This is a genomic window from Bradyrhizobium sp. 14AA (assembly GCF_054185205.1).
This window is the reverse complement of sequence record NZ_JAVAYM010000024.1, coordinates 55,977-171,319: the sequence shown is the minus strand read 5'-3', so window position 1 is coordinate 171,319 and position 115,343 is coordinate 55,977. Positions and strand designations below refer to the sequence as shown.

Here is a 115,343-nt window from a genome sequence, read left to right as displayed (position 1 = left end):
GACTCGTGCCGCTCGCCGCGATGGTTGGGCCATCGTCCAGGAACGTCACCTGCTTGCCGAGGTCGATGCTCGAGCTCGCCGAGTCACCGTCATTGTCGGTGATCGTCGCCGACAGCGTCACCACGCCGCTGGCCAGGCTGACCCCTTCGCTGGTGTCCGGATCGGTGCCGTCGGCTTCCTTCACCGCGCGGCTATCCGTGAACGTCACATTACCGTCGCTGTCGACCTGCAGCGTGAATACCAGCAAGTCGCTCGAAGCGGTGTGGCCTTCCACCGTCGTGCCGTTCATTACCAGCACGACGTCTTCGTTGGTCTGCGCGTCCACCAGGCCCGTCGGCTTCGAGCTATCGATCGACAGCGCGTAGCTGATCGGATGCTGCGGATCCGGCACACCATCCGCGCCGGACACCGCCGTGAACGCGCTGCTGAACGACGCGGTCGCCGTGTTGTCGCCATTGTGGATCGTGCCGTCGATGCCGTTCGTCACGAATGTCAGGTTGCTCTCGTCAACCGACAGCGACGGACCCGTGCCGCTCGCCGAGATCGACGGACCGTCGTCATAGAACGTCACTTGCGGGCCGAGATCGATGCCAGCGCTCGCCGTGTCACCGTCATTGTCGATGATCGTCGCCGTCAGCGTCACGGCACCGCTGGCAATGCTGATGCCCTCGTTGAGGTCCGGGCTGGTGCCGTCGGCCTCCTTCACCGCACGGTCGTCCGTGAACGTCACGAAACCGCTGCTGTCGACCGACAGCGTGAACACCAGCAGGTTGCTCGACGCAGTGTGGCCTTCCACCGTCGTGCCGTTCATCACCAGCACGACAGCTTCGCCGGTTTGCGCGTCCACCAGGCCGCTCGACTTGGAGGTATCGATCGACAGCGCATAGCTGATCGGATGCTCGGAATCCGGCACGCCGTCCGCGCCCGAGATCGCCTGGAAAATACCGCCGAACCACGCGGACATCGTGTTGATGCCGTCATGGATCGAGCCGTCGATGCCGTTGGTGGCAGCCGACAGGTTGCTCTCGTCGACGAACAGATGCGGAACCGTGCGCTCCTCACCATCCAGGACGACCTGAATCGACGGACCATCGTCCTGCAATGTCAGATGCGGACCAACGTCGACGCTCGCGCTCGCGCTCTGGTTGCTGTTATCAGTCACCGTGGCCGTCAGCGAGATCAGACCGGCAGGCACATGCGTGCCCTCGCTCACGTCGCCGTCCTCGCCCGTGCCTTCATGCACGGAGCGCAGATCCGTCAGCGTCAGCTTGCCGCTGGCGTCGACGGACACCGTGAAGTCCTGCGGGCCACTGGCCGCCGTAGCGGCGTCCTTGCCTTCGCGGCCGACAACGACTCCGTTCTCCAGGAACAGAAACACATGATTTCCGGTCTGCGAATCGATCAGCCCGGTGTCCACGCCAGATCCACTGATCGACAGCGCGAATGTCAGGGATTGCTGGCCGCCGGGCACGTTGAGCGTGACCGACACCGGCCCTGACGCGGCAGTTTGCGTGGAATCAGGCGTAGAGCCGTTGATGCCGTTCGTCGCAGACGTCAGGAAGCTCTCGTCCACCACCAGCTCCGGCAGAGCGCCGAGCGAAATTGTCGGAGCCGGGGGAGTTGTCGGCTGCTGGGGAATAGTCCCGGTTGGAAAGGTAAAGTCATTCGGCCCCAGATCCTCCTGGGGAGCCAGCGTGTTGAGGGGCGTCGACGGCAGCGGTTCGTCCCTGAACGTGGGGAAGTTCGCACCGCTTCCCTGCGCGTTGTTCTGACCGAGCGTGTCGCCGGCGGCGGGGAGAACGGCAGACGCCGCTGTGGGATCATTGATGATCGGGAAAGCGCTAGCGAACTCGGCGACGGTCAGGTCACGGCCTGGCGCAACTTCGATGGTGAGATTGCCGAGCTGATCGTGCCGGGAGTCGAAGAACGGCTCGACCGTCACGGTGGAATGGTTGTCGAAAAGAATGATCAGTTTCTCGCCGACATGAACGAGCGTAATCTTCTCATTCGCAATAGCCGAAAAGTCGACTTGAACCTTCTGGTCATATCCGAGGTTCAAAACGACCGCCTGATCGGCGAATGGCTTGGTCAGCTTGAAGATGCGCGGCGGCGAGGCGTTGTTCGAATTTCCAGCAGTAGCCTGGGCAACCCGAAATTGCTCGTTCATGAAATCTCTCCGCCAAAAGGACGTGAAGTGAAAAATTGCAGGCAAATTTACGTCGAAGTGTATCTTTAAGCTATTGTTAACCCCCACGAGCGTCAAGAAAACTATTTGGTTAATCAATACTTTCGATCAGGATGTGGTAAAGGGAGCGCGCGGCCGCGATATGTCGCAAAACGGGCCAGATCCCGCCGTTTGGCGCATGTCGCTCCAGGCCTGAGGCGCGGCAGCCGGAGCAAAGGATGAGGAAATTACTGGTAACGGCCGCGCTGGCCGGATTTTGCGGATTGCATGCCGCCGCAGCTCAAAACCAACCAGCGCCGGATGCTCAGACGGTCGAACGCACCGTCAAGGCATTGCCGAACAAAGACACTCAAATCGGGCTTTACATTAACGTCAGGCCCGACTGCACCTCCGGGCCCCTGCCAACGATCCGATTGGCAACCTCCCCCGCGTCGGGAAAGGTCGTCGTAAAGCCCGGTAAAGTGAAGGCGACCAACTACAAGGCCTGCCTGGCGCTAGAAGTGCCGGCTTACGTCGCCTTCTACAAATCCCCTCCGGACTTTACGGGCGACGACACGCTGACCATCGAGGTCAAATATCCCGGCGGACGGACCGAGATTCAAAAGATCACGATCAACGTCGCCGGACCGGGCGGTCAGAAAATCTAGCTGTAAATATCATTGCGGGGTCGGCGCCAACATTGCGCGACCATCGTCGGCAGGCTTAAATTCAGTCCACCCGCGTGACTTCACATTGGCTGCGCGAGTTCGGTCCGACCACGCCGATATTGACGTTCTTGAACTGGTAGCTCGCATGCGCGGGAACAGGCTGGTTGGCCCACACCAGAACCTTCGTGGCGCGCTCTCGATCGTCATCCATCCAGCAGGTCAGCTCGACACTGTCGATCTTCTTGTCTGTGCCGTTGGAAAACACAAAACTGGCAATTCCGTAATTGTCGGCCCGGCGCGTGGTCTGGAATGAGTCGATCTTGACGAGCTCGCCCAGGCCGGAGGGCGCTACGGGCGGTTGCGCACCTTGCGCCGCCGCTGCGTCAATCAGCGCGCACAGCCCTGCAAAGCAGACGATCCCGGTCAACGACCTCATTACGCGCCTCATTCCCCGAACGCGGCGATATTTCCGCGTCTCCGGGGTTGGCGCAAGTGCCTGCCGCTATTGCGGCGCGGAAACTCCGCGGCCGCCTTACGGCGCAGAGCGTCAATGAGAGAGCGTCTTCGCGCCCAACTGCTGCTGCGGGTCTGCACCGCAGTCGCCGATCCGATGCGCAACGACCAGTTCGACCCTTGGCAGCTGCCCTTCGCTGAGCTCATTCTGCTCGGTGTACGATTCCTCGCTATGAACCGTAATTACCGTGCTGACGGGTCCCATGAAGTCGCAACGGTTTGCGAAAGTGTATTGGTTGTTCTTCTTTTCGGGTCTCGCAGAGACGCAGCTGCCGACCGAGGGGGACGAGAACGTCGCCTTCATCGAGACGGTCGGATCGACACAGGCCGTCACCTCCCGCTCGAGCAAACGGTGCTTTGGCTTGCGATGAGCGACCATATCGAGCGTACGAACGAAGTGCCAAAGACCCTTGCGGAAGGTCGGCCCCTCGAGTTCATCAGCTTTGGCGACAGTCGCGATCGAGGTCATCAGAAGCGCCAGAGCGGCACAACGAATGAAAGAGGGTGCAAGAATTGAACGCCGGCCTGTGGTCATTAGCTCCATACCCGCAGCTCCATACCCGCTCGCTTGCTCCCCGCAGGAATAGCCGCACAGTCGAAAGCATTGCCTCAGGTTCAGGCACCGCCGTAAAGCAAACATTAACAATGCGGGAGACCCGTTAAATTACGGGAAACCCGGTTTGCCTGATCGGCTGCGTTTCGAATCGCGCGTTACTACCCCTGCTCCCCACGCGACTTCTTGTCACGGCGTCGGACAGCCGGTCAACACGCGCCAATACGGAAGATCAATGAGAGGACTTAAAGCGCAGTCCGCGCGTCATTAATTCCGGTAACCGCGGCATTTCGGTAACAGTGAGCCGGCCGGATCAGGGGAAGACCCCAACCGCCAAACAGACCGGTCGCAAGCGCGACGGTATTCTAGAGACGCAACTCGCGGTGGCTGAATCGAATTTATCCTGGCGCTCACGCAAGAAAATCCGCCGCGCCAGAACATGTTCCGCGGGAACGGCAAAGGGTTTCTGAAAAGCTGAAGATGGCCCATCCTCAGCTCTCCGCGCAAAGCGCCAGGATGACGCGCAGCGACGGGTTCGGCGCCCATCCGAAAGGAGGCGTCGCTGATTGACCTTTGATGCCATTTTTGCTCTTTTAGTCGGATATTTCTCGCTTTTGGGGGGCTGCGATGCAGAGCAGATTCAATGGGTTTCTTGGGGGAGCGATCTTTTTTGGTCTGGCAATCAGCGCGAGTGCAGCCGGCGCGGCCGATTTGGGCTTGATGACCTCAGGACCCGCAGCCGTCGGAAACTGCAGCGAACTGGTATTTGTCTGCGAGAATGGCCGACAATATCCGCTTTGCCCGATCGCGGTCTCGGTTGCCGGCGAGGTCGTGACTGCATCTCTGCACACCGGGCGACATGGCGGTGCGCATGTTCGGCTGGTTCCGATGGGCGTCGGTTATCGCTACGCCGGACGGGGCGTTTGGCTCGACGGCTTCCGCGAAAATGCCCTGCTAAACTTCGGCAAACACAGCCAAATCGCCTGCACCCTCGCCCACTAAGGCGAGGGACTCTGCGGCGAACCGCTTATCCCTTGGTGCGCAGCACGGCGCCCTGCGACCGCGGATACATATAGGCCTTCGGCTGGGCATATACTGGGCAGTAATTATTCCATTGATATTGCTGCCAATTCCACTTCAAACACCCCGGTTCAATTCGCGGTTCGGAACCGAAATCGAGACGATAGGGTTCGTCTCCGAAGGGGTAAGGACCGCTGTAAGCGGCGCTTGAAACGAACATCACCGTCAGGGAAATGGCGGTCGCGGCCAGCAATTTTGGCATGTTGCCCTCGATCTTCACGAGCTAATGCGCGAGAGTGCCAAAGCGGGAGTTTCCAATCAAGGCCCTGACGGGCGAAATTGTTGAGCATCGTTCGTCGTCTGCTCATTTCGTCTGTCTTGGCGGACTGCCTTTATCACCGTGGTCGCCGTGCAAGCCAATCTCGCCATCCTTGCTGCACTTGCCAGTCGTCCGAACGGACGGATTGCGTTTGCCGACCTCGATCGGCAACTCCAGGCGCATGACGAGAACGGTGAAATCGACGATCGGATAGAACAACAGGTCTCCGCCGGAATCGAGCTGATCGAAGCCGGCCTTGCGGTCGTTGATGGCGACAGCTTGGAGATCACCGAGGCCGGCCGCTCGGTCATTGCGGCCCTTCCCGATCGCTCATTGCCTCAGGCGAATTCGCTCGAGGTCATCGATCACCTGGTCGGCACTGAAGTTCGCTCGCGGATCTTCAACCTTGAACTCCGAGACGAGACCGAGAGCCACGCGAGCTTCCAAGGCCCGGACGCCCCCCCGACGGGGGCCGCGAAGGCAGCGACGCATCCGACCAGGCGAAGCCCGGCGGACCTCGATGTGAGTGCTGCTGCTCCAGAACCGGTCACCCCGCCAGCCGCGGCGGGTACGCCGCCGACAACGGTCCAGCGCCCCCTCTCTCGCGAAGCAGATCCGGCGCCGGACAGCGGCGCCCGGCGAGCTCGGAGTTTCGCTGTATCCTCGCGGCCGCTCGAGCGCCTTGTCGCGCTATGGCGGCGGCACCTCGAGGAGGACCCGCCGAAAGCGCGTATCGTCAGCCGGGGAGCGCGCATCAATGGAATCGTCATCGCGCTCGTCAGCTTGCTGCTCGTTATCATCTGCGCCGGCGCCGTGATTGCCCTACGACAGATCAGGTCTCTGCAGACAGAGATCTCCTCTCTGCAGCGCGAGCTGTCACCTCTGAAAGAGCGGCTTTCCCGCTTTGATCAAGCAGAAAGAACAAGGCAGGCCGAGGAAAAAGCGCGCGAAGAACGGGGCAAACGAACCGCTGACAATCCGCCGCCGCAACCGCCTCTCGCTCTGTCGCGCGAGGAGATTCAACTCATTCGCGACTATATCAAACCCGCACCTGGCGCCGGCTCTTCCGCCGCCGTCGCGGTTGGTGATCCGATCGTCGGACCGACGATCCCCTTCCCTTCGCCGGTCTCGGAGAAAGTGCCAAAATTGCTTGGCGCGAGATTCGCCATCCGAAATGGGGCGATTCTCATCGTCAGAAGGGACAGCCGGCAGATCGACGCTGTTCTTGGACCGAACTGACCGTCCGATCCATGAAAGCGCGATGGGATCAGGATGAATCGTCATCGCGCTTCAGGCAGGCGTGTGAGCATGATCTTTGCGGAAGACCGCTTCGTACTTTTCCGGATCATGCTCTAGAGCGCGAGCGAGTAAGGAAACCGTCTCGTCAGATTGAGGTCGAGGTAACCGCTGCCGTCAATCCATTGATGTGGGCAATAAGCAAGCGTGGATGGATCGACAAGCAGACCGTCCCTCAGAATAGCCTCGCGCGTGCCTATTCTACCCGTCGCGATCTTCTGACCTTCGTGCGGATCGAGGAGCAGCGCATCAAACACAGCGGTGTCGTTTGTCACCCGAAACCCCCAAGGTGCTGAAATGAACGTCTTGAAGGCAACAAAGACTATTGATCCAACTAACCAAGGCAAGTCTTATCGTTTTTGCAGCTGCTAAGTCACCGCTCGGCCCGCGATGTCAGCGAACTGACCAAGGCGTTCGGCCGCAGCGGCATCAGCGTCTGCTCCTGCTACTGGAGCAACGCGAGAGCAGCGAGCAGGGCATCGGCTCCGAAATCTCCCGAAAACAGGTCAACGAGTAATCCCGCGCCCAGAGCGAGGGCAGTCAATTTAATGGCAATCATGTCCGCCTCCCCTTTAAATCGTCCGTAAATACGAGCCTACCTCCGGCCTGTTTCGGCAATATTTCGGCGATCGGGAAAATGGCTTTGGCATGCCAGGCCCACGCCCCTATTCGCTACCGTTATCACCCGAGAGCGGATAGGCTGAGGCGCGTCTAGTCCTGTTTCTGACATCTGATTTGAGAGGAGAAACGCGATGCAAGGTACTTCACATATCCTGGCGGCTGCGGCGCTGCTTGGGATCGGTACCCTCGTGACATCCGGATCGGCCCTTGCTGGCGGAGCCAGGAACGGAACGGGCGGCCTTCCTACCGTCGAAAATGCGTGGGGATTTGGCTACGGCCAGGGACCGTCCTTTTCCGGACAATATGCTCCCGCTGCGGACGACGCCTACGTTTTCAGTTACGAATACCCCGTTTTTGCGGGCCACGACGTGCGAGCGATCGCCGTCGACTTGTCCAACTCGCGCTTTCGACACCGGCCAGTCGCCGGACCGGGAATTATCTACTATCGCGGCCAGTATCCCCGCCCGTACCGCGTGAACCCATATTGGTGAGCAGGTCGACGGAGCTCGCCTGCGCGGTCTCTAATGCCGCGCAGGAGAAGAACGCCCGTCATCCCGCCCCCGCTTGCGCATCCCCGCCGGGATCATCCGGGTTGTTCTTCGATTTAAGCACGCGCTTGCTGACGAATCCTCTGACCGCATCGTAAGCTTCCAGCAAAGGCGGCGTCAGCGAGAAGAAGACGCCAAGCCCAATTGCGATGATGACATGTCGTAGCGAGACGCTCTCGTCCTGCGTTTCAGTCCGCCCAGAGTTCATCCCGGCGACGACGGGCGTGGCGTCATCCGCCCGGCTGACGACATTCGCCCTCCGTGGCTTACGCGGCGGGATCATCACGACGACGAAGAGAACGTTAATCAGCAACCAAATGCCGAGAATGATTAATAGCGTTCTCATTCCAGAAATCCAGGAGACCAATACGACTCAAAAACAATCGCCATCCGGAGGCTAAAATATGCCCAAGGCCCAGTCACAGTTATCCAGCCTGTCCACTGATGCAAGCCTAAATCTTGGTCGGCCAAAATTAATCCTACCGCCAAAAACCGTGATCGACGCGAAGGCGCAGGTAACCGGCACCGGCGCGGCACTGCTGATTTTCGGGTTGGGCAGGTTGCCTTGCTCCCGGTCACCAAGCGACGTGCAGCGCATCGATGGTACCGCCATCGCTCTAGCCTCAATCCAGGAATTCAACGCCGATACGATTTCCGCTCGACCAGACGACGCGACAATTTCGGATGACGCGATCCTTCTCCAGCATCAGCTTGATCCGAGGTCTGACGTAGACCTTGTCCGCCATCTCGATGGCGGCACCGTGATCGGAGAGGCTGACGACGCGGCATCGCATGCTGGATCCGTCGCCGGCGATGTATGCGATCTCGTCGACCACCGTGCGCTGCTGTCTACGACGCTCCTCCATTGAGAACTCACGCCTTGCTCAAGTTCTTGCCGCGCAGGAAGTGAACTCCAATGTGATCCCCGTTGATCCAGGCCAGCTCACAGCGACGAAAGGCGGCTCCAGTCGTCGAAAGGAGCAGGAAGAACTCCTTCAACGCAAGGCCTTCGACCGATCCTTCGACCTTGAGCTTTGCTCCGGCCTCGGCCACGTCGGTCATCTGACATTGGCGGCTCCATGTCCCGTCGATAGCCACCATGTGCACATCGATGCCCCGCGAGAACTCGACGCGCGCCGTTCCACGTTTTTCGGGCGGTAGTGAACCAGTCATATCTGGTCGAAACCTGCATTTGGAAAATTCAATCGAGTCGCCGTTCGCCGACGGCTCGCCTGGACAAACCCTGCCTGCCGGCGCGCGAAAAGCGCTTGGGAAATGTAGTCGCCCTCGGCTCGGCCGAAGCAACGCAGCACCAAAATCATGCGTCGCCTCGATAATGTGCGATAACAATTCAGGAAAACCTAATGAGCCTGTCGGATTTCGGCAAATGGCAATCAGAATCCGCAGTCGCGGCACATCTGGGAGCCTGCTCCGAAGCAAAGTCGCGTGCGGGCGACGCGAGCTCGGGTGCAGATTGAACGCCCACGACACATCGCCCTTAACTGAATTTACGCGCGTAATGTCATGCATCAAATCTTCGTAAATCCGGATTAAGCTCCGTAAATCCGGGATTTTGCACAACCCTCCCGGGGCTGGCGCAGCGCCGCTCGCGATCATTTCAGCGAGCGGCGTTGTTGTTTCGGTATTCCTGCGGATTACGGGCCGGGTTCCACGATGCTACGGTTCCATCGCGAGCGACGTACCCTTGCCAGCCCCGGGGAGAACGGCGCCGCAAAAATGGCCTTGGCCCGCCTCCACTGCGCTTTTGCCGGAGGCGGGCTTCCTTTCCATTGCCTGCCAAACTGAAAGGGGCCGCTCAAAGAGCGGCCCCTTGCCGGTTGAAATGGTTGTCCGTGATGAAATCCAGCCCCGGCATCAACACCCTAGCGGTACTGAAGTGCCATGTGGATTCCGTTCTACTACGGTGAACCATACTGCCGTAATTTCAGCCCGTCTCCCTGCGGCCGACGCAAAGATTGCGCGTAAGCCGGGGGAGCCGGTGACTCAGCGCGCAGGCGTGGGCGCCGGCGCAGACGCCCGCGTGGTCGGTGCGGGCTTCGGTTTTCCCGCCGCCGGCTGCGTTGTGGCCTGCGGCGACGAGGCGGCCGGCACGGGCTTCGGAGCAGCAGGAGCTGTGACCCGCGGCGGCGGCGTAACCTTCCTGGGCGCCGCATTCTGCTCGAGCCGGATCAGTTGATCCTTGACCGCCTTGATCTGCTCGGCTGCGTTCGCGCTGTCGCGCTCCGCCAGGTCCTGGCTGGTCTTCACTTGATCGGAAAGTCGGGCGACGGCGCGGCTCAATTGATCCTGGCTGCTCTTGAACTGCTCGCCGAAATTTGCGTTGTCGCGGACCATCTGCTCGCGACCGAGCTTGAGCTGCTCAATCTCCTTCTTCAGGCTCGCAAGATCGCGCGACATCGCTTGAAGAAGTGGCGTCAGCTCGGGCGGAAGAGCCGCGAGCGCAGCCTGTGGCGCGGGCGAGGTTTGCGAAGTCGCCTTGGCGGCATCGCCGGACGAGCCCAACCAGACAGCAGCGGCGACACCAATTCCGGCGACCAGCACGATGCCCGCGAGCCCAAACACGCCCCAGCCGTGCAGCGAAATCCGGCTGCCGGAAACAGTCGGGCGAACCGTGTCGATGCCCACCATCTGCGCAGGCCGGAGGCTTGCGGCTTCCAGCTTCGACAGCGGCCGATGTCCCGCGTCCGCCGGGGACGCAACGCGGATCTGCTCCGCAGCTCTGCCGGAGCTTTCGATCTCATGAGGCCGGACGATGTGGGCTTCGGGGGCCGGATTCCGTGACATGCCGGCTTCGCGAGAACTCAGCTTTCCGAAACTCCCTTTCGGGGCCTCGGTGCCATGCGCAGGACTGTCAAAAGCCTTCGCGGCGCGCTCGCTACCCGTCCGCGCGTCGGCGGGCTCCGCGTCGAAATAAGTGGGGGGTGATGGCGGCTCGTTGAGTATGCCGGCAATGGTATCGCTCAACGCCTGCAGTTTATCCGTACTCATTCGCCACCTTCGGGCCAAACTCGAACCAAGCGCGGTTCGCCACGAGGCGACCGGGCGAGATCGTCATTTCTGCGGTACTGGTTGTCAAGATTGGGCGGCCCGTGCGAGCGCCTCGCTCCTGAACCATAAAATCCGAGACACGGACGAGGTCCACGATCCCCTGGATCGTTACTCGTCGTGGGGCGCAATTGCTGTCAGGCCAAAAGGGTTTTCCGGACGAATTAATCGAGCTCGTGGACGATGCGGGTGCCTCCCCGCAACCAGCGGACCAGGGCCCCGATTTCCTGATGAACGGCACGGAAATAGAGCAGGTGCGTGATCGCAAAGGACAGCATGCAGGTACCGAGAATGGTCGCCATCACGAACAGGCCCCCCGACGGGACGGCGATCGTTCCAAGCGATGCCTGTCTGAGGGTCGGCATACCGACTTGCCAGGACGCAACCAGAAAGACCGCGTAGGCTGCGCTCAGATGCGTTGCGATCGTGAAGAGCGGCCGCGACCTGGCAATGAGCCCGAGGCAGGCGAGCATGAAGATCGGAAGCGCAAGTCCGAAGAGCTGAAAGCCATCGACACCAACGAAATAGCTCAAATAGGCGTCGCTGCGCTGAAAGATGCCGAACAGCTTGAGATTGATGAACCAGAGGATCTCGGAGCTCGGAGCGTACTCGAGCGCGCGCGCGGCCAACTCCGCGCTCAGCGTGGCGGCAAAAAGCGCCAACGGCCCCAGAAATTGCAATTTAAAAAGCCGGTTCATGGGACAAGCCATACGTTAAAAACGTTGCGCTTGTCTTAAAAGTTCCATCGGCCCGCCGCGTCCGGCGGCCGGCCGCCTTAAACCGATAAATCAGAGGCCGGCTTGGTCGTTTACGGCTGGTTGTTTGGCGGCCGTTCGATGAACCGGCGGCTGCCGTTGAGGAGCTCGAGGTTGTTCGCGATCACCGGATTGCCCGGATCCAGCGAGTATGCCCTCTCGAACTTCCGCCGCGCCGCGTTCAGGTTGCCACGCAGCATGTAGGAATAACCCTGGTCGTTCAAAACCTGCACGGTTTCGCCGCCGAGGCGGATCGCTTGCGCATAAGCCTGATCGGCAAGATCGAAGCGACGGATCCGATCATAGCTTGCTGCAAGCCCGATCCAGGCGGTCAAGTCCTTCGGCGCCTTCTCGACGCCATCCCTGAAATAGCGGTTGGCGATGCCGAAATTGCCGCGGTTGAAGTGCTCCAGGCCCATCCGCACCGGCTCATCGGAGGGATAGTATTTGACGTCGGTCGGCTCCTGCACGGGGTCAGCACCGGCCGGAGCAACGGGCGCAACCACGGCGGCGTCGCGTACGGTTGCTTCCTGCACCGTTTCGCAAGCCGCCAAGGCGGTGGCCAGTATGGCGCAAGCCAGCCATACAAGAAGGCGCCCCATGAGCATTATCCCCGCCTCGCCACCGGCAATAAATCAACCATTAAACTCATCGGGTGGGGCCTGCGCCTACAATGGCCGCACCCGTGCCTACGTCGACGCTGCCACCCGCGTCCACAATAGCCGCCGTCGCACCGGCGACTCCCATTGGAGGATGCCCGGCTGCCGGCGTATTTCCGCCGAACGCCGGCAGCGGATCGAACGGTTGGCTACCTCTGCGGTAGCGCTTGATAGCGCCGCTGGTCTTCGCCGCATCAACAACGATTCTGCGATCGCCGACACCTTTCGGCCAGGGATGAATCGTGTGGGTGACGGCGTTGACCTGTTTGGCGTCGCCAGCGCTCAGCGTAAGGGTGTCAGACCGCTGAAAGTAGCGGTCCATCTCGTCATTGCCGGCCAAGCCGTTGCAAGCCCCGAGCGTGAAGACCGCGAGTAACGTCGTGCATGTCATAACGGTCCTCCTTCAGTTAAGTGTCTTGACGACGGGCTGGTCAGTCACGACCGCCGGCGGCGCGGGCAGGCGCGCATCGGGCGCGATGATGTGGCCATACGGTCCCTTCAGCTCACCACCGGAACTGACGTAGTCGTTGTAGCGCTTCTTCACTTCCATCTGGCCGTTGAGGAAGAAATCGACATCATTGGCCGGCATGCGCGAATCCAGCGGCGAGGCCAGTTGCTGACCGGGCGCCGCCGGCGCCACCAGGCGCGGCGTCACGATGATGACGAGGTCGGTTTCCTGCTGCTGGTAGGACGAGGAGCGAAACAGTGTCCCAAGCACCGGGACCGATCCGATCCAGGGCAATTGCGAGATATCCTGCCGGTTGCGGGTTTGCAGCAGGCCCGCGATGGCAAAGCTCTGGCCATCCCGCAACTCGACCGTGGTCCGGGCGTTGCGGCTGCTCAGGGCTGGAATCGTCGTGCCGCCGATCGTCACCGAGTTGGTGAAATCGAGCTCGCTGACAGACGGCTCGACGCGCAGATTGATCACGCCGCGCGAAAGCACGGTGGGGACGAAGCCCAGCTCAACACCGAACGTCTTGAATTGGATGGTGACAGTCGGCACCACGCCGGCAGCGACCGCCGTTGAAGCCACCGGCACCGGGAATTCGCCACCAGCCAGGAACCGAGCCGATTCACCCGACAGCGCCATCAGGTTTGGCTCCGCAAGCCGACGTACCAGACCTTTCTGCTCCAGTGCCGTCACAAGCAGATCGACCGAGGCGCCGCTGCTCGTTCGAAGGACGCTGGTCAGGAGGCTTCCAAACGGGACAGCGGCCGCTCCCGTCGCCGTCGCCGCCAGCGTCCCCGCAGTACCGAGCAGAGGTATCGTGCCCGCGGGCGGGCCCGTGTTCGGCAGCGGCGCGCGACCGCTGGCGGTATTGATGGAATTGGGCCCACCAAGTCCGGTATTGCCAATGTTTGTTCCGCTTGCATTGGCTCCGTAGAGATTCATTCCCAGTTCACGCCCGGCAGATCGGTTGACCTCGAGGAAGCGCACCTCGAGCATCACCTGCTGCGGTCCCGTCACGTTCATCGCATTGACGACGACGCTGCCTTTCGGAACGGTGCTGGTCGCAATCGCCATCGCACGTTCGGCGGCGACCGCGTCGGGGGCCGTTCCGCTCACGATCACCTGTCCCTCGGAGGCCGACACGCGGATGCCGCGGATGCCGGTCGAGGTTTGAATGTTCTGCTGCAAATTGCCGATGTCGATCGTGACCTCGACATCGAGAATGCCGATCTGCTTCATCGAGGCATCGAGCAGAATGACGTTGGTGGTACCGGGCTGCTTGCCCTGGATGTAGATCTGATGATCACTCAGCGACTTCACGTCGATGATGTCGGTCGAGCCGGCCACGATGGTGGAAAAGGGCGTCTCGACCCTGAAGGTGCGCGACTTGTTGACGGTGACCTTGACCCGCTGGACGTCGCTCGATTCGCTGACGAAGACGCCTCCGCCGGAGCTCCGCCGATCGGCCGCGTCGGCACGGTCAGCGCAGGGACCGACAAGGACGGCGCCAAGCAGCAGCGCGCTCACGGCGGCGAGCTTCGCCTTCCCCTGCGTCGAAATACGGACGCCACCCATTCCAGTCCCCCTCGCCGCGATCCGCGGCCATCCCGCATTGCACACTTGGCGGGTCAACACCTGTCCCCGAACAACCCACGGGCGTACACAAATCGTCTACTAAAAACCGTCAGCCCGGGTTTACGTCCCCAGACTCCTGCATTGCAATCATCGTCCGCCAGGCGCTTCCGCCGCAAGGCGAGAGCCCTCATATCTCACGTCAATCCGCGAAAAAGTCGCCAAATGTTGCCCACGAGCACCACTTTGCGGGAACCGTTCCCCATGGTTCCGACTGGCGGCTAGTTCCCTGGTGCTTATTGGGCCGCAAATAACATTCTTTTCCGTTAAACTGACAATCCTGCCCTGGACTTGGCCGGGCCGAGGGTGTTGGGAAGGGACCCGATTCGGCTGACGGTACCGCTTTACGTCGACTAGTAGGGGATCGACGTGCTCGCAGTCGGCGTCGAATTCAATCCGCTCCATGTCGGCGTCATCATCGAGAAACCGGGCAGAGACGCCGTAATGGTCAGCACGGAACCGCTGTCGCTCCCGCTCAATGTCGGCGTGAGCCCCATGATGTTCGGCACTGACGTCAGATAGGTACTGGTATAGTAGCTGCTGACATTGGTGCAGCCGGTGGGCGATGCACTCTGCGTCACCTGCGGGGTATAGCACTGGATCATCGTCGCCCTGGCGCCATCGCTGGCGAGCGCGCGCAACAATTGCATGGTGATTGCATAGCGTCCGAGATCGAAGATCGCGAACACGAATGTGAAAAAGAACACGGCGACAAGGCAGAACTCGAACGCTGCCGAGCCGCGCTGGTCGAGCCTCTTCATCAACGCACCATCGCAATGACTTTGGTTTTACCCAAGGTGTTGGACGTACAACCGGACGAACTCAGGTAGGTATTGCCGTTGATGGTGAGCGAGGCGGCGATCACTTCCGTGCATTGTGTGTTCGAACTTTGACTCGTTCCGCCATAAGACACGCTGGCATTCGGGAAATACATGGCGCCGCCCAAGGTCGACGTATTGCTGCCGCCTATGGTGACCGCAACCTTGGTTGGGGTCGTCGTGTTCTTGGCCTGATCGTCGATCAGGACACCATTGAGGTCGCTATCGTACGAATTGGTCGTGGGCGCGGAAAGGTTGACGCTCCCGCCGCTGATGGTGAGGTTCGAAGTCGTTCCAAGCAAGACGAGCGTGACACCCGTGCCGGTGACAGTGCCGCCAAGGTTGATCGTTGCGTTATAGAAAAAATATGTTCCTGCTGCGAGATTCAACGTGCCGCCGGAATTCACCGTCAGGTCGCTGTACACCCCGCTTCCGGCGTTCGGAGTCAAGTTGCAGGTCTTACCGTTGGTAACCTTGCCGTCGCCGCATGGGCTTGATACGGGGCCCGTCGTTGAATTGAACGATTTCGAATCCAGCACGGATAGCGGATTTTGTGCGGTAAGCGTGTTGTAATTGTAACCCGCACCAGTCAGGGCACAATGTCCCGACGACGCCTTACAACCATCCACCGCATTCACAGACCAGCCCGAGCCGCTGAAACTCGCGGTGCCGTTGTACTTGACGTTGGTGTTCGACATCATCGCACACCCACTGCCGGTTATGGCGCTGCTGCCGCCGATCGTGAGCGCATCACTTCCCGGCCCCAATCCAAACGCACACAACGGCTTTGGATTTTGGATCTCGACAACCGCGGACGACCGGATGGTGACGGTGGACATGCCAAGTATCTGCGCAAGGTATCCCGGCTGCTGCTGCGCCACGGTCGCAAGCACATGCATGCCGGATGACGAGCTGGTCCAGGTGCCGGCAGAGTAGGTTCCTCGATCGATCGACACGGTTTGCGTGGTATTTGCCTGCGCCGTAACGCAAGTCGAACCCGGATAGACGGGATCGCCGCTGGAGTTGCAGAACTTGTTCTGCGCGGCCATTTGCTTGCCGCGGTAGATGTAATCCTGCGTTCTGTCGCAGTCGCTCTCGGCTATTGAGTTCAGCGAACATGCCAGCGACAAGCCGCCCGAATAGGCCGCCGCATCGGCGACATTCTGCGCATTCTGCTTGGTCACGTACCACGACCCCGCCTCGGCCCCGAGAGCGACAAACCCGATCAGCGGCACCAGCGCAATCACCGTTGCGAAGGCGACGGAACCGCGACGGCAGCGAGCCAGTTTGCGCACGGCATCCTCCTACTGAAACCGCTGGGTGTAAGTAATCGTACAGGACGAGCACAGCGCCGAGCCAAGTACCATGGGTGTCAACGTAAAGGTGGTCGAGAAGGTGTAGTATTTCACGATCGATGCTGCCCCCGAACTGCAGGGAGCCACCGTTCCCGGAGAGCCGCAGTAAACTTGCGGAGTCATCGTAAATCCGCTGATCGTGCTGGGCAGCGCGCTTTTCCAGGCAGCTATTACGGAGGCATCAGTCACGTCCGCCGGCGGGGAATATTGAGTCCGCTGCCCCATGTCGCGAAGCGCCTGATGCGCCGAAATGAACCTGAAGCCGGCAATCGCCAGATCGGCCAACGGCAGCAGCAGACTGAACACCAAGACGAGGTAGATAATAGCCATTTCGAACGCAGCAGCGCCGCGCCGATCGTCAACGAAAGAACGTCTGCCGCTCTTGTGTCTGCCTGTACGAACTTCACTCATGACGCTTCGTTCGTGACTAGAGTCCCTTGAAGGAACGAATGAGATGCAAGAATGAACTGCCGCCGAGAATGACGAACATCGCCGGCAGCAGGAACATCACCATCGGCACCGTGAGCTTGGCACCGAGTTTGTGAGCCCGCTCCTCGAGGCCGGTGATCCGCTCCCGCCGCAGATCGGCTGCTATGGTGCGCAGCGCCTGGCCCAACGGCGTTCCGTATTGCAGGCTCTGGCTGACCATGATGCCGAAGCGGCGAAGCCCTTCCGAGGTGGATGCGAGTTTCTCGAACGCCTCGGCGCGGCTCGGCAATATCCGCAAGTCGTCGAGCAAACCGCGCAGAACGCGCGAGATGGCCGGATTGGTCTGGCTCATCTCCTCGGCGACCCGCTGCAGGGCGCTTTCCAGGCCCATGCCCGCTTCAGCGCACACGACCAGCAGGTCGATCGTATCGGGCGTGCCTGACCGAACCGCGGCATCGAAACGCCGCTTCATCACCAGCAGTATCAGCCGCGGACCCATGATCCCGATGGCCACGCCGAAGAGGGCGACCATCAGCGCGCTGGCCAGCGTCCCCCCCGACAGTTGTGCAAGAAGGAGGAAAACGATGGGGAACAAGACCATGCTGACGATCTTGACGCCGATCCAGATCGGCAAGACGCGGTAATGGTTGAATCCAGCCGATTGAAGAACCGTCCGCAGCTCGTCGAGATTCTCCTCGGCATAGAACTTTCGGTACCGCATGCCGATCGACGAGAACCAGCCGACCATGTCCTGGGACCGCGTCGACCGGTCGGGAATGCCGAGCACCGCATTGGAGACGCGCGCGTTCAGCGTGCGAAAGTGGATTTCGCGGATCACCAGCAGGAGTGTCACCGCAATAGCGATGACCATGACGGCTGCCACGCTCATGCCGGCAGTCATAGCGCTGTCTCCCTCTGGATCATCCAGCGTATGACAAAATGCCCGAGAATGACCGAGCCGACCGCATAGGCCAGCAGCATGTTGCCGGTCGAATCAAGAAACAGAAGATTGATCGATTGCGGATTGACCGCGTACAGCACCCCACCAATGATCACCGGTGACAATGAAAGCGCACGCGAGGAGAAAATGACCTCTCCTGCAAGCGCCTTCGCGCGGGCCGCCAGCGCGACGCGCTGACTCACGGTTTCCGCCAGGATCTGCAAAGTCTCGGCCAGGCTGCCGCCGGATTTCAACTGGACCGCAAGTGTCACCGAAAACATCGCGTACTCCGCAACCTGCGTACGCCGGTAGATGGCCTCCACGGCGTCTTCCGGAGCGACGCCCAGGCCGATCTGGCTGCAAACGATGGCGAACTGACCCGCAGTCGGCTCCGGCATCTCGCGAGCGATCGTGCGAAATGCCTCGTTGACCGGCAGACCAGCACGGACAGTGCTCGTGACCAGCTGGATCGTATCCGGCAGTTGCCGGAAGAGGCGATTGGAGAACCGCCGTTGCTGCCATCCAAACAGACCACGCACCACCAATACCGCGACGACCGTAGCCGCAATGGACACGTCGGAGGTGGAAAACCCGAACGGCTGATTGGCATAAAATACGGCCAACGAGGCGAGCGCACCCGCAAGCAGGACATAGATCGGGTGCAAGGCGTGAACGATGTGCGGATTGTAGTTCGCCAGACGATACAGCAGCATCGAGCGAGTCCCGGATTCAGCCCGACGGATCGAGGTCAAGCTGGCGGTCGGCGCGGTCTGCAGAGCGATCGAGATCTGGCGGTTCATGCGCCGTTCCCGCCGGTCGAGCCATAGCGTGACGCCCGCCGCACACAGCAGCAGGCCCAGAACGATGGCTATCACGTAGTTCGGAATCATATTTGCCTCAATGCATCGGTCCAGGCTTGCTGAAGCCCGTAATAGGCGAGACGGCTTTTGAACTTTGGAAGCGCGTGGGTCGACTTGTAGGTGCCCGATATCCGGCCGTGAGCGTCCTCTTCCTGATACTCGAAAGCCGCAATGTCGTTGGTGGTAATGACGTCGCCTTCGAGGCCGATCACTTCGCTGACCTGGATGATCCGGCGCTGGCCATCCCGCATGCGCTCGACCTGGACGATGATGTCAAGCGCGGCAACGATCTGCGATCTGATCGCCCGCGACGGCAGATTGACCTGCCCCATCTGCACCATGTTCTCGATACGGGTCAGGGCATCCCTGGTGCTATTGGCATGCACCGTGGAGATCGATCCGTCATGGCCGGTGTTCATGGCCTGCAGCATGTCGAATGCTTCGGCGCTGCGGACCTCGCCGACGACGATGCGGTCGGGACGCATGCGAAGGGCGTTCCAGAGCAGATCGCGTTGCGTCACCTGCCCGGTGCCTTCCAGGCTGGGAGGCCGGGTTTCCAGGCTGATCACGTGCGGCTGTTGCAGCTGCAATTCCGCCGCGTCCTCGATCGTGACGATGCGTTCGCTGTGATCGATGAACTGGCTCATGGCGTTCAGCAGCGTCGTCTTGCCGGAGCCGGTACCTCCGGACACGAGAACGTTGAGCCGCGCCCGCGAGGCGATCTCCAGCAGTTTTCCGATCGCCGGCGTCATCGAGCCGTTCTCTATCAGGCCAGCCATATCCAGGCGGCGGCTCGGGAATTTTCGGATGGAGATGCAGGGGCTATGGATGGCGAGCGGCGGCAGAATGATGTTGACGCGGCTACCGTCGGGCAGGCGGCAATCGACCATGGGACTGGATTCGTCGACGCGCCGCCCGACCCGCGCGGCAATCTTCTGGGCAACCGAGGTGATGTGATCGTTGTCGCGGAATCGTACCGCGACCCGCTCCAGCTTGCCGCGACGCTCGACATAGACGTTGCTGGGACCGTTGATCATGATGTCGTTGATCGACTGATCGTCGAGCAGCGGGCGGAGCGGCCCGTAGCCGGTCATATCGTCCGCGATATCGTCCGCCAGCTGGATCTGCTCGCGACCGGACAGTTCCAGTCGTTCGTCGTTGGCGATCCCGTGGATGATTTCCTCGATCTGGCGTCGCAGCACGTCGCGCGAAACGGTCGCCGCTGCCGACGGATCGATCTGCTCCATGACCCGGTCTCGCAGCGAGTTGAGCATCACGGGATGATGGAGCGGCGGTTCGTTGCCGCGTTTCGGGGCGAAGACCGGCGCCGGTGCAGGCGAACCCAGACTCAGGGAAGGAGGTCGAGCGGTCGGTGCGGGCAAGTCCGGAGGCGAAGGGGAGTCCGCAGTCAAGGCCGGCGAATCCGCGGTCGGCAAAGGCGTGCTTTCCGTCGACTCGCGCAAGCTCGATGTCAGCGCGGACAAATGAGCCATGGGCGACTCGTCTGGGCGTCTCCCGAACTTCTTCATAGCCCGAGCAACCTCCTCAGCCGTCCCTTGCGCTCGGCGCCGACGCCCGTGATCTCCCGCACGATCGGCTTGAGGTGACGTCGCAGCCCCGACACGTGTTTGAGCGCGGGGATCCCGAGATTGACCGCCTGGGTCATCCCCTTCCCGAGATCGGGAATCACCATGTCCGGCTCGGCGCCCAGGGCCTTGACGATCGTCGCCTTGGGAAGGCCCCCGGCACGATTGGCGCGATTGAGCAGAGTGAAGACCCGGTCCTTGCCGGCGATGTTGGTGACGGCAGTGCGAAGCGCGTGCGCATTGCGCAGTCCCGTCACCTCCGCTTCCAGCAGCACCAGGACGTGACGAGCAAGACTGATCACCGGATAGATCGAGGGAGGAAACGGGACGGGCACATCGACGACGATGTAGTTGAACCGTTGACGCAGCAAGCCCAGGACATGTCTCACGCCAGCTTCGGTGATGTTGAGCTGCGCATCCAGCTCCTCGTCCGCGGAGATCAGGCTGACCCGATCGTTGATTTCAATTGCCGAGCGTTCGAGGAACAGCGTGTCCGCCCGCATCGGGTTTTCCAGCGCGATGCGCAGTCCCGGCCCCGGCCGAACGCCCAGCATCACGGCAGTTTCGCCGTTTTGCAGATGGAGATCGAGCAGCGCGACCTTGGCCTTGGTCGTCTCCGCCAGTTGCAGCGCGAGATTGATGGCAATACTTGTCGCTCCGGCTCCGCCCTGCGCGCCGCAGATCGAGATCACGTGCCCGCCGCGATCCGGCTGGGCCGGCGCCTCGCCGCCAAGAAGCTTCGGGCGCAGCAGATCCAGCACCATATCCCGCGTCAGCGGCCGCGGCAGGTACTCGGTGATGCCGACATCCATGAGCTCGCGGTAAAAGCCGATCTCCCTGCTCTCTCCGACCAATGCGACCCGGACATCAGGCGGACAGACGCTGGCGAGCCTTTCCAGTTCGGCAAACGGATCGTCGTACCCACTGATGTCTGCGACCAGCGCGAACAGGTCCGTGTCGGTCTCGAGCATCCGTACGGCGTTGCGAATTGTGCCGCGTCTCAGCGACAGGTGGGCGCCGTCGAGACCCTTGCGCAGGGCCGCGGCGCTATCCTCGTCGTTGACGAAGCAGACGATGCGGTCGCGCGTGACGACGGATGGTGCTTCGAGCGGATTCACGACTGCTATGTTCATCATCATCGCTTCTCCGGTGAATTGCCAGAGCCGCCTGCCGATACGGCGGCCTGACGCGCAACATCCGGCAATCCATCACAGTTGACGCTTCCATTGCCGACGCCCGTGACCTGCTTCCTGACCGAGAACTGCTTGGCTTCACCGCCAGAATAGACCACCACCGCAGTGGTCTGGCCGGCAAGGGCGTTCTGGCGGGCGAGTTCCGGCGACACGTCGCAGCTCGACATGACGCCGGAATCGGCGCTATCGCGCTTGTCGACGGCGGCCCTGACCGAAAGCGAGAGCTTTCCGAGTTGCTTGGCGACCGTGATTCTCTGCACCTGCTCAGGCGTAAGCTCCAGCGACACCGTCTGGACAGGCTTGCCCATGGCGGTGGCGACGCCTCGCCCACCCTGCACGATCTCTTGGTCGATCGCGATGATCCGGACGTTGCGGAGAACGGTCTCCGTCAGCGCGCGACGCGAGGGGTCCGCCTTCTCGAACACCTGGGTCAGCAGGACGTCCACTTGATCGCCCGGCCTGATCAGACCCGACACGCCGGACTCTTCGTCAACCCTGATGCTGATGGCGCGGCTGTCGGGCGCCAGCACACTCGCAAGGAAACCCCGATCCTGAGGGCGCACAATGTCTTGCAGAGTGATCGGATGGCCGGCCTCGACGAACTTGCGCACGAGCGAACCGGCAAGCGAAGCCTTGGAGTCCGGCGTTTCCAGGATCGCGTCCGCCGGGACCTGATGAGCCTGCACCGAGCGCACCGCGAAATCTTCGTCACGGGCCAGGGTCCCTCGCGGCAATGGCCGCGCCGCGACATAGTATCCCACGACTTTTGCGACCGGCTCCACGACTTCCGTCGTCGCCGTTGCCTTGGGCGTGCTCAGGTTGAGGGCGATGAGGCCCAGCGCAGTGACCGCGAGAAGCAACACCGCAATAATCGAAAGCCGCAAAGCCGATGACATATCAAAAACCCCTGTTCAAAATCGCTCCGATACCGCCGCAGGCTATGGCCACTCCATAAGGCAGCGGCGCACGCCGCAAATGGCGCCAGCGCTCGACCGCATAGACGCGGCGCGGCAGCGATGATCCGACTGGCGCTACTCCGGGATGAGGCAGGCTCCGCATCATCACGTGCACCAGGGCAAGAACGCCGCCCGCCAAAGCCGTGATCGTCAGCAGCTGAACGACGCCCATCCAAGGCAGACCAAGCGCCAGCGCGACCAGCAACTTGACATCGCCACCGCCGATCGATCCGCGCTGGTAGAGAACGAACAGCACCGTAAACAGAACTGACGCGACCAAGAACGATCCGGCGATGCCGGCGGGATTGGTCAAATGACCGGCTATCCCGAGGACCGCCAGGGTCAGACAAATCTCATTGCTGATTAAGCGTGTCGCGACGTCCATGGTGGCGACATAGAGGAGCAGCAAGATCTGCAGAGTCGACGCTATGGAGACGATCCAACTCATCAGGCACAAACCTCAAGCACGACCAATAAAGCGGCCTTAAAGGTAGCCCAATCAGAACGGGCCACGGCGGCCGTATAAACAATACAAATCGCAGTGCGCCTAAGCCGGGCCCTGCATCCGTCAATGCAACCTTGATGGACTGAACGCCAACAGGAAATAATATGTAGTCAGCGTCCAATCCATCATCGAGTAAAGTTCACCGAAGCAATCGCCATGCTATCCGACGGCAGCGATGACCTTTGCAGAGATGGCCGAGATTGCGGCGCTCAGGGCGCTCGAGATCGGACCGGTGCCGCCGGCACCGAACGCAAGACCGACCGCGGCAACGACACAAGCGGCAACGATGACGTACTCAAACGACACCACGCCACTCTCGTTATCGCGAAAACGCTTCAGAGCTTCATTGATTTCGACAAAATGCCTTAACACGTGACACCTCTTCAGTTGAGTTCAGCACCGTGGCCGACCCGGTTCGGAACGAACGACGTCAGCCCGCACCGTCCATAAATCGCCCTATCGGAATGTCTGCCGACGAGGTCTTCAACGGTAGACTGGTTGGTGGCACAATTGGTTCAACTGATATGGCCACGAAGCAGTCGCCCTCGAGTCAAAGAAGACAGGGCCGCAATCCATAGACCCCGTCCTCTCGCCTCGATCAGTCGCTTATCCGACCGCAGAAATGACCTTCGCGGAGATGCTGGAGATCGCAGCGCTCAGGGCGCTCGAGATAGGACCGGTTCCGCCAGCACCGAACGCGAGACCAACCGCAGCGACGACACAAGCGGCGACGATCACGTACTCAAACGACACCACGCCGCCGTTGTCGGAGCGCAGGCGCTTCACAGCTTCCGTGGCCTTGATATAAAGCTTCAACATGGGAAATTCCTTTTACTGAGATTGAAACCTTAAGAGTAACGTCGGCTGATCAGAGCCTGAGCCAACGATTTAAATTTTATATACCGACGTAAAGCTTTGTCACCTGGTAATCCTTTATTAACCTTACTCCAAAAGGGTTATTCCGGTATTCTTACGGTCACTGGGATCACGAAATAGGCTGGTTTTGCCGCTTTTTTTCGCTCCTTGTCGGTCACCGACCCCCCACCTCGGAAGCCCAGAACGCTGCGCTTGCCCGTAAAAGAACCGTCAGCGGCTTCGCCTGGTTTTAATTTACTCGTGTAATTTTCACATATTCCGAATTCCGGCCCATTCGCAAATATCGGATTTTCCGATGCGACGGACTGACCATCAGCGGCGACCCGACTCCGATTTCGTCCATAAATCTTGAGAAAAATCGGTAAACGGTAACATAACACCAAAGGATGAACGCCTCCTTGCTCGGGCGGCGATCGATCCTTGCTCGGTTCACATCGGGTCCGCAGATGCCCGCTATTTCGGGATCGCCAGGCTTTCCGGGTGCGTACGCCGAACGTGGACGACAGCCACATTGTCCGAATACGCGCGCTCCCATTCAGGCAATCGGTCGAGCAGACCGACAGCCGGAGTCGCAGGGAAGAGCAGTGTTGAATCGATCTTGTATTCATCGAGCAGTTTGATGAAATCCGGCAGATCCTCGAGCGAGATTGTTCGCATATAGCGGCTCAGAAACTCCGGACCATACAATTCGGCACGCGAATCGATGAACGGCGGCATGCGCTGGAAGATCAAATATCCGCCGAAGTAGTAATCATTCAGGACGCGATCTACCTTCAGCTCCTTGAGCTTCTCCACTGCAGCACCCGGAACAAGTGGAAACGTTCGATCCTTCGTCACAACTATCACGCCGCTCACGATCGATAGGGCCGCAAAAAAGGCGATGATATGCGTCATCCTCGCCGGAATCGCCTTCCGGCGTTCCTGCAGCAGGACATGCTGTGCCAATGGGCCAGCAACAAGGAATGGGGCAACCATTGCGAAAACGTCGACATACCGCTGATGAGCGAGAGTTTCGTAGACGAGCGCGAGCAGTGCAGCCATCCTGAGAAAGGGCAGCTTGAACCCGCTGTAGAGTGCGTAGGCAGCACCACCAAGCAGGCAAACTGTAAACGGGTGTAACGAGCCGAAATCTATCGGCCTCCACTCGCCAATTGTTGAGAGCATCGGCCCAAGGCTCAAAATCCGTGTTGTAACCAGGATGGACTCGATCCCATACGGCGTCACGCAGCCGGCCCCGAGCGCCAACACCCCAAACCGGAACCAATGCAGCGCTACCGTCAAGCGGGACGATTTGTCCGCGTTCCAAACCGCCTCAAGAGCAAATGGGGCGATCATGGCTACGCCCAACGTGAAGCTCCCATGGAGATTCGCCCATAGCGTGATGATCAGAAGATAGGACCATGGAGGCACTCGGCGCGCCTCAGTCGCCCGAAGCAGACCGTCGACCCACAGCACCATCAGGGGAAAGATCAATACATGCGGCCGAGCCAGGATGTGGTGCACCGTCATGGCTATGCCGGCACTCACCAGGATCGTGACCGGCACATTCGGCAGTCTTCTGAGTAGACAACGGGCAAGCAGGAAGAACGCCGTCGAAGCCGACAACGCAGCTAGGAGCGCGGGGCCCAGCCACCCTGCCAGTTTGAATGCAAGAAAATAGAGGACTTCTGACAACCACGCGCTGGTGATCCAGGGCGCGCCGTGCTTCGTAAAAGAAAAGAGGTCAACATGGGGTACGGCACGATGATCAATAATCCATTCGCCGACCACAACGTGCCAATATGTATCGGTATCCCGTAATACCTCGCCGATTTTGCCAATAAGAATCAAATAGGCCGTCGTAGCCAGGATGAACGGTAGCCATGCCCGAAGATAATCACTGCTCGGAAGGCTCTCTGTCTGTCCGCTATTCGCATCCATCTGTTGCAAACTAACGCTTAACGGCATGTTTAGCGTCCTTGAAAGCCAATCATTGTCATCTTAGGCTCGCAGAAGCAACGCAAAGTGTTCGAACTGATTAATCACCCAAGGATCGCGTGACCTGACGATACCGCAGGAAGGGCTGAATGGAGTCTGGGGAGATTTGGAGGGGCGGCCCGCGGCCGGAGCTGAGGGCACTAACGGGGCTTCGTGGCGTAGCCGGAACGACCGTCGCCTTGGCCCACCTTCAACAGTTTTCGCCCGACGGGACCGACACCTTTTTCATATGGAACGCTGCCGTTGACTTATTCTTTTGCCTTAGTGGCTTCACGCTCTCCTATGTGTATCGACGGAACGAGTTTCAGTTTTCCCGCTACCTGATCGAGATGCCCGCGCGCAACGCCATCCGCGGGCTGCAGGGCATGCGCCCTGCTCCGATTGTTTCCTAGAGCAATGGACCCCGCCATGGTTCGCTCCTCCCACGAAGCCGCCTCGGCCCAAACCAAGATCCCCGCTTCATCTCGGAAGATGCTTTTTGCTGTGCTTTTTGTGCTGTCCGCGGCGAACCTGACGGCTTGCCTGATCGCTTACCTTCTGAAGGTCTGGATTTACGATCGCAACGGACTCGGCATTCCGGCGGATTTCATCAGCTTTTGGGCCGCCGGGCGCCTTGCGCTCGATGGCTTGCCGACACAAGCGTTTGACTGGGAGATCCATAGGCAAGTCCAAGTTGCGGCGCTCGGGCAGGATTTCGCCGGCAGTTTCCCCTGGCACTACCCGCCACCATTCCTCTTCGTCGCATCACTAATGGCGCTGCTGCCCTATGGTGCAGCGTATTTCGGATGGATTGTTGTCAGTTTAGTGCCGTATGTTGCCGTCGTGCGGGCAATCGTCGGTCACAACCTCGGCGTACTGCTCGCACTCGCCGTACCGATCGTTTTTTTCAATGCGCTGGTCGGACAGACCGGATTTTTGACCGCTGCGCTGATTGGCGGCACGCTCTATCTAATCCCGGTGCGCCCGGGACTCGCAGGCATTTGCCTTGGTCTACTAACTTACAAACCACAATTTGGGCTGCTGTTTCCCATTGTGCTCATGGCGGCGGGACATTGGCGCGTATTCGTTAGCGCCACCGTGACGACTATCGCGATGTTGCTCATCTCGGCGCTCGCCTTTGGCACTGCGAGTTGGCTGGCATTTTTCTACTGGCTGTCGCACTCCTCGAATGTGATCTTGATCGATGGTAGGTTTAGTTGGTGGAAATTGATGAGCCTCTACTCTCTGGTGCGTCATCTTGGCGGCACCGAACACCTGGCGTGGGCCCTCCAGCTTATCCTCGTTGTAAGCACGACGCTGGTTCTCGTGCTGATGTGGCGCAGCCGAGTACCTTATGGTCTGAAGGCTGCCGCCCTATCTGCAGGCACGCTGTTGGTCACGCCTTATATCGCCATCTATGACATGTTGATCCTCACTGTTTCCATCGCGTTCCTATTTCGCATAGGACTGAAGAGCGGCTTCCGCAGCTACGAGCTTCCTGCACTAGCCGGCACGCTCGTGCTCGTGCTCACCTTCCTCACGAGTACGCCAACGGGACTTGGAGCGACCTTAGTCGTTTCGGTGCTGATTCTTGCGCGTGCCGGTTCGTGGTGGCGGCACGAGCCGGCGCCAAAATCGATTGCCGCAGGCGTTTAAGGGCCGGCTCGCTTCGCTAGCCTGTTAAGATAAATTGCCCGGGAAGAACGATCCTGATCCGCACCAGTCGACCCGGCCACAACAAAACCCAAGCGAGCTTCCCTGGAATGGGCCGAGAACAGGGCTAAGAGCCGGTCATGGGTTAAGGGCGCGCAGTCAAACCGCTCGCGTCGCCCCCTCAGTGCGTCAGCTCGAGCTTCCGCATTTCGGTCATGCGTGCCAGGCAGTATTCGCGATACAGGTCGTTGATAATTGCCCACATGGTAAGTCCCCATCGCTCGAAACCCGGGATAAACTGGTCCAGCAACGTTTCAGCGCGATGTCGGCAATCAAGGAAACGAGTTTCCGGACGGTTTCACGGCCAGCCAATTGGGTCAGCAATTCTGCCATTTACTCTTTTAAAGGCTATTTATCCCGGATCGGCCGCCTCCGTTGCGGCCCCGATCAAGAGAAAACGGAAGTTAGGCTTCGGCAACGTACGGCCATCCTGATCGGACAGGGTCTTGGCGTGCTCGCGTGTCTGCTTGGCCTCGGCGATCAGAAGGCAGCGCCTGAGCTCCTCGCTGCAACGCCTTGCCTGCGCGCGCATTTGGCACTTGTCGACGGCGGGGTTGGAGGATTTTGCGAGGCTGCTCCATGCCGCGGCGAGCGACTCCTTGAGCAACTCAATCTTGCGCTCCAGATCGTCCAAACGCTGCTCCGTCAATTCTCTACGGACACACGCTTCGAATAGAAACTAGGCCCGATTCTCCTGCGCCGTGGAAGCCCATAGGGGTACGGTCCGCCCGACTCTGCGCCGCGCTCACCTGCTCTGGCGTGGCCCCGGCCGGGTCAGCGGCTGCCGCTCCCAGCCAACGAACCGGTCGTCTCGGCCGGATTGATACTCGGCAGGCAATCGCGGCAGATGATGAGTTTTTCGGCCAATTGCCTGTCATGCTCGGCTTCAATTTCGTCGTGAACCACCCACCAGGCGCCGGAATACGGGCTCAAGGTCGTCAGTGCCCTCTCTCTCGCGCTGTTGCGGTCTACCGGCTTCGGCCGCGCAGGCGCCGGGCCGCGAACCGTTGTCTTGCGCTGATTGGGATTCCGTCCAAGTCCATCCCAGGACACGGACTTTGTCGAGCTTGCGCGGACCGGCTCAAATACCGCGCAGCCCGCGACCCAAATCGATAGCGCCAATGCCGTGGCGTGTCGGGCACAATGTATCTTCCACATCCCGCGAAATCCCGTGGCAACATCCGCCAACGCTTTTTTGCCTAGCTGGATCTACGCCCGTTCCGACAATGATGTGTTCGACGCCCGGCACCTAGGCTGAGCGCTTATGGTTAAGACACGGTAAATCCGGTTAATATCACCCTGCCAAAGTCTCGCCAGCACGTTGCATCGCGGACTTAGGGGACGGCCCGGGCCGCGATCGGCCGACCATCGCGGCACCGCCATCGCTCTCGACAGGCGGTCAGCTCGCCTATGAAACGCCAAGCCTTGCCCAAACGGCATGGACAAGCAGGAAAACTGACAAGGCCCCGAGAAGCCACCCCACCCCGCTGCCCGCCTGACGCTCACGAAATTCAAGATTGGGGTCGCTCTCGCGGCCGAACGGGACCTCTGGTGCTGGCTTTTGCGGGCTACGGACCCGTCCAGCGGCGCGTCTCAAAAGTCGACGAACGATCGTCTCTCTTTCGATGATGCCACCTCTGTCAAAATCGGCCGGCATCGTCAGTCTCGCCCGACACTATGACCGGTCTTCGCTGCATCATGTTGAAAACGGGCTTTCGAACGCGACCGAGCATGATGTCCTCCGCAATGTGATCGAACGCATGAAGAGCCTTTGGAACGAATGCCACGCCAACGAGGCGCGTCAGCCCGGAAACGGACCTCCACGATTGAATTGCGCAAACCGCACGTAATCGAAACCGGCGACAGGTGTTCTGGCAAGCCTGCAGGCGACTAGCGCGGCAGGCGCGACGATCTGACATATTTCGTCAGAACGGGTGCGCTGTGCGCGTTCGCCAGGACCCTGACGCTGACGGCCTGCAGCTTGCCCGACCGCTGATCGGGAGCCAAATTGTAGCTCACCCGGGCACCGGCTTCGGGAGTGAGGCTGGCGGAAAACGATTTGAGATGAAAGAAGATGTCGGTGCCACCGGAATCCGGCCTGATGAAGCCAAATCCCCTGTCGTCGTGATATGTCTTGATTGTACCTTCCAGCATCTTGCAACCTTTCAGTTCGATAGACGCACGGTGCGGAGGAATTGCTCCGGGATAGAGTAGATCTCCTCGCCATCTTGATATTTGCGTCAGCCGATGCCGGGAAAACGGACGCGACATTTGAGCCCGGCGGGAAGCGCGTAGTTCGGATTCGCCAGCTCGAGGCGAACGCCGATCGTGCCGCTCGCAGCGTCAAAAACCTGATCGACGACCGTCACGAGCGCATCGTACCTCCCTCCTACCGGATCCTCGGGATAGACTTCTGCCGAAGCACCGACACGAATCTTTCCGAATTGGCTGAGGGGGACATAGACCTCAACCAACAGGGGATTGATCTGCGAAACCGTCAGGAGATGCGCCTGATCGAATGCATATTCGCCCGGGCCGAGTTTGCGCTCGACCACCACACCGTCGATGGGGCTGCGGATGGTACGCAGCTTCAGCACTTCGTTGGCGCGAGCCACTTCCAGCCCCGCGAGGGCAAGATTGACCTTCGCTTCCTCGACATCCTGTTCGGCCACCCGCGCACTCGTCTCCGCCTCGTCGGCAACAGCGGCCGAGACCGAGTCGTTCTTGCGCAATAGCTTGGATCGCTCGTCCTTTCGCCGCTGGAATTCGAGCTTGGCGATGCTCGAGCGAACCGTCGCCTCGTTCTCGGCCCGAGCCTTCGCCAGCGAAATCGCCGCCTGCTCGACCCCCGATTCAAGCCGAGCGACGACGTCTCCCTTTTTGACGATATCCCCACGATCAACCAGCATCTCGCTCAACAGGCCCGGCACCGACGTTCCAAGCTTGAGCACCATTTTTGGCTGGATCAGGCAATCGAACTGCCCCTCCAGCTTCTTCTCCTGCGCATTGGCCCGTCCTGCTCCCGCGACGACGGCAACGGCCACAATGGCGATCACCTTGCAAGAGACGCCCACGAAGGCCCGACGCTCCTTGCCATCACCTTCGGGATTGAAGCCGGACAGTCGTGCCCCAAAGCCGAGGGCGCATTCAGACGCTTGAGCTCGTTTCATTCCCCTCTCCCCGAAAATGCAAGCACCCTATCAAGCCGGCGATCCAGCTTCACATTCTGGACGCGAACATAGCCGTGTCGTCGTTCCGCCTGGCGCTGCGCCAGCCAACGCAGCGACTGGCAGAACCGCAACGGAATTGGGACACCGCCATCGACAAGTCGTGCAATCAGGCGCGTCACCGTTCCTGCATGGATGACAAAAACCTCGTCCTGAAGCGAAACGATGGCCTCGCAGCTGCCGGGATCGCCTTGCCGTGCGCAGCGACCGAATAGTTGGCGATCAACCCGCCGTGAATCGTGGTATTCGGTCAGGATCACATGCAGGCCGCCTCGCGCGCCAACGCCTGCGCCGAGCCGGATATCGGTACCGCGGCCCGCCATGTTCGTCGCAACCGTCACCCGGGCCGGCTCGCCGGCCCTCGCGACCACCTCGGCCTCATCCTGGTCCTGCTTCGCATTCAAGAGCGCGTGCGCAACGCCACGCGCATTCAAGGCGGCACTGATCTCCTCCGAGGCCCCAACCGAGCGCGTGCCGATCAACACCGCCCGGCCCTCCGCCACAGCCAGCCGCTCGACCCGGTCGACGATGATGCGGAGCTTTTCTGTCGAGGTTGCACATACCAGCGGGCGAGCCACCCGGCGCTGCGAGGGTCGATTCAGCGGGATTCGGACGACATCAAGTCCGTACACAGACTTGATTTCCCGCGCGACCTCACTGGCGGTACCCGTCATTCCCGCGAGACGTATGTAGCGACGAAACAGGCGTTGATAGGTGATGCGGGCGAGCGTCTCGCGGCGCTCGGTCAGTTTGCAACTCTCCTTGATCTCGATGAGCTGGTGCAGGCCGCGCTCCCAGGACCGGTCGGGCATCACGCGTCCCGTCGATTCGTCCACGATCTGCACCTTGCCGTCGATAACGACATAGTGCTGGTCGCGGTCGAACAGCATCATCGCGGAGAGTGCCTGGGTCACGAGCTCCTCGCGGGCACGATGCGAACTCCAGACTCCATTCAGCCCTTCAGCCCGCCTCCCGATCTCTCGGCGACCTTCCTTCGTCAGCGCCAGACTTCGCTCCGCGAGATCGATCTGATAGTGCTCCCCCGCGACAAGATTTCCGGCCAACTCAAGCGCCTGCTCGCATTGCAGCTTTTCCTCGGCGGCGCCGGTTGAGGATGACAGGATCAGGGGCGTACGCGCTTCGTCGATGAAAATGCTGTCGGCTTCATCGACGATGCCGAAATAGAGACCACGCAACACGAGATCCTCATCACGCTGCAGGCTCCCGCGCAATCGCTCGAGCGAGAGGTGCAGCCGGCTGCTCCGGTGGGCCAGAGCGACGCGGTCGCGCAAGTAATCGAACGCGAGTTCCTTGTTGGTGCAATACGTCACCGAGCTCGCATAAGCTCGACGCCTTTCGGCTTTCGGCATGCCCTGCACCACGGCCCCCACACTGAGACCCAGGAACTCATAGAGCGGCGCCATCTCGGCTGCGTCGCGTTGGGCGAGGTAGTCGTTGACGGTGATGAGATGCACGGGATAGCCGGCGAGCGCCACCGTGGCCGCGGGCAACGTTGCGGCAATGGTCTTGCCCTCGCCGGTCGCCATCTCCACCAATCTGCCTTTCAGCAAACCCCACCCGGCAATCAGCTGAACATCATAGTGTCGCTGACCGATTGTCCGTGCCGCCGCCTCCCGCACCAGCGCAAAGCATCGGCCGACGAGAGGCGGCGTAAAGCCTGACTTCCGCAGCGTCGGGCGGATATTCGACACCTGTAGACGCAATTCTTCATCGCTCATGATCCGCAGAGCGCTCTCATGTGCGGCGGCGAGCTCGACGATGGGCGTCAAGGAATGAACGGGATCGCGTAGCCCGCGAAGCGCCCGCTGGATCAGTCCGTGTGTCAGGTATTCGGCCACCCGATCGTGTACCGCCGGTTCGCGCTCCGCGCGTTCGGGATAGGGACGTCCGACCGCCAGTTCGCGGTGATCCAATTCCATAACGTTCTTAGACATGGAAATTCGTCAACAATAACAGTCTGACGCTCCGATACCATTGCACCGCCAGTGGCTCCATCCGATGCTGGAAGCGGACAAATACATGCTGGCCAAAGTGGTCCACCGCCTCCAGACCCTGGAGTTCAATGTCGAACTGAAAAGTCCGCTGCAGCGTCTTCGGCCCCTTCGCATCACGCGGATCGATCGCCAAATCTCCACCGCCTTCGACGCTCAGCGCCGCGCTGGGGAGGTACTCACCGCCCGCAGGCACGGCTCGCAGCACACGCCCCTCCAGCACGAGGCGCGGCTGATCCACTGGACGGACCTGAATGCGATCCGTGGTAATGCGCACCCTGTCCACCGCCTCCTGGGGCACGACGACGCGCGCCAGCGGCGTGGTGTTTCCCACGACGTAGCCCAGGAGCTCGCCTCTACGGTAGTAGCGCCCGGGTATATCGACCATCTGTGGTACCACGAACACGCCGTCGCTGCGCGCGCGCGCTACGAGGTCTGAGGCGCGCTCGCGGGCAAGACCCAGATTTGCGCGCTCGAGTTCGAGTTTGTTGCGAACGATCTGCGCCTTGGCGCGGTCTGACACAAATTGCGCTACATACTCGGCTTGCAGCTCGGCGACCTTGGCCTCGTTTCTACGCAGTTGAGCGACCAGAGTCGGTTCGCGGCTCTGGATCAGCGGATCTCCAAATGCAACTCGCGTTCCCGGCGTCACCAGAAGCTCGTGCACGAAGCCATTCGAAGCCGCACGTACCATCGCTTCTTCGGGCAACCACAGCACCCCCTCCACGTTGGAATGGTAGGGCATCGGAACGGACAGCAGAAAAACAGCGATGCCGAGCACGAGACTGGCCGTGATCCCGAGCGAGCGCGAGCGATGCTTGCGCAGGCGGGGATTTTCGACGAGATGCCGTACCGCTTTGACGACCGGCAGGATTGCCATCGCTCCAACCGCCCAGATCGCGAGAATGACGCCAACGAAGAAAAACTGTCCCGCAACGAACAACGCGATCAGGATCGTTACAAAAATGCGGTAGACGGTCGACGCCAGGCCGTAGAAGAAGAACCACGCCCGCTCGACCGCCGTAGCATCAGGGCGCTCCAGATCCGAGACACCGAGCAGGTATCGCTCGATCAGATAGCCCCAGTAGCGGCCCGAGCGCGCCGCCAGGTTCGGAATTTCAATGAGATCGACCAGGATGTAATAGGCGTCGTAGCGAAGCAGCGGATTGCCGTTGAACAGAAGCGTGGACACGCTCGCAATCAGCATGACGTTGAACAGGATCGCCCGCACCAGACCCGGCTCGACAAGGAGCCACATATAGAACGCGATGGCCGCAACAAAGAGCTCGACACCCATCCCGGCGGCACCAACGAGAGCTCGCCGATACTTGGATCTGAAAACCGTGGCCGCCGACGCATCGACGTAGGGAACCGGTAGCAGGACCAACAGAATGATACCGAGATCGTGGACCTCTCCACCTCCAGCCTTGGTGGCCGAGGCATGCCCAAATTCGTGCAACGCCTTGATCGCCGGAAAGACCAGATAGATGATGAACAGATTGTCGATCGCCAGCACGCGATCGCTGAAATTATGGCTGAGCTCCGGCCAATGCGGCCAGACCAGAATGAAGGCAGGAAGCACTATGGCTAGCCAAGCGACGGCGCCCCAGCCGCTCCAGACGAACCGTACGAGCGCGGCCCACTGATTGAGCAGCCGATCCGGATCGAACAACGGGATGCGGATCGCCATGGGATTGCCATAAGAGCGCAGGTGACGCGCCCGTTGTTCGCGCTCGCTGCGCGAGAAGAGCTCGGCAACATCGGGGGTCACATCGCTTTCCAGCAAGTCGGCCGCATGCAATTGCCCGAGCAGCTGGATGAGCTCGTCCTGGCTCGGCGCTTCCTCGCCGAGATGCCTGTTCGCCAGCTCCCACAGCTGTTCGACAGAATGCTTTCCGTCCAACAGCGAGATAATCAGCCGCGCCGACGGGGTGAAACGATGCACCCGCGATGATGCCGGATCCTGCAACAGGTACCAGACCTCGCCACGATATATGTGCCTATGCAAACGCGCATGCGAACGCAATTTGGGCTTTCGCGCTGCGACCCGATACCACCAGTTGCTGAGCAACGGCGCGTTCATCATGACCTCGCAATCAGAACAGCCATTTCCAGACCGACAGACGCACCCAGTCGACGAAATTATGCGTCCAGATCCAGATCAGCTTGCGCTCGCCGACGTCGACCTTGCCGACGCCCTCCATGCCCGGTCGCACGCGCTCGGATGCATTCTGGAGCCGCGCCTCGACCCGGAAATAGTTGCGGCCCTCCTGGGCCGTCGACACCGGCGTGATTTGCTCGACCGAGAGATCCATCTGCCGGTGCGGGATACCCGACAGGGTGAGTTCGCCCTTCTGACCGAGCTTGAGGTACGAAATATCGCGCTCCTCCACCTGCAGGATCACGCGATAGCTGTCCAACGGCGCGACCGTGAACAGCATCTTGCCGAGTTCGACCGGCGTCCCCAGAAGCTGGTGCAGGTCGCCGGCGACGACAATTCCGTCGAACGGAGCGAGCAGCGTGGCGCGAGCGAGCTTGTCCGAGACCAGTGACAACATGGCGTCCACCTGCTCGATCTGGGCCTGGAGTATCGTCATGCTCGCGCGCTCCTGCGCAGCCAGCGCTTGACGATACTTGCGGTCGAGCTGTTCGCGTTCGGACGACAACCGTGTCTGCTCGAGCTTGAGCTCCCGGTCGTCGAGCTTGCACAGGACCTGCCCGGCATGCACGGTGTCGCCCGCGCGGACAAAGCTTTGTGCGATGTACCCGTCGAATGGTGCCGCGGCGATCCGCTGCACCGCTCCTTCGATCACCGTCTTTGCCGCGACACGATACGGGGCCGTCACCACGCTGAAGAACAGGATGCCGCCGACCAGCAAGAGCGCGATGAGCTTGGCGCCGGGATGGCGGGGGCCGAACAAGACCTCCAGGCCATGATGCAGCGAGGTCGAGGCATGTTGCAGGACGCCGCGTTCGCTTTCACGCTTGAGCTTCAGTATCGGCCCCAGCAGCCCGCCGACCGTCTTGCACAGCTCGACGGTCTCGGTGTCAAACGGCTCGCCCGAAGAGCGTTCCAGCGTCAGCACGCCCGTCGCATGCCCACCGTCGACCAGCGGCACCGAGCAGACGGCAATATCCCTATACTCGCGCGCGAGATCGCCATGCGCAAGTGCCGCCCTCTCCACATCGTCGCGCGGGGGGAACACGAGCGCTACGTCGAGGTCGAGCACCTCGTCCATGGCATTGCCGATGCGCCGGCCCAGATCCATTTTCGGGTCGAATGTCGCAGTGTGCGAGATCGCCTTGACTTCGACGCTGCCTGAACGCTCGAGCCCCACGCTCACCCGGTCGCATGCCAGCCGTCCGGCAAGTTCGTTGGCGACTGCCAGGGTGGCCGCCGAGAAATGGCGCTCCTGCATCGCAGTCGCCACGATATCCATGGCGAGCCCCATTCGCGCGAGCCGTGCGTCACGTTCCTCCAGCACGCCCTTGCGAAACTGGTCGATCAGCCAGGCGCTCGCCCAATGCAACAGCCGCAGAGCCCGCTGCAGCGCGGCTTCCGGTCCGGGTCCGAGGTCGAGCACGACGACCCCGTGCAGGGTGCCGGACACTTCGATCGGATAGCCGATAAAGGCGTGATGCTCACGCGACGGGCTATGCCCTTCCGCGGGCAGCACGATTCCACGCCGTTCGGTCAGAGCCCGTTCGGCTGCCGGGCTCAGATACTGCATGTCCAGCCCAGGGTGAGGCCACACCGCCGCCGGCACATAGGCGCCGTCCTTGTCGGGCCCCAGCAACAGAAGCCCCCCGCCGACCCGGTCGACCTGCATGCACAGGATTGCGAGCCAGCTCGCGCAAAACTCCGCACTGTCCTTAGCTGCAGAGAATTTCGCCCAGGCTATCGATTCGGCGCGGGCTGCGTCCTCGGCAAAGGAATAGATCGGGGACGCAGTGGTCATGGCTGCTCATCGCTCTCGGGGCCATGCCCGCGATGCCGAAACGACGGACGGCATCGCGGTGCGCGCGGCGGAAGCGCCGCTGAGACGCCGCAATCACGCGGGAACACGGCTCGGTCCGTTCTCTAGGCGGATGCTCTCGCCCCATTGAGACGATCGCCTGCTTCCGCCTCTGCGGCGTCGCCAGGCTCAATCGCAGGCGGAGCCGCTCCCTTCACGACCGCGAGACGCGACGGCAGAGCCTGGAAGTTGCGCATCGACTGAAGGTGCAGATAGAGCAGCTCCAGCTCATCCGTCTTGGCAAGCTCGGCAAGTTTCTCGCCGGACAACGCCTTCAATTTCTCCCGGCTCACCGCCATGAACCCCGCGAGCGACAGCTTTTCGCCCGAGCCGAGTTCGACTTGCGCCTGCATCGGCTCGAGCAGATCGAGCTCGCGAACCTTGCGGCAGAAGGCCTGGGTGCGATTGAACTGCGTCTGATACTCTTGCAGGAAGGTCAGGATGTTCTGGACGTATTGCGTGGGCTTATTGTCCTCATCGAACAGCTTTTGTCCTCGACCGTCGCGATTGAACCCCGAATAGGCCTCGTCGATGCACAGGACGAACCTCTCGCCATCCGAGCTGGTCGAGAACACGAAGGGATAGCGACGCAGGAAAGCAGGAACATATTTGGCGTCCCACTTGGAATCCTGCGACAGGAACAGGTTCTCGCTGTCTCGCACGCCGAGGATAACGGCCGGCATGATATTGTCCTTGGTGCCGGCAAACACGATCGCATATTCGGATGAGGCAGCGGGAAACTCGACTGCCATCAAAGGCACCGAATTGGTCTTGCTGCTGAAGCCATAATTCCTGGCCATCTCGACTGCGCAGCCCCGATGCCGCGCGGCGGACAACGGAATAACGGTTTCGTAAATCAACAATTGGGCAGTCATTACTATACTCCTTCCCTTGCAATTTCGGGCTCAGGCATGGCCCGCACTATTCATCGACAATGGACGTACGCGGAGACCAGCGTTCGGATTCCACTGGGCCTTGTCTTGCCCCACGTGGTTCAGGAAATCGTCGAGCCATTCCTGCGAACCATTCGACGGACCGGAGGCGAGATGCTCGACCGCATCAAGACTATTCTGCCAGTTTATGCTGGTTGTTTCCTTCGCGCTATTGATAATCCGCGAGGAGTGATGCTCCGGCGAAGCAAGATCGTCTTGCGAGACTGCAGAACTCTTCGGGACACCGCCCGTCAGGCTCGCCGACAACGAGACAAAGGACTTGCCGGGATCCTCGGCCACGCCGACCGCCTTGCCGAACTCTGCGTTCTGCGACGCGCTTGCGATCGGGCTCAGGAGGATATTCGAGATCAGCGTAATGCCGCTGGGCTCGTCCGCCCTGGCGACCGCCGGAACCGGCGGCGCGATCGTCGTGGTTGCAGCCACGGTCCCAAGCAGGTTGAGCGTCATCTGCGGCGCCGTGGCCTGAAGAGCAGCTGAGATCTGCAGCAGCGCCGAGGACGCCGGCACCGGATGCCCGGCAGGCTCCGGCAGCCGCCGTTCGCCGGCGCGCAAGGTCATGCCGACCACGTCGTCGCCAAGGTCTTCCGGCAATCCCATGGCATTGCCCATCTCATGGACGATCGTCGTGAGCAGGTCCATGTGTCCGGCGGCCGGGCTTGACGATGCGGCTTCGAACACCTCGCCGGACGCCCGGATCGCGAACTCCCGGTTGTCGCCAGGCGTCGGGTCAACGAACCAACCCCAACCGGCGGCTTCGGCATCGACAACAATCGTGGAGCCTGTCGTCGCGCCCAACATTTGATCCGGCAGGTCGGCGATCAGGACCGTGACCTGATCGAGGATCGACAGACGCGGGTCGGCCGGCCCAAGCGCAGCGGTCCACGCCTGTTTCGCAGTCGCAACAATCGCCGCCAGCTGGTCCGCGGTTACAACGGCGACATCGCTCGCAGGAGGCGCCGCCAGTGCGGCGACCTGTGGCGTACCGCCACCGGCATAAGCGATATCGTCGCCGCGGATCAGCACGTTGTCGAAGGACGCGTTGCCGTTGCGGGCGTACAGTCCAAGGCTGCCGTCGTGCACCAGGACATTGTAGTTGAAGCTCAGGACGCTCTTGCCGTTGAGCACGACGTTGACGTTGTTCGTCACGCCCTCGGACAGGGCAACGAGCAGAGTGTAGTCGCTCCCGGCAGCGATGGTCGTGCTTGCGACCGCATCGACGTACCAATTGCCGTTGCTGCGATGTCCCAGCACGACCTGGTTGGTTCCGGCGATGATGCCCGCGTAGAGGAAGTCATTGGTCGATGTGTAGGCGAAGGTCAGCCCCGCCGATGTGCCGGCCTTGGCCGCATTCACCGTCGCCGAATATTCGACATAAGACAGTGGTGCAACCGCGAAGGCACGCGTGGAGAAGGCGGCATCGTTCGCTGGCGGAACCGCGGAGTAACGGCCGCTCGTCCCGCTGGTGGTCGTCCATGTCCCGGTCTGGGCGGCAAAGTTATTTGCGACGCCGTCCGAAAAATCTTCCAGTACATTGTAGGTGAAGCTTATCGGCAATCTTTGCACCGTGTACGAGGTGTACGCGGCGAGGGAGTTGTTGGTGCCGACGCCGACCATTCCCGTGTTCAGCGGCGCGTTGAACGCATACGACACCTTCAGTGTGCTCGCGGCCTTGCCGCCGTTTGCACTGGTCACCGTCAGGGTTGCCACGGTCCCGTTGACCGAGAGCAGCAGGCCGTTCTGCGAGTTCACACCTAATCCGGGCTTGCCGGCGGAAAGCGTCGCAAGATCAGTCCAGCCGGCGTCCGAACGCTGGCCAATCTTGATCAGGTTGTTGGTGACGTCGACGCCCGCGTACTTGAAGTTGTTCGCTCCCTGATAGTCGAAGATGATGAAGCCATTCTGCAGGGTGCCACCACTGGACACCTTCATCGTGGACTGGATTTCGAAGAAGTTGCCCGGCAGCCAGGTATCGAGGTCGAACAGGCTGACGTTGTCGCCGCTCACCTTCAACGTAGTGTTCTGGTAGGCGCTGTTGGTCACGGACCAGCTGCCGCTGTCGGCGAACATGCCGGTCACGGTGTTGGGAGCGTAGCTTGCGCTGCGCAGCACGTCGCGCTGCGTGCCTGGCGTGTTGCCAGCCTGCGGATCTGTCGGTGCGCCGGTCTGGGCATGCCAGGCGGCATCCTGTTGCAGCACCAGACCGAGTTCGCCGGCCGGCTCGCCGTTTCGACTCGGGATGGGGTCGTTGGCCTTGGTTGGAGCAGGCGGAAGCGCACCATTGTTCAGGTCGGAGTAACGCGTGGCGTCGACGCCGTCGCTCAGAGATTCCGCGTACAGGAAGTGATGCAGGAACGGCTGCATCGTGCGGCTGACCGTTGCCATGCCGAATTCGGAGAACGGCACGAGATAGCTGTTGTACTCGCCGACCCAGTCGATGAGGCGGTCGCCGCCCGTATTGGCGATCAGAACGTCCTTGCCCGCGCCACCGTAGGCCCGATCTTCGTAGGTCGGTGCGGTCTCCGGAACGTTGTTCAGCCCACCCGCCGTCGTCAGGTCATCGTCGGCATTGAGGAGATCGTTGCCCCAGCCACCATAGGTGTGGTCGCGGCCGGTACCACCGACGATCCAGTCGTTGCCGTTGTCGCCGAAGATATCGTCGTTGCCGTCGTCGCGAACCGGCCCGTAGGTCACGGACTGGTTCTGGTTGCCCGGCGTCGTGCCGCCCGGCCGCAGGACACCCTCGGTCTGGTCGAAGTTCAGGAACCATTCGAGGCCGGTACCCGTGCTGCTGGCGGTCCCGTCCGCATTGAGGAGAATCTTCCGCATCGGGTTGTTCTCGTCGTACAGCGCGAACTCGCCGGTGCGATTTGCAATGTGCGGATGCGTGAACTTGCCGTCCGGATCCGTCGGATTGAAGCGCAGCGCGTCGCCCGGATTGAACGGATGGTAATAGTCGGTCTCGGCGATGCCCGTGAGATCGAGGGTCGTCGCGTTCTGTATTTGCGTGTAGGACACCTTCAACGCCTCGGCTCCCGACACGGCATCGTCGCCGGAACCGCCATGGATCCAGTCGCTGCCCAGGCCGCCGAAGATGATGTCGTCGTTGTGCCGATGCGTCTTTCCATCGCTCGCGGCACCGTTGTTCTTGGTGCTGGCAACCGAGAACTCGTCGGCGGTCCCGTTGAAGGTCGCATCCGAGCTGAACGGCGTCAGATCGACGGTCTTCTTCAGCGCACCGCTCACATTGATCGTGTCGATCTGCATGTTGCCCGGCGTGAAGATATACTCGTTGAGCGCGTTGCCGTTGCTGTACTTCGGATCGGCGTCGCTGGAGAGCAGCGGGGCGATGCCGAATAGCGGCTCGCCCACGCTGACCAGATAGGTGGCATTGGCAGAGTCGGCGCTTAGGCTGTTGCGGCTGGTGAAGATGCGGCCGTCGTCGCCGACGATGCCGTCCGAACCGGTGCCGCCGGAGATCCAGTCGTTGCCGTAGCCGCCGATCAAATCGTCGTCCTGGCCTTCACCGTACAGCCAGTCCTCACCCTTGCCGGCGTAGATGAAGTCGTCGCCGGATTCGCCGTGCAGCTCGTCGCCAGCGCCGATGTCGGATGGCTGATGCACCGGATCGAAATCAACGCCGCCCGGGGTATAGTCGAGCAACCGGTCGACGCGCGGTATGATGCGAACGAAGCCCACCGCGCTGTTGTAGTTGTCGTAGTTGAACGACAGGAAACCATTCAGCGTCTGGACCGGGTTACCGGCCTGCGTGACCGTGCCGGCGATGACGAGCGCACCGACCGGAGGCGCAACCTGGCCCTTGATGCCAACCAGGCGGATGACGTCGCCGTTGTCGCCGATGATCGAATCGGAGTCGTTGGCATGACCGTTCGGCGTCGTTGTAATCAACGCGTTGCCGTCGATCCCCGCATCGCCGATGGCGTTGCGGGCGATGGCCCGGCCGGAACCACCGAAGATCAGGTCGGAGCCGTCGGGCCGCTTGGCCGGCGAGTTGAGGTTGAACAGATCGGAACTGCCGCCGATCAGGTCATCCTGGTTCTGGTTGCCGAACAGGATATCGTTGCCGCCGCCGCCCTCGATATAGTCCTGTCCGTCGCCCTGGCCATCGAAGGATGGACGCAGGAACAGGGCGTTGTTGAGATCACGGAACGGATTTCCGGCGACGTTTGCGGCGACGTTGAGGACCCCCACCCGCCCACCGATCGCGGTGGAGTAGCTGGCAGTGCCGTCGCCATTGTCGATCAGCGTGTGGGAGACGTACTCGATCGAGCCGTCACCCTGCGTGACGTCGTTGCCCATCTCGCCAAAGATCATGTCGTCGGCAGCACCGCCGGCGATGTAGTCGTTGCCGTACGAACCCGCGGGTGCCAGCACCGTGGAGTTACCATGGTCGAACAGGGTGATCAGGTAGTCGCCCCAGCTGCCGTGACCGCGCGGATCGGCCTGCGGCAGGCCATTGGCGTAATCCAGGCCGGCAGCCAAGGTGTCGGTGCTCAGCCCGGTGCTGTAGATCTGCGAACCGGAAAGCGTCTCGAAGCGCCCGTTGCGGAAGTCACCGAGATGGGCCGTCCGGCTGAGCGCGACGTTGTCGCCGAACACGAGGTCGCGTCCGTTCTCGCCATCGATCGCGTCGTTACCCATCCCGCCGATCAGGATGTCTTCGCCGCCGTTGCCGAAAATCGTGTCGTTGCCGCCGTACTGCCGCGACTGGCTGACGATGGTCCGGGCCAGCAGCGTGGTCTCGATGCGCTGCGGGGTGAGCGAAACCGGCTTCGTGGTATCGCGCCAGCCGGAGGTGGCCTGGCCGATATCGCCCAGATCGCCGAAGATCACATCGTCGTAGTCGCCGAACGCATCGGTTGCGGTCGATCCTGGTGCGTCGCCGTAAATCAGGTCGTTGCCGCCATCGGTGACGTTGTCGAGGACCGTGGTCCCGGTGTTGCCGGCCGTCTGCGCGACATTGAGGACGCGCGTGATGACGTCGACGTTGAAGCCGGAGTCGCCGTAGATGTGGTCGACACCGCGCTGGCCGATGATCGTGTCGTTGCCCGACCCGCCGGCGAGATGATCGCCGGCCTGACTGCCGATGATCGTATCATCGCCCTTGCCGCCATACGCCGTGATACCGACCGTCGGCAATTGCCCTGCCGGGATATTGCCGAACAGGTTGTGCGCGTCGATGACGTCGTTGCCCGCATACCGGTACTCGTTGGCCAGCGGGAATACGTAGAAGTCGGCGTTCTGGCCGAGCCTGTTGCGCTCGACGATCGTTCGCGTGAGCGTCGGCGCCGAATTGCCGTTGTTGGTCAGCGTCAGGAAGGCAGGCTTCAGGTCGAACATGAACAACGTATCGACCTTCGTCCCCTGCCCGGAGATGATCGCCTGCTCGGGACCTTCCGCGATGACGCTGTTGGACACCTTCAGCGTCAGCACACTGCCCGTCACGTGATCGACCTGGAAGACGCGCTTGTTCCCCGGGTCTCCCGGCGAACCTGACTTGTCCGGCGTGCCGTAGACCGCGATGTTCATGCCGTCCTTGAAGCCATCAGCGGACCAGTTGAGGCCATCAGACCTCGTGATGGTGTCGCCGGTCGCGTGCTGGGCAAACGTGACAAGGTACTGCGAGCCCGCGATTGCGACAGCGCCGACGTCGGCCGCAATCCGTGCGCCTTCGGTGATCGTTGGCGCTCCGGGATCCGCCAGTGTCGTCGGAATGACGCTGTTCTTGACCTCGAGGGTCAATGTATTCGCGGTGACGTTCACGAGTGTAAAGTTGACGTTGTTATAGGTGGTCAGCGAGACCGAGATGGTCTGGCCCTTTGCAAAGCCTTCGGTCAGCCAGTTGCCGCCGTCGAACCGCGTGATGGTGTCGCCGGTATTGGCGCGGGCAAACGCGACCTGGTAGGTCCCACCGATGGCGATCAGACCCTCCGGCACGAAGCCCGGGTCGAATACGCCCTGCCCCAACTTGATCGTGCCGCTGTTCCACTCCTTGATCGTGTGGTTGCCATTCGCGAATGTCGTGAAGGCAGGTGTCAGGTCGCTCAGGATCAGGGTGTTGTAGACCAGCGGATGAGCTGCATCGGTTCTGGTGAGTGTCTTCACGTTGCCGACCGGCGTGCCGTCGATCGTAATGAGGCCGTCGACCAGGAAGCGGGTCAGATCAGTGCTGCCGTTCCAGTCGCCGGTCGTGCGCTTGATGACGCCGAACGTGCCTTCCAACGTCGTAAACGTCGAGAATTCGAGGCCCAAGCCGGCGATCTCGGGGTTGGCCTGCCCCAGAGACGGCGTCGCCATGGTGAACGACACGTTGTCCATGTGCGGCTGCGGCTTGTTGCTGAACTTGCCGAGCGAGGAGGATTTGTCGGCCTTGCCGTTGTACCAGATGCCGTCCTGCGTGGTGTCGCCGTAGACGACCAGAGGCGCATCGACGTTGACCGTCATCGGGGCCGCGAAGGTGGGAAGCCCGACCGCGCCCTTGACCAGCAGCGTGTCGCCGGCGACGAGACTGGTGGCGAAGCCCGTCACAAGGAAATTGCCACTGATCCCGATCGTCACGGGCTCGGTGCCGACCGTGGGCACAACCGTGTTGACCGCTGTCAGGGTGAGCGTCGACGCCGTCACACTCTTGATCGTGAAGTTGCCGTTGTTGGTGAGATTGCCATTGGTGCTGGTCGTGCCCGAGAGCACGATCGTCTCGCCGGCAACGAAGCCGTCCGTCGACCAGCTGCCGCTGCTGCGCGTGATCGTGTCACCGTTGGCATTCCGGGCAAACGTGACGCCGGCATACGACCATTCACCGGTAATGGTGATCTGTTGGCCGACCGCAAATGCGCTGTCGCCTGCATGGTCCGACGCCCAACCGTGACCATCCGACCGGGTAATGCGGTTGGTCGTTCCTTGCGGATCGCCGGCCAGTGCCGCCGTGACGGTGTTGGTGCCGTTGATGTATTCCGTCGTGCCGTTGACGTTGATCGCGTCGCCGCCGATGCGGACGATCGCAACCGTCTGAATTGTCTGGACTGCCGACAGCGCGATAAGATTACCGCCAGTGAGCTTCAGCTTGGTGCTGGTCGGATCGTCGGTCACGAACCACACGCCCGGCTGTCCGTTGATGGCGACCGCCTGGCCCTTGGCGAAGCCGTCGGCAATCCAGCTGCCGCTGCTGCGCGTCAGGGACTTCGCCGCAACGGTGAACGGACCGGACACCACGTTCCGGCTGGTCACGGCCACGGTGCCGAGCAGACCGGTCGCGGGCGTCAGCGTCGCGCTACCGAGAAGCAAGGCACTACCGTAGCCGGTGCCGGACGGCGTGCTGGCATTGTCGAACCCGAGAACCGTGGCGTTCCCGACATTGCCGTTGGACAGCGAGAATGACACCTGCTGTCCGGCTGCGAAGCCGAGATTGTCCCAGGACAGGCCGTCACGACGGATGATGCGATCCGCCTGAACGTCGAAGTTGCTGGTCACCTGCAGCCAGTCGGTCACCGAGATCGTCCCGGTGGCGTTGGCCTGAAGCGTCAGTGCGGGGGCCCCGTTGGCGCCAAGCAGAACCAGGATGCTGCCGGGCTTGAGGTCCTGATCGAGGATCGCTGTGATCGTGTAGGAACCGGTGTTGGAGCCGCCAACCTTGTCGACGCTCAGCATGACCTGCTGGCCCACGGCGAAGCCGGCGTCCACCCACGAGCGGCCGTCGGTGCGTTCGAGCGTTCCGACCTTGCCGCCGAGGCTCGGCGTGATGTTGAAGGCGTTGCTGGGTGCAATGCCGGCCGTCATCTGGATCGGCGCATTGCCGCCGCCATGCACGGTGGTGAGGCCGCCGTGCTCGGAGACGAGTCCGATCGTGCCATCGGCATTGTGATCCGGCCCCGGGATCAGCGTGCTGTTGATGTCCAGCCGGTCATTGCCGGCACCGAGGAAGATGTTCACCGACTCGATCGTCGAGTGGCTTGCGTCGGTGCTGAACTCATGCGTCACCGGGTCGACGACGATCGATCCGTAGCTGATGCCGCCCGGATATTTCACAGACTCGCCGAACGGCGCCGGCGCGCCCGCCAGCAACTTGCTGAAATCGAGGGTGCCGCCCATCTCGAGGCCCGTCAGGGCCGTCGAGGTCAGCGTGCCCGTATCGTTGGCGACGGTGCCGTCGTTGTAGATGTTGAGCACGTCGATCGATTGCGTTTCCGGCGGCTGCGGCGGGATGTTGAAGAGCGGCCCATTGGCCTCGCCCGGCAGCAGCACGGCCTGCACCAGCGAACGGTCGGCCGCGGTGGTGCCGCCTTCGACCGCCAGCGGGCCGCGGATGCCGTCGAGACGGTGCGCGACCTTCGGGAAGGCGCGGTAGTTCTCGTGGCCCGGCTGGATGTCGAACCATGGGTCGGCAATCAGCTGGACCGTCACCTGCTGATACCAGTTGCCGGTGTCCGGATAGCTCGGATCTGGCTTGGGCGGGCTGGGCGGCGTATAGGTCACGCGCGCAGCCATCTGGATGACCGTCACCGAAACGTTGTTTCCGTTGCCGCCGAGTGACCCGCTGTAGAAGCCAGACGCCGGGTGGTCGGTCAGCACCAGCATATCGAGCTTGTCCGGCGTCGTGCCGGTGATGAGATCGATCTTCTCGATCTTGTCGCCGCCAATGCCCTTGATCTTGATCAGCTGGCCCTCGAAGAAACCGCTGTCGAGCCAGCTTGTGCCGTCCTTGCGGACCAGCACATCCAGCATCTTCCTGATGCTGACGTTCTGGTACGATGCGTCCGCAGCCGGGACCCCACTCAGCGTCAGTTGCGTGTCGCTCACCCCGGTCACTGTGAGTGCCGTTCCCAGCGCGCTCTGGTCCGCCTGGAGGATGGTGATCACCTGCCCGATGGCAAAATTGTCGTTCTTGAAGCTGCCGACATCGTTCCTGGTGATCACGTTGCCGGAGACGCTGATGTTGCCCGTGAAGAGCTGGAACGGAACGTTTGTGACGCTGTAGTCGATGTTTCCGGTGTAGCGACCGCGTTCGACCACCATGTCGACCGCCACGGTCTTGTTGTCGTCGGTATTGAACGTGCCAAAGGCGGTCGGCAGCACAGAGCCACCGGCGTCCGTCAGACGGATGGTGCTCGCGGTGACGGCGTCATTGGCCGAATCGATCGTATAGAAGCCGCCCGGCAAAGTGATATCGCCGTTATCAACTCCGGCGACACCGGTGCCCTCGATGCGGATACGCTGGCCAGGCAGGAAACCGTCACCGATGAAGCTGCCGGTCTCCGAACCGCTGGCGCGCGTGATGATGACCGTGTGCGCATCAACGCTGGTAACCGTGATGTTGCCGGTAAACAGCTGGACGGGCTGGAGTCCGCCCGTTTCTTGCAGACTGACCCGTCCGCCGGTCACGAGGTCGGTCTGTCCGTCCGTCACCACGTCGACGTTGACGTCGGACTTCGGTGGGCTCTGCAGGCGCATCGTGTAGCTATCGCCCGGCCCCGGGCCGTCCGAGGTCGTACCGGCCGTGACGAGCGTCCGACCGGCGCTCTCGAGCAGGAACACGCCGGCTGTCTCGTCGTCCAGCACCTTGGCATAGATCGGCGTATCGCTGCTGAACGCCGCGTTCTTGTACGCGGTGTTCGTCGTCGATACGAGACCGTCAAGGTTAACGGTGCTCAAGAATACACCACCGGTAAAGGTCGGCACCACGTTGGCCAGTGTCTTCAACGTCAGCGTCGTCTCGGTTGCAGCAGTAATGAGATAGGCGCCGGCGTTCGGACCACCCGTAATGGTGATCTTGTGACCAACCGAGTAGCCGTCGGTCAGCCAATCGGCACCGAGATCCGCTGGATCCTGGCGGCTGACCGTGGCGCCGGCGAAGGTCAGATTCAACGACTGATCGACGTAGATCGAGTGCACGATCGTCGTGTTGTGCGGATCCTCAACCTGCCCGTCGTTCACCGCGGTGGCTGTGACGATGACGGGCTTGCTCCAGTTGGTCGAATCGAATGTCAGGTAGTAGACGCCCGAACGGACGCCAAACTGGTCCAGGCCGATTCCGAACCGCCCGTCTGACGAGCTCAGCGTCATCCGGCTGTCCTGCGGCTTCAGCGCAATGGTGACAACGCCGCCTATCGGCTGGTTCTCGAGCTCGACTGCATAGAGGTCGGTCACCGCGGTGGTGGCATCCCCCTCGAGCACGATCGTGTTCTTGTCGTTCGGATGATTGAGATATTTCGCCTGATAAAGCCCCGCGTCCGTCGTCGTCGGATCCAGCTGCGTGATCAGGATCCCGGGCTGGTCGTTGTCGTGAATCGTCACTTCGACGTTGCGCACGATGGCATGGTTGAAGGAGGCATCGTCGCTCAGGACGCTGTGGCTTGTCACCACCGTTCGCACGCCCTCCGGCCGGTTGTCGTCGACCGCCATCAGGTGGACCAGGTGCTCGTGCGCCTTGTCCCAGTTGGTGTCGTCGAACACCAGCACGATCGACCGCGCCGGAATATGGACGAGGGTTCCGTTGAGGTAGATGTCGCGGTCATAGTTCGCGGCAGCAATCGCTCCGACCTTCGAATCGTCCTCCGCCAGCAGCATGCTGTCGCCCGGCGGCAGGCCGTTCGCGTCGAGCGGAACCAAACCATTGCCGAGCTCGTCCAGGATATCGCCCGAATGCAGCAGCCCGTCCTTGATATGCTCTTCCTCCGGCGGCATCGCCGCCGAGACGGTGACGTAGACGTGGGTGCCGTGAACCGGCGCGTGCTGCAGATAGACACCGTAGACGTCCTGCGTTCCGCTCTCGCTGATGTCGGTAAAACCACGGCTCGCATCGCCGAGCACTTCCTCGTCGATGATCACCTGCCCCTGGTTGGGCCGGGCAACGCTGAGATCGATGCCGTCGGCGACCAGACCATCATAGGTCGAGTCATCCGAGGTGACCCGGTTGTTCACCATTCCACTGGTGCCTTCGATGTCGCGTGACACCACCGGGCCGGTGACGTCACCCGCGACGTTCAGCGTGTCGTTGCCGAGGCCGCCGATGACACGTGTCGCCACGCCCGGCTGCGTGCTCAGCACATCGATGATGTCGTCTCCCTCCAGCGCATCGACTTCGAGAACCTCGATGTTCTGGTAGGTGACCGTCAGGCCGGCACCGAAAATGCCCTTTTCCGTGACGACGATGTGGTCGGCAAACTCGGTGCCGAGGATCACCAGCTTGTCGAAGCCGTTGCCGCCGTCGACCGAGACCGGGGCGTTGATGTTGTACTCGACCTGGTTGGCGCCGGCGCCCGTCCGAATGGCCGTCTCGGCCGCCGTCGAGAAGCCCCTGGTGAGCTTGGGCTTCGCGATCTCCTGGACCGGATCGACCCAGACGATGTCGCCCGTGACCGGGTTGGTTTCGGCCAATGCAAAGGCGCGGACCGTGAAGAGGTCGTTGCCGTCGTCGCCTTCGAGGCGCAGCGGCGACTGATTGCTGTAGACGGTGAACGTGTCATCGCCCGTGCCACCCTCCGCCACCAGCGGCGAGGTCGCGCCCGCGGAGAGCCAACCGCGCGTCGTGGCGACCGTCCCGTAGATGCTCTGCGGTGTCAACGAGTTGACCAGCTGCGGGAACTGATCGTAGGGCGTTACGACCGAACCACCGAGCGTGTTGCCGAGCGGTGCCGGCGAGTGGGTGCTGCCGTCGCGCTGATAGCCGTAGATCTGGCCGATCTGGAACGAGTCGTTATCGGCTCCGCCATCGAGCGTGGTGATGGCGGCATTGTCGTCCACAGCGAAGTAGTCATTGCCGCCCTGGCCGAACACCATCAAGTTGCCGTTGATCGAGCTGTCGTAGTTGATGCGCTGGACGCTCTGCGACCGGACGTTCGGATCATTATTCGGATCCGAGACCTGCGCCTGGGCGAGGTTGTTCACATGCAACAGCGCCACGAACGCCGAGTCGTCGGCATAGAGCACCGGCCGGTTCGCCGTCTCCTGGGCAATGCCCGTCGTACGGCGTAGCAGGAAGACGTCATCGAAGCCCTTGCCGGCACCGCGATAGTCGGCGTTCGGATCAGTGATCGCGTTGTCGTCGCGGCCATACACGGTCAGGCTGTCGACGCCGTCAGCAGCGGCGCCGGTGTCGAGCACGTTGACGACGTAGTTGCGGACATCGCCGTGCGTGCCGGTCGTGTTGATGACATAGGTATCGGATGCCGACTGACCGTCCAGCGTCAGGGTGTCGCCCGTCTCCACGCCGACCTGCGTCTCCTGGGTGATGACCATCGACTGCAGCTGATTGACAATGAAGAAGTCCTCGCTGTCGCCTCCCGGAGCCACCTTGTTGTTCTTGACCTTTGCGGAGACGGATTCGGCCCTGACAAAGTTCACGGCCGAGAGCGTCAGAACTGTCGCCGTCACGTTCAGGACCGTGAAGCTGCGGTTGTTGGGATCGTCAGCGATCCCCGTGTCGACCGTGACGATGTCGCCGACCGCGAAGCCGGCCCATGTCCCGGCCACGGCACTAATCGTGTCGCCGCCCGTATTGCGCGCGAATGTCATGGTGGCGGTGACATTGATGATCTGCGTCGGCGTGTTGCTGCCGAACGCACGGGTCTTGCCGCCCGAGTAGTTCGACATCAAACCGGCATTGCCGATGCCGAGGCCCGTCGTGAACCCGCCGTCCGGGATGACCTGGGCGGTGCCGCCCGGCATCACCGACGTACCCGTTCCGCTGAGCCCGCCAAGGAACGTCTCGTCGAAGAATATCTGATCCGTGTCGGCGTTGCCGAAGATGCGGGTCAGATAACCGCTGGCGGTCGCACCGTGCGCGATGACGCCATGCAGGTGCATCACGGTGCCGAATTTCGGTGTGTCGTCCGGCGAGACGGCGTCGGTCCGGGCGATACCGCTCGATAGCTCGTTCACGCGACGGAAATCGCCGTAGATATCGATATTCTGGCTGGCAAGTATCTGGGAGTTCACCTCCGTTGTCACATCGTCGGCGACGCGCAGCAAGATCGAGCCGTTGGGAGTGTTGATCAGGCCGTGGATCAGCGTCTCGGGCGCGTTCTCGAGGAACAGGACCGCTCCCGTATTCAACAGGTGCAAGTCCTCGCCCTGCGCCGCGCTCTCGCGCACGGTGAAGCGGATATTGCCGCCGAGCGCATCGCCGCCGGCAATGCCGAGCGCCTGCAGCAGCACCACTTCGGCGTTGTTGTCGTAAGGCGACGCCGTCGTGGGCAGCGCTTCGCTCAAATAGATGCTGCCGGTCGCGCGGGCGCCGATCGTGCCATAGGCATAGGCCTGGGAATCGATCTCAAGGTCGTTGCCGCCGCTGGTGTTGCCGATGTTTCCACCCTTGGCGAACAGGTCGATCGTGTTGCCGATGACGGACGCCGTGTCGCCGCCGACGCCATCGGCGCGGGCGTCGACGATGGAGCCCCTGGTTGTCGCGAGCGAGACATCCCCCTGGGTGCTGACGAGGTCGACCTCCAGATCATCCACCTCGTTCGCGATGGAGCCGATCCAATGCTGGGACTCGGCACCGCGCTGCACCTCCGTGATGAAGATGCCGCTCGTGCTGCCGACAGGCGCCGCCGCATCGATCGCGTCGAGGACGCCGAGCGCGGAGCCCACGCCGTAGAGCGCGTCGACATTGATCTCGATGAAATTGTCCGGCGTGCCGATGCCGCCGATGCCCGACTTGTCGGCGCTCGTCAGCGTGATGCCATTGTCGCCCGCGATCAACGTGATGTTGACGCCGGTCACGTCGGCCTCGCCCGCGGCTCCATCGTTCAGCGCATCGATGATCCGGGCCGGCGAATGCAGGGTGACGTCGTTTGCGGTCGACATGATGCGGCCGACGCGCAGGTCGCCGCTCTTCTCGGCCAGATCGATCCAGCCATTCGTCAGGACGTCGACGTGGTAGCTGTCGCCCGGGCCAGGCGTTCCGGACCCGGTGATGTCGGTGATCGCCTTGACGTTGATGAGCCTGGGGCTCGTCGCAGTCGGCTCGGCATTGGCGATGATGATGTTGTGAGCCGAGATGATGCCGGGCCGGTGGAGGTGGCCGGTCGAATCCAGCGCCCGGATGTCGTACGTGCTGTCGATATGTACGCCGCCGGTTCCGAACGCGCCCACATCCTGCTGCAGCGCACCACCCTGGTCGGGCGTGAACTTGTTGAAATAGTCCTTGGTGTTCGCGGCCTCGCGGTCGATCACGTGCACCGCGCCGACGGTCCCGACCGTCGTGTCCTGGACGCTCCCCCAAATCCGCAGATTGGCGTCGCCCGAGGTGTTCACCGCATCGATGACGACGGAGTAAGGCGTATTGCCGTCGCGCAGCCGGCCCTTGACGTCCAGCCAGGCGAAGCCTTCGGTCGTGCCATTGCCCTTGGCCACGGCGGTGAAGCGCTGCGCCGGTGTGAGGGAATGAAGGTCGGTGGCCGTTGCGGTCGGGGTAATCGCGATCGCGGTCGTCGGGCTCGATACCTCGGCCAGCTGGACCCGCAGGGAATCGACCGCGATGATGTAGTAATAGTTGCCCGATGTCAGCCCGCCGAGCGCGGTGCCCGAGGCGACATATTTCACGAGTTCGCCATCGAAGAACTGGTTCAGTCCCAGCACGATCGAGTGATCGCCACCACTGACGTTTCCGCTCACGAAGTCGGTCGCGGCCGGAACATTCGCGCTGTCGACCACATCGATGTTGACCCGATGCTGCGACGGGGAGACGGGATCGGCGAAGTTCACGATTCCGGGATTCTGGCCAATGTTCCCCTGCCGCGCCTCGATGTCGAGGATATTGGTCCGGATCAGCGAAGCCGGATCCGCGTCACCGTCTGCCCGGCTCGCGCTGGACAAGATGTCTCCATGGACGTTGATGACGCGCGTCGTGCCGATCGGATTGTCGATGACGCCGCTGAGCGTGATGTTCGGCGGATCCGTGTTGGTATTCTCGATGTCGATCAGCGTGGGGCTGACGTCGCGCTTGAGCTTGAACGTCAGGCCGCGCGAGCCCGTGCTGGAGATGTCGACTTGCGGCTTGTCGGCCGGGTCGACATCCAGGACCTTGATGTCCTGCACATTCATGTCCAGCTTGGACTTGTTGATCAGCAGGACATGGTGATAGTTGTCGCGGAATTCCCAGGTGCCGCCGCTGCCGTTGATGTGCTCTGCCGCCGCGAAGTAGACGTCGCCGGGATCGTTGTTGACGATGTCGTGCACGTTGATCGAGGTACCAATGTCGACGACGACATTGACCTGGCGTTCGATCGATCCGTTTTCTCCGACGATGAGCACGGGGGACTGCCCCGAGTAGATCACGACGTCGGAATCGAATTCGATCGTCGGCTTCACCTCGAACGACGTATGAGGACTGCCGGACAGGCTGAATCCGAGCGCACGGACGTGATCCGGGTTCTCGCTGATGATGGCCATGGCGCCCGGCCCGCTCTGTGGCTGGTTCGTCATGTCGATGTCGAATGCGAGCCGCGGCGTGGACGGATGCACCGACGGCAGCAGCACCGGATCGCCGTCGACGCGCGGAGTCGCGGTGACGACCGCGTTCGACGCGCTGTTGACGTCCGAATAGAGATGGGTCGTGTTGTTTGAGCTCGAATCGACGCCGCCGAAGAGCCCTGTCGCGCTCGAATTGGCGCGCGCCTTGGTGAAGATGGCGTTGTAGGATGTCCGGAAATCGACGCCTTCCCATCCCGTGATGGTCGCAAATCCGTTCACCTTGATGTTGAGCGGAATCTGGACGTCGACAGTGGACGACGCGGTTCCGACCGCAACCAGGCCGCCGCCATCGCCTTCGCTGACCGCGACAACCGACATCAAAGGCTGGTTCCCGGTCGCTCGCGCATCGCCATCGCTGGCGGACAGCACCACGATCCTGCCTTCGAGCTTGGCGGCGGTGCCGACCTCCACGTTGGTATTGCCGCTCAGCGTGGCCTCGGCACTTGCATTGGCGTCGCCGCCGAGTCCAACGCCGGTCGCATCCGTATTGGCGCTCTGATCGTTCCGTAGCTCAGCCGCAACGATCAGATTGCCGCCGGCGAGGATCGCCGCGTTGTTGTTGATGGTTGCGAGCGTATCGACCGCAATCTTGGAGTGAGTGTGACCAATGGCGACGCCGACGAAGCCCCCTGTGATCACGTGAGCGGCAGCCTGGGCCTTATTCTGCGTCAGGGCGAGCACCGACACGCCACCGTTCGCCTCGATGCGCGTACCGTCGCTCACATAGGCCAGGGTCTTGTGGTTCGGACCGTTCTGGTTGGCATCCGCAGTCGGAATGCCGAGGCCGACGAAGCCGCCGCCCTCGTCTTCTGCGCTCGACGTCGCATTTGTGGTCGACTGGGCCTTGATGACCACATCACCGCCCGCCGAGACGAGGTCCGCCGTGATGTATGCCTCGACGTCGGGATTGTCATTGACGACTGCGTGCGTGATGTTCGCACCGAGCAGGACGCCTCCTCCCGAGCCCGTTGCTACCGCAGAGGAGACGCCGTCTCCGGTCGGCGGGGAAATGACGTTGAGCGGCGTACCGCCCGGTCCGGTCAGCGTGACCGTCACCGCAGGGCCACTCTTGAGATTGACACGCAGCTGTTGCAGGCCGGAGCCGGTCGCCTTGATGTCGACGGCTTCCGCTCCGATCGTGTGATTTCCGGTCGCTCCGGGAGCCGACAGGGTCAGTGCCGTATCGCTCAGATCGGCCTTGAGGTGCAGCTTGAACTGGTTGTCGTTCAGCTTCTCGACATAGAACTGCTTTCCGTCGGCGTTGTTGCCGTCCGCCGTCATAGGCAGATCCGACTTCTTCACCAGGCTGTGTGTAACCGCCTTGAGATCGGTAAAATTGGGGTTGCTCTGATCTTTTGTTCCGGGATTCAGCCCGATCACGACCTTCGCCGCGGTCGTGTCGTTGCTGACCGTGTTTGATTCCGTGAGCGTGAGCGTCGAGCCGCCGGAGCCGCTGCTGATGTGGACGGTCCGGTTGTTGCTGCCAAGGTTGGTCCCGCTGATGACCAACGTCTGGCCATCCTTGAAGCCGAAGTCCGACCAGTTATGGCCATCGGTCCGCGAGATCGTGTCGCCAGTGCCGTGCTTCGTGAAGGTTATATTTCCCATTCCAAGCGAGGAAGCGTCGCCGAGCTGGATCGAGCTGCTGTTCGGTCCGCTGACGGTCACCACCTTGTAGTCGGCACCATCGGTCAGGCCGTCGATCACCTTCGTGGGCGGCGTGCCGCCGGTCGCGCTGTAACGGACGGTGTCACCCAACACGAAGCCCCAGCTGGCGGCATTGCCGTTGGCGTCGACGTATTGGATGTTGTTGTTGTCGACGTTGTTGTACGTCTTGCTGCCACTGTTGAAGATCGCGGAATTGGGATCCACGTCCACCTGCACGCTGACGAAGGTATGCGCCGCCGGCGCATGATAGGTGACCGCCTCGCCATTGAAGAACTGGTGGTTTGTCAGGTCGATCGTCTGACTGGATGCAGGCGGCGTGAAGTTCTCCTGGACATAGCTTCCACCCGGCTCCCGCAGCTTGATGTGGACCTGGTCCAGCGGATTGGGAATGTAGACGCTGTAGATGTGGCCCGGCGTCAAGCCGTCGATGACCGCGCCTCCGGCAGGTTCGTACTCGATCAGGTCGCCGTTGTTCAAATTCACTGCGGACGGCAGCGTGATGATGTCCGTCGTCGGATCGACCTTTGCGCCATCGAAGACATCGCCAAACGCAAGATGACTGTCGTCGATCCTGATGACGGTCTTGATGATGATGTCGTTGTTGTTGTTGTCCTTGCCGTTGACGGTGAGACCGTCGATCCCGGCATTGCTCGGCAGCACGACCGTCGATCCGGTCTGCAGCCCGTGATTGGTCACCTCGACCGAATTATTGAGCGGATTGCCGAGGTCGTCCGATGTCTCCGTATTGATGATCTGGTAGTTCGGAGGAGTCTTGGTCTGCTGCGGCTCGGCCTTCGCCACGACGCTGATGCTACCGCCGGCGGTCACCGTCGGCGGGTCGATATAGGCCTTTACCGTCGGTGTGATGTTGGTGGTCGAGTCGGCCTCGCCGATCTGCGCACCACCCGACAGCCCGAACCCCGAGGTCAGAGCGTCGCCTTCGGGATGGTCGGTCGCCAGCACCTCGATCTTTCCGGTGGTGTTGATGCTGCCGCCGGATTTGACATAGGCCTCTACGTCCGGCGTGACCGTCGCCGTCGAGCTGTTGATGTCCAACGCGAACAATATTCCGCCAACCACTGCGGTCTCGGTCGCCTTCGCCTCTTCGGTTCCCGTGGCGGAAATGGTCAGATCTGTCGCCGTGACCACCGAGCCGTCGAGATGAGCCTTGACCGAGCTCTTCGTTTCCGCCGTCGCGACCGTCACGCCGATGCCGAGACCACCCACGCCGATGCCGTGCGCCGATCCGACAGCGTTGCTGTTGTCGGTCGCACTGATCGTCACGGCATCAGACGCGGTCACCGTGCCGGTGATCTTGCTCTCCAGCGTCGGCGACATGGTCGCGCTCGCGACACCGCCTTCCGCGCCCAGGAGCGATCCGCCCGCCGAGGTCTGCGCCTCGGCGCTTGAACCATAACTGGTATCCTTGCCGAGATTTTCCGAGGTCGTGACCGACACCTTCTTGGCACTGACCGACCCGTTGCCGATGCTCGCCGTGATCTTGGTCTCGACGTCCGCGTTCACGAAGGACAGGCCGACGCCAGCACCGGCGCTGATCTCCACGCCCTGGACAAACGGATTGACCCGGTCGATCGATTCGGCGCTGACCGTGACGTCTCCGGTGACGATCACCGTGGCGCCGTCGCCGATGGCCGCACTCGCCTCAGCCTTGTCCGAGACCCGCGCAAAATTGACGCCTACGGCAACGATACCGGCCGATACCGCAACGGTGTGCACGTCGGTGGTCGTGGTATCGCTCGCATCGACCGTCAACGACTTGACGACACCGGCCTTGCCGATCTCCGCGCTTCCATCGACCGTCGCGCTGGCGCCGCCCGTCACGTCGAGGCTGGTATAGGACACGCCGGCGGCCACGGCACCCACGGACACCTGAGCGGTGAGTTCGGTCAGATCGCGGGTATTGGTCGCACCGACCTTGACGTTGCCTGCCTGCGTGACGTTGCCGAGGCTGGCCTGGACCAGGCTCGTGTCGCTGATCACCACGACGGCCGCGCCGACGCCGACAAAGCCGCCGGCCGCGTCCAGCGCGAGCAGGTTCACGCTCTCGTTGAGGCTCGCATTCACATTGATGTCGCTGGCAAGGCCGGCGCTCAGCGTTCCGTCCGCGAAAGCCGTCACGTTGTTGCCGATCGACAGCACGGCAACGGCGGCGCCCGCACCGACGAAGCCAACCGCGGCCTGGCCGGTCGTGACCTTGATGATATCGGATTCGTGTGCGCCGACATTGATGGCCAGCCCGGCATTGAGATGAGCGCCGCCCTTCACAATCGCAGACGTTCCGTTCGGAATCAGCGGGTCGGCCCCCGGTGCCGGCGCACTATTTTCGGTGCTGGTGATGCCGGTCTTGGTCGGTGCTTTGGCGTTGATGCCGGCGCTCGCCCCGCCGGGCCCGGAGATCGCCTGGCTGATCCGGTCGCGGTTGCTGTTCGCCTTGCCGTCGGACGTGAAATTATTGATGCCGCCTGCGTTGCTGTTGGTGACCTGGTTCTTGCCGGCCTCCGCCTCGGCAGCCGCATCACTGTCCGCCGACCCGTTCACGTTGCTGAAGGATTGATCGTTGTTACCTTGCTGCGACAGGCCGATGAGGCCCGTGCCGTTGTGATTCTGCGCATTCAGGGCCGAATTGTAGAGCTCGACCTTGCCGGTGGCATGACCGCCGCCATCGAGGAGTTGGTGCAGGAAGACGTGATCCCCGTCATGCACGGAGCCGAGATCGCTGCCGCCGCCGCTGTGGTAGATCACCTCGGCGCCGTCGCCGAAGGTCGGCTTACCGAAGTCGATCGTGCCATCGCCGGTATCGACGGCGCTCGTGCCGAATGAGACCGGCTTCGCATCCAGCGCGCTGTCGCTGGTCGCGTTGCCGTCCTTGTCTTTTCCGGTCTTCTCGATCTGCTTGCCGATGGACCAGACGCTGATCGCGCCGCCGACGCCGACAAAACCGCCCGCACCGCTCGCATCGAAGCCTTCGATGTCCTTGAGTGACAACGCATACACATCGATGTCGGCCGCCGCATTCACGGTCGCATTTGCGCCGACCACGGCCTTCACGTTGTTGTTGACCGTGCCGACGTCCACTGCGCCGGAAACACCGACGAACCCTGCGCCGATGCCGATCACGAATGTCTTCACGCTGACGTCGTCCGCGGCACCGACATGGACGCTCTGCGAGGGCCCGGCACTCCCCTGATGTGCCGTGTTGATCAGTGCTCCGTCCAGGATCGCGGCGTCGGTCTCGCCGCTGATCAGCGTCACGCCGACGGCGCCCGAAACGCCGACGAAGCCGCCTGCGCCGGCGGCAACGATATGGAGCAGATCCTCGCTCGACTCCGCCTGCACCAGCACGCCATGTGCAGTGGTCCTGCCGAACCCGGAACCGATCGTGCCATCCAGGATGTTGCCCTGGCCGGCCGATTTTCCGAGCGCATCGACTTGGGCATTCGCCGCGATGAACGCCTCGGTATCCTTGTGGATCAGCATCACGCCGACCGAACCACCAACGCCGACGGCACCGCCGGCCAGAGCGCCGGACAGCTCGAGCACATGGGTGTCGTCAGCGGCAGAGACCAGGACGTCGCCGTGTGCGAACACGACCGCGTGGTCGTCGATATGTGCCTTGGTCGTGTTGCTGACGCTAAGGACATCCACCGCGCCGCCGACGCCAACGAAGCCTCCGGCAATGCCGAAGCCGATCATCACGACGTTCTCTTTGACATTTGCCGCCACGCCGATGTCGCCAAGCGCATTCACCGTCGCGTGGTCGCCGATATAGGCCTCGGTGGTATTCCCGATCACGTTGACGCCGACCGCCGGCGCCACGCCGACCAGACCGCCGGCCGCGGAGCCCGCAATTGCCAGGTGATAGAAATCGTCGGCGGCACCGACCAGCACCGTTTGCTCGTTGGCTGCGGTGGCTGTGCTGCCGTTCACCGTCGCATGGTCGCCGATATAGGCTTTCGTCGTCGCATTGACGACGTCGACGCCTGCCGTCACCGCAACGCCGACCTCGCCCGCACCGACGCTGAACGTGAAGGTCCTGATCTCGTCCTGATTGGTGGCCGCCACCGCGACGCCGTGGAATCCGGGTTGGACCGTCGGACCCGCCGAGCGGATGTTGCCCAGGGAGTCGTCAGACACGTCCTGGTCGCCGCTACCGCTCGAACTCGTCTTCATCGCGTCGACCTTGGGCGTGCCGACATGGCCACCTGAGCGCAGGTTGCTGCGCGCCACTGGATCGTCGGACTCGGCAGTCGAACGTGTGTCCGTGGTCTTGGTCTCGATCCCCTGCCCGTCCGGACTATTCGGCGAGAACTTGTCGCCGGCATTGACCGGCGTGAGCGTGATCCCGATCGCGCCCGTATTGACGTCGGCACCCAGGCCCTGTCCATCACCCGTCACGACGGCGCCGGAGCCGATGAACGCCTCCGTATCCTTGGTCATGACGTTCACGCCGGCGGCTGCCCCGATGCCGACGGTTCCGGCCGCAAGAACGGCAGTGATCTCGTTGATGTCGGTCTGGTCGTCCGCCGAAATGGCGACCGTGCCCGTGGCATGCACGTTGCCCTGGCCAAAGCTCAGCGTGCCGTCGGTGGGATCGTCGCCAATGAAGGCCCGCGTATGCAATTCGAACACATTCACGTCGGCGTTCGCACCCACGCCGACCGTACCGCCGACGGCGATGCCTGCCGACACCGAAATCAGCGTCTCGGTCGACGCGGCGGTGACCAGGATATTGCCACCGACGGTGGCCGTCACGTTCGAGTCGATGAAGGCAGTCGTGAACTTCTTGAACACGCCCACACCGACGCCGACGCCCACGCCAGCCGTGCCGCTCGCCGCGATCGAGCCAGCAACCGTGGTAACTCCCGTGTCGTCGGTCGCCTTCACGGTGAGGTCGTGCACGCCCACGATCGTGACGGAGGTGCCGTGCCCGATCGACGCCGTGGTGTGTTCCGTCAGGACGTTGATCGCCGCCGAGCCCGCTATCCCGACATCTCCGCCGCCGCCAAATCCGGCCGCGATCGAGATGATGTCTTCGCTTTCCTTTGCGATGACATCTATATTGCCGCCGGCGCGCAGCGTGGCGTTGGCACCGACATAGGCTTGAACGGTCGCAGCGTGGACCAGCGTGGTGTTTGCCAGACCGATTCCCGCGCTGTCTCCGACGCCGATCGCCCCCGCAACCATCGTCGTGATGAAGGTGTCGGTCGCAGTCACCGAGATGGCGCCGCCCGAACGCACCTGGGCAGAATCGTCGATATAGGCGTCCGTCTCCGGGTGAATGTCGGCGATGCCAACCGATGCCGCGGCTCCAACTCCTCCAAAGCCGCCGCCGATCGTGCCCGCGACCGACAGCATCGTCTCGGACGATGTCGCCGTGACGGTGACCGCTCCGCCACCATTGTTGCCGACATGCGCCGACGAGCCGATATAGGCCTTCGTGGTCTTGTGAAGGATCTCGACATCCAGCCCTACGCCGAACCCGCTCGAATCGAGCGATAGCCCGAGCGCACCCGCGACGCTGACGACTTTCGTCTCATTGACGGCATGCACGCTCACGGTCTGGCCGCTCGCGACCGTATAGAGCCCGCCCTGGTTGACCTGGCTACCCGCGCCAATGTGGGCGTCCACATCAACATGGAAATCATCGACGATGAACGAGCCGGCGAAGGCCATGTCCTTCGCGCTGGCGGCGCCGGCCACGGCCACGGACGTCAGCTTTGGCTTGAGCGGCAGATCGATCTCGGTCGGCACCATATGGCTCTCGGCATCGACCTGGATGGCGCCCGCCGCATCGGCGTCGCCCTCGATCGCGGCGGTCACGCTCGCATGCAGCACCGTCACGTTGATCGCGGCACCGAGCGCACCGGAATCCTTGGAGAACGCGCCGGCGGCCGCGATCGTCTGCGGACCGAGCACGGCGATCCCGTTCACCGATATTCCGCCGTCCGATTCCAGATGCGACGTGCTCGCGGTCGACGCCTCGGTGTCGAAATGATCGACGATGTTGATGGCGACCGAGCCGGCGATGCTCATGCTGCCCTTGCCGCCCGCCGCGGCGGCGCCCCAGGCCACGAAGTCGTCGGTTTCGCCGCTCGGCGTCACCGCCTCGACGGTGATGCCGCCGGCGGCGCTGTGGCTGATGATGACCGAACCAGCCCCTACCTGTGCCTTGTTGGTGGCGCCAAGCCAGTTGACGCTGACACCCGCGGCGATGTTGAAATTGTTGTCCATCGCAAGGGATGCGCCGATCGCCTTCGCGCTGTCATCGTATTGCGCAACGGCGGAAATCCTCACGGGACCTTGCGCCGTGATGTCCGCGCCATTTGTTACCTTGGCAGTGTTGTCCGCCAGGACGCGGTTCACCGCAATCGATGCCGCGACCCCGACGCCGCTGCCGTTCCCACTGCCCTGCGACGAGGCCGAGCTGTTGCCGCTCGAGGCGTTGCCGCCTGCCGATGGCAACGATACACCCTTGCCGTTGGTGCTCGCATTGCCGCCATTGACCTGGCCGTCAGCCTGCTTGTCAGCGTTATTGCCCGATCCGGAATCGTCGTCCTTGCCCTTGACCGTCGAGACCGCCTTCGCTTCGCTGACGACCGTGGAGGTCGAGGCGACCGTCGCAGCACCGCCGGTGGTGGTGACACTTCTTGCAAGTTCGGCGCTGACGTTCTCGGTCAGCCAGGCAATCGCGATCGACGCACCGACGCCGACACTCTTGCCGGCCGCCGCGGCATCCGTGTCGGTGGTGTAGTCCGCTTCGTTCGACGCGGTGATCGAAGCGTCACCCGTGGCCGAAACGGTGCCACCCGTGCCGACATAGGCCGACACCGTGTCGGAGGCGACCAGGATGCCGGCGCCCACGGCGACGCCCACACCACCCGCCGCGCCGTTTTCGCCATGCGTGAATGTAGACACCACGTTTTCCGCCGCGACCGTGAATTTTCCCGCAGCGCCCGACCATGTCGTGCCGTTGATGATTGCCGCGTTGACCGTGTTGGTCGGGACGTCGACCGCAACCGAGGCGCCGACGCCGACATTCTCTCCATCGGTATCGCCATGCGGAAGTGCACGCGCGAGGTTGTCCGCGCTGCTTCCGGCTCTGACCGCAACATCGAGACCGCCGGTGATCGCGACCTTCGCCGTGCTCGTCCCGGAATGGTCCCCGGACGGCGTCTTGCCGATGACTGCTTCGGTTTCATTGTTTACGACATTGACCGCGACCGATACGGAGACCCCGATATCGCCGGATCCGGCCGCCGACAATGCCTCGGCCCGCGTCGAATGGCTTTCGTCAACGACCTTGGTGCCGTTGCCGTCGCTGGTCAGCTCGATCGCCTTGCCGGCATAGGCCTCGTTGCGTGAAGCCGCGAGCTGGTAGTGCCCGCCGGTCAGGTCGATGACGTAATAGACCGTGTTGCCGGAAAGGCCGCCAATCGCCGTGCTTCCGGGTGGGGTGTCGTACGTCACTGAATCGCCGGTGCGCAGATGCGCATTGGCGCCAAGATTGAGCAGCCGGACGGTGCCGCCGGCCGTGAACTTGACATCGCTCAGGGGATTGGGCGTGGGAACGCCCATGACGTCCTCGACCTTGTAGAGGTGCTGATCGCCAGACCCTGGCGACGTGAGGTCGATCTGCTTGTCCGCGCCGGTGGTCTCTCCCGCCTCGGCCTTCGCCTTGCTGTCATAGAGCCTGATCGTGCCGTCGTCGTTGACGTGCACGTAGTAGTCGATGCTGAGATTGGTCAGTCCGCCGATATCGCCGCTCAGGGCGAAATTGAGGTATTCGACCCGATCACCACTCTTCAGACCGGCTCCAAGACCAACGAAGATCGTATCGTCGGTCGTGTTCACGACGTCGGGCTTGATGACCGGGGCGTCGATCTTCCGCTCGTCCATCACCGCTTCGACGGTCAAGCCCCCGCCGTGAATATCAGTGTTGTTGCCGATGTAGGCGAGGTTGGTCGGATTGTTCAGGGCAATTGCCACGCCGAGACCAACGCCGGTTCCTCCAGACGTCGTGGTCGCCTTGCCATCCGCGGTCGCGTGACCGTCGGAGTTGAGTGCCGAGTGAACGGTGAGCATGCCGGTGGCGGTGATCTTACGGTTGTCCGGGATCGACGCCGTCGAGGTGGCATTCTGGACATCGAGGGCAACCGCGCCGGCCACGGTGACGTCGCCCCCGCCCGAAGACGCCTTGTTGGTGTCCGTTGCGCCCGTCCCCTTTGCACCGCTGTTCTTGCTCGTCGCTGCCGAGTTCGCGAAATCCTTCTGACCCGTCGTCTTCTGGTCGATGCTCTTGCCGCCGTTGCTGTTGTTCTTGGTTTCGTCCTCGCCGCCGGCGGCACTCGCCTTGGCCTTGGTCTCGCTGATCGAAATGGCATTCGACAGGAATGCCGCCGCGCCGCCCGTGGTGACGAGGTCGCGCCCGGTTGTCGCCAGTGAATGGTCGTTGACGAAGCTGAGCCCGATCGAGATGCCGATCGCGGTCCCCGCCTGGGTGTCCCCCTCGGCCGAGGTCGTTACCTGGTCAGTCAGCGCAGCGGAAGCCGTGAAGGCACCACCGATGTCCAATTCGCTCCCTGTACCGAGCTTGGCCGACACGTCGTTATCGGAGATCGATATCGCGATGACCGGGGTGACGGAGGTGCTCTTCCCCACCGCCCCATTCATCGCGTCGGTTTCCATCGTGTGGATCGACGTGGCGATGAGCGTCAGGTCCTTGGCGCCCGCCAATATGGCACCATCGTCCAGGTAGGCAGAGGTCGTGTCGTCGTCGTAGCCGAGTGCGACAGAGATTCCGACGCCGGTCTTGGCAGGGTCGCCCTTGCTGTCGGCGGGCGTGGCCCTGGTGACGAGCGCGATGTTGGAATCGGCCTCGATCGTGACGTTGGTCGGGCTCGACAGCGTGACGTGTGCCGTCTTGGCCAGGTACGCATAGTTATGATTGAAGACGAAGTTGAGCGCGACCGAACCGTCGACCGTCAGGTTCTCGGCGGTGCCAACACCCGAGATCGACGTGACCGTGAACACGCTCTGTTGCGGAGCCAGCACGTCGATGGCGAGCGAGCTGCCTGTAATGGTCGTGTTTCCATCGATGTAGGCAAGATTGCTCCGGTCGACGACGCCGATCGCCACCGCAATACCAACGCCCTGCTGAGCGTTGCCGGACGTGTCGCCGGTAAAGCTCGCGTCGGCAATAACCGTCTGTACATCCTTGGTCGTGGTCGTGACTGCGACCGCGCCGGTCCTGGCATCGATCGTGCCGCCGTTGATGAACGAAGACGCCGTTCCGGTGTCGACGCCCACGGCGACCGCACCGGCGAAAGTGATACTGCCCTCGTTGGTGGTCGCGCCGTTGCTGCCGAGCGTCTTCTGGCTCGCGTTGCCGCCGCCGCCGTCCGAGGACCCGCCGACCGAAGAGGACGCCGACGTCATGATGGTGCGGTCGGACCCGGCCGCCAGCGTTACCCCTGTGCCGTCGACGGTCGCGCCCTCGATCGAGGCCGTTGTGTCGCCCAGGATCACCGAAACCGCGACGGCCGCGCCGGCGCTGCCCGCGCTGCCGTCGGCCAAGGTCGTGGCGTTCAGCTTGCTTGTCGCGAGCAAGGCGGTAGCGCTCGCCCCGCTGGCATTCACAGTGGCTCCGCCGGACACACCAAGCTTGGCCCCGCTGTCGAACACGGTCAAGGCAACCGCGGCGTCCTTGGAAGCATCGCTGCCGGAGCCGGGCGCGGCAGACGCATTGATCGTAACGTCGGACTTGGCCGTCGCGCCGATCTTGCCACTGGCGCTGACGTGGCTCGACGCGCCGTGGATCAGCACCTCCGGATCCGCCTCGCCCGCCACCAGCGTGATCTTGAACGAGCCGTTGTTGACCGACGATGCCTTGAGAGTGCCGTCGACCGTCGCAGCGAGGGTGAGATCGCCGGCGGTTGCGCTCAATATCGAATCGCCGATGTCGATCTTTGCGCTCGAGAAGCTCGTGACCAACGAGACGAGATGGATATTGTTACCCAGGTTGTCGTTGATCGCATCGGCGATCTTTCCGGTGATCTTGCCGCTGAAGCTGGAATCATCGGCATTGCCCTGAACCGAGCCGTCGGCATCCACGTCGAGGGCTGAGTGCGCGGTGAACGTGACAGAGCTTGCGGTGAGATTGGCGCCGGCCAGCGTAATGCCTGTATTTGCATTGGCCAGGATGCCCTGGTTCACCACGGGATCGTTGCCCGCCGTCATCTCCGAAACGAGGGTCAGACCGCCACCGAAAGCCGCATGTGCACTCGACGAGATGGCGGTATCGGCTTTGAGATTGAGCCCGAAATTGAGCACGGCCGAGGTGCCGTCGAGCTTGACTGTGTCCTGGAACAGCCTTTGGTCGCCGCCCGTGAAATTGATGTTGAGGGTGCCGCCGCCGCCCACGAATCCGTTCAAGGCGGAGAACGTGTCGAGGTCGATGTGGATCGTATCTCCGAAGGCCGCCTGTGCGACCGAACCGCCGGAACGCTCGATCGTGACGTTGTTGTCCGTCAGGCTCGCGGTACCCGCGACATTTGAAGTGCCGGATTCGAAGAGAGTGAGGCTGCTGGAGCCACTCGCCTGCAGCGTGAACTCATGCACCGATGGATTCGGTATCGTCGCGTAGGAAATGTCGGCCGACAGCAGCAGACGCGGCTCTATCGCTTCCAGCGTGAAGTTCTGCCGCCGCGGTTTTGCGGTCGGTTTCGCCGCGCCGCCCCAGCGGCGCCTTCTACTGTCGCGCCCCGGAAGGATCTCGCGAATGACCTTGTCGAGAAGGGTTTCGAACGCGGAGCGCTTGCGAGCTTCCTTGTTCCAGCGCCAGGCTATACCCATCGGAATGCCCCATAAAAAATGGACCGAACGGCGTGCAGCAGATTGACGTACGTAAAGGCGGCTCAAGCAAATACGTGCTTGAGGAGAAACGGCTAGCGGTGTCTGTTGGGGAGAATTTGAATGTCCGTGCCGTCAACGACACGCGACAGAGAATGAGCTAAATGAAAATCCAGGGTGCTAAAATCTTTGTTCATTGCAGCGCCTTCTTCGAACGACGAGTTGGCGGCTTAAACGAAATTTACGCGAAGTTTAATTCTGCTTAACTACGAAAGTATGACACGGCGACAGCGTGGCCACAAGCGCTTTGGCCTCTCGGCAATCATGAGCTTACACGCACGACCGACACAGGTTGGAATACTAACTTGTGGTTGCAAACCGAAATCCCGATTTTCGCCGCGTTTCCACGCAGCAGTCATGTGTCGTCAAGGACTTAGGGAATCACCCGGGGTTCTTGCCGAACGTGATCCGCATGCGCGGATCGCATCATATCCGGAAGTTGCAAAACCATTTTATGCTTCCGAAACGAACGCGTGCCTTCACGTTCAATTTTATTTAATCGGCCGGACGACGCAGTAAATGCCATTGCGCACTTTGCGAGCAAGCATCACGCCCAACGTTTGACATCACAACGCAGCCATTCAAACAGGGGCGTATCGCGTGGAAGTATCCTGCAAGTTGAATGTGTCGATCCGCCAAATCGGATCGAGGGACGGTTACTCGAAGCGTTCACGAGGGACCCGTGACGAGCCGGGCTCGCACAATCAAGACTTTGCAGACGAGGGACGGTCAGCGCTGCCCATTCGGTCCCGACAACGCACATGGCATTGGGGCATTCGCGGGCGGACCGAGAGCGCGAGGTCGTTCGGCGCGGGCGAATGACGCGCACCGGTTGCAGCCTTCATCGCTTTCGCGGGGTCGGCACAAATATGCGGAATGGACCCTGCACGGACGGGCCCTCTATCCGGTCCACGCCGGCCGGGCGATAGCGAGAGCTCGCGGCTCGATAACGAGGCTGGTGCGACCGTCTTCGCCAGATGTCAGACGGCGATACGGCGCTCGCTCATTCCGGCGAGACGCGCCTCCCGTTTACCCCAGCTGTCTAGATTTCGCGATCGCCGGACGAAGAGATCCGGACATGGAAGCCCTTCGCCTCAATGGCACGGATCAGTTGCTCGAGGCTCATCTCGTCGGGCCGCATGGAGGGGTGATCCGAGGGACCTTGAAGCTCGGCGCTCACGAGATGAACACCGTTCTCCAGGAATTCAGAGCTCACATTGAGCACCTTTGCCACGGCTTTTATGGTGGCGGGCTTGGGCACCCTGCCCCGCTTTTCCCAATGCCAGATGGCAGGCGGCGTCACGTCAATCCGTCTGGCCAGCTCCGTGATCGTCATCGACCGATCTTCCCGCAGCTGTTTCAAGCGCGAACCAAAGCTGGCAACCGTCTTGTTCTTGACTTTAGACACCTGTAAATTCCATTTGTGTGCGTGAGAATCGGCGTTAACGACTATAAGTAGGCGAGATTAGGGGCTCGTTCGTTTTCAAGTCAATCATCGTTCCATTGGTATTGGCCTTCGAAACCGGTGCAGTTCATCGCAATTTTGTGCAATCGGTCAGTCCAACTGCCTCTCCGCTTGCCGTTCAGCCCGGACGGGTATGCAAGGTCCAAGCCAGTGCTGTACGAGGACAATGTCGCTCAGTATCACGCGTTCCTAACTCCACAGATCGACGCTGGCATGACACGTGACCCCCGGCTGCGGATAACCGCTTTGCCGAGCGAAACGGCGGCGGCCGATCGGTTTCGGCCCTTTAATGCCTTAGTCGGGTTAAGTAAACAAGCAAAGGCAGTACCGTTGCCACGTCACTCGATTGATCGGTGACCGCTCCGGTGTCACTATGTGGCCGGGATGAGCAGGGTAAGAGTTTGGCCGGACGGGCTTTTCTTCGTCGCGGCTCTCAGCCCAGCAGCGGGGATTGCGTGAACAGTTCAGCGCATTTTTTATGTCGGTTCGGGCCCCGGCTGTTGCTGAGCGGGGCGCTGTTGACCTTGGCGGCTCCTTGCGTCGCGCAGACGGCCGCGACCCGACCGGCTGCGGAGCAGCATCCGGACGCTCCGAAGCGCATCGAGCACCGTCAGCCGATGATCGACATCCTCGCGCACATGTCCGGCAAGTGCACGACCCTCAAGATCGCGGGTCGTGACTACGGCTGCAAGGCTGTTGCCTACGCTCATAGCGAAGCCGGTCGCGTCAACTTTGCCGTAGCCATCGAGGATCCGGCGGACGACGGCCACGTCGTGTCCTTCTCCGGCGAGAAAGGAAGGCGCTTCGACGACAATTCCTACGAGCTTCCGGTCGATCGGATGCTCTTGAATTCCAAACACCGGCCGAAGGTCCATGGGCTCCCGGTCCCCTCCGAGGAGGCGTCGACCGGCATCTGCCGCCAGTTCGGCAACTTCGCCGCGCGGCGGGTCTCCAGTGTCACCTGCACCGCAACGGACTCTCGAGGACAGAGCTACGAATTGCTGTTCGTGTCGGACGGCTCCCCCATCGGCGTCCGACGCGTGAGGCAGTCGGCCGCTTCGATCGACGACCCGTTCAAATAGTCCTACAGCGACACAGGCAGGTTTTAGATGCCCTTGCGCGCCATGATCTGGCTGCCGCCGCGCCAGGCGCGTTCAATAGCAGTTCGGAGAATTACCCCCGAGCCGGGCACACGCATCCGAATTGGAAGCCCGCCACTGAACCACGGCTAACGGGCTACGTCCCTGCCCTTCCGACGGCGCTCCTTTTAGCCTTTCCGTCTCTTCCGCCACGATGGCTCTGTGCGCCTTCGCGATCTGGTCATTTCGTTCAAGCAGCGAGACGATGCCGGCCGAGACCTGGACGGCGAGCGCTTTGCGCAATGCGTTTTCGCGGTCGAGCAGTTCCGGAAACCGCAAGCCGGGCCGAACCGAGAGCTCTGTTGCCTTCACGATGCAATCGGCGCGTGGCACGGCTTGCGCGATCTGATCGGGAAATCCGTTGCGGCAATCCGCAAGTGCCTCGGCCAGATTTACGGACGAATCTTCGGCCTCGTTCTGGAGCGCCAGTCGCGTTCCTCCGCAGCCCGCAAGCAAGCCAAACAGGAGCGCAACAACCGCGTTGCGCATCATAAAGGCGTCTTTACCGCGTCGGCGCCGTAAATTGATGGCTGCCTCATCGCCGTCCGCGCGAGCACGCTCGAACGGGCCCATGCGTCCTATTTCTGACGGAAGGAGTGATTGAACGACATGATCAGCGGCCCAACCAGATATTCAAATGCCGTGCGCTGGATGGTCGGGATCATGACCGTTGCAGGCATTCCCGGATAGAGCTTGATGTTCGGCATGGCCGCAAGCTCGTCCTGATCAATTCGCACGAAGGCCGTGTAGTATGGATTGTTGGTCTTGGGGTCGGTCAGGCGATCTGCCGAGACCTGGATCACGTCGCCATGAATGATCGGCACGATCCGCTGCTTGTAAGCCGTGAGGTGAACTTCCGCACGCGTGTTGGGATGCACGTCGCTGATGTCCTCGACCGCCACCTGCGCTTCGATGGTCAGCCCATCCTGCTCCGGGACGATGTCCAGGATCTTGTCGCCGCGCTGAATGACGCCGCCGACGGAAAAGACGTTGAGGCCGACCACCTGGCCACTATAGGGAGCGCGGATCTCCATGCGCCCCAGGACCGCTTTGGCGTTCATGGCCTTTGGGATCACCTCCAGGATCTTCGCTTGCGTGTCGCGGAGGTCCTTGGTCACGTCGGTCATTCGATCATTGTCGAGCTGCGCCATCTGCTGCTCTTGCTCGGCGATTGCCTGGCGCGCCTTGGCGATGTTGGCGCTGGCATCCGCGATCTGACCTTCCAGGCCGTAGGCGGTACGCTCCAGTTGCAGAATGCGGGGGCGCGCGATCAGGCCGCGCTCGACGAGAGGCGCGATATCTTTCGCCTCGCTGTGAACCGAATTGATCTGGTCGGTAAACGACTTGACCTGCGCCTGGGCGCCGACGATCTGCGAGCCAAGCTGATTGATCTTCTCGCGGATGACGTTGCGTTGTCCCTCGAGCGAGGCCCGGCGGCTCTCAAACTGGCTGACCTGTCCGTTCCAGACGCTCTTCAGATAGGGATCGTCGGAATGCGTCTTTACGTCCGAGGGTATCACGAGCGCTGAGCCGTGATCGAGCTCGGTCAGGAGACGGACCTCCGTTGCGCGAAGCACGACCCATTGCTGCGTCAGAACTTCGTATTCGGCGCGCGCCTGGGTCTCATCAAGCACGATCAGGAGATCGCCCGAGCGGACCTTGTCACCCTCCCTGACCCGCAGCTCCTTCACGATACCGCCGTCGAGGTGCTGGACGCTCTTGCGATTGCCGTCGACCTTGACGACCGCGTTTGCCACGACGGCGCCGTTGAGTGGCGCGGTCAAGGCCCACGCACCGATCCCGCCAAAGAACAGGGCAATGATGATCCAGCCGGCGAGAGCGACACGCTTGATCGAGTCGCTTGGTGGCCCGGCGGAAAGACCCGGTCGGCTGCGAACGGCTGCGAGATTTTTCGGCGTTCCGTCTAGAATGGCCATTTGCGCGAGCCTAACTGCTGGAGCCCTGCACGGCGTGCACCGGCACGGGACGGGTCAGCCGTGACATGATCTCGGCGCGCAGCCCGAACATTTCGGCGACGCCATCCCTGAGGACGAGAATCTTGTCGACGACCCCGATGGTCGCCGGCCGATGCGAAACGATGACGACCGTTGTCCCGCGCTTTTTCAGTTGCACGACACAGTCAGCCAGAGCGACATCACCTTCAGCGTCGAGGTTCGAGCTCGGCTCGTCGAGCACGACGAGGCTTGGCGTGCCATAGACGGCGCGGGCCAGACCAATCCGCTGGCGGAAGCCGCCGGATAGAATGGCGCCACCTTCGCCGACCTGGGTGTCGTAGCCGCTCGGAAGCCTCAGGATCATTTCGTGCACGCCCGCGAGCTGTGCGGCAAGGATGACTTCCCTGTCGCTCCCCTCGTCAAAGCGGCCGATATTGGCGGCAATCGTATCCGAAAACAGCTCGATATCCTGGGGCAGATAACCGACATGGTCGCCGATCGCCCGCTTGACCCAGGTCGACACATCGGCGCCGTCCAGTCGCACAGCGCCGGCCGAAGGCGTCAGGACGCCGACAAGATGACGCGAGAGGGTCGATTTTCCGGCCCCCGACGGCCCGATCACGCCAAGGACCTCCCCCGCTTCCACGGCGAAGGTGACGCCGCGCAGAATAGGCTTGGAGTTGCCGGTAGGAACGAAGGTCACCGCCTCGGCCGAAAGGCGCCCCTTGGGCTTGGGAAGCGTGAGGCCGGCATCGAGCATAGGATGCGCGGTGAGCAACTCGCGAATGCGCAAGAAGGCCGCGCGCGCCGACACGAGAGCACGCCAGGATCCCACGATCTGCTCGACCGGCTGCAACGCGCGGCCAAGCAGAATGCTGGCGGCAAACATCGAGCCGACCGTCGTGACCCGCTCGATCACGAGATAGGCGCCCAGGCCCAGGATCAGCGACTGCATGGCGAGGCGCAGGAAACGGATCAGGCTCTGGATCGCGGCGGCGCGGTCGCTTGCGGCGACCTGGCGCTCGAGCATCCGGTCGCGGTCGCGGCTCCAGCGTCGCAGCAGTCCGCCGGTCATGCCCATCGCGCGCACGACTTCGGTATTGCGCAGGCTCATTTCGGTGAAACTGTAGCTGCGCGCAGCGGCTTCATTCGATTCCGTGAGCGGCAGCTTCACCAGCCACTCGCTCAGGAGCGCCATCAATACCAGGATGACCGAACACCCCAGCGCGAAGGCTCCCAGGAACGGATGAAGGGCGAAGATCACCGCGATGTAGATCGGCGCCCAGGGCAGATCGAAGATGGCGTGAATTCCGGTCCCGGTAACGAACTGGCGAAACGTATCGAAATCGCGGAGCGCCTGACTGCGGGCGCCGCCCACGCCAGCCGAGCGATCGATGATTGCCGTCATCACCCGCGAGGCGATCTTCTGGTCAAGGCGGATGCTGGCGCGGGTCAGGACCCGTGCCCGGACCGCGTCCAACCCGGCAAGCGCCACGAACGCCAGCAGCAACGCGATCGTGAGCATCAACAGCGTGATCTCGCTCGCGCTCGAGATCACACGGTCATACACCTGCAGCATATAGAGTGGGCCGGCGAGGTACAGCAGGTTAATGGCAAGGCTGAAGATGCCGGCCGTCGCGAAGTAACCCTGGCATGTCTGCAGCAGGCGCCGGAGCTCGTCCGGCCTTTTGAAAGGCGCGTTCACACAATCCGGCGGATGCCCCCGCCCCCCTAATCAAAAATGACCGCCGGAGCGACAACGCCCGGCCGAATTAAAGACCTACTGGCAGCCGTTAACAATTCTTATCCAATCCAGGACAATGTTTAGCACAGCCCCCGGCTCCCGAGAAAGCAATCCTTGCCGGAAGGTAAAGGCGCCGTAGAGCTACGGCCTCCTGCGCGTTTACGATATTTATCTTGACCGATGCATACGTGAACGCGGCTGGTCAAAGGCAGCGGCGGGGCAATGCGCGGCGCGGGCACGGGTTCGCATTCTCGCGGCGCAACATGCCCGAGCTTGAACTGGCAACTCCCCTTCCGGAAGAAAGGGCGCAGGGAAGGCAGGGCGCCAGCCGGCACCCGCAGCCCCGTGTGCGAAGAAACTGCGCACGGGTGGGTCACAGGTGATGCCGACATCCCGGCCTTCCCCTGCGCGGATGGTTTTAACGGCTTCCTTCGCGCTCTCCCCGGGGAGACGAGCTCTATTGCCCCCGTCGCCTTGCGGATATTCGGCGCTCACGCCGGTTGGCGTGATACGCCTCCACAAGGCTTGGCGCCAGCTTTCGGGCGCCAGGACCACACGACTTCTCCGTCCGCGCACATCCGCACCGGCCCCCCGACAGTTGGCGTGCGCGCACCGTCGAGACCACGTGAAGACGCTGTCAGCGCCGTGTCGTTACGCGCTCAATCGCCGCTCACGGAGCACCATCAAAGGATTCCCGCCCTGCGACCCTGTTCGCGCCGACGCCGTCGCGGCCACCGCATCCCAGCCTCCGTGTCGTGACGATCGCGATACGTCCCTTTTGACGGGCCAGGATGGCAACGCATATACGCCGAAACGAAACTTCTGTCAATCCGAATCTTTGGAAATTACGAATTCTCCTTTCGCGCGGCAGGACGCCCCGTGCCTCGCAGCATATTTCCCCGGCCGCGCAATTGCCGAGGGCATCGGATCGGGCGCGCGGCCTCGATCTCACATCGCACGCGGGAACGACGCTTCGTCGGAAACGGAATCAAATCGTCGCCACACGACCCAGCCTGGACGGTTTTACCGCCTCGAAGCAACCGGCATAAACCAACGTAAATTCTATTTACGCACCATTAAATCGATACGGAGAATTGGAGCGCACCCGTCAGTGCTTTGGAACCACTGATCCTCGTTTAACTACCGAATTTACCCGCCTTTAATTTGCGCCGTCGTCCGATCTCCGCAGCAACGCGCGACGTAACGCGCGCTTTCTTCCGTCGCACATGCAAGGAGATTCGATGGCGAAGCGGGGCGCGAATGATCAGCACGGGAATTTCTTCGAAGCGAACGCAAATGCTGTGGAATGGGAATTCGCCGGACTGAACATCGCTTCGGCAGCCACCTCGGGGAATCCGGCGCTTCATGCGGATCAGTCGAGCCACATGGATGGAGGGTTCGACGCATTTGCTGCTGGAGGCAGAAAGACCAGCGGCAGCGGCGGAAGCACAAGCACCAGCGGAAGCACAGGCACCAGCGGAGGCGGAACGACAACCGGGGGAAGCACGGGCGGCAGTACGACAGTGACGGCGGCTGACGTCTATCCCACGATCCCAATCGCGTGGAAGGCTCTCAATCCGCCTGTCGGAGACAGCGGAACGCCGACGGACAGCCTCTATCTGAAGCAATGGAATCTGTTCAATGCCAAGGCGGGCATCGATGTTCTCAAGACCTGGGAAAACTATACAGGCAAGGGCATCAAGATCGGGATTGTGGACGACGGCGTCGACTACAACCACTCCGACATCAAGCCGAATTATCTGTTCAACCTCGACTACGACGCAGTTACAGGCGGCAGCGATCCCTTTGGCGATCCGACGACCGAATTTCACGGCACGTCTGTTCTCGGTGTCATCGGTGCGGCACGAGACGGATCCGGCACCGTCGGCGTAGCCTACAATGCGGGTCTGGCGGATTTTCGCATAAGCTATTCGGCCGGCTCGCCCGGCCAGCTCGCGGATGCGCTCAATCACCTCGTGACGAACGGCATGGATGTCGGCAATGCAAGCTGGGGATACACGACCGCATTCCAGGACAATTTCTTCAGCTCGGCTTTCAGCTCTTCGAAAGCGGCACTACTGAACGACGTTGCCAATGGTCGTGGCGGTCTCGGCATCCCGGTCGTGTTCGCCGCAGGCAATGGGCGCGCAAGCGGCGACAACGTCAACTATCACAACTATCAGAATGACCCCTACGTCATCACGGTCGGCGCAACGGGCGCTGCGGGTGTCGTAGCCTCGTACAGCACCCCGGGCGCGGCGCTTCTCGTTTCGGCGCCGGGAACGAGCATCCAGACGGATGATCGTGCCGGAGCCTATGGGTATACGACCAACGACTACGCCCTGATGTCCGGCACTTCGTTTGCCGCGCCAACGGTGACAGGCATCATTGCACTGATGCTGCAGGCCAATCCCGACCTCGGCTATCGCGACATCATGGAGATCCTGGCCTACTCGGCGAAGAACACCGATACCACCAGCACTGGCTGGCAAACCAACGGCGCACATGACTGGAACGGCGGCGGCCTGCACTTTTCGAACGACTACGGCTTCGGCCTGGTCGACGCGACCGCGGCGGTCCGTCTTGCCGAAAGCTGGATGAAGCAGTCCACCTATGCGGATATGTCGATCCAGACGGTGAACCATACCGACGACGCCAAGATACCCGATGGCACCGGAAGCCTGAGCAGCACGATCACGCTCAACTCGTCCGAGATCGTCGACAAGGTCGTGGTGGATCTCAACATCACCCACGCCAATGCGAGTGATCTCACCGTCACCCTTACCTCTGCAAGCGGAACGACCGCCACGCTGATTTCCCACCCTTCGAACGGCACCGGCGGTGGCATCGTCTTCGAAACCACCGCGAACACCTTCTGGGGCGAAGACGCCAAGGGAAGCTGGACCCTGACGGTCACCGACAGTGTCAGCGGAAATACCGGCACACTGAACGGCTGGTCCCTTCAGGTCCTCGGCGATGCGCCGAACACGCCGACGACTTACGTCTACACCGACGAGTTTGCGACGGCGGCGGGAGCCAGCCGGGCGCTGCTCCACGACACGAGCGGCACGGCCGTTCTCAACACCGCAGCTGTCACGACCGGCTCCTACCTCGACCTGCATCCAGGGGCGACCGACACGATCGCCGGCCGGCAACTCCAGATCGCTGCCGACACCGTCATCAAGTTCGTCTGGGCCGGCGACGGCAACGACACCATCATCGCCAACGATTTCGGCGATACGATCCAGGCTGGCCGTGGCAATGACACGATCGTGGCCGGTCGCGGCGCTGACGTCCTTTATGGCGGCCCAGGCAGCGACACCTTCGTGTTCAAATTCCTTACTTCATCCGTTGATGTCGTCCGCGACTTTACGGCCGGCCAGGACGTCATCGACCTGAATCAGGCTTTGACTTCCGCAGGCTATAGCGGCGCAAATCCCATCGCGGATGGATGGCTGAGCCTCGTTTCCGATGGAAACGGAGGAACCAACATCGTTGTCGATGCCCACAATGGACAGGCGCCGGTAACGGTTGCCGACGTGGTCGGCGTCGCGTCGACCCTGCTCCACACGGGAACGGCATGGACGCTTGTTGCGTAGGGCTGACGGGCATTGCGTCCAGGCAAACGAAATGGGCCTTGGCTTGCGCCAAGGCCCGTCTCGCGCTGGTTCAACGCGGTGTTTCGGCTAGACCAGGTTCTGCTCGTGCAGCGTCAGCCAGAAATTGTCCATCGCATTGGTATGGACATTCTCCAGAGTCCCGTTGTCATTCCAGGCCACGGCGTTGCCGTCCTGAGAGACCACCAGCTGGTTCTGATTGAACCACATCAGAGCATTCTTGATGTCCTCGCCATTGATGCCGGTGACTCCATTGATCGTCTGATCGCCGCCCCACGTCTTGGTGCCTGCTCCCAGGTAGAACTGGTTGCCGCTGGTACCCCACTCGCCGCCGCTCAACACGCCGGCCTTGGACACCGTACCCTGGCCAGATAGCGTACCGTCGGCAAGAACGCCGCCGGATGCCTTGAGCCAATCCACCGCCTCGGTGATCAGATTGTGCGGCTCGAGATTGCCCGTGCCGTACTTGTTGAAGCCGTTGTTGATGTCCAGCTGAGTGGCAACCGCCTGGGCGAGCATGATGATGCGAGCGTCGCCGCCGGTTGCGCCCGCTTCAATGGCTTGCGCAGCCTTCAGATCGACGAGCAAGGTGTGCCCAACCTCAGTTCCATCGGCCACGCCATTGTGGTTGAGATCGCCGAGCAGCAGGTAGCCATCCGTCCTCGGATTGGCTTCGGCGGGCACGTCGTTCGCGCTCGTCGTCTTTCCCAGCCCCGTCTTGCCGTCCCACGCCTCGGTGTGGTTGGACCAGTATCCCTGGGTCAACTCGGCCGCCGGCTTGAACTGGAAGTTGGCGAAGTCCATGCCGGTCGTCTGATCGTGGCCCGACGTTCCAACGATGCTGTAACCACCGATGCCCGCGGTCTGAACGTAGCCGCTCGGCACCACCTCATAAACCTTGTCGCCGGCATAGGTGTAGTCGAGGTCGGTGAAGGAATAGTGGCCATTGGCGTCGGTTGTCGTCCAGCGATCTCCTTCGCCCGCATCCCACTTGTTGTTGGAGTTGAGATCGGTCCAATTCAGGACGCCGTTATTGTCCTGATCGATGAAGATCTTGATGTCGGCGAGGCCGGTGTCATCATTCGTTATGCCGTCTCCGGTAATGTCCTTGTACTTCGTTCCGGAAATATCAAACAGCACAAAGTTGGTGAAGTCGTTGTGCGCGTCGGTGCCGCCGCTGCCCGGGTTGTCGACGGTTTGAACCAGCGTGCCGGTCTGCTTGGAGTCGCCGGGAACGACTTCGTAGATGCTCTTGCCGACGTCAGCCAGCGTCAGTCCGCCGATCGACCAGTTGCCGCTGGCATCCGTCGTCGTAAAGCGAAGATCGCCAGCCGTGAAGCCGGCGACACCATCATCCTCGATGTAGATCGTGACCGGAGCATGCGACCACGGGGTGTCGTCATTGCTCTTGCCGTTGCCGGTCAGGTCTTCATACTTCGTACCGCTGATCGAGAAGTTCAGGAAGTTTGTGAAGTCGTTGCCGGTGTCGGTTCCCCCGCTGCCCGGGTTGTCGACGGTCTGCACTAGCGTGCCCGTCTGTTCGGACCCGGAAGGAACGACCTCGTAGATTTTCTTGCCGACGTCAGCCAGCGTCAGGCCGCTGATCGACCAGTTGCCGCTGGCATCGGTCGTCGTAAAGCGGTGATCACCAGCCGTGAAGCCGGCGACGCCGTCGTCTTCGATATAGATGGTGACCGGCGCATGCGACCACGGCGTGTCGTCATTGCTCTTGCCGTTGCCGGTCAAGTCCTCATACTTCGTTCCGCTGATCGCGTAGTTCAGGAAGTTTGTGAAGTCGTTGCCAGTATCGGTTCCGCCACCGCCCGGGTTGTCGACGGTCTGCACCAGCGTGCCTGTCTGCTCAGACCCGCCAGGAACGACCTCGTAGATTTTCTTGCCGACGTCAGCCAGCGTCAGGCCGCTGATCTTCCAGTTGCCGCTGGCATCGGTCGTCGTGAAGCGATGATCACCAGCCGTGAACCCGGCGACGCCATCGTCCTCGATGTAGATCGTGACCGGAGCATAGCTCCAGGCCTTGTCGTCGGCGGACTTGCCGTCGCCGGTGAGGTCTTCAAACTTGGTGCCGCTGATCGAGAAATTCTGGAAGTTGAAGAAATCGACAGACGCGGAGCCGTCGATCGTCACCGTGACGGTCGATGGATTTGGGTCGGTCCCCAGTTGGGTCCAACCGGCCTGCACGACTTCGCGGATGTCATAGGTGCCCGCATCCAGCCCGGTGAACGTATAGGAGCCATTGACGTCTGTCGTGGTCGACAACTCGCCATTGTCGAGGGTGCCGTTATGATTGTCGTCGATGAAGATCGTCCAACCGACGCCGGCCGTTTGGTCACCGGTGGTCGCCAGGTTGCCGTCAGCGTCGATCCACTTGGTTCCGGAAATCGTGGCGTGTGGGGTCGGCGTGTTCGGCCCGATGGTCGCGCCCCATTCTTCAAAACCGCCGTTTGACGCGGCGGTGCCGCCGAATGCCGAGTACAGATAAACGTAGGGACTGGCACCGGCGAAGTTCGAGACCGGAATGTAGACGAACAGGTCTCCTTTACCGCTGCCGGCCGGGGCATCACTTCCCGCGTTCAAGCTGACGGTTACGTCGCCATTGGCGTCCAGGTCGTAGAGCGGGGTGCCCAACGCGCCCAATGTCGCGGCACTCCCAGTCGTGGCTGAATAGATTTTGAAGCTCGTCAGATCAATGATGCCGCTGCTCGAATTCGGCTCGTTCGCATCGAGCTTGAACGCATAGGAATCAACGCCGTTGATGTTGACGACCTGGAGGCTGGACAGCAGCAAAGCATTGGTGTGAGACGGCTGCTTGTCGTCCAGCGGAAGCGGAGAAAAATCCGTATTGAAACCTTCTTCCGTCGGACTGTCCTGAATCACCAGGAAGCTGTTGAAAACGCCGGTGCCGGTGGGAGCCAAATCGACCGTTTGAAACAAGACGCCATCGATAGTGGCAGATGAGCCAGATGTCGTCAGGTTGTATGTCGTGGTCATGGTCTTCCTCCAAAATAGCTACAACAAAAACTTCAAGCCCGAGTGGGGAAGAGGCCGGAATGCCACCGTTGGGTTGCGCAATAAAAACGGCCGCTTCACGCAAAACGCGTGGCGGCCTACGCAAACCTGCGAGGACAAAAATCGATCAAAACAGCCTCTGCCCCAAATCCAAACCGGGAAAACTAAGCAATAATTTTCGATTAATGCAACGTTACTTTTGAGAATGATGCCGATCAATTGTGTGTCAGATCGGGAAATTTCGGCAAAATGGTCAATTTCGGAGGTTGGTAAATACCTTCGACAGTCCGCCGCCTCAGCTCCCAGCTGCGGACGGTGAAGACGGCGGCGCCGCAACCCGTAACTGTGCCGCGCGACCGAGCTCCCACGCGCGCTGCATCCGCTCGGGTTGCGTTTCCTTCAGCAGTCTCCCCCAAGCTGCGCTGAAGGCCTTGATCGCCGTATCCCTGTCCTGCGCGGCGCCGCTCGTCCAGGCCGGCAGGCCCATCGGGATCAGGATGAACCATTCCCATGAATGATGGGGCCCGCTGGCATCGAGCGCGTGGCGGATCTTGCCGATCTCGCGGCCTTGCGACCAGACGGCATAATGATCCGCGATCTCAGGCCATTTCGGGCGGATGCTGAGCGTGATGGCGGTATTTATCATCGTAAATTCTTGCAATAATGAAGTTTAACGGTGACGCGAAGCCAACACTCCGCGGGAGTGACGTCTAGTTCTTCGGTATCGCCCGCTGAGCCAGCAACGCATCGGCGCTCTTGGTGAGCCCTCCGGCCAGTTGTTTCGCCGCGTCCGGCGAGAACGCGTAACCGGCCTGCTGTTCCAGCCGGTGATTGAGGATGAACAGCACAAGGCCGCGGCCGCTGGTGTCTGCGGAAATCGTGCAGTTCTTGGGGATTTCGAACCTCACCTCGTCGGGCTTGTCCCCTCCAGCCGCGCCCGGCTTGACCGGCGCTGCCGCGTCCATATTCGGCGCGACTGCTTCGGCGACGGCCCCGCCGCCATTCGACGCTGTGGGCTGCACACCGCCGCGCGCGCTCGTCAGCGCCGCGATCAGATCATCGACGCAGTCACTGGCGAATCTCAGCTCCAGCGCACCGGTATATTTGCCTGTGGTCTGAACGACGAATTCCTTCTTGTCATCCGACATGGTGGCGGAGCTCACCGCCGCAATCCTGATCGCCATTGGTACAATGCCCCGAAAATATGGTCGTGGGCCTCGTTGGCCCCCTCCCTTGCCCAACTGTTCGCCGACTATACCGCGCATGGCGGCTTGCGATAGCGCCTCCACTGGTTCGCCGGGGATCAGGCGACACATTAACCCCGACGCATCTTGCCGCTTCCGCACGAGCGACCTAGGATAAAGTCATGTTACGGTCAATTCGCATTGCAACACGATGAATATCAATCCCGCTCCCCGGATCATCGCAGAGTTGCGGCCGAAGTACGAGATCAAGGTCGACCTCGACGAGCGATGCTTCCTTTTTCCAGCCGGAAAGTCGGTCAGCCAACTCCTGTTGCTATCGGACGGCCACACCATCCTCATCGACGCGGTGTATCCGTTCAATCAAGCTCGCACGCCACCGCGGCTCGCAGCGCTTGATCTCGACGACGCCAGGGAATTCGGACGGCGACTGGTCGAAGCGGTGCATACGGCGCGCACCCAACTGGTGGGCACGAACGGCATCAGGATATCCATCAACGTGATCGCCAACGGCTATCACCTCCAGTTTGGCGACATGAATGCAGCCACCGAACTGTTTCTCGGCACGGGCTGCATCTGGCGTGTCTGCCAGGGTCTGCTCCGCATTGTCGACCTCATCGCGCCGATCGAGTCCAACTGAAACCGGCCAGACTGAAGCGATCGGCGACAATGCGCTTCAGGACGCGGTCTCGATCAGCGGTTCCAGATAGCTGCGATGAAGCGTTTGCGGATGCTTCTGCCCGTCGAGAACGACCCGGAGAGCGTTCTTGGTGTGAGCAAAGCCGACGACCCGTCCCGTCCTCCCGTCCAAACGCTTGCTGTGCTTGCCGAGGGATTTCACCCGGAAGCGACTGCCGATCGTAATATCCAACAAGAGCGCGTCGTTTTCATCCATGGCGATCAACTCTTCATCGAATGTCTTCCCGCACGGATCATCCAGTCGAACGACAGGCTACGCTTTTCTTCGACACTGTCGATCATCCTCCGACATGCCGGCGCCGTCTACCATCCCCGAAACGGGCCGAAAATATGCGCAAGACGGGCAGCATGCTTAATGGCGCGCTGCCCGGCCGTGCCGCCGGTCGCCCTTAAATTTCGACAGTGAAGCGTTTTACAAGTCGGCGCCGGGCATTTAAGGTCCCGGACCTTGCGTAAAGTGGTGCCGTGACGGATGCAATGAACGACAGTCCGATCCCCCCTGGGCCTGCCTCCACCAGAGACTTGCAAGCTGATTTGCCCCAGCATTTCGACTGGAGCGCGCTGGAGTTGCCGCGGGCGAAGTCGGCACCGGCTCCCGCAAGCAGGGAAGCCGGGGCTCCTCCCTCCGGGTCCAACAAGGCATTTAGCGATGGTCCGACCTCGCAAGCCATACTGCCGGTCCTTGAGCGGGAGTCTCGGTCCAACCTCGAACCGGCTTCCCTACCGGATGAGCCCGCCGCCGTGGCACCGGATGCGACCGCTCCGATGACCGAGGTTCGCGCCGCTCGTAACGAGGCCGGCGTACTCTCAGGGCAGCTCGCACGGGAGAGCTTCATGGCCGTCGGCGAAAAACCGTCGGCCAATGGGAAAATGCGTTACCCGCCAGTATCTTTGCTGAAAGATGGCATTCCACGGCTGGGATTTTCCCACGTCGGTGAACCGAGCGAGCCGGGCGTGCATCGCTCGCACTACGGTCTTGTCGACATTTCACGTGATGATCTCGCCGTCTGGAAAGCCTTTCCGGACGCGATCTTCACGGTCATACAACCGTCCCCGTACTCAGATGTGATGATCTCTCGACTCGGAACTTTCGAGGTCTGAGTCCTTATCGGACGTTGATGCCTGCCCCGACGTAACGCCGCCGTCGGCACGGCTCAGGTCGCATCGGTGCATTCCAGCGCTTCGGGCGCGACACGCCGGTCGCCCGCAAACATACGACGATAGAGCACGATCGAGACGAGCCAGGCGATCGCGAACAAGGCGATCACGGCGAATCCGACATTCGCAAGCGACTCGTTGAGCCCGTCCACCAGCGTCCACGCGCCACCGGACAAGCCGAGCCGGTCTGCGATGATCCCAAGCGCCTCGATGCCTCCGACGAACAGCGCGACCGCGACGGAGGCGCCGGTGATCGTGAGATTGTACCAGAGCTTGCGCAGGGGATCGACGAAGGCCCAGCGATAGGCGCTGACCATCAGCGCCGAGTCGGCAGTATCCACCAGCGCCATGCCCGCGGCAAACAACGCGGGAAAGACCAGAACATCGGCAAGTGAAGCGCCGCGCGCGGCTTCCGTTGCGGAAATACCGAGCAGCCCGATCTCGGTCGCGGTGTCGAAGCCAAGGCCGAACAAGAACCCGAGCGGATACATGTGCCAGGGTTTTGTCACCAGGCGGAACATGGGGCCGAACAGTCGTGCGAGGAACCCGCGGCCTGCAAGCAACGCTTCGAGACCTTCGGCGTCGTGAACGCCATGGTCCCGCGCCGCGCGAAATGTCTTCCACAGGCCGGCGAAAATCGCGAGGTTGATGACCGCGATCACGAGCAGGAACAGCGCCGATACCGAGGTGCCGATCAGCCCGCCGATCTCCTTGAGAAGGCTGTCGCCGCCAAGGCTCACGGCGCCGAGCGCAAGCAGCATTGTTGCCGCCACGACCACGGTCGAATGGCCGAGCGCAAAATACAGACCCGCGGATCGCGGCGCCTCGCCCGCATGCATCAGCTTGCGCACCACGTTGTCGATGGCGGCGATGTGGTCGGCATCGACGGCGTGGCGCAAGCCGAACACCCAGGCGAGCAGCGCTATCGCCATCACCGCGGGCCCGTCGGCGAACAGCGCGAAGGCCCAGGCCCAGGCTGCGACGTTGGCGGCGATCAAGCCGCCGAACAGCACCGCCGCTCCGGGCTCGACCGCCCGCAAGATCCGCTCCGCCACTTGCTCCATCCACCCGAACCCGCAGTATGACATTTATAAAGAACTATCATACTGGGAAGAGCAAGAGCCGGGCGCGCCTCTTTTTCGCAGCCACGCGAAAACGGCATGAGGGGCCTGCTTCAATGCGGGCGCGGGATCAGGGCACGCAGGATGTCCGGCTTCCAGGTCTGACGAGCACTGTCGAATGCCGCGAAGTCATGGTCAAACTGCCAATAGGCCCATGACCAGCCCAGTCTTTCGGCGCTCCTCGCCACGAACGACAGGTATCTCTGGCGACTGTCGGGGGGAGCACGCTCGTACACCCCGAACTCGCCGAGATAGATGGGCCGCTTCTCTTTCTCCGCCCAGAGCCTCATCTTCTCGAAGTCAGCGGCAGCCTTCGCCTCGTCGTCCGGACTACCCCAGTCCAGCGGACCGATCCGCGAAAAGGTCCGGGACCATGGCGCGCCCTGATGGGTGAACCGTATCGGCGCGTAATAATGGAACGTGACGATGATATTTCTGTCCTCGGCCGGCAGCGTCAGCTCGTCGACGGGAATCTCGTCCGTGTTGAGAACGGCAGCGATGACCGGCCGGTCGGGATTGGTGCGGCGGATGATGCCGAGACAGTCATTGAGAAGCGAATTCCAACCGGCGGAAGTCATTTGTCCGCCCGGCTCGTTCAAGACCTCGAAGACAAGTTTCGGATACTTCCCGGTATAGCGCTCGGCGATCTGCCGCCAGAACGCATTGAGCTTATCCGCGCATCCGGCCACGTCGCTCTGGCAGACATGGGTATCGTGCTCGTCGAGGATGGGGATGAGGTTGCGTGCAAGGACCTCCTCGATGACGGCATCAAGCCGCCTCAGGACGATCTCGTCCAGCACGTTTCCCGGGCCCATGAACTTGAAGCCGAAGAAATTGATCCTGACGTGCGAGAATCCGGCCTTCTTGATGGTCGTCAGATTGTCCAGGCGGAACGGCGCGTTCTGGCCGCCTTCCCATATCCCGTCGTAGCCGAGAATATTGATGCCTCGTCCCAATCTCGGCAGCTCACGGGAAGCGGCCTGCTCGACGCCGGCAGCACGGCAGCCAAGCGACGCGAAGAGCAGGACCATTGCGGCGAGACTGAAGCTTCCCGGCCAACGAGCACGGATGACGGTCATCTGCTTCCATTCCTAGCGACTAGAATTTTCTCTGCGGCACCGGTCTGCACGTCGCGAGGAAGAACGCCACCAGCAACACCGAGGTGAACATCGTCGAACGCAGGAACGTCGTCTCCGTAAAATTGGTCTGAAAACTGAGGACGACGAATCCGATGATGAGGGCACAGTGCGATCGGTCGATCGCGCGAGCGGAAATCAGATGGAGGATCTTGTTCGAGAACAGGAAGACGCTCGCGGCGAAAAGTGCATATCCCAGAAATCCCGTTTCCATCAGGATCGCGATGTAGCCGCTGTGATAGTTGTCGAGCACCCAGCCGTGATTCTGTTCGAAATAATCGTAGATCGACGGCACCGTCCAGAAGCCGTTGATGCCGAAACCGAGCAACGGTGCGTCGTCGAAATGGCTTATCGCGTATTGCCAGATGATGGTCCGCTCGGTGAAGTCGATGCTGGCGTCGCCGACATGGATGGCATCGTATCCCGTCACATAAAAATACAGGATCAGGAAGACGGCCAGAATGCACATGACGAATGGCAGGATCGCATAGAGCCTCATGCAGCCGATCGACCACATCGAGGTCACGAGCAGCGCGCAGGCGGCCAGGGCCACGGCACCGGCGCCACGCGATTCCGATGCAAGGACGCATGTCGACGCCAACAGGAATACGACGAGAAAGGCCAGCCACCCCTGCCCCTTCATTTTCCGATAGCAGGCAAAGAACATGAGATATGCGCCGACGAAGCCGAGCGTCTGCTTGGATTCGTAGACGCCCTGCCATTGACCGTTGTGCATCCAGCTGTGGTCTATCCCGATATCGGGCACGGCGATCGCACAGAAAGCCGATGCGGCGACCAGTATGAAGAGCCCAAGCGCCGTCGCCCTCACGACCTCGTCCAGGTCGATACGCGTGACGAGGCAGAATGCGCCGAAGGTCGTCATCGCAAGCGCGGCGCTCTTCATGATCGCTGCGACGCTCAGGCTGGACCAGAACACCGAGACGACGGCGAATACGTAAAAGGCGACCAGCGCGATCAGATCGGGATTGAACTGCAACCGCAGGCGCGGGCGCACGAATGCACTTGCGTAGATGAGGACGCCCCACATCAGAAGCGCGACGGCCTGCTGCAGATAGGTCAGCTCCGCCGGCAGCAGCGCGGTGTTGAAGGTGCCCATCGACGCAACCACGTTGGTGGTGATCGAACCGGTGATTGCCATTCTGGCAATCTTCTCAACGCCAACGCCGCGCGTCTTCCAAATCGCGCTATCGAGTGCCCCGGAATCCACCTCGGTCTGCAGGCTGGCCATGAGATGACCTTCCTTAAGCGCGGTTAATAATTCGCTAGCGCTGGTCGTTCGCGGTGCCTCGTACCGGGAATTTAGGAGTTTGGTAACGATACGAACCGGGCTCAGCGCATTAATGCAAATCGCAGGCCGCCGGTGTCTCGCCCGTAACGACCCTGCTATATAGCGCAGGTCCGGCTCGATCGACTTTCCCTACTTATCGATTTCCCTGGTACGCATGAACAAGCCCAGCAACACGTTCGACACCGCCATCGAGCAGACGTTCGACTTCCTGTCGCCGGAATATGCCGAACTGTTCGACAGCTCGGCCGCCACCGCGTTCCAGCATCCGCTCTGGCTTCACAGTCTCTACACCAGGCTCGCGTCCCATGCAGGAGCAGTCCCTCTGGTCGTCGTCGTCCGTCACCGCAAGACGGGTACGCTTGCGATGGTGCTGCCCCTGCTGCGGGTGCGGCGCGGTCCGATACGAACCATCGAATTCGCCGACCTCCGCGTCTCCGACTATCTGGCGCCTGTCTGCAGCCCGAAGGTATTCTCCGAGCTGGTCGCGGACCAGAGCGCATGCGCGGAGATTCGGCGCCTGGTTCGCCCGTTCGATCTGCTCCGAATGACCAAGCTGCCGGACGGACGGCTTCCGATCGAGAACCTCCTGGCTGCGCCCCGCCGGGTCTCGATCGACACCAATGCCTACGCGACCGTTCTCGTCGCGCCGTTCGAGCAATGGCGCGCCAGCGCGATGGATCGTTCTTATCAGAAGGAGCTCGCAAAGAAGTACCGGCAGCTCCAGAAGAAGGGCGAGCTGGGCTTTTCATGCTGCAACGACGGTGCCTCCATCCTGGGCGCGCTGGACGTGATGAGGAAATTGCGCGGTCCGCGGTTTCAGTCGCAGGGCGACGGGGATCTGCTGCAGCGCCCCGAGTACTACGACTTCTATTCCGACGTGGCGCTCCGCGGTCTCGGCTCCTTCGTACGGCTCTATGCCATGAAGATGGACGGCGACGTGATCGCGGCCGTGCTCGGGTTGTGCCATCAGGGCAGCTTCCTCGTCATCATGAGCGCCTTCGACATTGCCGGATACAAGAGCCAGTCCTTGGGCGCGCTGATGTTCGAGCAAGTGGCAAGGGATTGTATCGAGCGCGGGGATCAGATGCTCGATTTCACCATTGGCGACGAGCCATACAAGAAACTGTTCGGCGCACAACCTTCGCCGATGTGGGCGGTCACGCAGGCCGGCAGCACCGCAGGCACCATATCCCTGTTCGCACTGAAGCAGGCGCCCTGGCTCAAGCTTGCCGCCAAGCGACTGTCGGAGTTCAGGCTCTCGCCGGCCCGCAGCTCAACTCCCACGCGCTGACCACACGGGGCGCCGCGGGCCGCAGCACTCAGGCGCGCAGCGCGCTGCGGACTTGCGCGAGCCAGCCGGGCCGCATTTGCTCGACCCGGTGGGTGATACTCCGCCGCAGGAAGTGCAGCCGTCGCCGCACGTCCCAGCCGATATCGTTGCGGGACGTCAGCGCCTGGCGGAAGCGCGCCATCTTCAGCGACTGCTGGTCTGCCGCGATCTTGTCGGGATCGGAATAGAATTCGGAGATCTTCTCCTTGCTCATGCCTTCGGTCGTGAGCCAGTGCGGCGCATATTCGGTGCAAAGACGCTCGACGTCCACCAGCAGGCGGGCCACGCCCGTCCCGGCGGCAGGGCAATTGGTCTGGAACGCATCGCCGATGAGCACGACGCCGGGCTGGAGATGTCCTTCGACGACGGACAGGTCCATCACCCAATTCTGGACCCGGTCGGTCACGTGGAAGTCGCCGAGATAGGGCTGCAATCCCGGCAGCAACCGCAGGACCGTCGCCTCGGGCTCGCGGCGTAGATCGCGCATGATCGGGTCAGTCGGATCGCGGAACATGAAGAGATTTGCTCGCATGCCCGCACGCACCGGAAACAGGCTGAGATAATCGACGCCGTCCACGGTACGCTCGCCATAACAGGTCAGCGCCTTGAAATCGAACGGCGTGCCGTCCCGGCGTGCGATCGTGAAGCCGAACGAGACCGAGTGGCGCTCGGCAAGCACGCGCCGCCTGATGCCGAGCTTGTAGCCGAGCACGCCCGCCATGCCCGTCGCCAAAACGACGAGGCGCGCGGTGACGCGCCGCCCGGAGGCGAGCTCGAGATGCTGAATGTCGTTGCTACAGCTGACCGCGGTGACCTCATCGACAATCAGGCTGGATGGATCGGGGATCTGACCGCGCGCCATCGCAACGAGATCGGCATAGGGAAGCCCGTACGCTTGGCCGACGCTGACATCGACGACCTTGCCTTCCCTGATATTGAGCACACGGTCGTATGAACAAGCGACGCTCTCGAGGCCGCGAATGAAACCTAGCCTGCGAAACAGCTCGAGCTGGTGGCCGCCGATCTTCTCGACCCGGAACTCGTCCGGATAGACCGCGCGCTTGTCGATCAGGGCGACACGATGCCCTGCCCGCGCAAGGACGGCCGCCGCAAGCGAACCCGCAAGGCCGCCGCCGACGATCGCGATGTCCGCGGCGATCGTCGCGGTCACGGTTGCAGCGATCGGCTCGGTCACGGTTCTATCCGCCGTCATGGTTTCAGGCTCCCACGGTTAACGGTGGTTCCATGTGCAATTTCCTCGCCTGATGTCGCATCACGGGGCCAAACGCGATCATTTCTCCTGATCGAGGTTAATGAACCGGAGGACTGATCCGGCACGACGGCATTCCGGCACGCGCCTTGCTCGGGATGCTCTGCAAAGCCCGGTCCTGGCAGCACGGCGACCATTTCCGGCACGACATTCCGCATTCAAACGGCCGATCGCGTCTGCATCGGCCGTCGATGCGGCGCTATGCCGCCGTTCGGTCAAGCCGGGCTTTGCTCTATCTGGGACAATCGGGACAGCGATGTTTCACAGTCAAGCAACCGGCATAGCCATGACATCGTCGCGGCCTGTGAAATCCTGGAGGCCGCTTATTAACACTCGCGGTTTTTCCGCATGCTAGGCTCTCGCCCGTATCGTACGCGTCTCTTCAGGGAAGAGTTGCCCCTTAAACCTTCATGATCGAATCCATCATCCAGTTCATGCGGCGCGATGTGACGCGCGGTGTCGTCGGGACCATCCTCCTCAAGGTTGGTAGCGGCGCCCTTGCGTTTGCGTTGTTCTCGCTAGCGGCCCGAACGATGTCGCCCGATGGGTTCGGCATCTTCGCGACCTGGCTTTCGGTTGCCCAGATCGCATCGGTCGTGGGACTGGTCGGCCAGGAATCGCTGCTGGTGCGATTCCTGAACGAGTATCGGGTGGGAGATCAACCCGATCTCACGAAGGGCGTGCTGCTATCGAGCTTGAAGATTTCTTCCGTCACGATGCTGATTGCGATTGGCGCAATCGCAATCGTCGCGCACGCGAGAGGCGACTGGTGGCTGCTGATCCTCGCGGTGTCGGCCTACACTGCCGTGAATGCGGGGTTGATGCTCGGCAGCCAGATCGCGCGCTCCCTCGTCAGCATTCTCATGGGGGAAGGAAACAGGGAGTTCTTCTGGCGGGTCGGCGTCGTCCTGTTTCTGCTCGCCGTCATGTTTGGCCATCGGCAGCTGGATCCCGCCGAGTTGATCGCCGTGATGACGATTGCCATGTCGGTCGGCCTGGCTGCACAGATCGTTGCCATTGCGCGGGCTCTGCCGGATTTTCGTGGCACGGCGGCGCGCTCGGAAACGTCCCGCTGGAGATCGAGCGCACTTCATTTCTGGGTCGCATCCATCCTTGAAGCCGCGAACCAGTACTTCGACGTCATTCTGGTCTACTGGATGCTGGATCCGGCGACGGCCGGAATCTACTTTGCCGCTTCGCGCCTGGCCAACATCTTCGCCATGGTCTCCGCTGCACTGTACAGTTTCGGGGCGCGACGGCTTCCTTCGCTGTACTTCAGCAAGAACCACCAGGAATTCGCGCGAACGTTGCAGCTCATGGCGGAAGTGACCGCGCTATGCGTGGCCAGCGGACTTCTGCTGATCTGGATTGGCGGCCCCTCTCTCCTCAACCTGTTCGGGCCTCATTTCGCCGCGCAGCACTGGGTTTTGATCGTGCTCGGGATCGGCACGGCCTTCCAGGCAGCCGGGGGACCAGCTGCCGCGATATTGCAGCTGACCGGCTATGAGCGTGAATATGTCCCCGTCGTCGCCGCCAACGTAGCGCTGCGGCTCGTTGGATTTCTCGTTCTCATTCCCTGGCTCGGCGTGCTCGGCGCAGCGATCTCGGCCACCGTATCGCTGGCACTTGCGACCATCGCCCTGAACATCCTCTGCCGCCGGCGAACCGGCGTCGATCCTTCAATTCTCGCACTGTTGCGCTTCTCGGCATGGAAGCGCGGCACCTACGCGGTCCGCGGCGCTGACCCAGGCGAGTAGGCGCCGATTCAGTCAGGGATCAACCAGCCAGCCCCAGCACTTCGCCCCGACGATGCGTCGACGGGCCGGCCGGCACGTGATTGACGACGATGCCGATCGGCACGCCGCCGAAGCGAGAGAGCGCAGCCGTTGCTCTGCGCATTGCGGCTGAATCGATCGCATCTTCACGAGCCACCAGGATCACGAGATCGGCGTGAGCGGCCAGCCCCGCCGCCTCCGGCTGCAAGGCCAGAGAGGTGGCATGGACGACGATCAGATCGAACTCCGAACGAATATCGTCGGCGGGCAACGGCTCGGGCCGCTTGCCGGCACTCAGAAGCGCGTCGACGCTGCGAACGTCCGCCTTGGTCGTGCCCTCCGCCTGTCCTTTGGTCAGTGCCGCCGCGGCACCGCCGAGGTCGGGCTCGACACGGATCAGGACGCTCAGCTTTCCCTTGTTCACCGCCCAACGGTTCAGCGACCGCGCGACGGTGTTGCCCCCGGCCCGCTTGCCGACCGACATCACGAGGGCGACCTTGCCACGAGATCCCGGCAAGTTCTCCAGCCTGTCGAGCAGCGGACGCAAATGAGGACCGAGATCAAGCTCCGTGGTCGCGGATACCGGACCTTGCCAGATGTTTCGGGGGACTTCGCCAGGCACCATGTCGGGAATGCGAGCCCACACGGGCGGACGTGACCACGCCGCGGCCTGGCGCGGAGCCGGTTCGGGCTCGCGGACGTCCGGGGTCGCTTTGTCCGATCCGCGTCCCGTGGCGACGACGACCGCCGTCGATGTCAGCAGCGAGCCGATCGCAAGCACGGCGAGCAGCAGAGGCAGCGGCGGAAGGGTCGAGCGAAGCGGCGGAATGGCGGACGATGCGATCTTGGTCTGAGAACTCTGCAACAGGCGCTGCTCGTTCGTGGTCTTGGACCGCGAGAGGAACTGCTCGTACAGGTTCCTGTTGGCGTCGGCGTCGCGCTGCAACTCCTGGAGCCGCACCAGCGCCTGGCCGTCGACGAGGAGCTGCGATTCAGCCGCCTTCATCTGGTTCTCCAGCGCCTTTTGCTGGTCGCGCTGGGCCTCATATTCCGACTTCGCGGTGTCGACGCCCTTCGTCCGCTCGACCTCGATCTGCCTGTTGAGATCGTTGAGCTGGCTGTACGACATCACGAGGTCGGGATGGCGATCGCCGAACACCGCCCGCTTCTGCGCAATCTGGTCGTTGAGCGCCGAGCGCTGGGCGCGCAGAGCGCTCAGCAGATCCTGCTTGACGGGGCTTTCGACATTTCCCTTCACGTCGCGCTGCGCCTGCTCGTAGCGGGCTTTCGCCTCCTCGGTCCGCGCACGCGCGGCGGCAACTTGCTGCGACAGCTCGGTCACGCGCAATTGCTGGGTGGTGGAATCCTTGCCGGCGTTGACGATCCGGTGCTCGAGCTTGAACGTGGCAACGGCGTCCTCCGACGCCTTCAACCGATCGCTCAACGTCTTGAGTCGGCCACCGAGCCAGTCGGCAGCCTCGTCGGTCGCCTCGGTGCGGATGCGGCTCTGGCTGGCGACGAACGCCTCGGCGATGGCATTGGCATAATGGGCCGCCCGCTCCGGCCGGTTCGAGGTGAAGCGGATCGCGATGACGTAGGTGAGCCCGCGACGGGAAATATCGAGACGGTTGCGGAATCGCTCGAGCAGCCGAGCGGGGTCGGAGTGCCCGCCGGAAATGTCCTCGTCGTCGCGAATCTTGAGCTGCTCGATCAGCGGCTTGAGAAAGCCGTCGGACTTGGCGACTTCAACCAGGCTCTGCAGCGCGGCGCTGTCCTGCCCTATGCCCGGCAGAACGTCCTGCTCCGTGGTTACGCGTTGCTCGCGGGGATCGACGACGACCAGCGCGGTCGCGGCGTATCGAACCGGAATGACCAAGAGAACGACGACGCCGAAGGCGAAGATCACAAGAGCCAGCGTCAGGATGCGGCGAGCGTTGTCGCGAAGGAAGGAGAACGCGCCTACGGCCGTGAGCGCACCGCTAAAGCGTCCGCGCGCCTCATCGTTCGACGCATTTTGAGTCTGCCACGACGCGGAGACACCGGTCGATCCGGAACTGGTCGGGTCTGCGCGGCGACCGAACGTCATGGACTTTACTCGGATTCAACTGGCGAACACTGTTCAGTGGCCTACTCCACCGTAAATATCTATGGTTAATCGGCGGTTACCCGCCCTCCGCGCGACCGTGACCAATTGGTTAACGCGGGCGCTTCAGTCCCTTCGGGAACCTGCGGAATTCTCGCGTGAACGATGTCGTTCCCGCAGGCCGCGCATTAACTCCGTTTGTTGCTAGTCGGTGTCCACCCGATGCCCGCATGGTAGGTACGGGGTTAAGAAGGTGAACATTTGGTTTCTTCAGCGGGTCGGGATCCGTGCTCCATTACCAGCCGAACAAGGAGTTGGGCGAGACGACTGCGACAGCGCTCACACCGCCTGACGGCGGCGGACGGAAGCTGCACGTTCTTCTCGTACAAACCCAGGCCGAAAACGCCGGTGCGCAGGAGATCTCCAGGCTGCTTGGTGCCGGCCTGACCGCGCGCGGCCATCGCGTCACCAATCTGTTCTTCTTCCGCAAGTCGGATTCTTTCGATGAGCCGCCCGATACGCTCTACTGCGCATCGAGCCGGCCGGGACATCCGCTGGCATTGGCGCGAATGCTGTGGACGCTCGGCGGTCATATCAGGGCCACGAGGCCCGACGCCGTTCTGACGTTTCAGCACTTCGGCAACGTCATCGGCGCCGGCGTGGCGCGCCTCGTCTGCCGCGCACCCGTCATCGCCAATCAGGTTTCATCCGCGCTGTCGATGAGCTGGCCCGTCCGCACGGCCGACATCGTCATGGGCAGCCTCGGATTCTTCGACCGCATCACGCTGAACTCGAAGGACATGCAGCGCGAATATTCGCGCTACCCCGCGGCCTACCGGTCGCGCATGGTGCATGTCCCGCACGGCTTCGACGACAAGGCGCTCACTTTGTCGAAAGAAGCCGCACGCCAGAAATTCAACCTGCCGCCAGACCGCGTCCTGCTCGGCTGCGCAGCAAGACTGCATCCGCACAAGCGTCTCGATGCGGCGATCCGCCTGTTGCCGGACGAGCCGTCCTGGCATCTCGCGCTCGCCGGCCAGGGCGCCGACGAGGCCCGGCTGCGACAGTTGGCGGATGACCTGAACGTATCGGACCGGCTGCATCTGCTCGGCGAAATTGCGCCGCGCCAGATGGCGGAGTTTCTCGCCTGCCTGGACGTGTTCGTCTTTCCGACGCAGGCCGAGACCTTCGGTCTGGCTGCGGTCGAAGCTGCGAACGCCGGCGTTCCCTCTGTCGTCACGGATCTTCCCGTGTTGCGTGAGGTGTTGTCCTTCGAAGGAAAGCCAACGGCGCTGTTCGTCGACGCCTCCGATCAGACCCAACTGTCGGCGGCCGTCTCGAGACTTCTCACCAATCAACAACTGAGCGATGAGCTCCGACAAAACGCCAAAGGCCTGAAGCTGCGCTATTCGGTGGATGCCATGGTGGAGGAATACGTTCGAATTCTCGGCCAAGTCACTTAAGCCAGGTCACTTGAGCTAAGTCACTTAACGGGGCGCGCTGGAATAGATGGGCTCGACATGATCATCGAGTTTCGCTGTGAACGTGAGCATGCGCGGCGGTGGATGGGCCGCGAGACGCTGTCGATCGACGGCCGGGATGTGCCGATTCAAATCGCATGGACGGCAACGGCAGAGCCGCGGCCCGCAGGTCTCGACATGCTGTTCGCGCTCGAGCGCGTGGTGCTGCACAAGGGCCGACACAGCGGCGCCGACAGGCTGACGATCATTCCGCAGCCGACGCAGGCTCGCTCAAGCACGGCCGACGTGATTGTCGATTTCACGAGTGGCGCGCGTGATCCTGATAGCTCTGCCCGCCTGTATCTCCGCCCCTTGTTCAATGGCGCGGCGGGCGAGAACGCCGCGCTCGCCGCCATTCTCGCCGGCGACCTGCCGGTGATCGACATCGTCAACGACGTCGACGGTGCAGTCCTCGACCGCGGCCACCCGTCCGGAGAAATCGCCGCCGGCCTGAGCGGCGCACTGGAAACGGTGATGGCGCGGACCTTGACCATGGTGGCGGCGATCCTGTCGGAACGGCCGCGCATCGTGCCGCAGCTGGCGCGTCCCACCCGCGACGGCAACGGCCGGCAGCCGGCGGCCTACGTTGCGCGCAGCCTCGCCATCTCGATCGCCAAGGAGATCTATCGCCTCTGCTGCTATGCCCCGCATTGGCATATCGGATGGCGCTTCAATGACGGCGCGGGCGTCTGGCAGACCGGAGATCTGTCCGGCCCAGGCTGGAACATCCTCCGCGATCCCGGAAACCACTTCTACGCCGATCCCTTTCCCGTCACCTGGCAGGGACGAACATTCGTCTTCTTCGAAGATCTCGATCACCGCGTCGGAAAGGGAATCATTTCGGCGATCGAGTTCGGCGACACGGGCCCGATCGGCGAGGTCGTGCCGGTGCTGGAGGAGCCCTGGCATCTGTCCTACCCGTTCCTGATCGAGGACGATGGCGCGCTGTGGATGATCCCGGAGAGCTCGCTCAACGGCGACGTCGCGCTCTACAAGTGCATTCGGTTTCCGGACAAATGGGAGCGGCACACGACGCTGCTGTCCGGCCTCGAACTCGCCGATGCAACGATCACGCGGCACAACGGCCTGCACTATCTGTTCGGCGCCTGGCGCGACGGAACCGGTGGCTATTCGGACTCGCTCGCGATCTATTACGCCGAGCACCTCCTGGGCCCGTGGTTGCCCCACGCCAGCAACCCGGTCCTGATCGATCGCGCCAGCGCGCGACCCGCCGGGAATTTCGTCACCATCAATGACAAATTGTGGCGCCCGGTGCAGGACTGCGCCGACGGATACGGCGCAGCGCTCGCTCTGGCAGAAATTGTCGAGCTGTCGCCGACGACGTTCAGGCAGATCGTCCGCCACTCCCTGAGCCCCGGACCGCTATGGCCGGGCAGGAAGCTGCACACCCTCAACCGCTGCGGCCGGCTCGAGGTGATCGACGGATCGCGCGTTCAGCCCAAGACGCGTGCCTTCGCGAGGACATTTCCGTCGTCCGTCTTGTCTGCGCGCACCAGTCCCTCGACTGCCTGTTGAAGCGACCGGCGCGGGTGCGGCAAACAAAAATCTGAAAAACAACCCCATGCACAGTAGGACAGCCGCCGACGGACTGGCGGCGGCAGCGCCCTCCAAGTCGAGATCAGGCCTGGCTTAATCGGCCCAGGGGCGCAAGACTTGGGGCTCCCCTCTCGCGCGCGCAAACGGCCCGCTGACATCGCGACCGCATCGTTGACACGTCGGGCAAAACACCGGCAGAATGCCATCATCCCAACCTCCCAACCAAGACTGCCACCGCGCTGCGCACCGCCAGCACTCGACCTCTGCGATCCCCCGCAACCTGCTAGCGCGAATGGCTGAACAAGTCCGCCATCGCGTCGTCGACTGCGATCTCGACCAGCGCGGGACCACGCGAGACCAACGCCTCACCCAGGATGCGGTCGATATCGCCGGCATCGGTGACACGCTGCCCCACGCAACCCATACCCTTGGCAAGCGCGACGAAGTCGAGCCCGGGCAGATCGATTCCGGGCGGGCGGTGCGCCTGCATGAGCTGGCTGAAGGCGCGCATCGCGCCATAGCCGGAATTGTTCATGATGACGAAGGTGATCGGCAGACCGCGCTGCGCGGCGGTCCAGATCGCCTGGACGCAGTACATCGCCGATCCATCGCCGATCAGCGCAACGATGCGGCGCCCGGGCCGCGCCAGCGCCACGCCCACGGAGGCTGGCAGGCTGTAGCCGAGCCCACCGCTCGCCATGGTGTAAAAGCTGTCCGCGCCCGGCCGCGGCAAGAATTGCTGAATGGCGGGACGATGCGACGGCGCCTCCTCGACCACGATCGCATCGGGCGGCATCAGCGCCGAGAGCCGGCTCAGCGCGTAGGCCGGCGGAATTGGGTTCTGCGCCGCAGGCACGGCAGGCAGCGCTCGCGCAGCCGGGACCTCGCGCTTCGCGATCTCGGGCAATGCCGACAGCAGCGCCACGAGCGCCTTGGGGAGCGTGCTGATGATGGTGTCGCCGACGGCCGCGGACGCGGCTTCGGTCGGATCGTCGGTGATCTGCCACACCGGCGTTCCGTCGTCGAGCAATTCGCATTGGCCCTCGACATGGAAGGTGAACACGGGCGCGCCGACCACGACGATCAGATCGGCACCGCGCAAGGCGCGCGCGAGCCCGCCGGGAGCTGCCGGAAGGAAGCCTGCGAAGTGCGGATGCAATTCCGGAAAGCTGGAACGGCTCGACATCGGGCTTGCCCACACGGCCGCCCTCGCTTGTTCGGCGACCGCAACCATCGCCTCGACGCAGCCATTGCGGTCGATGTCGGGCCCGACGACGAAGGTGGGCTTTTTGGCTGCGGCGATGGCCGCACCGAGCCGAACGATCGCCGCCGGATCGGGGGCAAATTCGGTCGCGATGTGGCGCACCGGCGGAGCGACCGCCGGCCGCGCCCAATCATCCGACGGCACCGACACGAAGGTCGGGCCGCGCGGATGCTGCATGGCGACGAGGAAGGCCTGCGCAATCGCCGCGGGCACGTCCTCGGCGCGCGCGGGCTCCGCGCTCCATTTCACGTAGGGTTTGGGAAACTGCGCGGCGTCCTCGGCAAAGAGATAAGGCCGCATCCGCAGCAGGCTGCGCGCCTGCTGCCCCGCCGTCACAACCATAGGCGTCTTGTTGCGAAACGCCGTGAAGAGGTTGCCGAGCGCGTGGCCGAGCCCGGCCGCCGAATGCAGGTTGACGAAGGCCGGCCGGCCCGTCGCCTGCGCATAGCCATCGGCCATGCCGACGACGCAGCCCTCCTGCAAGCCGAGCACGTAGTCGATGTCATCGGGCCAGTCGCCAAGAAACGCGAGCTCCGTCGAGCCCGGATTGCCGAAGACACGGTCAACGCCGAAGGAACGAAGCACACCAAGGGTCGCTTCCCGGACCGTCAGGATTTTTGAGTTCATTGGCAGTTTTCCTTGGATGCTTCGCTTCGCGCCATCAGAACGGATAGTGCTGCGGCTGCGTCTCGATGGTGATCCAGCGCAGGTCGGTGAACTCGGCGATGCCGGCCTGGCCGCCGAAGCGGCCGTAGCCGGATCCCTTCACGCCGCCGAACGGCATCTGCGCCTCGTCATGCACGGTCGGTCCGTTGACGTGACAGATGCCGCTTTCGATACGCTGTGCCACCGTCAGCGCACGGGCGACGTCGCGGCCGAACACGGCAGCCGAAAGGCCGTACTCGGTGTCGTTGGCGAGCCGCACGGCGTCGTCGACGCCGTTCGCGCGGATCACCGAAACGACGGGACCAAAGCTCTCCTCGGTGTAGATGCGCATGCCTGGCACCACGCGGTCGAGCACGGTTGCCGGAACGACCGTGCCGGCGCGCTCGCCGCCTGCTAGCTTGAGGGCGCCCTTGCCGATGGCGTCGTCGATCAGCGCGACGACATGCCTGGCCGGCGCTTCGTCGATCATCGAGCCGACTACGACCGGGCCGGAGCGCGGGTCACCGGCCGGAAGCGCGCTCGCTTTCTTCGCGAGCTTCTCGACAAAGGACGCGGCCGCCGCCTCGTCCACGATCACGCGCTCGGTCGACATGCAGACCTGGCCCTGGTTGATGAAAGCGCCAAACGCCACGGCCGAGACCGCCGCGTCGAGGTCGGCGTCGTCGAGCACCACCAGGGGCGCCTTGCCGCCGAGCTCGAGCAGCACCGGCTTGAGGTGGCGTCCGGCGAGCTCGGCGATGACGCGGCCGACACGGGTCGAGCCGGTGAAGTTGATCCGCCGCACCGCAGGGTTGGCAATGAGGCGTTCGACCAATGCGGGAGCGTCGGCCGGTGCATTGGTCACGACGTTCACGACACCAGGCGGAAAGCCTGCATCCCTGAACACTTCGCCGACCAGCCGGTGCGTTCCCGGGCAGATCTCGGAGGCCTTGAGCACGACCGTGTTGCCGCAGGCGAGCGGCGTCGCCACGGCGCGGACGCCGAGAATGATCGGCGCATTCCACGGCGCGATGCCGAGGCACACGCCGGCCGCCTGGCGGACGGACATCGCGATGCAGCCCGGCTTGTCGGACGGGATCACCTCGCCCGCGATCTGCGTGGTCAGTGACGCCGCCTCGCGCAGCATGCCGGCCGCAAGCTTGACGTTGAAGGCCGACCAGACCTCCGTCGTGCCGATCTCGGCCATCATGATCTCGATGAAAGCGTCGCGCTTGGCATCGAGTGCATCGGCCGCCTTCAGCAGCAGCGCGCGCCTTGCATTCGGACCGAGCGCCGACCATCCCGGCAAAGCTGCGGAGGCCGCGGACACCGCGGCATCGGCATCGGACGCGGTCGCAGCCGCCGCGCGGCTTGCGACCTCCTGCGACAGCGGATTGCGACGTTCGAAGACCTTGCCGGTCGAGGCGGCCTGATCCTGGCCATTGATGAGAAGACTGACGTCCATGAGAACCTCCCTGATGTCTTGCCGATGTCTTGGCCGAGCTCAGCCGAGCAGCCGCGATTTGCTGGTTTCGTGCGCGAAGCCGAGCGCGATCATCGCCCCGAGTGCGAGCGCGACGTAGTATCCGGTGATCGCGTAGGTGGAGCCCGTCTGCGCGAACAGGCTGGTGGCGACGAGCGGCGCGATGCCGCCGCCGAGCACCGTCCCGAACTGCTTACCGATCGACACGCCGGTGAAGCGGATGCGGGTCGGAAACAGCTCCGGGAAATAGCTGCCTTCGGTGCCGAACATCAGCGGATGGATGACGCCCGCGGCGAGGATCACCGCGCCCGTGATCAGAAGCGTGTCACGGCTTGCGACCACGCCGTAGAACGCGAACATCGAGGCCGCCGCAAGCACGACGCCCGCAAGGAACAGGCGCTTGCGTCCGATCCGGTCGGACCAGGCGCCGATCAGCGGCATCGCCACGAGGCCGACGAGATTGGCGAACAGCACGGCTTGCGTGATCACGTCCTTCTGGACGCCAAGCTGACGCGTCGCGAAGGAGATGGTGAAGATGGCGGTCAGGTAAAAATAGGACGTCTGCGCCATCTCGGCGAAGAACACGATCAGGATCGGCCGCCAGTGTCCCTTGATGGCCTCGACGGCCGGCACAGTTTCGGACTCCTTGGCCTCGCGGAACGTCGCGCTCTCCTCGATGCGCAGGCGCATGTAGACGCCGAGCGCGACCAGCACCGCGCTGATCAGGAACGGAATGCGCCAGCCCCACGATAGCAGGTCCGCCTCCGGCAGCCGGGAGATCGCAAGCGCCGCAAACGAGGCGAGCACGACGCCGACGGGGCCTGCGGCCTGGATCACCGCGGCAGACAAGCCGCGCCGGTGGCCGGGCGCGGTCTCGATGGCCATGAGGATCGCCGCGGTGGATTCGCCGCCGAGCGCAAAGCCCTGGAGGAAGCGCAGGGCGACAAGCGCGACGGTCGCGATCACGCCTGCGCTGGCGTAGGTCGGCAACAGTCCGATCGACATGGTCGCAAGGCCCATCATGAGCAGCGTGCACAGCAGGACGGATTTGCGCCCCAGGCGATCGCCGAAATGACCGAACACGAGACCGCCGAGCGGACGCGCCAAAAAGCCGACGGCAAAGGTCGCGAACACCGCGATCGTCGCCGTGAGCTGGTCGAACTTCGGGAAGAACAGCTGGTCGAACACCAGCGGCGCGATCAGGCCGTAGATGAAGAAATCGTACCACTCGATCGCGGTGCCGATGGTGCCAGCGATCAGAATGCGCCGGCGGCTGCTCGCGGTCTGCCCGGCGCCGACATGATCGTCGTAGTCCTCGAATGCTCCAGTCGTCATGTTGTCCTCCTCCGGTGTTGTCGTCGTCTTGTTGTTATTGGCCGTATTGGCGCAGGTTGAAGCAGCGGCGGGATTCGATCAGCTTGCCAGCCGCGCGCTGTCGCTCGCATCGCGCCCGAGCGCGCGGGCAAGCACACCGCCGATCGTTCCGGCCTGCGACGCGGCACCGCGCCAGGCCACGATCTGGTCGGGACGTATCAAGGCGAGGTCGCCGTCATAGAGTTCGCGCAAGGATGCCGGCAGCGTCACGAGCTTCAAATCGATCCCGAGCGTGCGGATGGCGTCAGCGACCGCGCCTTGCGCCGGGGCGACTTCGCCGAACTGGAGCAGCGTCCACTCGAACCCGAACAAATCGTACAAGGACACGCCGTCCTCCAGCCACGCATGCGGTGCACGACCACCGGGACAGGCACTCGGGACGTAGACGTTCGCGGCGTCCGGCGGCGGCTGGGTGCCATCGGAAACGATGATCGGCGAGCCGTCGTAGCGACCGCCGAAGGTGACGCCGGGGATGTTGAATTCGGCACGGGCGTGCTGTTCGAGATAGGCGCCTGCCGTCTGCCGCGCCTCGCGGCCTTCGTCCGTGGCGTCCTCGATGTCAGGCGCGGGCGCGAAGAGACCAAGCGAGTCGGCAAAGCGCCGCGCATAGTCGGTGTTGCGCAGCGCCACCGGACGCCGCTCGACCTCGTAGCTGTCGAGCAGTGAAGTCGGGCTCAGGCCCTTGACGACGCTGGCAAGCTTCCAGCCGAGATTGACCGCATCCTCGATCGCGGTGTTGTAGCCGAGCCCGCCGGTCGGCGTGAACAGATGCGCGGCGTCACCGCCGAGGAACACCCTGCCCCGCTGCATGCCGTTCGCGACCAGCGCGTGGCCTGCGGTCCAGGTCAGGAAGGACAGCACCTCGCATTCGATCTGCGCGCCGCAGGCGCGCTGGAACGCGGCCTTGGCCTCGCTGACCGTGATCGCACTCTCGTCTTCGCTCGGCCGAAGCTGCGTGTGAAACGCGAATTCGTCACGCCCGTTCACCGAGGCCATGAAGGCGCGGCGATCACCGTTGAAGCAATTGTACATCCACGCCTTGGCATGCGGGATGCTCGCGTAGAACTCCGGCGAGCGGAGGTACACGGCCAGCATGCGGCCGCCCATGAAATCGCGTTGCGTCCCGGTCTCACCGCCATAGACGATGCCGAGCGACTGGCGGACTTGCGAGCGCGGCCCATCCGCCCCGACCAGAAAATCGGCCCGGACCTGAAAGCGGCTGCCGTCATCGAGACGTTCGATGTCGCCGACGATGCCGTCGTCGCTTTCGACGTAGCCGACCAGCCGGTGGCCGTAGTTGAGTGTTATGCCGGGGAGCCGTTCGGCATGGGTGCGCAGCACCGCCTCGACATATTTCTGCGAAACCCGGTGCGGCAGCTCCGCCGCGCTCCAGGAGCCCGACATGCCCTTGATCAGTTCGCCCGCGCGCGACGATGACGGCAGTTGAAACCGCGCCAGCTCGTAACCGCTATAGCGGGTGAAATACGCAACGTCGGTCGGGTAGTCGGCGGGCAGCCCTTCGCGCCTGATCTCGTCGGCAAACCCCAGCCGCCGGTAATGCTCCATCGAGCGCGCCTGCGTCGCATTGGCCTGCGGGTTGAAGGCGGTGCCCGGCTTTTCGTCGACCAGGATCGCGGACACGCCGCGCCGGCCGAGCTCGTTGGCCAGCATCAGCCCACAGGGGCCCCCGCCCACGATGAGCACCGAGGCCGTCAGACGTGTTTCCAAGACGCTTCTCCCTACCAGCATTATCTTGCATGGTAAGGTAACCTGACGATATCGTCAAGTAGCCTGACTAATTGACATCCTCGAGCGTGTCGAACCGTTCGCCATAGACCGCCAGTCCCTTCAGGATTGCGTCCATCGCGGTCTTGCCGAGCTCGGCGCGCATCTCCTGCTCGGCGATGTCGACGGCGTCGCGGAACGCATCGAGCCATTTGCGCCCGGCCGGTGTGAACATCACGATGCGCGCGCGCCGGTCGGTCGGATCCGCGATGCGATCGACCAGCCCGAGCTCGGCGCATTGATCGACCAGCTCGCCCATCGCCTGCTTGCTCATGGAGGCGCGGCGGGCGAGCTCGGTGAGCCGCGTCCCCTCGACGTCGAGATTGCGGGTGAGGCTGACATGGGCGATGCGTGTCTCGTTGTGCCCCTTCTCGCTCATCAGTTCGAGCACGCGGCCTTCGAAACGCCGCACGGCGTTGTTGAGCAGGCGGCCGATATTGGCATGCCGCCACGCGGTGCCCGATGTTCTGGCTTTCACGAGATCAGTTTCCGATTCGACGGTCGAGGTTGCGTGAAGCTAGCACAAGAGGCGGCCTCGCGCGCTCGGACAGCAGATCGGCTGTTATGACGCAACGGGCGGCGTGATCAACACGCCGCCCGACGTCCGTGTTTCGAGCGATCCCGGCGACGGGCGCTTACTGCGAGCGATCCGAGGTCCAGCCCTTGTACTCGGCAACGTTGTCCCTGGTCACGAGCTTGGACGGCAGGAGCTCGACGGTCGAGGCCGGCTTCTGGCCGTTGAGAATGCCGACGCCCACCTGCACGGCCCGCCGCGCCATGAAGAACGGGTCCTGCGAGGCCGAGGCCTGAATCTGCGGCGACTGCGGATCCTTCAGCGCGGCCTCGATATCGGGCGCGCCGTCGACCGCGGTGATGACGATGCCGCTGCGGTTCTGCTGGCGCGCCGCAAGGTCGGTGCCGATCGCTTGCGGATCGTTGATGGCGAAGATCGCGTCGATCTTGGGGAAGCGGGTCAGATAGCCTTGCGCAATGGTGAGGCCGCCTTCGCGCGAGCCCTTGCCGTCCTGGTCGTTGGACAACACCTTGATGCCTGCGTTCTTCGAGAAGACGTTCTTGCAGCCGACGACGCGATCGATCACGGCAGAGACCTGCGGCCCGTTCTCGATGATGACATCGCCCTTGCCGCCCAATTTGTCGACGATGTACTGGCAGGAGATTTCACCCGCCTGCACGTTGTTCGTGGTCACGGTGGCATCGGCGCCTTCGGCCGCGGTGTCGACCGCGACGACGACGATGCCCGCCGCCTGCGCCTTCTTGATCGCCGGCCCGATCGCCTTGGGATCGCCGGGGTTGAGCAGGATCAGGTCGACGCCGGCGGCAATGAAATTGTCGATCTGGGTGACCTGCTTGCCGAGATCGTATTCGAAGCCAACTGCGGTGATCTTCACATTTGGATTGGTCTTCTTGGCCTCGAACTCGGCGCCCTTCGACAGCGCGACGAAGAACGGATTGCCCATCGATCCCAGCGAGACGCCGATCGACTTGAGCTCCTTGGCGAAAGATGGCGCGGCGCTTAGGGCAAGCGCCGTCGCGGCGCCGGCGAGCGTGATCGTCTTCAACATTGGCTTCCTCCCTGGTCTGTCTTCATGTCAGGCACGGCAGACCAGTTGCCGCACCGGAAAAAAACCCTCATGTTCTGGCGGAGCCTTGCAGCCGGTAGCGATCGAGCGCGACGGCGCCGATGATCACCAGGCCCTTGATGACATATTGCCAGATGTCGGAGACGCCGACGAGGATCAGGCCGTTCGACAACACGGCGATGATCAGCGCGCCGACCAGCGTGCCCCAGATCGAGCCGATGCCGCCGACAAAGGAGGTGCCGCCGAGGATCACGGCGGTGATCGCGTCGAGCTCGTAGGACTGGCCGAGCTGCAGGCCGTTGGCCGCATAGAGCCGCGCTGCCTGCATGGCGCCGCCGAGCCCGGCGAAAAGTCCGGAGACGCCGTAGACGAAGATCAGCACGGCCCAGACCTTGATGCCGGCAAGCCGTGCCGCGCTTTCATTGCCGCCCACCGCATAGATGTGCACGCCGAGCACGGTCCGGCGCAGCACCAGCCACGAGACGAGGATGACGAGCAAGGCGATCACCGAGAGCCACGGGATCGACGCGACGCCGGGAACCAGCGTCAGCGAGCCGTTACCGATGAAAGCGTAGGGAATGGAAGGATTGAACACGGTGGTGTCAGCGCCGAGCAGCCGCGCGAGGCCCCGCACGGCGGTGAGCGAGCCGAGCGTGACGATGAACGGCGGCAATCGTAGCAGCGCGATCAGCGCGCCGTTGACGATGCCGAAGCCGAGGCCCGTGAGCAGCGCGGCCGGTAGCCACAGCATCCCGAGATCCGGCAGCTTGGAGAGCGTCAGCCCGGCCATCGCGGAGGCCGCCAGGATCGAGCCGACCGAAAGGTCGATGCCGCCGGTGAGGATGACGAAGGTCATGCCCGCGGCGAGCACGGTGTTCACCGCGGCCTGCTGCAACACGATGCCGAGATTTTGTCCGGTGAAGAAGCGGCCCTCGGACAGCATGTGGAAACCGATGCAGAGAATGAGCAGCACCGGCAGCATGCCGAGCGCGCTGATCAGCACCCTCACCCGCTGGCGCTTCGTCTCTGCGGCCGCACCGTTGGTCGTCGTCGGGGCGGGCTTGGCCTCCGAGGCACCATTGTCAGGCATCGAGATGCTCCATCCCCGTGGCAAGTGCCATGATGTCTTCCTGCGTCAGCGGCGAATCCGGGCCGCGCGTGACCTCGCCGGCAATGTGCCCGGCGCGCATCACGATGACACGGTCGCAGATGCCGATGATCTCGGGCAGATCGGATGAGATGACGAGGATCGCGGTGCCGACCTTGGCCAGGTTGTCGATGATCGAATAGATCTCGGACTTGGCGCCGACGTCGACGCCGCGCGTCGGCTCGTCGAGGATCAGGACTTTCGGCGCAATCGCGAGAAGCCGCGACAGCAGCAGCTTCTGCTGGTTGCCGCCGGACAGGCCGCCGGCGGGGGCGCCGACATTGGCGGCGCGGATGCTGAGGCCCGCGAAGGCCCGGTCTGCGCGCTCGCGTGCCTTGTCGCGATCCAGGAACCAGCCGAGCGTCGCATCGCGCCCGAACACGGCGAGATTGATGTTGTCCAGGCATGACATGTCGAGGAACAGGCCGAGGGCCTTCCTGTCCTCCGTGAGATAGGCGATGCCGGCCTCGAGGGCCGCGCCGGGAGTCCGGATGTCGATCGGGCGGCCTTCAAGCTCGAGGCGGCCGGAGGTCTTCGGCGCCGCGCCGATGATGAGATGCGCAAGCTCGGTGCGACCGGCACCGATCAGGCCGGCAAGCCCGACCACCTCGCCCGCATGCACGGTGAGCGAGCAGCCCTTCACGCGATGCCCATCGGCCATGTCGATCGCCGCAAGCACCGGATGTCCGCGTCCCGCGTCTGGATCGTGATCCTTCTTGTAGAAGGAGGAGACGTCGCGCCCGACCATCAGGCGGACGATGGTGTCGGCGCGGATCTCGGGCTTGTCGAGCGAGCCGACCAGCCGTCCGTCCCGCAGCACCGTGACGCGGTCGCCGAGCGCGTAGACCTCGTCCATCCGATGCGAGATGTAGATGATGGCAAGCCCCTCGGCGCGAAGCTGGCGGACCAGCGCGAACAGCCGCGCGCTCTCGCCGGCCGACAACGCCGTGGTCGGCTCGTCCATGATCAGGATCTTCGATCGCGCGTGCAGCGCACGGGCGATCTCGACCAGTTGGCGCTGCCCCATGGACAGATGCGCGACCAGCGTCGACGGCAGGAAGTCTGCGCCGAGCCGCTTCAGGATGGGGCCGACGGCCTCGCGCATGTCGCCGCGCGCCAGCAAGCCTGCCCGCGATATCTCCCTGCCGAGATAGATATTCTCGGCAACGCTGAGATTGGGCGCGAGCGACAGCTCCTGATAGATGATGGAGATCCCCGCCGCGCGGCCGCCGAGCGGACCTTCGATCCGTACCGGTCGTCCATCGATGCGGATCTCGCCGCCGGGATCGGGCCGGTAGGCGCCGGACAGGATCTTCATCAGCGTCGACTTGCCGGCGCCGTTCTCGCCCATCAAGGCATGGATTTCACCGGCATAGACGGTGAGATCGACGCCACGCAGCGCCTTGATGCCGAAGAAGGATTTTGAGACCCCGCGCATCTCGAGGATCGGATCGTTCATCGTGCCTCCCGGCGCACAATGCGTTTCCTACCCGCGTTTCAATCATTCTTGTCAGCGCGGTCCACGCATTAAACAAAAGGCCGCGGCGCAGGGCAATACCGAACAGGCGGGAATGCAACATCGAGACGGTGTTAGTGGCGCGGCCGATACAGTTCACGCCACGCGGGAAGCCGCTCGGCATAGGCATCGACCAGTCCGGCCTCGGGTTCGAACGTCTCGATGCGCTGCGGCCGCGTGCACACGGCGGCGATCGCCTCACCGGTGACAGCAAGCCGCCCTAATCTTGCCGCACCGAACGCCGCGCCGGTTTCGCCGCCGGCAAACCGATGGACCGGAACATTCAGCACGCTTGCCAGCACCGACAGCCAGAAGCCGGAGCGTGAGCCACCGCCAATGGCATCGGCTTCCGCAATTTCAATGCCGGCGTCCGCGAGCGCGTCGCGGCAATCGGCAAGCGCGAAGGCAACGCCCTCGAGCACCGCCTGCACGATCGCCGCGCGATCGGTGCCATGGCTCAAACCGTCGAGCATGCCGCGCGCGGCGGGATCGTCATGCGGCGTCCGCTCGCCGGCGAGATAAGGCAGGAAGCTCACCGGCGACGGCGCCTGCGGACGCGATCCCAGCGGCGCCAGCAATTCGGCTTCGGTGACGCCGAACAGGCGCGCGGCCCAGGCGAGGCAGGAGGCGGCCGAGAGGATCGCGCCGGCCTGAATCCACATGCCGGGAATGGCGTGGCAGAACGTATGCACCGCACGGTCCGGATTGGCGGCGATGCTGCTGGTCGGGGCCAGCAAGGCGCCGGAGGTTCCCAAAGACACGAACGCGGTTCCCGGGCGAATCGCACCGATGCCGACGGCGCCCGCCGGATTGTCGCCGGCGCCACCCGCGATCACAGGCTGCCTGGTCATGCCCCAGCGCCGCGCGAGCTCGCTGCGCAGCGTCGTTGCGGGCGCGCATCCTTCGACGAGAGGCGGCATGTGATCGCGCGTGAGGCCAGTCGCAGCCAGTGCGGCGTCCGACCAGTCCCGGCGCGCGGCGTCGAGCCACAGGGATCCCGATGCATCCGAGACGTCCTCGATCGCCTCGCCTGATAGGACCAGGCGCAAATAGGCCTTTGGCAGCAACACGAGTTTCGTCGCCGCAAAAATCTCGGGCTCGTGCGCCGCGATCCAGAGCAGTTTTGGCGCGGTGAATCCCGGCATCGCCTTGTTGCCCGTCGTCGCACGCAGGGCGGGCCAGCGCTGCTCCAGGATACGACACTCGGCGGCGGAGCGTCCATCGTTCCAGAGGATGCAGGGGCGGAGCGGCCTCAAGCTCGCATCGAGCAGCGTGGCGCCATGCATCTGGCCGGACAGTCCGATGCCTTCGACTGCCGCCAGCTCTTTTCCATGCGACGCCTTCAGGGCATCGAGCGTGGCGAAGGTCGCGTCGATCCACTGCGCGGGGTCCTGCTCGGAATAGCCTGATTGCGGCGAGGCGGTCGCGAGCGGCCGGCTCTCGCCTGCAATGACGCGCTGGGCATCGTCGACGAGAACGGTCTTGACTGCGGAGGTGCCGAGATCGATGCCGAGATACATGGAAGCTTCCCGCTCACTTCGCCGCGTCGATCCAGATCCCCGGCTCCGAATGCTCACGGATATGGCTGACCAGGAAGTCGGAAAACACCCTGATCTTGGCGGGCAGCCGGACGCGGTTCTGATAGGCGATGTTCATGGTGAGCAGCGGCAGCTCCCAGCCCATCAGGACAGGCACCAGCCGGCCGGCCGCGATGTCGCTCTGCACGATGTAGATCGGCTGGATCAGGATGCCGAGCCCGGCGCGCGCAGCACCGCAGATGATCTGGCCGTCATTGCTGTCGAGCGTCGGCGCGATCCGCACGGTCTGCGTCGTGCTGCCTTGGCTCAGCCGCAACGAATAGGGATCGTTGGCGAGGTTGTAGATCAGCATGTTGTGGCGGGCGAGATCGGCGGGGTGCTCCGGCCGGCCATGCTTCTCCAGATAGGACGGAGCGGCCGCGAGCACGCGGTGCATCTGGCCGATGCGGCGCACGATGATGTTGGAATCCGGCTCCTGCTCGCGCGTGCGGATCGCCACGTCGATGCCGGCTTCGATGAAGTCCAGATAGCGGTTGGCGCTGATGATCTGCACGCTGAGATCGGGATAGAGCGCGCGGAAGGCCGGCAGCATCGGCGCGAGATAGATCATCGCGAAGGACAGCGAGCTGGTCACGCGCAGCATCCCCTTTGGCGACAGCGCACGGTCTGAGACAGCGTCCTCGGCTTCGGCCAACTCGTTCAACAACGTGCTGCAGCGCTGCAGAAGCTCCTGCCCTGCTTCCGTCAGCCATTGCCGGCGCGTGTTGCGCTCGATCAGCCGGACCGCGAGCCGCTCCTCAAGCGCGCTGAGATGACGGCTGGCAGCCGCGTTCGACATCCGCAGGATTTCGGCGGCCTTCGACAGGCTGCCGAGTTCGGCGGTTTTCGAGAAGACTTCGAGTTGGAGCAGCCGGTCCATTTTTGCGTAAATCGGAAAAGAGACTTACAAATTTTGGCCTTTATTTCCGATTTATGCAAGGCAAAATAGCGCCAACAAAGCACAATGGCAGGCGAGGAAATCAGGAAATGTCGGGCCCGATCAGGCACATCGTGATGTGGCGGCTGCGTGGGGAGAGCCCCGAGGAGCGCTCCGCCGCCCGGGTCAAGGTCAAGACCCTGTTCGAGGGCCTCAAGGGCCGGATCGACGGCCTCACCCATATCGAGGTCGGCGTTGACGTCAGCGCCGTCGACTACGCCTGCGACGTGGTGCTGTTCTCCGAATTCACCGACCAGGCCGCGCTCTCGGCCTATGCCACCCACCCGGAACATTTGCGGGTGCGCGAGGCGCTGGGTGACTTGCGGATCGGACGCTTCCAGGTCGATTATCCCATCAAAGAGACCGGCGCATGATCGGTTCGTTCACCTTTGAAAACCTGCCCTGCCGCGTCGTGTTCGGCAGCGGAATGCTGGCTAGCGCCAAAACCGAGGTGGAGCGGCTCGGCGGCAAGCGCGCGCTGGTGTTGACGACGCCGCAGCAGGAGGCGCAGGGCAAGAGCCTTGGGGCCGCGCTCGGCCCGCTCTATGCCGGCATCTTTCCCGGCGCCACCATGCACACGCCGGTCGAGGTCACGGAACGTGCGCTCGCGGCGATGAAGGCGTGCGAGGCCGACTGCGTCGTCGCGCTCGGCGGCGGCTCGACCACCGGCCTCGGCAAGGCGCTCGCCTTGCGCACCGGCATCAACCAGCTCTGCATTCCCACCACCTATGCCGGTTCCGAGATGACGCCGATCGTCGGCCAGACCGAGAATGGCCTCAAGACCACGGTGCGCGATGCGGCCATCCTGCCGGAGACCGTGATTTACGACGTCGATCTCACCTTGACGCTGCCGGCGGGCCTGGCTGCGACCTCCGGCATCAACGCGATCGCGCATGCGGTCGAGGCGCTTTACGCGCGCGACACCAATCCCGTGACGTCGCTGATGGCGGAAGAAGGCATCCGCGCGCTCGCCCGCGCCCTGCCCGCCATCGCCGCCAAGAGCGACGACCGCGAAGCACGCACCGAGGCGCTCTATGGCGCCTGGCTGTGCGGCGTGTGCCTCGGCACCGTCGGCATGGCGCTGCATCACAAGCTCTGTCACACGCTCGGCGGCACTTTCGATCTGCCGCACGCGGAAACCCACACCATCGTGCTGCCGCATGCGCTGGCCTACAACGCACCGGCCGTGCCCGACGCGATGGCCCGCATCTCGCGCGCGATCGGCGCCGCTGACGCATCGCAAGGTCTCTACGACCTCGCCAAGCGGCTCGGCGCGAAGCTTGCACTGCGCGACGTCGGCATGCCCGAAGGCGGCATCGACAAGGCGGCCGATCTCGCCGTCACCAATGCCTACTGGAATCCGCGCCCGCTCGAGCGCAATGCCATCCGCGACCTGATCGCGCGCGCCTGGGCCGGCGAGCCGCCGGGCGCGGCCAAAACGGCGGCTTGAAGAGATGCGCCGCACGCTGATCAAATCCGCTGTCATCATCAGCATGGATGATGCGATCGGCGACCTCTCGACCGGCGACGTGCTGGTCGAGGGCAGCCGCATCGCCGATGTGCGGCCATCGATCGACGTCGCGGCCGATACGGAGATTGTCGACGGCAAGGGACGGATCGTCATCCCGGGCCTGATCAACGCGCATATGCACACCTGGCAGACGGGCTTGCGCGGCTATGCCGCCAACTGGACGCTGCTGGAATATTTCCGCCGCATGCATGCCGGGCTGGCCACCGTGTTCCGGCCCGACGACATCCATATCGCCACCCTCGTCGGCGCGCTGAACCAGATCAACCACGGCGTCACCACGCTGGTCGACTGGTGCCACAACAATCCGACGCCCGATCACACTGACGCTGCCGTGCGTGGCCTGATCGAAAGCGGCATCCGCGCCGCCTTCTTCCACGGCTCGCCGAAGCCGGAGCCGAAACCGGGCGAGCCGCATTTCTCGGAAGTGCCGCATCCGCGCCGCGAGGTCGAGCGGCTGCTCGCAGGCCCCCTCGCCGACCGCAACGGTCTCGTCACGCTCGGGCTCGCCATTCTTGGTCCGCATTATTCGACCCTCGACGTCGCCATGCACGACTTTCGCCTGGCGCGGGAGCTGAAGCTGATCGCGTCGATGCATCAGGGCGGCGGCCCGGCGAAGACACCGGGCGGTTGGGAGAAGCTGATCGACGCCGGTCTCGTCGGCGCAGGCGTCAACATCGTCCATGGCAACGATCTGCCCGATGATCTCCTCGATCGGATGATCGATCTCGGCGTGTCCTTCTCGGTCACGCCCGAAAACGAGATGATCCAGGGCCACGGCTTTCCGATCACCGGACGGCTGCTCAAGCGCGGCGTGCGGCCGACGATCGGCATTGATCTCGAATCCGTGCTGACGGGCGATCTTTTCTCCGCCGCGCGCGTCGCGCTCTCGATGCAGCGGGCGCTCGACAATGCGGAGTCGCGCAAAGCCAGCGGCACCATTCCGGCGACGACCACCATTCCCGTGCGCGAGGCGCTGCGCTGGATCACCACGGAAGGCGCCCGCATGCTCGGCCGCGAGGACCAGATCGGCTCGCTGACGCCGGGCAAGCTGGCCGACCTCGTCATCATCGACGCCTCCGATCTCAATCTTGTCCCGGTGCACGACCCCGTTGCCACCGTCGTGATGCAGACCAGCCTCGCCAACATCAAAGCCGTGATGATCGGCGGCGCCTGGAAGAAACGAAACGGCCGGCTGCTGGTTGACGGGCTGGAGACCAAGAAGGAATTGCTGGCGCAATCCGGCCGCCGGCTGGTGCAGGACATCGAACGACAGGGACGCGCCGCCTGAGGCGCCAACGGACAATAACAATGACAGACACCTCGAAACAAGTCGCTTTCATCGGGATCGGCAAGATGGGCTTGCCGATGTCGGTGCTCGTTGCCAAGGCCGGCTACATCGTGACGGCGTTCGACCAGAGCGCGGCGAGGATCAGCGAGGCGCGTGCACAAGGCATTTCGATTGCCGCCTCGCCCGCGGAAGCTGTGAGCGGCAAAGCTGCCGTCGTTACGTCGCTGCCCGATGACGCGGCGTTGCACGGCGCGTTGCTTGGCCCCTCCGGCCTCATCGGTGCGATGGCGCCCGGGGCTGTCTTGATCGAGACCAGCACCGTGAGCGTCGAGGCCTCCGCTGAAGTTGCGGCGGCAGCGCAGGCGCGCGGTATTGCCTATCTTCGTTCACCGGTTTCCGGCAATGCCAGCATCGTCCACACCGGCGCCCTGACCTGCTTCGTCTCGGGGCCGCAGGACGCCTTCGAGAAGGCAAAGCCGCTGTTTGCCGCCTTCACGCGCGCGCAGACCTATCTCGGGCCCGGTGAAGAAGCCCGCTACGCAAAACTCTCCGTCAACCTGATGATCGCGGTGTCGGCCGCGATGATGGCCGAGAGCCTCGCGCTGGCGCGCAAGGGCGGCATCGCCTGGCAGGACATTCTGAAGGTGCTCGACGACAGCGCGGTCGCCTCCCCGATGGTGAAGTACAAGACCGCGCCGCTGCGCAACCGCGATTTCGAGTCCACCTTCTCCTGCAAGCAGATGGCCAAGGATCTCGACCTAATCCTGGGCGCCGGTCACGCCGTCGGCGTGCCGCTTCAGCTCGCCGCACAAGTGCGCGAAACCTATGGCTCGCTGGTCGCGCAGGGCGACGGCGACACCGACTTCATCGCGACCGTCAAGCACCTCGAGCGGCTGTCCGGCCTCGGCGAGCCCAAACTCTGATCCACGGAGGCCCTATGCGTAACTTCAACGAGAACACGATCACCGACGCGGTGCTAGAGCGGATCAAGGACGCAACCGATCCGCGCATCAAGCAAGTCAGCGAGGCGCTGGTCCGCCACCTTCACGCCTTCGTCCGCGAGATCCGTCCGACCCAGAAGGAATGGGAGTTCGGCATCGACTTCCTGACCCGCACCGGGCACATGTGCGACGACAAGCGGCAGGAGTTCATCCTGCTGTCGGACACGCTCGGCGTCTCCATGCTGGTCGATGCGATCAACCATCCGGTGCCGGAAGGCGCGACCGAGACGACCGTGCTCGGCCCGTTCTTCGTTCAGGCCGCGCCGGAGAAGGAGATCGGCGCCGACATCTCCGGCCCGATGGAGGGCGATCCGATGCTGGTCACCGGATCGGTCTCGACCGTCGACGGCAAGCCACTCGCCGGCGCCATCGTAGATGTCTGGCACTCCGACGATGACGGCTACTACGACGTGCAGCAGCTCGACGACATCGGCGATCTCGCGATGCGCGCCCGCTTCCACACCGACGCCAACGGCAAATTCCATTTCTGGTCGATCAAGCCGGCCGCCTATCCCATTCCGCATGACGGCCCGGTCGGCGACATGCTGGAGGTCCAGGGCCGCCATCCCTGGCGCCCGGCGCATGTGCACTTCATGATCTCGGCGCCCGGCTTCGAGCAGCTCGTGACGCATGTGTTCGTCGCCGGCGACCAATATCTCGACAGCGACGTGGTGTTCGGCGTCAAGGACAGCCTGATCCGCGAATTCGTCCCTCAGCCGGCCGGCCGTGCGCCGGATGGTCGCATGGTGGACACCGCGTATTTTCATCTCAACTACGATTTCGGCCTGAAGCAGGTTGCGAGCAGCGCGCAAGCCGCCTAAGCCGAACGACAACACAACGGACCGGCAAGAGTCCGTCATCGGGGCAGACAGGGAGCAAGGATGGGACCGCGGGTCAGCACGGCAGCATTGGCCGATCGCCTCACGGGCATGATCGGTCCGCGCGCGAGCGTTGCGCGTACCGTGCTCGATCAGCACGGGCAGAGCGAGTCGCACTATCGCAATTTGCCGCCCGATATCGTCGTCTTCCCTGAAACGACGCAGGAGGTCGCCGAGATCGTCAAGCTGTGCGCCGGCGCGGGCATGCCGATCGTGCCCTTTGGCGCCGGCACCTCACTTGAAGGCAATGCGGCCGCAGTTGCCGGCGGCGTCTGCTTCGACTTCGCGCGCATGAACAAGGTGCTGGCGGTGCACGACAGCGACATGGACGTCGTGGTGCAGCCCGGCATCACGCGCAAGCAGCTCAATGCGGAGCTGCGCAACACGGGCCTGTTCTTCCCGATCGATCCCGGCGCCGACGCCTCGATCGGCGGCATGACGTCCACGCGCGCCTCCGGCACCATGGCGGTGCGCTACGGCACCATGAAGGACAACGTCATGGCGCTGGAAGTGGTGCTGGCCGACGGCCGCGTGATCCGCACCGCCAAACGCGCCCGCAAGTCGGCCGCCGGTTATGATTTGACGCGCATGTTCGTCGGCGCGGAAGGCACGCTCGGAATCATCACCGAGATCACGTTGAAAGTTCACCCCGTGCCGCAGGCGATCTCGGCCGCCGTCTGCAGCTTCGATACGCTGCACGATGCCGTGGATACCGCGATCTCCGTGATCCAGTCCGCGATTCCCGTGGCCCGCATCGAGCTGCTCGACGACGTCATGATGCGCGGCATCAACGCCTATGCGAAGCTCGGCTATCGCGAGGCGCCCACCCTGTTCTTCGAATTCCACGGCTCCGAGATATCAGTCGCCGAGCAGGCCGAGACCGCGCAAGCGATCGCCGCCGACCATGGCGGCCATGGCTTTGCCTGGGCGAAGGCGCAGGAAGACCGCAGCCGGCTCTGGCACGCCCGCGACAACACGCTCTATGCGGGCCTCGGCCTGCGGCCCGGCGCACGCGCCGTCATCACGGATGTCTGCGTACCGATCTCGCGTCTCGCGGAATGCCTGACCGAGACGCGGCGCGATGCCGACGAGCACGGTTTTACCGCGCCGATCGTCGGCCATGTCGGCGACGGCAACTTTCACATGCTGATCCTGATCGACCCGGCAAAGCCGGAGGAGGCTGAAGGCGCCAAGGCGCTGCAGGCTCGCATGGTCGCCCGCGCCATCGCCATGGACGGCACCTGCACCGGCGAGCACGGCATCGGGCTCGGCAAGATCGACTATCTCACAGATGAGCTCGGCCAGGCCGTCGACGTGATGCGGTCGATAAAGACCGCGCTCGATCCGAATGGACTGATGAACCCGGGAAAGATCTTTGCGAGCGGAGCCATGACATGAGTGACGCGCTCCCGATCGAGGTTACCTCGCCCACGCCGCTGCTGGAGCTGCGCGGCATCAGCAAGGAGTTCCCCGGCGTCAAGGCGCTGGACGACGTGTCCTTTGCCGTCTACCCCGGCGAAGTCCACATGCTGCTCGGCGAGAACGGGGCCGGCAAGTCGAGCCTGATGAAAGTGCTATGCGGCGCCTACCGCGCCGATGCCGGCGAGTTCTACCATGAGGGCAAGAAGGTCGCGATCTCCTCGACCGCGGATGCGCAGAAGCTCGGGATCGCCGTGATCTTCCAGGAATTCTCGCTGGTCCCCTATCTCGATATCGCCCAGAACATCTTCCTTGGCCGCGAACCGAAGGGCCGCATCCCCGGCACCATCGACCGCCGCAAGATCCTGGCCGATGCGAAGCGCGTGCTCGACACGATCGGCTTCGACATCGATCCCTCCACCACCGTCGACAAGCTCGGCGTCGCGCAGCAGCAGATGGTCGAGATCGCCAAGGCGATCAGCCAGAACGCCCGCATCCTCGTGATGGACGAGCCGACCGCGGCACTGTCCGACCGCGAGACCGAGTTGTTGTTTGCGCTGATCGTACGGCTGAAAGCCGACGGCGTGTCGATCGTCTACATCTCGCATCGCATGGCCGAGGTGTTCGCACTCGGCGATCGCATCACGGTGCTGCGCGACGGCCGCCGCATCGACGGCGTCCGTCCGGCCGACGTCACGCCGGACCAGCTCGTCCGCATGATGGTCGGCCGCAACGTCGACATGACGTATCCGCGCAATTTTGCCGACAAGCCCGGCGAGCTGCTGCTGGAGGTCAAGGGCCTGACCGCTTCGACCGGTATCTCCGACATCAACATCGAGGTGCGCCGGGGCGAGATCGTCGGCCTGTGCGGCCTCGTCGGCTCCGGCCGCAGCGAGGTCGCGCGCGCCATCTTCGGGGCCGATGCCGTGACGTCAGGCGAGATCATTTTTGGCGGCAAGACCATTTCCGGCGAGCCTGATCTTGCCGCCCGCCGCGGCATCGCGCTGATCCCGGAGAGCCGCAAGAGCGAGGGCCTCGCGCTGC

At 62.7% G+C, this 115,343-nt stretch carries 76 protein-coding genes (2 of these 76 cut by a window edge); 19 read left to right on the top strand and 57 right to left on the bottom strand.

Features of this window, described 5'->3' with window-relative positions:
• Positions 1-2,254 carry part of the coding region annotated (locus tag RAD15_RS34005) for a DUF5801 repeats-in-toxin domain-containing protein (protein WP_458182968.1) on the bottom strand (this coding region is incomplete at its 3' end). The annotated region extends 277 nt beyond the left edge of the window, so 2,254 of the 2,531 annotated nt are shown.
• Between the two features lie 149 nt (positions 2,255-2,403).
• Here RAD15_RS34005 and RAD15_RS34000 point away from each other — a divergent pair.
• Positions 2,404-2,832 (top strand): hypothetical protein, encoded by a 429-nt coding sequence (locus RAD15_RS34000; RefSeq protein ID WP_458182962.1) that lies wholly within the window; start codon positions 2,404-2,406, stop codon positions 2,830-2,832.
• Between the two features lie 61 nt (positions 2,833-2,893).
• Here RAD15_RS34000 and RAD15_RS33995 read toward each other — a convergent pair whose 3' ends face one another.
• Positions 2,894-3,259, bottom strand: a complete 366-nt coding sequence (locus tag RAD15_RS33995) for a hypothetical protein (protein WP_458182961.1) — start codon at positions 3,257-3,259, stop codon at positions 2,894-2,896.
• A 120-nt stretch (positions 3,260-3,379) separates the two neighbouring features.
• The gene (locus RAD15_RS33990) at positions 3,380-3,814 is read right to left on the bottom strand and encodes a hypothetical protein (protein ID WP_458182959.1); all 435 of its coding nucleotides are present in this window, start codon (positions 3,812-3,814) and stop codon (positions 3,380-3,382) included.
• A 711-nt stretch (positions 3,815-4,525) separates the two neighbouring features.
• Between RAD15_RS33990 and RAD15_RS33985 the strand changes: the two genes are divergently transcribed.
• Positions 4,526-4,900, top strand: a complete 375-nt coding sequence (locus RAD15_RS33985) for a hypothetical protein (protein WP_458182957.1) — start codon at positions 4,526-4,528, stop codon at positions 4,898-4,900.
• A 25-nt stretch (positions 4,901-4,925) separates the two neighbouring features.
• Here the strand turns inward: RAD15_RS33985 and RAD15_RS33980 are convergent, their stop codons facing one another.
• Positions 4,926-5,180 (bottom strand): hypothetical protein, encoded by a 255-nt coding sequence (locus RAD15_RS33980; protein ID WP_458182956.1) that lies wholly within the window; start codon positions 5,178-5,180, stop codon positions 4,926-4,928.
• A 147-nt stretch (positions 5,181-5,327) separates the two neighbouring features.
• Here RAD15_RS33980 and RAD15_RS33975 point away from each other — a divergent pair, with 147 nt between their 5' ends.
• Positions 5,328-6,476, top strand: coding sequence for a hypothetical protein (locus RAD15_RS33975; RefSeq protein ID WP_458182955.1), 1,149 nt, complete (start codon positions 5,328-5,330; stop codon positions 6,474-6,476).
• A 113-nt stretch (positions 6,477-6,589) separates the two neighbouring features.
• Here RAD15_RS33975 and RAD15_RS33970 read toward each other — a convergent pair whose 3' ends face one another.
• The 21 genes from RAD15_RS33970 to RAD15_RS33870 form a co-directional block, all read right to left on the bottom strand.
• Positions 6,590-6,808 (bottom strand): hypothetical protein, encoded by a 219-nt coding sequence (locus RAD15_RS33970; RefSeq protein ID WP_458182953.1) that lies wholly within the window; start codon positions 6,806-6,808, stop codon positions 6,590-6,592.
• Between the two features lie 895 nt (positions 6,809-7,703).
• On the bottom strand, positions 7,704-8,048 hold the full coding sequence (locus RAD15_RS33965; protein ID WP_458182951.1) for a hypothetical protein: 345 nt from the start codon (positions 8,046-8,048) through the stop codon (positions 7,704-7,706).
• A gap of 277 nt (positions 8,049-8,325) precedes the next feature.
• A complete protein-coding gene (locus RAD15_RS33960) occupies positions 8,326-8,568 on the bottom strand; it encodes a PilZ domain-containing protein (RefSeq protein ID WP_458182949.1) in 243 nt (80 codons plus the stop codon).
• Between the two features lie 7 nt (positions 8,569-8,575).
• On the bottom strand, positions 8,576-8,875 hold the full coding sequence (locus tag RAD15_RS33955) for a PilZ domain-containing protein (protein ID WP_458182966.1): 300 nt from the start codon (positions 8,873-8,875) through the stop codon (positions 8,576-8,578).
• Positions 8,876-9,706: 831 nt separating this feature from the next.
• Positions 9,707-10,711, bottom strand: a complete 1,005-nt coding sequence (locus RAD15_RS33950) for a hypothetical protein (protein ID WP_458182948.1) — start codon at positions 10,709-10,711, stop codon at positions 9,707-9,709.
• A 221-nt stretch (positions 10,712-10,932) separates the two neighbouring features.
• Positions 10,933-11,466 (bottom strand): hypothetical protein, encoded by a 534-nt coding sequence (locus tag RAD15_RS33945; protein ID WP_458182946.1) that lies wholly within the window; start codon positions 11,464-11,466, stop codon positions 10,933-10,935.
• A 110-nt stretch (positions 11,467-11,576) separates the two neighbouring features.
• Positions 11,577-12,125, bottom strand: coding sequence for a tetratricopeptide repeat protein (locus RAD15_RS33940; protein WP_458182944.1), 549 nt, complete (start codon positions 12,123-12,125; stop codon positions 11,577-11,579).
• Positions 12,126-12,171: 46 nt separating this feature from the next.
• Positions 12,172-12,573: a hypothetical protein gene (locus RAD15_RS33935; RefSeq protein ID WP_458182943.1), complete on the bottom strand. Its 402-nt coding sequence runs from the start codon at positions 12,571-12,573 to the stop codon at positions 12,172-12,174.
• Positions 12,574-12,585: 12 nt separating this feature from the next.
• Positions 12,586-14,208: a type II and III secretion system protein family protein gene (locus RAD15_RS33930; RefSeq protein WP_458182942.1), complete on the bottom strand. Its 1,623-nt coding sequence runs from the start codon at positions 14,206-14,208 to the stop codon at positions 12,586-12,588.
• Positions 14,209-14,618: 410 nt separating this feature from the next.
• Entirely contained in the window at positions 14,619-15,026 is a 408-nt protein-coding gene (locus tag RAD15_RS33925; protein WP_458182941.1) for a TadE/TadG family type IV pilus assembly protein, read from the bottom strand.
• Positions 15,026-16,378 (bottom strand): pilus assembly protein TadG-related protein, encoded by a 1,353-nt coding sequence (locus tag RAD15_RS33920; protein ID WP_458182939.1) that lies wholly within the window; start codon positions 16,376-16,378, stop codon positions 15,026-15,028. Before RAD15_RS33920 ends, RAD15_RS33925 begins: the two co-directional genes overlap by 1 nt.
• Before the next feature lie 9 nt (positions 16,379-16,387).
• Complete coding sequence (locus RAD15_RS33915; protein ID WP_458182937.1) at positions 16,388-16,849, bottom strand: hypothetical protein; 462 nt, start codon at positions 16,847-16,849, stop codon at positions 16,388-16,390.
• Positions 16,850-16,865: 16 nt separating this feature from the next.
• Positions 16,866-17,768: a type II secretion system F family protein gene (locus tag RAD15_RS33910; RefSeq protein WP_458182935.1), complete on the bottom strand. Its 903-nt coding sequence runs from the start codon at positions 17,766-17,768 to the stop codon at positions 16,866-16,868.
• Entirely contained in the window at positions 17,765-18,697 is a 933-nt protein-coding gene (locus tag RAD15_RS33905) for a type II secretion system F family protein (protein WP_458182934.1), read from the bottom strand. Before RAD15_RS33905 ends, RAD15_RS33910 begins: the two co-directional genes overlap by 4 nt.
• Positions 18,694-20,196, bottom strand: a complete 1,503-nt coding sequence (locus RAD15_RS33900) for an ATPase, T2SS/T4P/T4SS family (protein ID WP_458182933.1) — start codon at positions 20,194-20,196, stop codon at positions 18,694-18,696. The genes RAD15_RS33905 and RAD15_RS33900 overlap by 4 nt, the downstream gene beginning before the upstream one ends.
• A complete protein-coding gene (locus RAD15_RS33895; RefSeq protein ID WP_458182931.1) occupies positions 20,193-21,371 on the bottom strand; it encodes an AAA family ATPase in 1,179 nt (392 codons plus the stop codon). The genes RAD15_RS33900 and RAD15_RS33895 overlap by 4 nt, the downstream gene beginning before the upstream one ends.
• A gap of 17 nt (positions 21,372-21,388) precedes the next feature.
• On the bottom strand, positions 21,389-22,342 hold the full coding sequence (gene cpaB / locus RAD15_RS33890) for a Flp pilus assembly protein CpaB (protein WP_458182929.1): 954 nt from the start codon (positions 22,340-22,342) through the stop codon (positions 21,389-21,391).
• A 1-nt stretch (position 22,343) separates the two neighbouring features.
• Complete coding sequence (locus RAD15_RS33885; protein ID WP_458182928.1) at positions 22,344-22,850, bottom strand: A24 family peptidase; 507 nt, start codon at positions 22,848-22,850, stop codon at positions 22,344-22,346.
• Between the two features lie 216 nt (positions 22,851-23,066).
• A complete protein-coding gene (locus RAD15_RS33880; protein WP_458182926.1) occupies positions 23,067-23,216 on the bottom strand; it encodes a hypothetical protein in 150 nt (49 codons plus the stop codon).
• Between the two features lie 297 nt (positions 23,217-23,513).
• A complete protein-coding gene (locus RAD15_RS33875) occupies positions 23,514-23,726 on the bottom strand; it encodes a hypothetical protein (RefSeq protein ID WP_458182924.1) in 213 nt (70 codons plus the stop codon).
• Positions 23,727-24,236: 510 nt separating this feature from the next.
• The gene (locus RAD15_RS33870; protein ID WP_458182922.1) at positions 24,237-25,730 is read right to left on the bottom strand and encodes a hypothetical protein; all 1,494 of its coding nucleotides are present in this window, start codon (positions 25,728-25,730) and stop codon (positions 24,237-24,239) included.
• 438 nt (positions 25,731-26,168) lie between these two features.
• Here RAD15_RS33870 and RAD15_RS33865 point away from each other — a divergent pair, with 438 nt between their 5' ends.
• A complete protein-coding gene (locus RAD15_RS33865) occupies positions 26,169-27,395 on the top strand; it encodes a glycosyltransferase family 87 protein (RefSeq protein WP_458182919.1) in 1,227 nt (408 codons plus the stop codon).
• 409 nt (positions 27,396-27,804) lie between these two features.
• Here the strand turns inward: RAD15_RS33865 and RAD15_RS33860 are convergent, their stop codons facing one another.
• The 10 genes from RAD15_RS33860 to RAD15_RS33815 all read right to left on the bottom strand — a co-directional run bounded on the left by RAD15_RS33860 (position 27,805) and on the right by RAD15_RS33815 (position 67,154).
• Positions 27,805-28,086 (bottom strand): hypothetical protein, encoded by a 282-nt coding sequence (locus RAD15_RS33860; RefSeq protein WP_458182918.1) that lies wholly within the window; start codon positions 28,084-28,086, stop codon positions 27,805-27,807.
• Positions 28,087-28,226: 140 nt separating this feature from the next.
• The gene (locus RAD15_RS33855; RefSeq protein ID WP_458182916.1) at positions 28,227-28,385 is read right to left on the bottom strand and encodes a hypothetical protein; all 159 of its coding nucleotides are present in this window, start codon (positions 28,383-28,385) and stop codon (positions 28,227-28,229) included.
• Between the two features lie 957 nt (positions 28,386-29,342).
• Positions 29,343-29,606 carry a cold-shock protein gene (locus RAD15_RS33850; protein WP_458182914.1) on the bottom strand — a complete coding sequence of 88 codons (264 nt, stop codon included), beginning with the start codon at positions 29,604-29,606 and terminating at the stop codon, positions 29,343-29,345.
• An 86-nt stretch (positions 29,607-29,692) separates the two neighbouring features.
• Positions 29,693-30,508: an efflux RND transporter periplasmic adaptor subunit gene (locus RAD15_RS33845; protein WP_458182912.1), complete on the bottom strand. Its 816-nt coding sequence runs from the start codon at positions 30,506-30,508 to the stop codon at positions 29,693-29,695.
• A 110-nt stretch (positions 30,509-30,618) separates the two neighbouring features.
• Entirely contained in the window at positions 30,619-32,634 is a 2,016-nt protein-coding gene (locus RAD15_RS33840) for a preprotein translocase subunit SecA (RefSeq protein ID WP_458182911.1), read from the bottom strand.
• Positions 32,627-34,774 (bottom strand): peptidase M50, encoded by a 2,148-nt coding sequence (locus tag RAD15_RS33835; RefSeq protein ID WP_458182909.1) that lies wholly within the window; start codon positions 34,772-34,774, stop codon positions 32,627-32,629. The genes RAD15_RS33840 and RAD15_RS33835 overlap by 8 nt, the downstream gene beginning before the upstream one ends.
• A gap of 13 nt (positions 34,775-34,787) precedes the next feature.
• Complete coding sequence (locus tag RAD15_RS33830) at positions 34,788-36,458, bottom strand: efflux RND transporter periplasmic adaptor subunit (RefSeq protein ID WP_458182908.1); 1,671 nt, start codon at positions 36,456-36,458, stop codon at positions 34,788-34,790.
• A 314-nt stretch (positions 36,459-36,772) separates the two neighbouring features.
• Entirely contained in the window at positions 36,773-37,582 is an 810-nt protein-coding gene (locus tag RAD15_RS33825; RefSeq protein ID WP_458182907.1) for a SapC family protein, read from the bottom strand.
• A gap of 30 nt (positions 37,583-37,612) precedes the next feature.
• The gene (locus tag RAD15_RS33820; RefSeq protein WP_458182905.1) at positions 37,613-65,689 is read right to left on the bottom strand and encodes an LEPR-XLL domain-containing protein; all 28,077 of its coding nucleotides are present in this window, start codon (positions 65,687-65,689) and stop codon (positions 37,613-37,615) included.
• Between the two features lie 1,099 nt (positions 65,690-66,788).
• Positions 66,789-67,154: a helix-turn-helix domain-containing protein gene (locus tag RAD15_RS33815; protein WP_458182904.1), complete on the bottom strand. Its 366-nt coding sequence runs from the start codon at positions 67,152-67,154 to the stop codon at positions 66,789-66,791.
• A gap of 554 nt (positions 67,155-67,708) precedes the next feature.
• Here RAD15_RS33815 and RAD15_RS33810 point away from each other — a divergent pair.
• On the top strand, positions 67,709-68,293 hold the full coding sequence (locus RAD15_RS33810; RefSeq protein WP_458182965.1) for a hypothetical protein: 585 nt from the start codon (positions 67,709-67,711) through the stop codon (positions 68,291-68,293).
• 72 nt (positions 68,294-68,365) lie between these two features.
• On the opposite strand, the gene RAD15_RS33805 is transcribed toward RAD15_RS33810, so the two are convergent.
• From RAD15_RS33805 to RAD15_RS33795, 3 genes are read right to left on the bottom strand one after another with little or no spacing between them, the layout of a single operon-like run.
• Entirely contained in the window at positions 68,366-68,923 is a 558-nt protein-coding gene (locus RAD15_RS33805) for a hypothetical protein (RefSeq protein ID WP_458182902.1), read from the bottom strand.
• A gap of 5 nt (positions 68,924-68,928) precedes the next feature.
• The gene (locus RAD15_RS33800; RefSeq protein WP_458182901.1) at positions 68,929-70,287 is read right to left on the bottom strand and encodes an HlyD family type I secretion periplasmic adaptor subunit; all 1,359 of its coding nucleotides are present in this window, start codon (positions 70,285-70,287) and stop codon (positions 68,929-68,931) included.
• A gap of 10 nt (positions 70,288-70,297) precedes the next feature.
• The gene (locus RAD15_RS33795) at positions 70,298-72,010 is read right to left on the bottom strand and encodes a type I secretion system permease/ATPase (RefSeq protein WP_458182900.1); all 1,713 of its coding nucleotides are present in this window, start codon (positions 72,008-72,010) and stop codon (positions 70,298-70,300) included.
• A 1,280-nt stretch (positions 72,011-73,290) separates the two neighbouring features.
• On the opposite strand from RAD15_RS33795, the gene RAD15_RS33790 reads away from it, so the two are divergent.
• Positions 73,291-75,648 (top strand): S8 family serine peptidase, encoded by a 2,358-nt coding sequence (locus RAD15_RS33790; RefSeq protein WP_458182899.1) that lies wholly within the window; start codon positions 73,291-73,293, stop codon positions 75,646-75,648.
• Positions 75,649-75,735: 87 nt separating this feature from the next.
• On the opposite strand, the gene RAD15_RS33785 is transcribed toward RAD15_RS33790, so the two are convergent.
• The 3 genes from RAD15_RS33785 to RAD15_RS33775 form a co-directional block, all read right to left on the bottom strand.
• On the bottom strand, positions 75,736-78,675 hold the full coding sequence (locus RAD15_RS33785) for an MSCRAMM family protein (protein WP_458182897.1): 2,940 nt from the start codon (positions 78,673-78,675) through the stop codon (positions 75,736-75,738).
• A gap of 313 nt (positions 78,676-78,988) precedes the next feature.
• Positions 78,989-79,339, bottom strand: coding sequence for a hypothetical protein (locus RAD15_RS33780; protein WP_458182895.1), 351 nt, complete (start codon positions 79,337-79,339; stop codon positions 78,989-78,991).
• A 64-nt stretch (positions 79,340-79,403) separates the two neighbouring features.
• Positions 79,404-79,877, bottom strand: coding sequence for a hypothetical protein (locus RAD15_RS33775; RefSeq protein ID WP_458182893.1), 474 nt, complete (start codon positions 79,875-79,877; stop codon positions 79,404-79,406).
• Between the two features lie 211 nt (positions 79,878-80,088).
• Between RAD15_RS33775 and RAD15_RS33770 the strand changes: the two genes are divergently transcribed.
• A complete protein-coding gene (locus tag RAD15_RS33770) occupies positions 80,089-80,535 on the top strand; it encodes a hypothetical protein (protein WP_458182891.1) in 447 nt (148 codons plus the stop codon).
• A gap of 36 nt (positions 80,536-80,571) precedes the next feature.
• On the opposite strand, the gene RAD15_RS33765 is transcribed toward RAD15_RS33770, so the two are convergent.
• On the bottom strand, positions 80,572-80,790 hold the full coding sequence (locus tag RAD15_RS33765; protein ID WP_458182890.1) for a hypothetical protein: 219 nt from the start codon (positions 80,788-80,790) through the stop codon (positions 80,572-80,574).
• Positions 80,791-81,359: 569 nt separating this feature from the next.
• On the opposite strand from RAD15_RS33765, the gene RAD15_RS33760 reads away from it, so the two are divergent.
• Entirely contained in the window at positions 81,360-81,695 is a 336-nt protein-coding gene (locus tag RAD15_RS33760) for a hypothetical protein (protein WP_458182889.1), read from the top strand.
• A gap of 53 nt (positions 81,696-81,748) precedes the next feature.
• On the opposite strand, the gene RAD15_RS33755 is transcribed toward RAD15_RS33760, so the two are convergent.
• The 3 genes from RAD15_RS33755 to RAD15_RS33745 all read right to left on the bottom strand — a co-directional run bounded on the left by RAD15_RS33755 (position 81,749) and on the right by RAD15_RS33745 (position 85,258).
• The gene (locus tag RAD15_RS33755; RefSeq protein ID WP_458182887.1) at positions 81,749-82,816 is read right to left on the bottom strand and encodes a HoxN/HupN/NixA family nickel/cobalt transporter; all 1,068 of its coding nucleotides are present in this window, start codon (positions 82,814-82,816) and stop codon (positions 81,749-81,751) included.
• 110 nt (positions 82,817-82,926) lie between these two features.
• Complete coding sequence (locus tag RAD15_RS33750) at positions 82,927-83,952, bottom strand: glycoside hydrolase family 5 protein (RefSeq protein WP_458182885.1); 1,026 nt, start codon at positions 83,950-83,952, stop codon at positions 82,927-82,929.
• Between the two features lie 19 nt (positions 83,953-83,971).
• Positions 83,972-85,258: an O-antigen ligase family protein gene (locus RAD15_RS33745; protein ID WP_458182883.1), complete on the bottom strand. Its 1,287-nt coding sequence runs from the start codon at positions 85,256-85,258 to the stop codon at positions 83,972-83,974.
• Positions 85,259-85,472: 214 nt separating this feature from the next.
• Here RAD15_RS33745 and RAD15_RS33740 point away from each other — a divergent pair, with 214 nt between their 5' ends.
• On the top strand, positions 85,473-86,609 hold the full coding sequence (locus RAD15_RS33740; protein ID WP_458182881.1) for a GNAT family N-acetyltransferase: 1,137 nt from the start codon (positions 85,473-85,475) through the stop codon (positions 86,607-86,609).
• Between the two features lie 28 nt (positions 86,610-86,637).
• On the opposite strand, the gene RAD15_RS33735 is transcribed toward RAD15_RS33740, so the two are convergent.
• Positions 86,638-87,861 carry an FAD-dependent oxidoreductase gene (locus RAD15_RS33735; protein WP_458182880.1) on the bottom strand — a complete coding sequence of 408 codons (1,224 nt, stop codon included), beginning with the start codon at positions 87,859-87,861 and terminating at the stop codon, positions 86,638-86,640.
• Between the two features lie 467 nt (positions 87,862-88,328).
• On the opposite strand from RAD15_RS33735, the gene RAD15_RS33730 reads away from it, so the two are divergent.
• Positions 88,329-89,675 carry a lipopolysaccharide biosynthesis protein gene (locus RAD15_RS33730; RefSeq protein WP_458182879.1) on the top strand — a complete coding sequence of 449 codons (1,347 nt, stop codon included), beginning with the start codon at positions 88,329-88,331 and terminating at the stop codon, positions 89,673-89,675.
• Positions 89,676-89,694: 19 nt separating this feature from the next.
• Here the strand turns inward: RAD15_RS33730 and RAD15_RS33725 are convergent, their stop codons facing one another.
• The gene (locus RAD15_RS33725) at positions 89,695-91,779 is read right to left on the bottom strand and encodes a GumC family protein (RefSeq protein ID WP_458182878.1); all 2,085 of its coding nucleotides are present in this window, start codon (positions 91,777-91,779) and stop codon (positions 89,695-89,697) included.
• Positions 91,780-92,063: 284 nt separating this feature from the next.
• On the opposite strand from RAD15_RS33725, the gene RAD15_RS33720 reads away from it, so the two are divergent.
• Together RAD15_RS33720 and RAD15_RS33715 are read left to right on the top strand one after the other, a co-directional pair.
• Complete coding sequence (locus RAD15_RS33720; RefSeq protein WP_458182876.1) at positions 92,064-93,239, top strand: glycosyltransferase family 4 protein; 1,176 nt, start codon at positions 92,064-92,066, stop codon at positions 93,237-93,239.
• A gap of 57 nt (positions 93,240-93,296) precedes the next feature.
• Positions 93,297-94,832: a glucosamine inositolphosphorylceramide transferase family protein gene (locus RAD15_RS33715; protein WP_458182875.1), complete on the top strand. Its 1,536-nt coding sequence runs from the start codon at positions 93,297-93,299 to the stop codon at positions 94,830-94,832.
• A 304-nt stretch (positions 94,833-95,136) separates the two neighbouring features.
• Here the strand turns inward: RAD15_RS33715 and mdlC are convergent, their stop codons facing one another.
• From mdlC to RAD15_RS33665, 10 genes are all read right to left on the bottom strand, one after another.
• Positions 95,137-96,744 (bottom strand): benzoylformate decarboxylase, encoded by a 1,608-nt coding sequence (gene mdlC / locus RAD15_RS33710; protein ID WP_458182874.1) that lies wholly within the window; start codon positions 96,742-96,744, stop codon positions 95,137-95,139.
• A gap of 34 nt (positions 96,745-96,778) precedes the next feature.
• Positions 96,779-98,227, bottom strand: coding sequence for an aldehyde dehydrogenase (locus RAD15_RS33705; protein WP_458182872.1), 1,449 nt, complete (start codon positions 98,225-98,227; stop codon positions 96,779-96,781).
• A 39-nt stretch (positions 98,228-98,266) separates the two neighbouring features.
• Complete coding sequence (locus RAD15_RS33700) at positions 98,267-99,580, bottom strand: MFS transporter (RefSeq protein WP_458182871.1); 1,314 nt, start codon at positions 99,578-99,580, stop codon at positions 98,267-98,269.
• Positions 99,581-99,658: 78 nt separating this feature from the next.
• Entirely contained in the window at positions 99,659-101,368 is a 1,710-nt protein-coding gene (locus RAD15_RS33695) for an FAD-dependent oxidoreductase (RefSeq protein ID WP_458182869.1), read from the bottom strand.
• Positions 101,369-101,414: 46 nt separating this feature from the next.
• Positions 101,415-101,882, bottom strand: a complete 468-nt coding sequence (locus tag RAD15_RS33690; RefSeq protein WP_458182867.1) for a MarR family winged helix-turn-helix transcriptional regulator — start codon at positions 101,880-101,882, stop codon at positions 101,415-101,417.
• Positions 101,883-102,039: 157 nt separating this feature from the next.
• Entirely contained in the window at positions 102,040-102,987 is a 948-nt protein-coding gene (locus tag RAD15_RS33685) for an ABC transporter substrate-binding protein (RefSeq protein WP_458182865.1), read from the bottom strand.
• A gap of 67 nt (positions 102,988-103,054) precedes the next feature.
• Positions 103,055-104,095 carry an ABC transporter permease subunit gene (locus RAD15_RS33680; RefSeq protein WP_458182864.1) on the bottom strand — a complete coding sequence of 347 codons (1,041 nt, stop codon included), beginning with the start codon at positions 104,093-104,095 and terminating at the stop codon, positions 103,055-103,057.
• Positions 104,088-105,611: a sugar ABC transporter ATP-binding protein gene (locus RAD15_RS33675; RefSeq protein ID WP_458182862.1), complete on the bottom strand. Its 1,524-nt coding sequence runs from the start codon at positions 105,609-105,611 to the stop codon at positions 104,088-104,090. The genes RAD15_RS33680 and RAD15_RS33675 overlap by 8 nt, the downstream gene beginning before the upstream one ends.
• A gap of 131 nt (positions 105,612-105,742) precedes the next feature.
• A complete protein-coding gene (gene xylB, locus RAD15_RS33670) occupies positions 105,743-107,188 on the bottom strand; it encodes a xylulokinase (RefSeq protein WP_458182860.1) in 1,446 nt (481 codons plus the stop codon).
• A gap of 13 nt (positions 107,189-107,201) precedes the next feature.
• Positions 107,202-108,125: a LysR family transcriptional regulator gene (locus RAD15_RS33665; RefSeq protein ID WP_458182858.1), complete on the bottom strand. Its 924-nt coding sequence runs from the start codon at positions 108,123-108,125 to the stop codon at positions 107,202-107,204.
• A 107-nt stretch (positions 108,126-108,232) separates the two neighbouring features.
• Here RAD15_RS33665 and RAD15_RS33660 point away from each other — a divergent pair, with 107 nt between their 5' ends.
• The 7 genes in view from RAD15_RS33660 to RAD15_RS33630 are tightly spaced (at most 60 nt apart) and all read left to right on the top strand, a layout consistent with a single transcriptional unit that may run on beyond the window.
• Positions 108,233-108,556 carry a Dabb family protein gene (locus RAD15_RS33660; protein WP_458182856.1) on the top strand — a complete coding sequence of 108 codons (324 nt, stop codon included), beginning with the start codon at positions 108,233-108,235 and terminating at the stop codon, positions 108,554-108,556.
• Positions 108,553-109,632 (top strand): maleylacetate reductase, encoded by a 1,080-nt coding sequence (locus tag RAD15_RS33655; protein ID WP_458182855.1) that lies wholly within the window; start codon positions 108,553-108,555, stop codon positions 109,630-109,632. The genes RAD15_RS33660 and RAD15_RS33655 overlap by 4 nt, the downstream gene beginning before the upstream one ends.
• A gap of 4 nt (positions 109,633-109,636) precedes the next feature.
• Positions 109,637-111,001 carry an amidohydrolase family protein gene (locus tag RAD15_RS33650; RefSeq protein ID WP_458182854.1) on the top strand — a complete coding sequence of 455 codons (1,365 nt, stop codon included), beginning with the start codon at positions 109,637-109,639 and terminating at the stop codon, positions 110,999-111,001.
• A 20-nt stretch (positions 111,002-111,021) separates the two neighbouring features.
• Positions 111,022-111,924 carry an NAD(P)-dependent oxidoreductase gene (locus RAD15_RS33645; protein WP_458182852.1) on the top strand — a complete coding sequence of 301 codons (903 nt, stop codon included), beginning with the start codon at positions 111,022-111,024 and terminating at the stop codon, positions 111,922-111,924.
• 14 nt (positions 111,925-111,938) lie between these two features.
• Positions 111,939-112,823, top strand: a complete 885-nt coding sequence (locus tag RAD15_RS33640; RefSeq protein ID WP_458182851.1) for an intradiol ring-cleavage dioxygenase — start codon at positions 111,939-111,941, stop codon at positions 112,821-112,823.
• A 60-nt stretch (positions 112,824-112,883) separates the two neighbouring features.
• Positions 112,884-114,278 (top strand): FAD-linked oxidase C-terminal domain-containing protein, encoded by a 1,395-nt coding sequence (locus tag RAD15_RS33635; protein WP_458182849.1) that lies wholly within the window; start codon positions 112,884-112,886, stop codon positions 114,276-114,278.
• Positions 114,275-115,343: the 5' portion of a sugar ABC transporter ATP-binding protein gene (locus tag RAD15_RS33630; protein ID WP_458182847.1), read on the top strand. 455 nt of this gene lie beyond the right edge of the window; 1,069 of the gene's 1,524 nt are visible here — the first part of the coding sequence; it begins with the start codon at positions 114,275-114,277; its stop codon lies beyond the right edge, outside the window. Before RAD15_RS33635 ends, RAD15_RS33630 begins: the two co-directional genes overlap by 4 nt.

Coding starts and splice junctions, on each gene's coding strand:
- RAD15_RS33775 (WP_458182893.1), bottom strand. CDS start 79,877: ATGGCGATCAGGATTGCGGCGGTGAGCTCCGCCACCATGTCGGATGAC.
- RAD15_RS33730 (WP_458182879.1), top strand. CDS start 88,329: ATGATCGAATCCATCATCCAGTTCATGCGGCGCGATGTGACGCGCGGT.
- RAD15_RS33660 (WP_458182856.1), top strand. CDS start 108,233: ATGTCGGGCCCGATCAGGCACATCGTGATGTGGCGGCTGCGTGGGGAG.
- mdlC (WP_458182874.1), bottom strand. CDS start 96,744: ATGAACTCAAAAATCCTGACGGTCCGGGAAGCGACCCTTGGTGTGCTT.
- RAD15_RS33910 (WP_458182935.1), bottom strand. CDS start 17,768: ATGACTGCCGGCATGAGCGTGGCAGCCGTCATGGTCATCGCTATTGCG.
- RAD15_RS33960 (WP_458182949.1), bottom strand. CDS start 8,568: ATGGAGGAGCGTCGTAGACAGCAGCGCACGGTGGTCGACGAGATCGCA.
- RAD15_RS33930 (WP_458182942.1), bottom strand. CDS start 14,208: ATGGGTGGCGTCCGTATTTCGACGCAGGGGAAGGCGAAGCTCGCCGCC.
- RAD15_RS33705 (WP_458182872.1), bottom strand. CDS start 98,227: ATGGACGTCAGTCTTCTCATCAATGGCCAGGATCAGGCCGCCTCGACC.
- RAD15_RS33755 (WP_458182887.1), bottom strand. CDS start 82,816: ATGGAGCAAGTGGCGGAGCGGATCTTGCGGGCGGTCGAGCCCGGAGCG.
- RAD15_RS33800 (WP_458182901.1), bottom strand. CDS start 70,287: ATGGCCATTCTAGACGGAACGCCGAAAAATCTCGCAGCCGTTCGCAGC.
- RAD15_RS33745 (WP_458182883.1), bottom strand. CDS start 85,258: ATGGCCAGCCTGCAGACCGAGGTGGATTCCGGGGCACTCGATAGCGCG.
- RAD15_RS33680 (WP_458182864.1), bottom strand. CDS start 104,095: ATGCCTGACAATGGTGCCTCGGAGGCCAAGCCCGCCCCGACGACGACC.
- RAD15_RS33695 (WP_458182869.1), bottom strand. CDS start 101,368: ATGCTGGTAGGGAGAAGCGTCTTGGAAACACGTCTGACGGCCTCGGTG.
- RAD15_RS33985 (WP_458182957.1), top strand. CDS start 4,526: ATGCAGAGCAGATTCAATGGGTTTCTTGGGGGAGCGATCTTTTTTGGT.
- RAD15_RS33760 (WP_458182889.1), top strand. CDS start 81,360: ATGACCGAGGTTCGCGCCGCTCGTAACGAGGCCGGCGTACTCTCAGGG.
- RAD15_RS33850 (WP_458182914.1), bottom strand. CDS start 29,606: ATGCTGGAAGGTACAATCAAGACATATCACGACGACAGGGGATTTGGC.
- cpaB (WP_458182929.1), bottom strand. CDS start 22,342: ATGTCATCGGCTTTGCGGCTTTCGATTATTGCGGTGTTGCTTCTCGCG.
- RAD15_RS33715 (WP_458182875.1), top strand. CDS start 93,297: ATGATCATCGAGTTTCGCTGTGAACGTGAGCATGCGCGGCGGTGGATG.
- RAD15_RS33665 (WP_458182858.1), bottom strand. CDS start 108,125: ATGGACCGGCTGCTCCAACTCGAAGTCTTCTCGAAAACCGCCGAACTC.
- RAD15_RS33825 (WP_458182907.1), bottom strand. CDS start 37,582: ATGACTGCCCAATTGTTGATTTACGAAACCGTTATTCCGTTGTCCGCC.
- RAD15_RS33655 (WP_458182855.1), top strand. CDS start 108,553: ATGATCGGTTCGTTCACCTTTGAAAACCTGCCCTGCCGCGTCGTGTTC.
- RAD15_RS33725 (WP_458182878.1), bottom strand. CDS start 91,779: ATGACGTTCGGTCGCCGCGCAGACCCGACCAGTTCCGGATCGACCGGT.
- RAD15_RS33790 (WP_458182899.1), top strand. CDS start 73,291: ATGGCGAAGCGGGGCGCGAATGATCAGCACGGGAATTTCTTCGAAGCG.
- RAD15_RS33785 (WP_458182897.1), bottom strand. CDS start 78,675: ATGACCACGACATACAACCTGACGACATCTGGCTCATCTGCCACTATC.
- RAD15_RS33735 (WP_458182880.1), bottom strand. CDS start 87,861: ATGACGGCGGATAGAACCGTGACCGAGCCGATCGCTGCAACCGTGACC.
- RAD15_RS33645 (WP_458182852.1), top strand. CDS start 111,022: ATGACAGACACCTCGAAACAAGTCGCTTTCATCGGGATCGGCAAGATG.
- RAD15_RS33740 (WP_458182881.1), top strand. CDS start 85,473: ATGAACAAGCCCAGCAACACGTTCGACACCGCCATCGAGCAGACGTTC.
- xylB (WP_458182860.1), bottom strand. CDS start 107,188: ATGTATCTCGGCATCGATCTCGGCACCTCCGCAGTCAAGACCGTTCTC.
- RAD15_RS33635 (WP_458182849.1), top strand. CDS start 112,884: ATGGGACCGCGGGTCAGCACGGCAGCATTGGCCGATCGCCTCACGGGC.
- RAD15_RS33870 (WP_458182922.1), bottom strand. CDS start 25,730: ATGCCGTTAAGCGTTAGTTTGCAACAGATGGATGCGAATAGCGGACAG.
- RAD15_RS33875 (WP_458182924.1), bottom strand. CDS start 23,726: ATGTTGAAGCTTTATATCAAGGCCACGGAAGCTGTGAAGCGCCTGCGC.
- RAD15_RS33820 (WP_458182905.1), bottom strand. CDS start 65,689: ATGGGTATAGCCTGGCGCTGGAACAAGGAAGCTCGCAAGCGCTCCGCG.
- RAD15_RS33675 (WP_458182862.1), bottom strand. CDS start 105,611: ATGAACGATCCGATCCTCGAGATGCGCGGGGTCTCAAAATCCTTCTTC.
- RAD15_RS33840 (WP_458182911.1), bottom strand. CDS start 32,634: ATGTCTAAGAACGTTATGGAATTGGATCACCGCGAACTGGCGGTCGGA.
- RAD15_RS33805 (WP_458182902.1), bottom strand. CDS start 68,923: ATGGGCCCGTTCGAGCGTGCTCGCGCGGACGGCGATGAGGCAGCCATC.
- RAD15_RS33925 (WP_458182941.1), bottom strand. CDS start 15,026: ATGAAGAGGCTCGACCAGCGCGGCTCGGCAGCGTTCGAGTTCTGCCTT.
- RAD15_RS33940 (WP_458182944.1), bottom strand. CDS start 12,125: ATGGGGCGCCTTCTTGTATGGCTGGCTTGCGCCATACTGGCCACCGCC.
- RAD15_RS33980 (WP_458182956.1), bottom strand. CDS start 5,180: ATGCCAAAATTGCTGGCCGCGACCGCCATTTCCCTGACGGTGATGTTC.
- RAD15_RS33965 (WP_458182951.1), bottom strand. CDS start 8,048: ATGAGAACGCTATTAATCATTCTCGGCATTTGGTTGCTGATTAACGTT.
- RAD15_RS33900 (WP_458182933.1), bottom strand. CDS start 20,196: ATGAAGAAGTTCGGGAGACGCCCAGACGAGTCGCCCATGGCTCATTTG.
- RAD15_RS33905 (WP_458182934.1), bottom strand. CDS start 18,697: ATGATTCCGAACTACGTGATAGCCATCGTTCTGGGCCTGCTGCTGTGT.
- RAD15_RS33700 (WP_458182871.1), bottom strand. CDS start 99,580: ATGACGACTGGAGCATTCGAGGACTACGACGATCATGTCGGCGCCGGG.
- RAD15_RS33885 (WP_458182928.1), bottom strand. CDS start 22,850: ATGAGTTGGATCGTCTCCATAGCGTCGACTCTGCAGATCTTGCTGCTC.
- RAD15_RS33650 (WP_458182854.1), top strand. CDS start 109,637: ATGCGCCGCACGCTGATCAAATCCGCTGTCATCATCAGCATGGATGAT.
- RAD15_RS33945 (WP_458182946.1), bottom strand. CDS start 11,466: ATGAACCGGCTTTTTAAATTGCAATTTCTGGGGCCGTTGGCGCTTTTT.
- RAD15_RS33935 (WP_458182943.1), bottom strand. CDS start 12,573: ATGACATGCACGACGTTACTCGCGGTCTTCACGCTCGGGGCTTGCAAC.
- RAD15_RS33780 (WP_458182895.1), bottom strand. CDS start 79,339: ATGATAAATACCGCCATCACGCTCAGCATCCGCCCGAAATGGCCTGAG.
- RAD15_RS33750 (WP_458182885.1), bottom strand. CDS start 83,952: ATGACCGTCATCCGTGCTCGTTGGCCGGGAAGCTTCAGTCTCGCCGCA.
- RAD15_RS33950 (WP_458182948.1), bottom strand. CDS start 10,711: ATGAGTACGGATAAACTGCAGGCGTTGAGCGATACCATTGCCGGCATA.
- RAD15_RS33865 (WP_458182919.1), top strand. CDS start 26,169: ATGGTTCGCTCCTCCCACGAAGCCGCCTCGGCCCAAACCAAGATCCCC.
- RAD15_RS33955 (WP_458182966.1), bottom strand. CDS start 8,875: ATGACTGGTTCACTACCGCCCGAAAAACGTGGAACGGCGCGCGTCGAG.
- RAD15_RS34000 (WP_458182962.1), top strand. CDS start 2,404: ATGAGGAAATTACTGGTAACGGCCGCGCTGGCCGGATTTTGCGGATTG.
- RAD15_RS33915 (WP_458182937.1), bottom strand. CDS start 16,849: ATGAGTGAAGTTCGTACAGGCAGACACAAGAGCGGCAGACGTTCTTTC.
- RAD15_RS33685 (WP_458182865.1), bottom strand. CDS start 102,987: ATGTTGAAGACGATCACGCTCGCCGGCGCCGCGACGGCGCTTGCCCTA.
- RAD15_RS33835 (WP_458182909.1), bottom strand. CDS start 34,774: ATGAACGCGCCGTTGCTCAGCAACTGGTGGTATCGGGTCGCAGCGCGA.
- RAD15_RS33765 (WP_458182890.1), bottom strand. CDS start 80,790: ATGGATGAAAACGACGCGCTCTTGTTGGATATTACGATCGGCAGTCGC.
- RAD15_RS33990 (WP_458182959.1), bottom strand. CDS start 3,814: ATGACCTCGATCGCGACTGTCGCCAAAGCTGATGAACTCGAGGGGCCG.
- RAD15_RS33640 (WP_458182851.1), top strand. CDS start 111,939: ATGCGTAACTTCAACGAGAACACGATCACCGACGCGGTGCTAGAGCGG.
- RAD15_RS33770 (WP_458182891.1), top strand. CDS start 80,089: ATGAATATCAATCCCGCTCCCCGGATCATCGCAGAGTTGCGGCCGAAG.